This window comes from Mesorhizobium monacense (genome assembly GCF_056781675.1).
In genome coordinates, this window is sequence record NZ_CM165567.1 from 6,025,878 (window position 1) to 6,135,128 (window position 109,251).

The 109,251-nt window shown below is 64.4% G+C and carries 114 protein-coding genes, 1 tRNA gene and 2 pseudogenes (2 of these 117 running past the window's edge); 75 read left to right on the plus strand and 42 right to left on the minus strand.

From position 1 onward, the window contains the following. The 3 genes from leuC to AC1RUK_RS28915 form a co-directional block, all read left to right on the plus strand. Positions 1-1,379, plus strand: the 3' portion of a protein-coding gene (gene leuC / locus AC1RUK_RS28905; protein WP_481837901.1) for a 3-isopropylmalate dehydratase large subunit. Its footprint begins 31 nt before the window's first position; the window shows 1,379 of its 1,410 coding nt (coding positions 32-1,410); its start codon lies beyond the left edge, outside the window; the stop codon is at positions 1,377-1,379. 198 nt (positions 1,380-1,577) lie between these two features. Continuing rightward, positions 1,578-2,774 (plus strand): GGDEF domain-containing protein, encoded by a 1,197-nt coding sequence (locus tag AC1RUK_RS28910; RefSeq protein WP_481837900.1) that lies wholly within the window; start codon positions 1,578-1,580, stop codon positions 2,772-2,774. An 81-nt stretch (positions 2,775-2,855) separates the two neighbouring features. Then, positions 2,856-4,064, plus strand: a complete 1,209-nt coding sequence (locus tag AC1RUK_RS28915) for a GGDEF domain-containing protein (RefSeq protein ID WP_481837899.1) — start codon at positions 2,856-2,858, stop codon at positions 4,062-4,064. On the opposite strand, the gene AC1RUK_RS28920 is transcribed toward AC1RUK_RS28915, so the two are convergent. Further along, entirely contained in the window at positions 4,048-4,404 is a 357-nt protein-coding gene (locus AC1RUK_RS28920) for a hypothetical protein (protein ID WP_481837898.1), read from the minus strand. The two genes, AC1RUK_RS28915 and AC1RUK_RS28920, sit on opposite strands and share 17 nt — an antisense overlap. Positions 4,405-4,659: 255 nt before the next feature. Between AC1RUK_RS28920 and AC1RUK_RS28925 the strand changes: the two genes are divergently transcribed. From AC1RUK_RS28925 to AC1RUK_RS28960, 8 genes are all read left to right on the plus strand, one after another. Further along, entirely contained in the window at positions 4,660-5,022 is a 363-nt protein-coding gene (locus tag AC1RUK_RS28925; RefSeq protein ID WP_481837897.1) for a hypothetical protein, read from the plus strand. Between the two features lie 238 nt (positions 5,023-5,260). Continuing rightward, entirely contained in the window at positions 5,261-5,680 is a 420-nt protein-coding gene (gene sdhC / locus AC1RUK_RS28930; protein ID WP_481837896.1) for a succinate dehydrogenase, cytochrome b556 subunit, read from the plus strand. A 2-nt stretch (positions 5,681-5,682) separates the two neighbouring features. Then, positions 5,683-6,078 (plus strand): succinate dehydrogenase, hydrophobic membrane anchor protein, encoded by a 396-nt coding sequence (gene sdhD / locus AC1RUK_RS28935; protein WP_481837895.1) that lies wholly within the window; start codon positions 5,683-5,685, stop codon positions 6,076-6,078. A 1-nt stretch (position 6,079) separates the two neighbouring features. Beyond that, on the plus strand, positions 6,080-7,918 hold the full coding sequence (sdhA, locus tag AC1RUK_RS28940) for a succinate dehydrogenase flavoprotein subunit (RefSeq protein ID WP_481837894.1): 1,839 nt from the start codon (positions 6,080-6,082) through the stop codon (positions 7,916-7,918). Beyond that, positions 7,918-8,373 (plus strand): hypothetical protein, encoded by a 456-nt coding sequence (locus AC1RUK_RS28945; protein WP_481837893.1) that lies wholly within the window; start codon positions 7,918-7,920, stop codon positions 8,371-8,373. The genes sdhA and AC1RUK_RS28945 overlap by 1 nt, the downstream gene beginning before the upstream one ends. Then, positions 8,366-8,797, plus strand: coding sequence for a DUF3052 domain-containing protein (locus tag AC1RUK_RS28950; RefSeq protein ID WP_481837892.1), 432 nt, complete (start codon positions 8,366-8,368; stop codon positions 8,795-8,797). The genes AC1RUK_RS28945 and AC1RUK_RS28950 overlap by 8 nt, the downstream gene beginning before the upstream one ends. Then, positions 8,797-9,576 (plus strand): succinate dehydrogenase iron-sulfur subunit, encoded by a 780-nt coding sequence (locus AC1RUK_RS28955; protein ID WP_436169829.1) that lies wholly within the window; start codon positions 8,797-8,799, stop codon positions 9,574-9,576. Before AC1RUK_RS28950 ends, AC1RUK_RS28955 begins: the two co-directional genes overlap by 1 nt. A gap of 94 nt (positions 9,577-9,670) precedes the next feature. After that, positions 9,671-10,312 carry a YceH family protein gene (locus tag AC1RUK_RS28960; protein ID WP_481837891.1) on the plus strand — a complete coding sequence of 214 codons (642 nt, stop codon included), beginning with the start codon at positions 9,671-9,673 and terminating at the stop codon, positions 10,310-10,312. A 50-nt stretch (positions 10,313-10,362) separates the two neighbouring features. Here AC1RUK_RS28960 and AC1RUK_RS28965 read toward each other — a convergent pair whose 3' ends face one another. Then, positions 10,363-10,788: an OsmC family protein gene (locus AC1RUK_RS28965; RefSeq protein ID WP_481837890.1), complete on the minus strand. Its 426-nt coding sequence runs from the start codon at positions 10,786-10,788 to the stop codon at positions 10,363-10,365. A gap of 214 nt (positions 10,789-11,002) precedes the next feature. On the opposite strand from AC1RUK_RS28965, the gene AC1RUK_RS28970 reads away from it, so the two are divergent. From AC1RUK_RS28970 to AC1RUK_RS28980, 3 genes are all read left to right on the plus strand, one after another. Further along, complete coding sequence (locus AC1RUK_RS28970; RefSeq protein ID WP_481837889.1) at positions 11,003-11,230, plus strand: hypothetical protein; 228 nt, start codon at positions 11,003-11,005, stop codon at positions 11,228-11,230. Beyond that, on the plus strand, positions 11,227-11,583 hold the full coding sequence (locus AC1RUK_RS28975; RefSeq protein ID WP_481837888.1) for a YciI family protein: 357 nt from the start codon (positions 11,227-11,229) through the stop codon (positions 11,581-11,583). The genes AC1RUK_RS28970 and AC1RUK_RS28975 overlap by 4 nt, the downstream gene beginning before the upstream one ends. A gap of 173 nt (positions 11,584-11,756) precedes the next feature. Next, a complete protein-coding gene (locus tag AC1RUK_RS28980) occupies positions 11,757-12,284 on the plus strand; it encodes a hypothetical protein (RefSeq protein WP_481837887.1) in 528 nt (175 codons plus the stop codon). Between the two features lie 10 nt (positions 12,285-12,294). Here AC1RUK_RS28980 and AC1RUK_RS28985 read toward each other — a convergent pair whose 3' ends face one another. Continuing rightward, on the minus strand, positions 12,295-13,557 hold the full coding sequence (locus AC1RUK_RS28985) for a ubiquinone biosynthesis hydroxylase (protein WP_481837886.1): 1,263 nt from the start codon (positions 13,555-13,557) through the stop codon (positions 12,295-12,297). Between the two features lie 116 nt (positions 13,558-13,673). Between AC1RUK_RS28985 and tesB the strand changes: the two genes are divergently transcribed. The 7 genes from tesB to AC1RUK_RS29020 all read left to right on the plus strand — a co-directional run bounded on the left by tesB (position 13,674) and on the right by AC1RUK_RS29020 (position 22,158). Next, positions 13,674-14,537, plus strand: a complete 864-nt coding sequence (tesB, locus tag AC1RUK_RS28990) for an acyl-CoA thioesterase II (RefSeq protein ID WP_006206119.1) — start codon at positions 13,674-13,676, stop codon at positions 14,535-14,537. A gap of 265 nt (positions 14,538-14,802) precedes the next feature. Next, complete coding sequence (locus AC1RUK_RS28995; protein ID WP_023800571.1) at positions 14,803-15,141, plus strand: P-II family nitrogen regulator; 339 nt, start codon at positions 14,803-14,805, stop codon at positions 15,139-15,141. A gap of 31 nt (positions 15,142-15,172) precedes the next feature. Further along, positions 15,173-16,603: an ammonium transporter gene (locus AC1RUK_RS29000; RefSeq protein WP_481837885.1), complete on the plus strand. Its 1,431-nt coding sequence runs from the start codon at positions 15,173-15,175 to the stop codon at positions 16,601-16,603. A gap of 335 nt (positions 16,604-16,938) precedes the next feature. Then, positions 16,939-17,214 (plus strand): hypothetical protein, encoded by a 276-nt coding sequence (locus AC1RUK_RS29005; RefSeq protein WP_481837884.1) that lies wholly within the window; start codon positions 16,939-16,941, stop codon positions 17,212-17,214. 431 nt (positions 17,215-17,645) lie between these two features. Then, positions 17,646-20,315, plus strand: coding sequence for an FtsK/SpoIIIE family DNA translocase (locus tag AC1RUK_RS29010; protein ID WP_481837883.1), 2,670 nt, complete (start codon positions 17,646-17,648; stop codon positions 20,313-20,315). A gap of 151 nt (positions 20,316-20,466) precedes the next feature. Further along, positions 20,467-21,147 carry an outer membrane lipoprotein carrier protein LolA gene (locus tag AC1RUK_RS29015; RefSeq protein ID WP_481837882.1) on the plus strand — a complete coding sequence of 227 codons (681 nt, stop codon included), beginning with the start codon at positions 20,467-20,469 and terminating at the stop codon, positions 21,145-21,147. Between the two features lie 204 nt (positions 21,148-21,351). Continuing rightward, entirely contained in the window at positions 21,352-22,158 is an 807-nt protein-coding gene (locus tag AC1RUK_RS29020; RefSeq protein WP_481837881.1) for an exodeoxyribonuclease III, read from the plus strand. A gap of 138 nt (positions 22,159-22,296) precedes the next feature. Here the strand turns inward: AC1RUK_RS29020 and AC1RUK_RS29025 are convergent, their stop codons facing one another. After that, complete coding sequence (locus AC1RUK_RS29025; RefSeq protein ID WP_481837880.1) at positions 22,297-22,752, minus strand: cyclic nucleotide-binding domain-containing protein; 456 nt, start codon at positions 22,750-22,752, stop codon at positions 22,297-22,299. Positions 22,753-23,081: 329 nt separating this feature from the next. Beyond that, the gene (locus AC1RUK_RS29030; protein WP_006201134.1) at positions 23,082-23,765 is read right to left on the minus strand and encodes a response regulator transcription factor; all 684 of its coding nucleotides are present in this window, start codon (positions 23,763-23,765) and stop codon (positions 23,082-23,084) included. 147 nt (positions 23,766-23,912) lie between these two features. On the opposite strand from AC1RUK_RS29030, the gene AC1RUK_RS29035 reads away from it, so the two are divergent. Further along, positions 23,913-24,446 (plus strand): L,D-transpeptidase family protein, encoded by a 534-nt coding sequence (locus AC1RUK_RS29035; protein ID WP_436169816.1) that lies wholly within the window; start codon positions 23,913-23,915, stop codon positions 24,444-24,446. 103 nt (positions 24,447-24,549) lie between these two features. Here the strand turns inward: AC1RUK_RS29035 and AC1RUK_RS29040 are convergent, their stop codons facing one another. Next, positions 24,550-24,813 (minus strand): hypothetical protein, encoded by a 264-nt coding sequence (locus tag AC1RUK_RS29040; protein WP_481837878.1) that lies wholly within the window; start codon positions 24,811-24,813, stop codon positions 24,550-24,552. A gap of 163 nt (positions 24,814-24,976) precedes the next feature. Here AC1RUK_RS29040 and gcvA point away from each other — a divergent pair, with 163 nt between their 5' ends. Beyond that, entirely contained in the window at positions 24,977-25,927 is a 951-nt protein-coding gene (gene gcvA, locus AC1RUK_RS29045; protein ID WP_481837877.1) for a transcriptional regulator GcvA, read from the plus strand. Between the two features lie 89 nt (positions 25,928-26,016). Here the strand turns inward: gcvA and AC1RUK_RS29050 are convergent, their stop codons facing one another. From AC1RUK_RS29050 to tsaD, 6 genes are all read right to left on the minus strand, one after another. Then, positions 26,017-26,439, minus strand: coding sequence for a DUF1761 domain-containing protein (locus tag AC1RUK_RS29050; protein WP_481837876.1), 423 nt, complete (start codon positions 26,437-26,439; stop codon positions 26,017-26,019). A 106-nt stretch (positions 26,440-26,545) separates the two neighbouring features. Continuing rightward, positions 26,546-27,244, minus strand: a complete 699-nt coding sequence (locus tag AC1RUK_RS29055; protein WP_481837875.1) for a class I SAM-dependent methyltransferase — start codon at positions 27,242-27,244, stop codon at positions 26,546-26,548. Then, on the minus strand, positions 27,199-27,624 hold the full coding sequence (locus AC1RUK_RS29060; RefSeq protein WP_436169811.1) for an EVE domain-containing protein: 426 nt from the start codon (positions 27,622-27,624) through the stop codon (positions 27,199-27,201). The genes AC1RUK_RS29055 and AC1RUK_RS29060 overlap by 46 nt, the downstream gene beginning before the upstream one ends. Before the next feature lie 41 nt (positions 27,625-27,665). Next, entirely contained in the window at positions 27,666-27,962 is a 297-nt protein-coding gene (locus tag AC1RUK_RS29065) for a YciI-like protein (RefSeq protein WP_481837874.1), read from the minus strand. 26 nt (positions 27,963-27,988) lie between these two features. Beyond that, positions 27,989-28,999 (minus strand): NAD(P)H-dependent glycerol-3-phosphate dehydrogenase, encoded by a 1,011-nt coding sequence (locus AC1RUK_RS29070; protein ID WP_481837873.1) that lies wholly within the window; start codon positions 28,997-28,999, stop codon positions 27,989-27,991. Beyond that, entirely contained in the window at positions 28,996-30,081 is a 1,086-nt protein-coding gene (gene tsaD, locus AC1RUK_RS29075; RefSeq protein ID WP_481839366.1) for a tRNA (adenosine(37)-N6)-threonylcarbamoyltransferase complex transferase subunit TsaD, read from the minus strand. Before tsaD ends, AC1RUK_RS29070 begins: the two co-directional genes overlap by 4 nt. A gap of 94 nt (positions 30,082-30,175) precedes the next feature. On the opposite strand from tsaD, the gene hemC reads away from it, so the two are divergent. The 6 genes from hemC (at position 30,176) to AC1RUK_RS29105 (ending at position 36,255) form a co-directional block, all read left to right on the plus strand. Next, complete coding sequence (gene hemC / locus AC1RUK_RS29080) at positions 30,176-31,102, plus strand: hydroxymethylbilane synthase (protein WP_481837872.1); 927 nt, start codon at positions 30,176-30,178, stop codon at positions 31,100-31,102. Further along, positions 31,103-31,816: a uroporphyrinogen-III synthase gene (locus tag AC1RUK_RS29085; RefSeq protein ID WP_481837871.1), complete on the plus strand. Its 714-nt coding sequence runs from the start codon at positions 31,103-31,105 to the stop codon at positions 31,814-31,816. Between the two features lie 105 nt (positions 31,817-31,921). Next, on the plus strand, positions 31,922-33,391 hold the full coding sequence (locus AC1RUK_RS29090) for a COG4223 family protein (protein WP_481837870.1): 1,470 nt from the start codon (positions 31,922-31,924) through the stop codon (positions 33,389-33,391). Positions 33,392-33,401: 10 nt separating this feature from the next. Beyond that, positions 33,402-35,015, plus strand: coding sequence for a heme biosynthesis protein HemY (locus AC1RUK_RS29095; RefSeq protein WP_481837869.1), 1,614 nt, complete (start codon positions 33,402-33,404; stop codon positions 35,013-35,015). A gap of 36 nt (positions 35,016-35,051) precedes the next feature. Continuing rightward, positions 35,052-35,531: a tellurite resistance TerB family protein gene (locus tag AC1RUK_RS29100; RefSeq protein WP_481837868.1), complete on the plus strand. Its 480-nt coding sequence runs from the start codon at positions 35,052-35,054 to the stop codon at positions 35,529-35,531. 7 nt (positions 35,532-35,538) lie between these two features. After that, positions 35,539-36,255, plus strand: coding sequence for a glutamine amidotransferase (locus tag AC1RUK_RS29105; RefSeq protein WP_436169803.1), 717 nt, complete (start codon positions 35,539-35,541; stop codon positions 36,253-36,255). 3 nt (positions 36,256-36,258) lie between these two features. On the opposite strand, the gene AC1RUK_RS29110 is transcribed toward AC1RUK_RS29105, so the two are convergent. Together AC1RUK_RS29110 and AC1RUK_RS29115 are read right to left on the minus strand one after the other, a co-directional pair. Continuing rightward, entirely contained in the window at positions 36,259-37,497 is a 1,239-nt protein-coding gene (locus AC1RUK_RS29110) for an MFS transporter (RefSeq protein ID WP_481837867.1), read from the minus strand. A gap of 158 nt (positions 37,498-37,655) precedes the next feature. Beyond that, the gene (locus AC1RUK_RS29115; protein WP_436169801.1) at positions 37,656-38,081 is read right to left on the minus strand and encodes an Lrp/AsnC family transcriptional regulator; all 426 of its coding nucleotides are present in this window, start codon (positions 38,079-38,081) and stop codon (positions 37,656-37,658) included. A gap of 137 nt (positions 38,082-38,218) precedes the next feature. Here AC1RUK_RS29115 and ocd point away from each other — a divergent pair, with 137 nt between their 5' ends. After that, the gene (ocd, locus tag AC1RUK_RS29120; RefSeq protein WP_481837866.1) at positions 38,219-39,271 is read left to right on the plus strand and encodes an ornithine cyclodeaminase; all 1,053 of its coding nucleotides are present in this window, start codon (positions 38,219-38,221) and stop codon (positions 39,269-39,271) included. A 2-nt stretch (positions 39,272-39,273) separates the two neighbouring features. Beyond that, a pseudogene (ctlX, locus tag AC1RUK_RS29125) lies at positions 39,274-40,196 on the plus strand (citrulline utilization hydrolase CtlX). A 17-nt stretch (positions 40,197-40,213) separates the two neighbouring features. On the opposite strand, the pseudogene AC1RUK_RS29130 reads toward ctlX, so the two are convergent. From AC1RUK_RS29130 to AC1RUK_RS29155, 6 genes and pseudogenes are all read right to left on the minus strand, one after another. After that, positions 40,214-41,316, minus strand: a pseudogene (locus AC1RUK_RS29130) (aminotransferase class I/II-fold pyridoxal phosphate-dependent enzyme). Positions 41,317-41,453: 137 nt separating this feature from the next. Continuing rightward, positions 41,454-41,918, minus strand: a complete 465-nt coding sequence (locus AC1RUK_RS29135) for a Ros/MucR family transcriptional regulator (protein ID WP_436169797.1) — start codon at positions 41,916-41,918, stop codon at positions 41,454-41,456. 116 nt (positions 41,919-42,034) lie between these two features. Continuing rightward, on the minus strand, positions 42,035-42,739 hold the full coding sequence (locus AC1RUK_RS29140; protein ID WP_481837865.1) for an ROK family protein: 705 nt from the start codon (positions 42,737-42,739) through the stop codon (positions 42,035-42,037). Positions 42,740-42,757: 18 nt separating this feature from the next. Next, complete coding sequence (gene zwf / locus AC1RUK_RS29145; protein ID WP_481837864.1) at positions 42,758-44,134, minus strand: glucose-6-phosphate dehydrogenase; 1,377 nt, start codon at positions 44,132-44,134, stop codon at positions 42,758-42,760. A gap of 11 nt (positions 44,135-44,145) precedes the next feature. After that, the gene (gene gnd, locus AC1RUK_RS29150; RefSeq protein ID WP_481837863.1) at positions 44,146-45,159 is read right to left on the minus strand and encodes a phosphogluconate dehydrogenase (NAD(+)-dependent, decarboxylating); all 1,014 of its coding nucleotides are present in this window, start codon (positions 45,157-45,159) and stop codon (positions 44,146-44,148) included. 91 nt (positions 45,160-45,250) lie between these two features. Continuing rightward, positions 45,251-47,668 (minus strand): glucan 1,4-alpha-glucosidase, encoded by a 2,418-nt coding sequence (locus AC1RUK_RS29155; RefSeq protein ID WP_481837862.1) that lies wholly within the window; start codon positions 47,666-47,668, stop codon positions 45,251-45,253. 224 nt (positions 47,669-47,892) lie between these two features. Between AC1RUK_RS29155 and AC1RUK_RS29160 the strand changes: the two genes are divergently transcribed. Both AC1RUK_RS29160 and AC1RUK_RS29165 read left to right on the plus strand, forming a co-directional pair. After that, the gene (locus tag AC1RUK_RS29160) at positions 47,893-49,161 is read left to right on the plus strand and encodes a sensor histidine kinase (protein WP_481837861.1); all 1,269 of its coding nucleotides are present in this window, start codon (positions 47,893-47,895) and stop codon (positions 49,159-49,161) included. Further along, the gene (locus tag AC1RUK_RS29165; protein ID WP_481837860.1) at positions 49,161-49,901 is read left to right on the plus strand and encodes a response regulator transcription factor; all 741 of its coding nucleotides are present in this window, start codon (positions 49,161-49,163) and stop codon (positions 49,899-49,901) included. Before AC1RUK_RS29160 ends, AC1RUK_RS29165 begins: the two co-directional genes overlap by 1 nt. Positions 49,902-49,929: 28 nt before the next feature. Here the strand turns inward: AC1RUK_RS29165 and AC1RUK_RS29170 are convergent, their stop codons facing one another. Beyond that, the gene (locus tag AC1RUK_RS29170) at positions 49,930-50,268 is read right to left on the minus strand and encodes a putative quinol monooxygenase (RefSeq protein WP_481837859.1); all 339 of its coding nucleotides are present in this window, start codon (positions 50,266-50,268) and stop codon (positions 49,930-49,932) included. A 159-nt stretch (positions 50,269-50,427) separates the two neighbouring features. Here AC1RUK_RS29170 and AC1RUK_RS29175 point away from each other — a divergent pair, with 159 nt between their 5' ends. The 11 genes from AC1RUK_RS29175 (at position 50,428) to AC1RUK_RS29225 (ending at position 63,213) form a co-directional block, all read left to right on the plus strand. After that, on the plus strand, positions 50,428-50,622 hold the full coding sequence (locus tag AC1RUK_RS29175; RefSeq protein ID WP_120014410.1) for a tautomerase family protein: 195 nt from the start codon (positions 50,428-50,430) through the stop codon (positions 50,620-50,622). Further along, positions 50,622-51,512, plus strand: a complete 891-nt coding sequence (locus AC1RUK_RS29180; RefSeq protein WP_481837858.1) for an SMP-30/gluconolactonase/LRE family protein — start codon at positions 50,622-50,624, stop codon at positions 51,510-51,512. Before AC1RUK_RS29175 ends, AC1RUK_RS29180 begins: the two co-directional genes overlap by 1 nt. Positions 51,513-51,651: 139 nt before the next feature. Then, the gene (locus tag AC1RUK_RS29185; RefSeq protein ID WP_481837857.1) at positions 51,652-52,665 is read left to right on the plus strand and encodes an ABC transporter substrate-binding protein; all 1,014 of its coding nucleotides are present in this window, start codon (positions 51,652-51,654) and stop codon (positions 52,663-52,665) included. A 49-nt stretch (positions 52,666-52,714) separates the two neighbouring features. Then, positions 52,715-54,229, plus strand: a complete 1,515-nt coding sequence (locus AC1RUK_RS29190; protein ID WP_481837856.1) for a sugar ABC transporter ATP-binding protein — start codon at positions 52,715-52,717, stop codon at positions 54,227-54,229. A 1-nt stretch (position 54,230) separates the two neighbouring features. Then, entirely contained in the window at positions 54,231-55,211 is a 981-nt protein-coding gene (locus tag AC1RUK_RS29195; RefSeq protein ID WP_481837855.1) for an ABC transporter permease, read from the plus strand. Between the two features lie 3 nt (positions 55,212-55,214). After that, positions 55,215-56,162: an ABC transporter permease gene (locus AC1RUK_RS29200; RefSeq protein WP_481837854.1), complete on the plus strand. Its 948-nt coding sequence runs from the start codon at positions 55,215-55,217 to the stop codon at positions 56,160-56,162. 121 nt (positions 56,163-56,283) lie between these two features. Then, positions 56,284-58,356 carry a 3-hydroxyacyl-CoA dehydrogenase NAD-binding domain-containing protein gene (locus AC1RUK_RS29205; protein ID WP_481837853.1) on the plus strand — a complete coding sequence of 691 codons (2,073 nt, stop codon included), beginning with the start codon at positions 56,284-56,286 and terminating at the stop codon, positions 58,354-58,356. A 177-nt stretch (positions 58,357-58,533) separates the two neighbouring features. After that, entirely contained in the window at positions 58,534-59,562 is a 1,029-nt protein-coding gene (locus tag AC1RUK_RS29210; protein ID WP_436169784.1) for a BMP family protein, read from the plus strand. 134 nt (positions 59,563-59,696) lie between these two features. Further along, a complete protein-coding gene (locus tag AC1RUK_RS29215) occupies positions 59,697-61,217 on the plus strand; it encodes an ABC transporter ATP-binding protein (protein ID WP_481837852.1) in 1,521 nt (506 codons plus the stop codon). Continuing rightward, positions 61,217-62,272, plus strand: a complete 1,056-nt coding sequence (locus AC1RUK_RS29220) for an ABC transporter permease (protein ID WP_481837851.1) — start codon at positions 61,217-61,219, stop codon at positions 62,270-62,272. Before AC1RUK_RS29215 ends, AC1RUK_RS29220 begins: the two co-directional genes overlap by 1 nt. Continuing rightward, on the plus strand, positions 62,269-63,213 hold the full coding sequence (locus AC1RUK_RS29225) for an ABC transporter permease (RefSeq protein WP_481837850.1): 945 nt from the start codon (positions 62,269-62,271) through the stop codon (positions 63,211-63,213). The genes AC1RUK_RS29220 and AC1RUK_RS29225 overlap by 4 nt, the downstream gene beginning before the upstream one ends. Positions 63,214-63,241: 28 nt before the next feature. On the opposite strand, the gene AC1RUK_RS29230 is transcribed toward AC1RUK_RS29225, so the two are convergent. After that, positions 63,242-64,009 (minus strand): SDR family NAD(P)-dependent oxidoreductase, encoded by a 768-nt coding sequence (locus tag AC1RUK_RS29230; protein ID WP_481837849.1) that lies wholly within the window; start codon positions 64,007-64,009, stop codon positions 63,242-63,244. 292 nt (positions 64,010-64,301) lie between these two features. Here AC1RUK_RS29230 and AC1RUK_RS29235 point away from each other — a divergent pair, with 292 nt between their 5' ends. Both AC1RUK_RS29235 and AC1RUK_RS29240 read left to right on the plus strand, forming a co-directional pair. Next, the gene (locus tag AC1RUK_RS29235; protein ID WP_481837848.1) at positions 64,302-64,454 is read left to right on the plus strand and encodes a hypothetical protein; all 153 of its coding nucleotides are present in this window, start codon (positions 64,302-64,304) and stop codon (positions 64,452-64,454) included. Between the two features lie 137 nt (positions 64,455-64,591). Further along, positions 64,592-65,527, plus strand: coding sequence for an LLM class flavin-dependent oxidoreductase (locus AC1RUK_RS29240; protein WP_481837847.1), 936 nt, complete (start codon positions 64,592-64,594; stop codon positions 65,525-65,527). Positions 65,528-65,536: 9 nt separating this feature from the next. Here AC1RUK_RS29240 and AC1RUK_RS29245 read toward each other — a convergent pair whose 3' ends face one another. After that, positions 65,537-66,220, minus strand: a complete 684-nt coding sequence (locus AC1RUK_RS29245) for a cysteine hydrolase family protein (RefSeq protein WP_481837846.1) — start codon at positions 66,218-66,220, stop codon at positions 65,537-65,539. Positions 66,221-66,453: 233 nt separating this feature from the next. On the opposite strand from AC1RUK_RS29245, the gene AC1RUK_RS29250 reads away from it, so the two are divergent. From AC1RUK_RS29250 to AC1RUK_RS29270, 5 genes are all read left to right on the plus strand, one after another. Then, a complete protein-coding gene (locus AC1RUK_RS29250) occupies positions 66,454-67,245 on the plus strand; it encodes an ATP-binding cassette domain-containing protein (protein ID WP_481837845.1) in 792 nt (263 codons plus the stop codon). Between the two features lie 17 nt (positions 67,246-67,262). Further along, positions 67,263-68,216, plus strand: coding sequence for a tonB-system energizer ExbB (exbB, locus tag AC1RUK_RS29255; protein ID WP_481837844.1), 954 nt, complete (start codon positions 67,263-67,265; stop codon positions 68,214-68,216). A gap of 6 nt (positions 68,217-68,222) precedes the next feature. Further along, complete coding sequence (gene exbD, locus AC1RUK_RS29260) at positions 68,223-68,714, plus strand: TonB system transport protein ExbD (RefSeq protein WP_481837843.1); 492 nt, start codon at positions 68,223-68,225, stop codon at positions 68,712-68,714. Further along, on the plus strand, positions 68,711-69,700 hold the full coding sequence (locus AC1RUK_RS29265; RefSeq protein ID WP_481837842.1) for an energy transducer TonB family protein: 990 nt from the start codon (positions 68,711-68,713) through the stop codon (positions 69,698-69,700). Before exbD ends, AC1RUK_RS29265 begins: the two co-directional genes overlap by 4 nt. A 289-nt stretch (positions 69,701-69,989) precedes the next feature. Beyond that, complete coding sequence (locus AC1RUK_RS29270; RefSeq protein ID WP_481837841.1) at positions 69,990-71,384, plus strand: multicopper oxidase family protein; 1,395 nt, start codon at positions 69,990-69,992, stop codon at positions 71,382-71,384. On the opposite strand, the gene AC1RUK_RS29275 is transcribed toward AC1RUK_RS29270, so the two are convergent. The 3 genes from AC1RUK_RS29275 to AC1RUK_RS29285 form a co-directional block, all read right to left on the minus strand. Continuing rightward, the gene (locus AC1RUK_RS29275; RefSeq protein ID WP_436169772.1) at positions 71,319-71,669 is read right to left on the minus strand and encodes a hypothetical protein; all 351 of its coding nucleotides are present in this window, start codon (positions 71,667-71,669) and stop codon (positions 71,319-71,321) included. The two genes, AC1RUK_RS29270 and AC1RUK_RS29275, sit on opposite strands and share 66 nt — an antisense overlap. A 73-nt stretch (positions 71,670-71,742) precedes the next feature. Further along, the gene (locus AC1RUK_RS29280; protein WP_481837840.1) at positions 71,743-71,937 is read right to left on the minus strand and encodes a hypothetical protein; all 195 of its coding nucleotides are present in this window, start codon (positions 71,935-71,937) and stop codon (positions 71,743-71,745) included. A 63-nt stretch (positions 71,938-72,000) separates the two neighbouring features. Then, positions 72,001-72,076, minus strand: a tRNA-Ala gene (locus AC1RUK_RS29285). Between the two features lie 160 nt (positions 72,077-72,236). On the opposite strand from AC1RUK_RS29285, the gene AC1RUK_RS29290 reads away from it, so the two are divergent. Together AC1RUK_RS29290 and AC1RUK_RS29295 are read left to right on the plus strand one after the other, a co-directional pair. Next, positions 72,237-72,527, plus strand: a complete 291-nt coding sequence (locus tag AC1RUK_RS29290) for a YggT family protein (protein ID WP_006201184.1) — start codon at positions 72,237-72,239, stop codon at positions 72,525-72,527. 12 nt (positions 72,528-72,539) lie between these two features. After that, the gene (locus AC1RUK_RS29295) at positions 72,540-72,863 is read left to right on the plus strand and encodes a DUF167 family protein (protein ID WP_481837839.1); all 324 of its coding nucleotides are present in this window, start codon (positions 72,540-72,542) and stop codon (positions 72,861-72,863) included. 26 nt (positions 72,864-72,889) lie between these two features. Here AC1RUK_RS29295 and AC1RUK_RS29300 read toward each other — a convergent pair whose 3' ends face one another. Genes AC1RUK_RS29300 through AC1RUK_RS29310 form a run of 3 tightly spaced genes read right to left on the minus strand, consistent with a single transcriptional unit; the run spans position 72,890 to position 75,622 of the window. Beyond that, on the minus strand, positions 72,890-73,771 hold the full coding sequence (locus AC1RUK_RS29300) for a MurR/RpiR family transcriptional regulator (RefSeq protein WP_481837838.1): 882 nt from the start codon (positions 73,769-73,771) through the stop codon (positions 72,890-72,892). 10 nt (positions 73,772-73,781) lie between these two features. Then, positions 73,782-74,849 (minus strand): ABC transporter ATP-binding protein, encoded by a 1,068-nt coding sequence (locus AC1RUK_RS29305; RefSeq protein WP_481837837.1) that lies wholly within the window; start codon positions 74,847-74,849, stop codon positions 73,782-73,784. Positions 74,850-74,851: 2 nt separating this feature from the next. Further along, positions 74,852-75,622 carry an SDR family NAD(P)-dependent oxidoreductase gene (locus tag AC1RUK_RS29310; protein ID WP_481837836.1) on the minus strand — a complete coding sequence of 257 codons (771 nt, stop codon included), beginning with the start codon at positions 75,620-75,622 and terminating at the stop codon, positions 74,852-74,854. Positions 75,623-75,800: 178 nt separating this feature from the next. Between AC1RUK_RS29310 and AC1RUK_RS29315 the strand changes: the two genes are divergently transcribed. The 4 genes from AC1RUK_RS29315 to AC1RUK_RS29330 all read left to right on the plus strand — a co-directional run bounded on the left by AC1RUK_RS29315 (position 75,801) and on the right by AC1RUK_RS29330 (position 80,301). After that, a complete protein-coding gene (locus tag AC1RUK_RS29315) occupies positions 75,801-77,036 on the plus strand; it encodes an ABC transporter substrate-binding protein (protein WP_481837835.1) in 1,236 nt (411 codons plus the stop codon). 75 nt (positions 77,037-77,111) lie between these two features. After that, complete coding sequence (locus AC1RUK_RS29320; protein WP_481837834.1) at positions 77,112-77,981, plus strand: carbohydrate ABC transporter permease; 870 nt, start codon at positions 77,112-77,114, stop codon at positions 77,979-77,981. After that, positions 77,978-78,805, plus strand: a complete 828-nt coding sequence (locus AC1RUK_RS29325) for a carbohydrate ABC transporter permease (protein ID WP_481837833.1) — start codon at positions 77,978-77,980, stop codon at positions 78,803-78,805. The genes AC1RUK_RS29320 and AC1RUK_RS29325 overlap by 4 nt, the downstream gene beginning before the upstream one ends. A 17-nt stretch (positions 78,806-78,822) precedes the next feature. Beyond that, positions 78,823-80,301, plus strand: a complete 1,479-nt coding sequence (locus AC1RUK_RS29330) for a M81 family metallopeptidase (RefSeq protein WP_481837832.1) — start codon at positions 78,823-78,825, stop codon at positions 80,299-80,301. Positions 80,302-80,345: 44 nt separating this feature from the next. Here the strand turns inward: AC1RUK_RS29330 and AC1RUK_RS29335 are convergent, their stop codons facing one another. The 3 genes from AC1RUK_RS29335 to AC1RUK_RS29345 form a co-directional block, all read right to left on the minus strand. Then, positions 80,346-82,400 carry a M3 family metallopeptidase gene (locus AC1RUK_RS29335; RefSeq protein WP_481837831.1) on the minus strand — a complete coding sequence of 685 codons (2,055 nt, stop codon included), beginning with the start codon at positions 82,398-82,400 and terminating at the stop codon, positions 80,346-80,348. A 97-nt stretch (positions 82,401-82,497) separates the two neighbouring features. Next, positions 82,498-82,869, minus strand: coding sequence for a nuclear transport factor 2 family protein (locus tag AC1RUK_RS29340; RefSeq protein WP_481837830.1), 372 nt, complete (start codon positions 82,867-82,869; stop codon positions 82,498-82,500). Between the two features lie 101 nt (positions 82,870-82,970). Beyond that, positions 82,971-83,615, minus strand: a complete 645-nt coding sequence (locus AC1RUK_RS29345; protein ID WP_481837829.1) for a carbonic anhydrase — start codon at positions 83,613-83,615, stop codon at positions 82,971-82,973. On the opposite strand from AC1RUK_RS29345, the gene AC1RUK_RS29350 reads away from it, so the two are divergent. Next, complete coding sequence (locus AC1RUK_RS29350) at positions 83,614-83,775, plus strand: hypothetical protein (RefSeq protein WP_481837828.1); 162 nt, start codon at positions 83,614-83,616, stop codon at positions 83,773-83,775. The two genes, AC1RUK_RS29345 and AC1RUK_RS29350, sit on opposite strands and share 2 nt — an antisense overlap. A 125-nt stretch (positions 83,776-83,900) precedes the next feature. Here the strand turns inward: AC1RUK_RS29350 and AC1RUK_RS29355 are convergent, their stop codons facing one another. Genes AC1RUK_RS29355 through AC1RUK_RS29365 form a run of 3 tightly spaced genes read right to left on the minus strand, consistent with a single transcriptional unit; the run spans position 83,901 to position 85,792 of the window. After that, complete coding sequence (locus AC1RUK_RS29355) at positions 83,901-84,656, minus strand: DUF429 domain-containing protein (protein ID WP_481837827.1); 756 nt, start codon at positions 84,654-84,656, stop codon at positions 83,901-83,903. After that, positions 84,653-85,534 carry a pyridoxal kinase PdxY gene (gene pdxY / locus AC1RUK_RS29360; protein ID WP_436169758.1) on the minus strand — a complete coding sequence of 294 codons (882 nt, stop codon included), beginning with the start codon at positions 85,532-85,534 and terminating at the stop codon, positions 84,653-84,655. The genes AC1RUK_RS29355 and pdxY overlap by 4 nt, the downstream gene beginning before the upstream one ends. A gap of 12 nt (positions 85,535-85,546) precedes the next feature. Beyond that, positions 85,547-85,792 carry a hypothetical protein gene (locus tag AC1RUK_RS29365; RefSeq protein ID WP_481837826.1) on the minus strand — a complete coding sequence of 82 codons (246 nt, stop codon included), beginning with the start codon at positions 85,790-85,792 and terminating at the stop codon, positions 85,547-85,549. A 163-nt stretch (positions 85,793-85,955) separates the two neighbouring features. On the opposite strand from AC1RUK_RS29365, the gene AC1RUK_RS29370 reads away from it, so the two are divergent. The 6 genes from AC1RUK_RS29370 to ppa all read left to right on the plus strand — a co-directional run bounded on the left by AC1RUK_RS29370 (position 85,956) and on the right by ppa (position 90,346). Further along, complete coding sequence (locus AC1RUK_RS29370; RefSeq protein ID WP_481837825.1) at positions 85,956-86,594, plus strand: LemA family protein; 639 nt, start codon at positions 85,956-85,958, stop codon at positions 86,592-86,594. A 105-nt stretch (positions 86,595-86,699) separates the two neighbouring features. Next, complete coding sequence (locus AC1RUK_RS29375; RefSeq protein ID WP_481839365.1) at positions 86,700-87,545, plus strand: TPM domain-containing protein; 846 nt, start codon at positions 86,700-86,702, stop codon at positions 87,543-87,545. 4 nt (positions 87,546-87,549) lie between these two features. Continuing rightward, entirely contained in the window at positions 87,550-88,446 is an 897-nt protein-coding gene (locus tag AC1RUK_RS29380) for a TPM domain-containing protein (RefSeq protein WP_481837824.1), read from the plus strand. Positions 88,447-88,452: 6 nt separating this feature from the next. Then, positions 88,453-89,091 (plus strand): TPM domain-containing protein, encoded by a 639-nt coding sequence (locus AC1RUK_RS29385; RefSeq protein ID WP_481837823.1) that lies wholly within the window; start codon positions 88,453-88,455, stop codon positions 89,089-89,091. Between the two features lie 115 nt (positions 89,092-89,206). Then, positions 89,207-89,713: a GNAT family N-acetyltransferase gene (locus AC1RUK_RS29390; RefSeq protein WP_006201203.1), complete on the plus strand. Its 507-nt coding sequence runs from the start codon at positions 89,207-89,209 to the stop codon at positions 89,711-89,713. A gap of 99 nt (positions 89,714-89,812) precedes the next feature. Beyond that, positions 89,813-90,346, plus strand: a complete 534-nt coding sequence (gene ppa / locus AC1RUK_RS29395) for an inorganic diphosphatase (RefSeq protein WP_192181930.1) — start codon at positions 89,813-89,815, stop codon at positions 90,344-90,346. 210 nt (positions 90,347-90,556) lie between these two features. Here ppa and AC1RUK_RS29400 read toward each other — a convergent pair whose 3' ends face one another. Then, the gene (locus AC1RUK_RS29400; RefSeq protein ID WP_481840149.1) at positions 90,557-91,147 is read right to left on the minus strand and encodes a hypothetical protein; all 591 of its coding nucleotides are present in this window, start codon (positions 91,145-91,147) and stop codon (positions 90,557-90,559) included. Positions 91,148-91,190: 43 nt separating this feature from the next. Next, a complete protein-coding gene (locus tag AC1RUK_RS29405; RefSeq protein WP_481837821.1) occupies positions 91,191-91,808 on the minus strand; it encodes a TetR/AcrR family transcriptional regulator in 618 nt (205 codons plus the stop codon). Between the two features lie 78 nt (positions 91,809-91,886). Between AC1RUK_RS29405 and AC1RUK_RS29410 the strand changes: the two genes are divergently transcribed. Both AC1RUK_RS29410 and AC1RUK_RS29415 read left to right on the plus strand, forming a co-directional pair. Beyond that, positions 91,887-93,170, plus strand: a complete 1,284-nt coding sequence (locus tag AC1RUK_RS29410; protein ID WP_481837820.1) for an MFS transporter — start codon at positions 91,887-91,889, stop codon at positions 93,168-93,170. A 220-nt stretch (positions 93,171-93,390) separates the two neighbouring features. Then, positions 93,391-94,959: an alkaline phosphatase D family protein gene (locus AC1RUK_RS29415; protein WP_481837819.1), complete on the plus strand. Its 1,569-nt coding sequence runs from the start codon at positions 93,391-93,393 to the stop codon at positions 94,957-94,959. Positions 94,960-95,028: 69 nt separating this feature from the next. Here the strand turns inward: AC1RUK_RS29415 and AC1RUK_RS29420 are convergent, their stop codons facing one another. Beyond that, positions 95,029-95,307 carry a hypothetical protein gene (locus tag AC1RUK_RS29420; RefSeq protein ID WP_481837818.1) on the minus strand — a complete coding sequence of 93 codons (279 nt, stop codon included), beginning with the start codon at positions 95,305-95,307 and terminating at the stop codon, positions 95,029-95,031. A gap of 196 nt (positions 95,308-95,503) precedes the next feature. Here AC1RUK_RS29420 and typA point away from each other — a divergent pair, with 196 nt between their 5' ends. Beyond that, positions 95,504-97,333, plus strand: coding sequence for a translational GTPase TypA (typA, locus tag AC1RUK_RS29425; protein ID WP_481837817.1), 1,830 nt, complete (start codon positions 95,504-95,506; stop codon positions 97,331-97,333). A gap of 67 nt (positions 97,334-97,400) precedes the next feature. Here the strand turns inward: typA and AC1RUK_RS29430 are convergent, their stop codons facing one another. Next, on the minus strand, positions 97,401-98,327 hold the full coding sequence (locus AC1RUK_RS29430; protein ID WP_481837816.1) for an SMP-30/gluconolactonase/LRE family protein: 927 nt from the start codon (positions 98,325-98,327) through the stop codon (positions 97,401-97,403). Positions 98,328-98,672: 345 nt separating this feature from the next. Here AC1RUK_RS29430 and AC1RUK_RS29435 point away from each other — a divergent pair, with 345 nt between their 5' ends. Next, positions 98,673-99,665, plus strand: coding sequence for a LacI family DNA-binding transcriptional regulator (locus AC1RUK_RS29435; protein WP_481839364.1), 993 nt, complete (start codon positions 98,673-98,675; stop codon positions 99,663-99,665). 179 nt (positions 99,666-99,844) lie between these two features. Here the strand turns inward: AC1RUK_RS29435 and AC1RUK_RS29440 are convergent, their stop codons facing one another. Next, the gene (locus AC1RUK_RS29440) at positions 99,845-101,335 is read right to left on the minus strand and encodes a winged helix-turn-helix domain-containing tetratricopeptide repeat protein (RefSeq protein ID WP_481837815.1); all 1,491 of its coding nucleotides are present in this window, start codon (positions 101,333-101,335) and stop codon (positions 99,845-99,847) included. A 141-nt stretch (positions 101,336-101,476) separates the two neighbouring features. Between AC1RUK_RS29440 and AC1RUK_RS29445 the strand changes: the two genes are divergently transcribed. After that, positions 101,477-101,695: a hypothetical protein gene (locus tag AC1RUK_RS29445; RefSeq protein ID WP_481837814.1), complete on the plus strand. Its 219-nt coding sequence runs from the start codon at positions 101,477-101,479 to the stop codon at positions 101,693-101,695. 44 nt (positions 101,696-101,739) lie between these two features. Here AC1RUK_RS29445 and AC1RUK_RS29450 read toward each other — a convergent pair whose 3' ends face one another. Next, positions 101,740-102,771, minus strand: a complete 1,032-nt coding sequence (locus AC1RUK_RS29450) for an L-idonate 5-dehydrogenase (RefSeq protein ID WP_481837813.1) — start codon at positions 102,769-102,771, stop codon at positions 101,740-101,742. A 15-nt stretch (positions 102,772-102,786) separates the two neighbouring features. Continuing rightward, positions 102,787-103,707: a 2-hydroxyacid dehydrogenase gene (locus tag AC1RUK_RS29455; protein WP_481839363.1), complete on the minus strand. Its 921-nt coding sequence runs from the start codon at positions 103,705-103,707 to the stop codon at positions 102,787-102,789. Between the two features lie 171 nt (positions 103,708-103,878). Here AC1RUK_RS29455 and AC1RUK_RS29460 point away from each other — a divergent pair, with 171 nt between their 5' ends. The 6 genes from AC1RUK_RS29460 to AC1RUK_RS29485 form a co-directional block, all read left to right on the plus strand. Then, positions 103,879-104,616 carry an SDR family oxidoreductase gene (locus tag AC1RUK_RS29460; RefSeq protein ID WP_481839362.1) on the plus strand — a complete coding sequence of 246 codons (738 nt, stop codon included), beginning with the start codon at positions 103,879-103,881 and terminating at the stop codon, positions 104,614-104,616. After that, a complete protein-coding gene (locus AC1RUK_RS29465; protein ID WP_481837812.1) occupies positions 104,585-105,160 on the plus strand; it encodes a gluconokinase in 576 nt (191 codons plus the stop codon). Before AC1RUK_RS29460 ends, AC1RUK_RS29465 begins: the two co-directional genes overlap by 32 nt. Position 105,161: 1 nt before the next feature. Continuing rightward, the gene (locus AC1RUK_RS29470) at positions 105,162-106,049 is read left to right on the plus strand and encodes an NAD(P)-dependent oxidoreductase (protein ID WP_481837811.1); all 888 of its coding nucleotides are present in this window, start codon (positions 105,162-105,164) and stop codon (positions 106,047-106,049) included. Positions 106,050-106,129: 80 nt separating this feature from the next. Further along, complete coding sequence (locus tag AC1RUK_RS29475) at positions 106,130-107,626, plus strand: sugar ABC transporter ATP-binding protein (protein ID WP_481837810.1); 1,497 nt, start codon at positions 106,130-106,132, stop codon at positions 107,624-107,626. Positions 107,627-107,644: 18 nt separating this feature from the next. Next, positions 107,645-108,694, plus strand: a complete 1,050-nt coding sequence (locus tag AC1RUK_RS29480) for an ABC transporter permease (protein WP_481837809.1) — start codon at positions 107,645-107,647, stop codon at positions 108,692-108,694. Between the two features lie 47 nt (positions 108,695-108,741). Then, positions 108,742-109,251, plus strand: partial view of an ABC transporter substrate-binding protein gene (locus AC1RUK_RS29485; RefSeq protein WP_481837808.1) — the beginning only. 606 nt of this gene lie beyond the right edge of the window; the window shows 510 of its 1,116 coding nt (coding positions 1-510); the start codon lies at positions 108,742-108,744; the stop codon falls past the right edge of the window.

Genomic DNA, 109,251 nt, shown 5'->3' on the forward strand with positions numbered 1-109,251 from the left:
TCTTCGACGACCATGTCGTCGATCGCCAGGACGACGGAACCTGTCTGCTCTACATCGACCGTCACCTCGTCCATGAAGTGACCAGCCCGCAGGCCTTCGAAGGCCTGCGCATGACCGGCCGCAAAGTCCGGCATCCGGAAAAGACGCTGGCCGTCGTCGACCACAATGTGTCGACCTCGCCGGAGCGCAAGTTCGGCATCAAGAACGAGGAAAGCCGCATCCAGGTCGAGGCGCTGGCCAGGAACGCCAAGGATTTCGGCATCGAATATTATTCCGAGAACGATATCCGCCAGGGCATCGTCCACATCATCGGACCGGAGCAGGGTTTTACGCTGCCCGGCATGACAATCGTCTGCGGTGACAGCCACACCTCCACGCATGGCGCCTTCGGCGCGCTGGCGCATGGCATCGGCACCTCCGAGGTCGAGCATGTGCTGGCGACGCAAACGCTGATCCAGCGCAAGGCCAAGAACATGCTGGTGCGCGTCGACGGCGTGCTGCCGGAAGGCGTCACCGCCAAGGACATCATCCTCGCCATCATCGGCGAGATCGGCACCGCCGGCGGCACCGGCTATGTCATCGAATATGCCGGCGCAGCGATCCGCGCGCTGTCGATGGAAGGCCGCATGACGATCTGCAACATGTCGATCGAGGGCGGCGCTCGCGCCGGCCTGATCGCGCCCGACGAGACGACCTTCGCCTACGTCAAGGACAAGCCGCGCGCGCCCAAGGGCGCCGCCTGGGATGCGGCCCTTGCCTATTGGCAGACGCTGCAGTCCGACGAGGGCGCGCATTTCGACAAGGTGATCGTGCTCGACGCGGCGAAACTGCCGCCGATCGTCTCCTGGGGCTCCTCGCCCGAGGACGTCGTCTCGGTGCAGGGCATTGTGCCGAACCCGGAAGACATCATCGATGAGAACAAGCGCACCTCGAAGCTGCGCGCGCTCGATTACATGGGGCTGACGCCGGGCACCAAGATCACCGACATCGCGCTCGACCGTGTCTTCATCGGCTCCTGCACCAACGGCCGCATCGAGGATCTGCGCGCCGCCGCCAAGGTCGTCGAAGGCAAGACCGTCAATCCGCGCGTCAATGCCATGATCGTGCCGGGCTCCGGCCTGGTCAAGGAACAGGCGGAGGCCGAGGGTCTGGACAAGATCTTCCTCGCCGCCGGTTTCGATTGGCGCGAGCCGGGCTGCTCGATGTGCCTGGCCATGAACGACGACCGACTGAAGCCGCATGAGCGCTGCGCCTCGACCTCGAACCGCAATTTCGAGGGACGGCAGGGCTTCAAGGGCCGCACCCATCTGGTGTCGCCGGCGATGGCGGCGGCGGCGGCGATCGCCGGCCATTTCGTCGACATCCGCGACTGGAAATAGGTCCGAGCCTCAGCAATCCGTTGCGAACCCATGCCAGACCCCGAGACCGCGATGCGGCTCGGGGTTTTGCTTTGAAGGATTGCGCCGGCACCCGCCGATAGGAGACGATCCCTGCATATTTCCGGCGTCGTTTAACTGCTTGTTTGGGCTTAGGGTCTAACGTCTTCCCCGGCGTAAGCGAGGGGAAGTCACGGTCCTTTGGACACAGGCCTATTCATAGCGCTGCTCAATCCGACGATAGCGCTGGCGCTCGGCGCTGCGTTCCTCGTGCTGTGGTTCCATCAGCGCCACCGTCCCTATCTGGCCGTGCTGGCTCTCAGCTATGCCTTCTGTCCGGCGGGTTTCCTGCTGCAGTATTTCACCCTGCCGATCGGCATGGCACCGACCAAGCTCCTGTCCAACATATGCTTCACCATTGCCGCCTGCTGCCTGGCCGGGGCGATCGTGGCGCGTTACGGGCGGCGCGTGCCCTATGTCGGGATCGGCATTCTGGCGGGCGGCGGCCTGTCGGCGTTGTGCTGGTTCCTGTTCGTCCAGCCCGACCTGACATGGCGGATCCTGGCGATGAATTTCGGTTTCGGCGGCCTCAGCCTGCTGGTCGCGGCGGAACTGCGCACCGTGCGCAGAAATGGCCCGACCGAGATGATCCTGTTCGTGCTGGCGCTGCTTTCCGGGCTCAATTTCATCGGCCGTACCCTCGCCATCGTCGTCGTGCAGGGGCCCTTCACGACCTATGACGGATTCTATTCCTCGTCCTACTGGACGACGGCGCTGCTGTCGCAGGCGCTGCTGTCGCTGTTGATCGCGCTCTCGCTGTTTACCGCAGCCGCGCTCGACGTGATGAAGGCGCTGAAGGCCGAGACCTACACCGATCCGCTGTCCGGCCTGCTCAACCGACGCGGCTTCGAGGAACGGGCAACTCTGCTTCTGCGGCAGTGCGCCTCGGCCAGGCTCCCGGTTGCGCTGGTGCTGGCCGACCTCGATCACTTCAAGGCGCTCAACGACCAGCACGGGCATGCGGCGGGCGACAGGGTCATCGCCGATTTCGCCGCCAAGCTGAGCTTCGCCACCGGCACGCGGGGTGCTGCCGGCCGCGTTGGCGGCGAGGAGTTCGCCGTGCTCCTGCCGCTGTGCGACCTGGCTTCGGCGCGCCTGTACGCCGAGGCGATCCGCTCGCTCTATTCGTCCGGCGGCGTCACCACCCTGCCGCCGGGTGTCAGGGTGACGGCAAGCTTCGGCGTCGCCGCCCGTACCGGCGATGAAGGGCTGGCGCCACTGATGCAGCGCGCCGACGAGGCGCTCTACAAGGCCAAGAAGAACGGCCGCGACAGCGTGCGCCTGTCCTATGAGCGGGCGGAAACCGTCTTCGTTCCGGAGAACGCCAGCGTCGGGTAAGTTGCGGCACCTGCCAAAGCGATCCTGTTAACGTCTTTTTCGCCCGTCGATGGTTTGCTGTCCTGCGGGGTATGAAGAACCATGGGCAGCGCCGAATTCATTCTGATTATCAATCTGTTCGTCGCCGGGCTGCTGGCGGCGGCCTTCATGATGATCGCCATCCACGACGTGGGCCGCGTGTCGGCGCGCTGGCTGGCGTTCGGCTACATGCTGGGCATGGCCTATTTCGCCATCGAATTCAGCATCCCGGCCTTCGACAATGCCAGGCCGGTGGTTGTGACGGCCTTTGCCGTGTTCCTCGGCGCCACCATCGCCTTCAACGGCGGGCTGGCCCATAAATACGGTGTGACGCCGCCCTGGCCGCCGATGCTGGCCTTCCTGGCCGTCGCTTCGGTCGCGGTGTGGTTCGTGCAGGATCTGCCGCGCCATTCGCTCACCCGCATGATGGCCTACCAGCTTCCCTACGCCGCCATGCAGTTCGCGGCCCTCGGCATCGTCTGGTCGTCCAGGCAAAGGCGCGGGCGGCTCGATGTCCTGCTGATGGCCGTTCTGGCCGCCAGTGCCGTGCAATTCGCCTCGAAGCCGTTCATTGCGCATGCGCTGGGTGGCTGGGGCGCCAATCCGCAGGCCTATGGGCAGACCGTCTACGCGTTGGTGTCGCAATCGCTCGGCACGGTGTTCGGCTTCGCGCTGGCGCTGCTGGCGCTGGCCATCCTGGTGCGCGACGTGCTGGCCGAAGCGACGTCGAAGTCGGAGACGGACACGCTGTCGCGGCTGCTCAACCGCGGCGGCTTCGAGCGCCATGCCGAGATCGCGCTGAAGGACGCGGTGCGCCAGGGCGTTCCGGTGGCGCTGGTGATCGCCGATCTCGATCATTTCAAGAGCATCAACGACAGTTTCGGCCATGCCGCCGGCGACCGTGTCATCGAGACGTTTGCCGGCTTCCTGCGCGAGGCCGCGGCCGAGCATCACGTCGCCGGCCGCATCGGCGGCGAGGAGTTCGCCATCATCCTGCCGGGCACCAACCTCGCGGCCGCGCGCCTGTTCGCCGAAGGGGCGCGCAGCGCTTTCGGCGCGCTGCCCATCGACAGCCTGCCGGTCGAGCATCGCTGCACCGCCAGCTTCGGCGTCGCCGAGCTTCAGGCGGGCGAGGATTTTTCCGATCTGCTGCGGCGCGCCGACGAGGCGCTGTATCAGGCAAAGGGCAGCGGCCGCGACTGCGTGCGCGTCTCGGCCGGGCCGGTCGCGCGGCAAGACCGCGCAATGCCCAGGGTCAGCGGCAGGGGCTGAGGTTCGGCATCTCGCCGTCGGAAAGGCCGTACATATAGGAGCGGCCTTTCACGAAGACCGGCGGCTGGTAGCAGCCGTGGCCCGAGACATCGTCCGATTCGTTTTCATAGATCACGTCGGGCTGGGCGTCGCCGGTGTAGTCGGACAATTCCTTGGCCAGCTTTCCCTCGCCGACGATGATGCGCTTGTAGCCGGCGGCGCTGTCGATGACGAGATTGCCGAAGGAATCGGCATAGACGCGATCATGGTGTCTCAGCCCGGCACTGGCCGGAGCCGTAAAGCCGGCCAGCGCCGCCAGCGTGAGCGCCGCGAGGCGCAGTCTGCCCGAATTCGAACGCATCGCGTCCTCCGTGATCTTCGACCTTTTGGTCTGGAGCCTGTTCGAATCAGAAATTAACCTTTTCTTAACCTTTGTTAATAGCCAGGCGGCTTCGGCGGCAGGATCTTGATGAACATGGTTAATATCCCGCCGCCGGCAGCCATCTTTCGGCCATGCTTGCCGCACCATCGCACAGCGCCGCACGGTGGGTTGACGTAGAGCGAGCTTGATCTTGGCAAGACATCGCGGCTAGCTTGCCGCGCGGGAGGACAGCATATGGCGTTTCGCCGGACATTTTGGGTGGCGCCGTTGGTTTTGCTGCTCTTGGCCGTAGCGGCCTGCGTGCCGCAAAACAGCGCGCCGAAGGCTAGAAATGCCGTCGCCCCCGCTGCCACCGACCTGACGGCGCCGCAGCCGCGCACCGCGACCTACAACTGCGCCGACGGCGGCAGGATGACCATTGAAAACCTCGGCACATCGCTGCGCGTGCTCGGTCCCGACGGCACGAGCGAGGATCTGCCGGCTTCGCCCGCCAACCAGAACAGCCGCTTCGGCATCGCACATGACGCAATCGTGATCGACGGTCGCGACGCGCTGGTGATGAAGGGCGGAAAGACGCCGGTGACATGCACACGGTAATACGGTGCTACCGGCAATACCGCACTGCAGCGAACGTTGCGCCGGCTTCGAGCCGGTGCCCTAATCGATTGAAGCAAAAGACTGCCGATTTGTCAGACTAAATGACGTTTCCAAAACGATTTTCTGGCTTTGACGCGGTGCAAAAAGAGCATTAGAAACCGGCTGTCCGAAGTCGCATCCGGAAGCGGCGATGCCGCTTTCCCGCCTGGGGCTTGAGCGACGCCGAACTGGGGGAGCCATGAGCAAATCACCAGCCACCCGCGCAACTGCCAGGCGTGAACGGCCGCTTTCGCCGCACCTGACCGTATACCGGCCGCCGATCACCATGACGATGTCGATCATCCATCGCATCACCGGCGGCGCCCTCTATTTCGGCACGCTGCTGGTGGCGCTCTGGCTGATGGCTGCGGCGAGTACCGAGGCCACCTTCGATTTCGTCAACTGGGCCTTCGGCTCGTGGCTGGGGCGGCTGGTGCTGTTCGGCTACACCTGGGCTTTGATGCACCACATGCTGGGCGGCGTGCGCCACCTGGTCTGGGACACCGGCGCCGGGCTCGAGAAGCACACCGCCTCGAAGATTGCCTGGGCGACGCTGGCCGGCTCGATCGCGCTGACGCTGCTGATCTGGATCGCCGGCTACATGGCGCGGGGAGCCTGACGATGAGCGGCAAGAATACCGATATGCGCACGCCGCTGGCCAAGGTCCGTGGCCTTGGCTCGGCCCGCGAGGGTACAGAGCATTTCTGGCGCCAGCGCCTTACCGCAATCGCCAACATCCCGCTGACGCTGTTCTTCGTCGGCTTCCTGGTCGCGCTCAACGGCGCCGGCTATGCCGAGGTGCGGGCAGCGCTCGCCAATCCGTTCGTGGCGCTGATCCTGGCGCTGGTGCTGATCTCCGGGCTCTACCATATGCGGCTCGGCATGCAGGTCATCATCGAGGATTACGTGCATGGCGAGGGCATGAAGCTGGCGCTGATCGCACTCAACACTTTCTTTTCCATAGCGGTCGGCGTCGCCTCGCTCTTCGCCCTGCTCAAACTGGCATTCGGAGGCTGAGTTGGCCAAGGACGCAAAAGCCGCCAGCACGGCTTCCGCCTACACCTATGTCGACCACAAGTTCGACGTGGTGGTCGTCGGCGCCGGCGGTGCTGGCCTGCGCGCCACGCTCGGCATGGCCGAGCAGGGACTGCGCACCGCCTGCATCACCAAGGTGTTCCCGACCCGCTCGCACACGGTGGCGGCGCAAGGCGGCATCGCCGCATCGCTCGCCAACATGGGCCCCGACAACTGGCAATGGCATCTCTTCGACACGGTCAAGGGTTCGGACTGGCTGGGCGACATCGACGCGCAGGAATACATGGTCCGACAGGCGCCGGCCGCCGTCTACGAGCTTGAACATTACGGCGTGCCGTTCTCGCGTACCGAAGAGGGCAAGATCTATCAGCGGCCGTTCGGCGGCATGATGATGAATTTCGGCGAAGGCCCGCCAGTGCAGCGCACTTGTGCCGCCGCCGACCGCACCGGCCACGCCATGCTGCACACGCTCTACGGCCAGTCGCTGAAGCACAATGCGCAGTTCTTCATCGAATATTTCGCACTCGACCTGATCATGGAGCCGGACGGTACCTGCACCGGCGTCGTTGCCTGGAACCTCGACGACGGCACGATCCACCGCTTCTCGGCGAAGATGGTGGTTCTGGCCACCGGCGGCTATGGCCGCGCCTACTTCTCCGCCACTTCGGCGCATACCTGCACGGGCGATGGCGGTGGCATGGCCGCGCGCGCCGGCCTGCCGCTGCAGGACATGGAATTCGTGCAGTTCCATCCGACCGGCATCTACGGCGCCGGCTGCCTGATCACAGAGGGCGCGCGCGGCGAGGGCGGCTATCTCGTCAATTCCGAGGGCGAGCGCTTTATGGAGCGCTACGCGCCGTCGGCCAAGGATCTTGCCTCGCGCGACGTGGTCTCGCGCTGCATGACGCTGGAGATCCGCGAGGGGCGCGGCGTTGGCCCGAAGAAGGACCACATCTTCCTGCATCTCGACCATCTCGATCCGGCCGTTTTGCACGAAAGGCTCCCGGGTATTTCGGAGTCGGCGAAAATCTTCGCCGGCGTCGACCTGACCAAGGAGCCGATCCCGGTGCTGCCGACGGTCCACTACAATATGGGAGGCGTCCCGACCAATTACTGGGGCGAGGTGCTCAATCCGACGGCCAAGAACCCGGACCAGGTGTCGCCAGGGCTGATGGCCGTGGGCGAGGCCGGCTGCGCCTCCGTGCATGGCGCCAACCGGCTGGGCTCGAATTCGCTGATCGACCTGGTGGTGTTCGGCCGCGCTGCGGCGATCCGCGCCGGCCAGGTGATCGACCGCAAATCGGCGATTCCCTCGCCCAACGAAGCCTCGGTCGAGAAGATCATGGATCGCTTCGACCGGCTGCGCCACGCCAACGGCTCGACGCCGACGGCGGTGGTACGCGAAAAGATGCAGAAGGCGATGCAGGAAGACGCGGCGGTTTTCCGTACCCAGGAATCGCTGGACAATGGCTGCAAGCGCATTTCTGCCATCTGGGGCGAGCTCAAGGACCTCAAAGTCTTTGATCGCTCGATGATCTGGAACTCCGACCTGGTCGAGACGCTGGAGCTCGAGAACCTGATGGCCAACGCCATCACCACCGTCCATGGCGCAGCGGCGCGCAAGGAGAGCCGTGGCGCGCACGCGCGCGAAGATTTCTCGGCCCGCGACGACAAGGTCTGGCGAAAGCATACGCTGGCTCGCGTCAACGAAGCTGGCAAAGTGACGCTGAGCTACAGGCCGGTGCACACCGAGCTGCTGCTCAAGGAAGCGGATGGCGGCATCAACCCGGCCAAGATCGCGCCCAAGGCCAGGGTGTATTGATGGCAGCATCGACGCATCAGCTCGTGTCCATTTTTCAGGCTCTGGGGGTGTCAGACCCGGACGGCTGGGCACATTCTGAAGCGTCGGAGGGAATTGATCAGACAGCCAGAGCAACCGTGTTGAGGGCTCTGGCTGACAGTGTTGTTGAAGCTTGCTCGCCTGAAAGCTGGCGTGCTTCGCGATCCTCAGAGACGGCGCTCGATATGCTTGTCCAACAAGGTGCCGACACCGAGGCTATCAAAGAGCTGTGCATTCAGAGCGCCTATTCGGCGATCTGGAATTTTCTTCGTATTTCAAGTGGCATTGATGAGCCGAAGCTCAATCCGGCAAATGTAGCTTGGGGCATTGTGAAAGTTGACGGCGAGGGAAACGCGATCGGCGAAATACCGGCACTCTACGAAAGCTGGTGGGGCGTCCTTTGCGACGTACTAGGCCGGGATGGTTCTGATGTCTGAGAGTACAGGATATTCCGGCACGCCCCTTCCGGCCAAGCTTGGCCTGAAGGACGGGATGGTCGCCGCTTTCATCGCTCTGCCGCCGGAACTCGACGTGTTGGCCGATGCCGTCAATTTCGCCCAGGTTGACCGGCTGGCCGAATGGTCGGCGATCTCGGGCCGCCAGAAGTATGATGCCGTCCACGCTTTCACCCGGCAGCGCGCCGAGATCGAGGATCGTCTCGGCGCTGTCGAAACGGCGATCAAGCGCGACGGCATGGTCTGGGTCTCGTGGCCGAAGAAGGCATCGAAGGTGCCGACTGATGTCACCGAGGACGTCATTCGCGCCGAGGCGCTGAAGCGCGACCTGGTCGACGTCAAGGTCGCCGCCGTGAATGAAGTCTGGTCCGGGCTGAAGCTCGTCATCCGAAAGGACCGCAGGTAATGGTCGAACTCACGCTCCCCAAGAATTCGCAGATCAAGGCGGGAAAAACCTGGCCGAAGCCGGAGGGTGCCACCAATCTGCGCGAATACCGTATCTACCGCTGGTCGCCCGATGATGACGAGAACCCGCGCATCGACACCTACTTCGTCGACATGGACGATTGCGGGCCGATGGTGCTCGACGCGCTGCTTTGGATCAAAAACAAGATCGACCCGACGCTGACCTTGCGCCGCTCCTGCCGCGAAGGCATCTGCGGCTCCTGCGCGATGAACATCGATGGCTCCAACACGCTGGCCTGCACCAAGGGCTGCGACGACATTTCCGGTGCGGTCAAGGTCTACCCGCTGCCGCACATGCAGGTGGTCAAGGACCTGGTGCCGGACCTCACCAATTTCTACGCCCAGCATGCCTCGATCGAGCCGTGGCTGAAGACGGTGTCGCCGGAGCCGGCCAAGGAATGGCTGCAGAGCCATGAGGACCGCGAGAAGCTCGACGGGCTCTACGAATGCATATTGTGCGCCTGCTGCTCGACCTCGTGCCCGAGCTACTGGTGGAATGGCGAGCGCTATCTCGGTCCGGCGACGCTGCTGCAGGCCTATCGCTGGCTGATCGATTCCCGCGACGAGGCCAAGGGCGAGCGGCTCGACAATCTCGAGGACCCGTTCCGCCTCTATCGCTGCCACACCATCATGAACTGCGCCCAGACCTGCCCCAAGGGGCTGAATCCGGCCAAGGCGATCGCCGAGATCAAGAAGATGATGGTGGAGCGGCGGGTTTAGGTTCTCTGCCTCTCCTGTCGTAGTCTGCCCTGTCGCGGCGCACGGATGTCTGTCAAAATCACCGCGCCAAGAACGAGCAGCAGTAGCCGATCCGATGACCGACACCGACCTTCCCATCCTCTCACCCGCCGAAGCCCGCGTGCTCGGCTGCCTGATCGAGAAGAAGGAGCTGACGCCGGATATCTATCCGCTGACGCTCAATGCCGCGCATGCGGCGGCCAACCAGAAGACGGCGCGCGAGCCGGTGATGGAGCTGGAGCTCGCCGAGATTGCAAGGGCGTTCGGCCAGCTCGAGCAGAAAGGCCTGGTCAGGCGGGCCTTCGCGTCTCGCGTCGAGCGTTATGAGCATACCGTCGCGCAGCGCTTTTCGCTCACCTCTTCGCAGATCGCGGTGCTCGGCCTGATGCTGCTGCGCGGGCCGCAGACAGCCTATGAATTGCTGGCGCGGGCTGAACGCATGGCGCGGTTCTCGTCGATCGAGGCGCTTCGCGCCGATCTCGACCTCCTGATCGGCCGCAGGCCGCCGCTCGTCGTGCTGCTCGAGCGCGGACCCGGCCAGCGCGAGGAGCGCTATGCGCATCTGTTGTCCGGAGCCGTTCAGATGCCGGTGGCTACGGCCGCTCCTCAGCGTTCTTCACCAACCTCCGACCTGGAAGCGCGGGTCGAGGCTCTCGAAGAAGAGCTCGCGCAGTTGCGTGCGCGCATCGACGCCCTGACCGGCGAAGGACGCTCCTGAACGAAAACGCCGGCCCGAGGCCGGCGTTTTCTGGCACAAGGTCGTCTCGTTCAGCCGAGCTTGGCGTCGAGCGACACGTTGATGGCGCCGAGCGCCTTCGACACCGGGCAGCCGGCCTTGGCCTTCTCGGCCAATTCCTGGAATTTCGCCACATCGATGCCAGGCACCTTGCCGACCACCGTAAGCGCACTGCCGGTGATGCCGGTGCCGGGAACCAGTGTCACCACCGCCTTGGCGTCGACCTGGTCGGCGGGCGTGCCGTTCTCGGCCAGGAAATGCGAGAACTGCATGGCGAAGCAGCCGGCATGGGCTGCGGCGATCAGCTCTTCCGGGTTGGTGCCGGATTTGCCGCTTTCGTCCTCGAAGCGCGCCTTGAACGAATAGGGCGTGCCCTTGAGCGCCCCGCTCTGTGCGTCGAGCGTGCCTTTGCCCTCTTTCAGATTGCCTTGCCAGACGGCGTTTGCGGTGCGGTCCATGAAGTCCTCCTTGATTGTCGTGGTTGCGCCGGCCGGGTGGCGGCGTTCCTCCGAACTATAGCGCGGGCGCGCGGGAAGGCCACCGCGAGCGGTCATGCAATGTCGGTGGCGGCGAAAATTATTCTGAAAAAATGTGCGTGCAAGAATGTCGACTTCCATCCGCCTCGCCCGTCCTGCGGGCGGCCATGGGTTCGTGGCCGGATGGAGGTTCAAGATGGACAATCTGTTTTTCGCCCTATGGAAGAGGCCAGGCTGCAAGGCCGGGCGACAGGAAGATTTTTGGCTGCATCCGCCGCCTTCCGGCTTCGGCCGGTTGCTGGCGGCGGTCGCGATCATCGCGGTCGCGGCATGCCTTCTCGATCACGCGGCGGCAGTCAAAGGCGCCGCTGACAGCGTCGTCACCGCATCCTATGGTTCGTCACAGCAAGGGAGCCGGAAATGAAATATGTCTGCCTGGTCTATGGCGAGGAAAAGGACCTCTACGCGCTCACCGCCGAGGGGTCGGCCAAGCTCGACGCCGATTCGCTGGCCTATGACAGGTCATTGGACCGGCAAGGCAAGCTGATCATCGCGCAGGCGCTGCAGTCGGTGAAGACGTCGAAGTCGGTGCGGCGGCGCAAGGGCAAGCGGCTGGTCACCGACGGCCCCTTCGCCGAAACCAAGGAGCAATTGCTCGGTTTCGTCATGATCGAAGCGGAGGACCTCGAAGAGGCTCTGGAGATCGCGGGCAACATTCCGCTGGCCGAACTCGGCACGATCGAAGTCCGCGCGATCTACAACGTGCCGGGGTCATAGCCCCGGCATCCTGCTCCCACTCTTGCGGCCGGTGACCTGAAACCGCGGACTCCGATTGCGGTATCTAAAATGCCTGAATGGAACATTTCGGATTTCTTCGCAGTCGCAACTCTAGAGTGTTGAAGCAAGGCGATACTTCTCTTATCCTCGCCGCGGTTTTGGGGGATTTCGACATGCCTTTCCTGCTTGCTATCCTTGGTGTGTTGGGGGCGGCGGCATTCTGGTGGTACCGGATGAAGGCCATGAACGACGCGGCGCGCGAGGTCGCGGACGTCGTCGGGCGGGTGCAAGGCAGCATCCGGCGCAAGAAGTTGCGCAAGCAGGCGGCGCTGTCGCCGTTGACGGCGATCGACGACCCTGTCGTCGCCGCCGCGACGCTGATTACAGCCATCGTCTCCGAAAATGGTCCCGTGCTGCCGCAGCGCGAAGCCGTCATCCGTTCGGTGATCTCGGAGATTGCCGACAAGAAGAAGACCGACGAGGCCGTGGTCTATGCCAAATGGGCGGCAGCACAGATCGATGACACCACGATCGTCATCGACAAGCTGGCGCCGTTCCTGCGCGAACGTCTCGACGTGGCCGAGCGAAACGATCTGCTGCAGATGGTGAACCGCGCGGCCCAGGGCGGCGAGAAAAAACTGGAGATAGCCGACCAGCGCATTCTGCGGCTGCGGCAGAAGCTTGGTTTCGAAGTCAACTGAGCGGCAAGGATCAGATCGCCTCGCCCTTCAACAGCCTTGGCGTGTCGCCTGAAAGCCCTGATGCCTGGCGGATGAAGAAATCCTTCAGCTTGGGCATGCGCTCGACGAGGCCGAGGCCGATGTCGCGGACAGTGCGCAGCGGGCCGATGTCGTTGGAAAACAGCCGGTTCAGCACATCGGTGGTGATGCCCATCTGCACGGTGTCGAAGCGCCGCCACTGCTGGTAGCGCTCGAGCACGTCGAGCGCGCCGATGTCCTGTCCGAGGCGGTCGGCCTCGACCACCACTTCGGCAAGGGCGGCCACGTCCTTGAAGCCGAGATTGAGGCCCTGGCCGGCGATCGGGTGGATGCCGTGGGCAGCGTCGCCGGCGAGCGCGATGCGCGGCGCGACGAAGGCGCGGGCAAGGGTGAGGCCAAGCGGCCAGGCGCGTGGCTTGTCGGCGACGTGAATCGCGCCGAGCTTGAGGCCAAAACGCTGCTCGAGCTCGTGCTCGAAGACGAGGTCGTCGCCGTCGACCAGCTTTTGCGCATCCTCTGTTCGTTCGACCCAGACGATCGACGAGCGGTTGGTGCCGTTGCTGTCCGGCTTGAGCGGCAATGTGGCGAAGGGGCCGGCGGGCAGGAAATGCTCCTCGGCGCGACCATTGTGCGGGCGCTCATGCGCGACGGTGCAGACGATGCCGGACTGGCCGTACTCCCATTTCACCGTCTTGATGCCGGCCATGTCGCGCAGCTTCGAATTGACGCCGTCGGCGGCGACCAATAGCCGCGCCTTCAGCGTCGCGCCGTCGGCCAGATGCACGGTGATGCCGGCGCCGTCGGTGTCGAAGGCGCTGACGGCAAGGCCCTCGATGATGTCGATGCCGAGCTTTTCGGCACGCCGGCGCAAGGCGCCGTTCAAATCCCTGTTGGCCACCATATGCGCGAAAGGCTCGCCGGGCGCCACCTCGCCGTCGAAGGTGAGAAACACCGGGCGCACCGGATCGGACGCGCGCGAATCGGTGATGACCATGTCGGTGATCGCCTGCGCCTCCGGTGCGATCTCGTTCCAGACCTGAAGCTGCTCCAGCATGCGGCAGGCGGCGGCGGCGATCGCCGAGGCGCGGCCGTCCCTTTGCCAGACGCCGGCGGGCGCGGCGTCGACCACGGCGACGGCGAGGCTGGGACGCGCCTGCTTCAGCGCCACGGCGCTGGCCAAGCCGACATAGCCGGCGCCGGCGACGAGCACGTCGAGCGAGGCCGTGGTTCTTGCGTCCGCCTTGCGGTCAACCATGGCAAAATTCCTTTCGTGGCCCTGACCCTTGCCGGCCATGCCCGGCCATTCGGCCTTGACTGCCCGCCATTCCTGTCGGAAACCGCCATAACACTTCCGCGGATGGAGCGCGAAACATGACGGCGGCCATGGACGAGCTTCTCGGCATTCTCGACCTCGAGCAGCTGGAACACAACCTGTACCGTGGTCGCAGCCCCAAGCTCGACTGGCAACGCGTCTTCGGCGGCCAGACCATCGCCCAGGCGCTGGTCGCCGCCCAGCGCACGGTCGAGCCCGAGCGCCATGTGCATTCGCTGCATGGCTATTTCATGCGGCCGGGCGACACCACGGTGCCGATCGTCTACGAGGTCGACCGCATCCGCGACGGCGGCTCCTTCACCACGCGCCGTGTCGTGGCGATCCAGCACGGCCAGGCGATCTTCTCGCTGGAAGCCTCGTTCCAGCAGGACGAGGTCGGTCTCGAGCACCAGGTGCCGATGCCGCAGGACGTGCCGGCGCCCGACAGCCTGTTGTCGCAGCGCGAATTGCTCGGCAAGTTCGGCGAGGCGGTTCCGGAAGGCATCAAGCGCTACTGGGACCGCGACCGGCCGATCGAGATGAAGCCGGTGATGCTGAAGCACTATACGAGCCGCGAAAAGCTGGAGCCGGAGCAGAACATCTGGATCCGCACCACAGGGCCGGTGCCGGCCGACCGGGCCACGCAGGCGGCGGTACTCGCCTATCTCTCCGACATGACGCTGCTCGACACCTCAACCTTCGCGCATGGCCGCGCCATTTTCGACCGCGACATCCAGGCGGCCAGCCTCGACCACGCGATGTGGTTCCATCGCAGCCATCCGCTCGACGACTGGATCCTCTACACGCAGGACAGCCCGTCGACTCAAGGCTCGCGCGGCTTCACGCGCGGCTCGCTGTTTGCCCGCGACGGCACGCTGATCGCCTCCGTTGCCCAGGAAGGGCTGATCCGGCTCAAGCGTTGAGCAGGACAGGACGCGGGCTGCATTCTGCTTCAGCCTGCCGAATAGGCATTTTCAAAAAATTGCCTATTTTTTAATCAGTGACAACGCTGTGACTGTGCACAGCTTGCCGTTCGGCGGCCTCCAATCTCTTTGTTTACAACAGGTTAACAGGCTGCTTCGGCAATTGGCACGGAGCTTGAATCCTAGCGGGCACTCTCCGGCTCTCATTGGGATCGGCGAAGTCGTGCAAACGCGGGGGACCCGCAACAGCAAAGGGTGAAACCTTATGAAAATCGTGATGGCTATCATCAAGCCGTTCAAGCTCGACGAGGTGCGCGAGGCGCTCACCGCAGTCGGCATCCAGGGCCTGACCGTCACCGAAGTCAAAGGCTACGGGCGTCAGAAGGGACATACGGAGATCTATCGCGGGGCGGAATACGCGGTCAGCTTCCTGCCGAAGATCAAGATCGAGGTCGCGGTCGGTCTCGACATGGTCGACAAGGCCGTCGAAGCCATCACGGCGGCGGCCAAGACCGGCCAGATCGGCGACGGCAAGATCTTCGTTTTCGGCATCGACCAGGCCGTGCGCATCCGCACCGGCGAAACAGACACAGACGCGCTTTGAGCTGCGAGCACGTATTCCAATGGAGAGTTCAATGAACATACCTTCCACCTTGAAGTCGGCGGCGCGCTCCGCGCTGCTGGGCTCGTTCGCGCTCGGAGCATTGGGCACGGTCGCCGCGCTGGCGCAGGAAGCGGCCCCCGCCGTTGCCGCAGCCGCGCCGGCAGCCCCCGCTTTCACCGTCGACAAGGGCGACACCACGTGGATGATGATTTCCACCGTGCTGGTGCTGTTGATGACCATTCCCGGCCTTGCGCTTTTCTATGGCGGCCTGGTTCGTACCAAGAACATGCTGTCGGTGCTGATGCAGGTCTTCACCATCACCTGCGTGGTCATGATCATCTGGGTCTTCTACGGCTACAGCCTCGCCTTCACCGCCGGCAACGCTTTCGTGGGCGGCCTGTCCAAGGCGTTTCTCTCCGGTGTCAGCGTATCGACGCTGTCGGAAACCTTCACCAAGGGCGTCGCCATTCCTGAACTGGTGTTCGTCGTCTTCCAGATGACCTTCGCCTGCATCACGCCGGCGCTGATCGTCGGCGCCTTCGCCGAACGCGTCAAATTCTCGGCGGTGATCCTTTTCGTCATTCTGTGGGTGACGTTCGTCTACTTCCCGATCGCGCATATGGTCTGGTTCTGGGGCGGCCCGAGCGCCTATTCCGACCCGTCCGGGCTGATCTTCAGCTTCGGCGCCATCGACTTCGCCGGCGGCACGGTCGTTCACATCAATGCGGGCATCGCCGGCCTCGTCGGCGCGCTCATGATCGGCAAGCGCATCGGCTACAAGAAGGACATCATGGCGCCGCACTCGATGACGCTCACCATGGTTGGCGCTTCACTGCTGTGGGTCGGCTGGTTCGGCTTCAACGCCGGTTCGAACCTCGAAGCGAACGCCTATGCGGTGCTGGCCATGGTCAATACCTTCGTTGCCACGGCGGCGGCGGCATTGACCTGGACCGTGCTTGAATCGCTGCTGCGCGGCAAAGCCTCCATGCTGGGCGTTGCTTCGGGCGCGGTGACCGGCCTCGTCGCCATCACGCCTGCTGCCGGCTTTGCCGGACCGATGGGCGCCATCGTGCTCGGCATCGTCGCCACCTGCGTCTGCTACTTCTTCGTCTCGGTGGTGAAGAACACGTTCGACTATGACGACAGCCTCGATGTCTTCGGCGTCCACTGCGTCGGCGGCATCATCGGCGCGCTCGGCACCGGCATCCTGGTCAACCCCGCCCTCGGCGGCGCCGGCATCGTCGACTATTCGACGGCCGACTTCGCCGCCGGCTATGCCGGAACGGCCACCCAGTTGCTGGCGCAGGGCAAGGGTGTCCTGGTGACCGTCCTGTGGTCGGGCATCGGCAGCGCCATCCTCTACAAGATCGTCGACATGATCGTCGGTCTGCGCCCGTCGGCCGACGCAGAGCGCGAAGGTCTCGACCTCACCTCGCATGGCGAAGCGGCCTATCACTCGTAAGCCTTGCCAGTGCCGGGCGGCTTGCGCCGCCCCGCATCCTCCCATCCCGTCGTGACGCTCCCGAAAAGGGCTCACGCATTGAGGCCCGGACCTGTTCCGGGCCTCTTTTTTGTCTAACCTTTTGTTTTTGCGCAATTCCGGACGGAAAACCGCTGAACACTTTTCCTGGAATTGCTCTAGAAGCCCGCCTGCCGCCAATCTCGGCGGCTCGGTCACAATCAGTTGATCGGGCGCATGTTCAGGCATCCGGCCTGAAACATCGGCCGGGTCGATTCCGAACTGGGGTGGCGATCGTCGCTTGGGCGCTCGCGAACAGCAGGGAAGGAAACCATCTCATGAATATCAGGAATATCTGCCTTGGAGCGCTTGCTCTTTCCATGGTCAGCGGTGTGTCATTCGCCGGCGCTCTCGACTCGCCGGACAACATGGCGCCGTTCTTCACCGACAGCGGCATGAAGACCATGAAGCCGAAGGCCGAGTTCAAGGCTGCCTGGGACTCGATGGCCAAGGACAAGCAGGACGCGATGATGAAGGAATGCCAGGATGCGGCGATGAGCAAGCCGCATGCTGAATTCTGCGCCAATTTGCAGGCGCTCGGCGGCGCCAACTGAGATGGCAAGGATCAGGCCCACGCGGCCCTGATCTTTCCAAGCAAGCGATGGCGGGCCTGCGATTTTTTGTTGGTATGGATCCGGCCCACCAAGCATCAAGCGAATGTGATTCAGAGTGATTCCACAGGCGCATCGTTTGTCGGCTAGCTTGCGCTTCGATCCCACCCCCGGATCAGCGGAGGGCCAAATCCCACTTTCGCCCTCCTCAAGAAAGGCCTCGCTGGCTCCGGCTCGCGAGGCTTTTTTGCATTGACGCGTCCGGGCCCGGCAAGGCGTGCGCCGGCAAGCTCCGCAACTCACGGTGATGCACTTTGGCCGTCTCAACCTCTTATAGTTAATGCGACCTTAACCTTCCCACCGATAGTCTGGCATCCGAATCTGCCGGAGTGCGTGTTGCGCCCGGCCAGTCCATTACAGACGGGGAACGAGGCATGCGTTCAGGGGCTTCAGCACCGCTCGCGCTGACCGATACGGGGCACGGCATTCAGGCATTCGCGCGGCGCCAGGTCGGGCGGCTGGTCGGCGTCGCCCTGTTCATTCTGGTTGTCTTCGGCATTGCCTGCCTCGCCACCTGGAACGTCGCGGATCCGAGTTTTTCCCACGCCACCGCCAACATCGTCACCAACGCCATGGGCTATGCCGGCGCGGTCTTCTCCGACCTTGCCATGCAGTTCTTCGGTCTTGCCGCAGTCGCTGCCCTGGTGCCGGCGGTGATCTGGGGCTACCTGCTGTTTTCCGCGCGCGGTGTCGACAGGTTGCCGAAGCGAGGGGCCGCCTGGTTCGGCTTCGCGCTGCTTGCGGCGGCGATCGCCGGTTGCGTGACGCCGCCCAAGACATGGCCGCTGCCGACCGGGCTCGGCGGCGTGTTCGGCGACATGGTGCTGAAGATTCCCGGCCTGGTCATCGGCGGCTATCCGACCGGGCTCTTCGCCAGCGTGCTTGCCGTGCTGCTTGCCGCGCCTGCGCTGTGGCTGTTTGCCTATGGCTCGGCGCTGATCGCGCGCAAGAACGGCTTCGCCGTGCTCGAGCCGGCTGCCGCGCCCGATCCCCGAGAGGACGACCTGCTTTTCGACAATGACGAGGATGAGGGCGACGAAGGCATATTGGCGCTCGGCGCCATCACCCATTGGTGGCTGTCGCTGCGTGCCTGGATGCACCGCCGCGCCGTGCGCCGCCAGCAGGAGCGGGACGAGTTCGAGCCGGAGATGGAGCCGCGCGCCAGCGCCTGGCGGCGCGCCGCCGAACGCGTCGAATCGGCCGAGTATGCCGAGGCGCGGATGAGCCCGGGCGGCCGTGCCCGCGTCGAGCCGGAATTCTTTGCCGCCATGGTCAACGACCGCAGCGTTTCCGTCGACCCGGACGATGACGATGTCTTCGACAATGACAATGACGATGACGCCGACATGGACTTTGACGAGGAGCCGGTGCAGCGCCGTGCCGCGCCGACCGCCAAGGTGCAGAACTTCCGCTCCGATGCGGCGACCCGCGTCGAGGCGCCGGCGCCGCGTCCGGCCCCCGGCGCGCGCGTCCAGCGCGAGGCGCAGACCTCGCTGATCGGTTCGGAGACGTTCGAAATGCCGTCGCTGCATTTCCTGTCCGAACCGAAGAACGTCGTGCGCGACGCCAGCCTGTCGAAGGACGCGCTGGAGCAGAATGCCCGCCTGCTCGAGGGCGTGCTGGAGGATTTCGGCGTCAAGGGCGAGATCATCCATGTCCGCCCGGGTCCGGTCGTCACGCTCTATGAGCTAGAACCGGCGCCCGGCATCAAATCCTCGCGCGTCATCGGCCTGTCCGACGACATCGCCCGCTCGATGAGCGCCATTGCCTGCCGCGTCGCCGTCGTGCCCGGCCGCAACGCCATCGGCATCGAATTGCCGAATGCCAAGCGCGAGACGGTCTATCTGCGCGAAATCATGGCCAGCCGCGATTTCGAGACCACCAAGGCAAAGCTCGCGCTGGCGCTCGGCAAGACCATCAATGGCGAGGCTGTCATCGTCGACATCGCCAAGATGCCGCACGTGCTGGTCGCCGGTACCACCGGCTCCGGCAAGTCGGTCGCCATCAACACCATGATCCTGTCGCTGCTCTACCGGCTGACGCCACAGGACTGCCGGCTGATCATGATCGACCCGAAGATGCTGGAACTCTCGGTCTATGACGGCATCCCGCATCTTTTGACGCCCGTCGTCACCGATCCGAAGAAGGCGGTGGTAGCGCTGAAATGGACCGTGCGCGAGATGGAGGACCGCTACCGCAAGATGTCGAAGGTCGGCGTGCGCAACATCGACGGTTTCAACGCACGCGTCCAGCAGGCGGAGAAAAAGGGCGAGAAGATTTCACGCACCGTACAGACCGGCTTCGACCGCCAGACCGGCGAGGCGATCTACGAGACGGAGAACCTCGATCTCGAGCCGATGCCCTACATCGTCGTTATCATCGACGAAATGGCCGACCTGATGATGGTCGCCGGCAAGGACATCGAAGGTGCCGTGCAGCGCCTGGCGCAAATGGCGCGCGCGGCCGGCATCCATGTCATCATGGCCACGCAGCGCCCGTCGGTCGACGTTATCACCGGCACGATCAAGGCCAATTTCCCGACCCGCATCTCCTTCCAGGTGACGTCGAAGATCGACAGCCGCACCATTTTGGGCGAGCAGGGCGCCGAACAGCTGCTCGGCATGGGCGACATGCTCTACATGGCCGGCGGCGGCCGCATCCAGCGCGTGCACGGGCCCTTCGTCTCGGATGACGAGGTCGAGAGGATCGTTGCCCATCTGAAGCTGCAGGGCGTGCCTGAATATCTCGACGCCATCACCGAGGACGATGGCGAGGACGACGACGATGAGCCGTCCGGCAAGGGCGGGTCCGGCGGCGGCGGTGGCGGCAATTTCGAGGATTCCGACGATCCCTACGACCAGGCGGTGGCCGTGGTGCTGCGCGACGGCAAGGCCTCGACCAGCTACATCCAGCGCCGGCTCGGCATCGGCTACAACCGCGCCGCCTCGATCATCGAGAAGATGGAGAAGGAAGGCATTGTCGGTCCGGCCAACCACGCCGGCAAGCGCGAGATCCTGGTGCCGACGGAGGACGACAAGTTCTGATGCGCCGGCAGGGCGCCGCGCAGCGCCTGCCAGCAACCTTTGAACCTTCTGGCGCGTTGAAGCGACTGAGCGCTGTGCGACCCGCCAAACTTAAGCCTAACTGGGGGTCCACGGACTGCTACACCACACGCAACAGACGAAAGTGACCGGCATGAAAAACTTGATTTTCGCCAACAGCGACTTTGCCCCAACCCGCCGTCAGGTGCTTGGCCTCGGCATGGTCCTTGCGGGTGCCGCGGCCATCAACGTTGTGCCCGGTTTCCAGCTGCTGGCGTCGGCGCAAGCCGCGGTTCCGCCGGCGGCGCAGAAGATCGCCGACCATTTTTCGTCCGTCAAATCGATGTCCGGCGAATTCGTGCAGTTCGGGCCGAAGGGCGAGCAGACCGGCGGCAAGTTCTTCCTGGAACGTCCAGGCAAGATCCGCTTCAACTATGACGGATCGTCGAATTTCCGGGTGATTTCCGACGGCAAGTCGGTGGTCATCCTCAACAAGAAGCTGAAGACGTCAGATCTCTATCCGCTGTCGAAGACGCCGCTGAAGCTGTTGCTCGACGACAGGATCGACCTCTCCGGCAACCGGGTCAAAAGCGTCAAGGAAGAGGACGACCTCACCACCATCCAGCTCTCCGACAAATCCGTGTTCGGCAATGCGAGGATCACCATGATGTTCGATTCGAAATCCTACGAACTGCGCCAGTGGACCATCACCGACGCGCAGGGCAAGGACACGACGGTGATGATCTTCAACGTCAAGGAAGGCGTCAGCTTCGCCCCCGACACCTTCGCCATCGACTATACCGCGAACCGCGAACTGAATACCAAGACACGCTAGGGTTCCGCCGCTATTCGGGCGAGGCCGGTCGGAGCTGAATCTCGGCGGACCCCGACCGCAGCCTGAGCCGGGCTTCAGCACGGCCCGGCTTGTCTTTGCCGGCTGCGGCTGGCAGGGTCCGGGACTGACTCTTTCAAAAAGGCGTCATTTCCCGTCAGAGCCGGTCCGGCTGTGGCGGGTCTTGCGCTGTCCCGGATCCTTCGCATGCCCTTTTCCGTCGCCACCTGGAACATCAACTCCGTTCGCCTGCGCATGCCGATCGTCGAGCGCCTGCTTATTGAGCAGGCTCCCGACGTGCTCTGCCTGCAGGAGACGAAAGTCCCCGACGAGCTGTTTCCCGAAAAAGCCTTCCGCAAGCTTGGCTACGGGCACATCGCCTTCCATGGTCAGAAGGGCTACCACGGCGTCGCGACGGTGGCGCGGCGTCCGATCGAAGTGGTCGAGAAACGGCGCTTCTGCGAGATCGATGACAGCCGGCATCTGTCGGTCACGGTGCGGGCCGGCGGCAAGGCGATCCTGCTGCACAATTTCTACGTCCCTGCCGGTGGCGACGAGCCCGACCCGGAGATCAACCGCAAGTTCAAACACAAGCTCGATTTCGTCGCCGAGATGAACGCTATCCGCGCCGAACATGACGAGGTGTCCGGCTCGATCCTGGTCGGCGACCTCAACATCGCGCCGCTCGAGCACGATGTCTGGTCGCACAAGCAGTTGCTCAAGGTCGTCAGCCACACGCCGGTGGAGACGGAAAGCTTCGAGGCGATGCGGCGCTCCGGCGACTGGGTCGACCTGATGCGGCTCAACGTGCCGCAGGAACAGAAGCTCTACACCTGGTGGAGCTATCGCGCCCAGGACTGGGAGGCATCGGACCGCGGCCGCCGGCTCGACCATGTCTGGTCGTCGCCGAATCTGGTCGAGAATTTTGCCGGCTATGAAATCTTGCGGCCAGCGCGTGGCTGGGAAAGACCGTCGGACCACGTGCCGGTCATCGCGCGGTTCGACCTGGACTAGAGCCAGGGGTGGCCGTGAAGCCGCTCCTGTGGCGAACGCCCGAGCTTGTGCCTCTGGCGAGGCACTGGAGGTTCAATAGGCCCGACAAACCACTCTGGTGCCTGTTCAGGCCCAGGACCGTTCGAGAAGGCGATTGGACTACCCCGTAAAGCGCGGCGCCAGCTCCTCGATGCGACGGATCAACGCCTGAAAATCCTCCAGGATGCGCTGGTGCAGTTGGACCGCGATCTCGGGGTATTCTTCGAGGATGCGGCGGAACATCTTGCGGCTGAGCCGCAGCACTTCCGAATCGATCTCGGCGGAAGCGCTGGTCAGCCGGTTGGTGTCGGCTATCAGCGCCAGCTCGCTCAATATGGTGCCCGGACCAACCGTGTTGATCGGGACGCGTTCGCCATTCTGCTCGCGATAGAGCACGATGCGGCCGCTGACCACGATATAGGCCGAATCAGCCACGTCGTCCTCACGGTAGAGCTTATGGTTAGCCTGCAGCAGTGTGGTCTCGGCGCCAAAGGCGAGCAGGCGCAACTGTTCCTGCGTGAAACCCTCGAAGAGCCTCACGGCGGACAGGATGCGGATGTCGTCATCCAGCGCCATCTAGCAGCTATGTCCCCTTACAATCAGTCCAATCCCTCCCTTAGAGCGGTTCTGCTTTTGATAGAATTGCAGATCCGCTCTAAGTATTTGTTTTTACGCAATTCCGAACGGAAAACCGCTACGCACTTTTCCTGGAATTGCTCTAGAGCGCCGCGCGTCCTGCTCGACGCGCAAAGGACGCTCTAACATCCTAAATCTGCGCATCGTGCTTTTCCAAAAATCGATTCCGATTTTTGGGCCGATGCCAGCGGGTCGATCCAGAACCACCTCCAGCACCAGGATCGTACCCGAAAGCGGCCGCCCCGACCGCTCATTGGATCATGAAAAGTTTAAGGAACCAGCTTGTAGCCGCCGCTTTCTGTCACAAGAATTTCGGCATTGGAAGGATCGCGCTCGATCTTCTGGCGCAGACGGTAGACGTGGGTTTCCAGCGTGTGCGTGGTGACGCCGGAATTGTAGCCCCAGACCTCTTCCAGCAGCACGTCGCGCGTCACCACCTTCTGGTCGGCGCGGTAGAGATATTTGATGATCGAGGCCTCCTTTTCGGTCAGCCGCACCTTGGCGCCGCGCTGGTCGATCAGGAGCTTCTGGCTCGGCTTGAAAGTGTAGGGGCCGACCGAGAAGGTGGCGTCCTCGCTCTGCTCGTGCTGGCGCAGCTGGGCGCGGACGCGGGCAAGCAGCACCGCGAAGCGGAACGGCTTGGTCACATAGTCGTTGGCGCCAGCCTCGAGACCGAGAATCGTGTCGGAATCGGTATCGTGCCCGGTCAGCATGATGATGGGCGCCTTGTAGCCGCCCTTGCGCAGGATTTTCACGGCCTCGCGGCCGTCCATGTCGGGCAGGCCGACATCCATGATGAGCAGGTCGACGAGGCCGCCGCGGGCCGCGGCGACGCCTTTTGCGGCCGTTGCTTCCTGCTGGACGTCGAATTCCTCGTAGAGGGCCAGTTGCTCGACGAGTGTGCCGCGCAGGTCGTCATCGTCGTCAACGATCAGAATGGTGCGTGAGGTCATGGATCAATCCGTTGTTTTGAAAAGAAAATTCAGTTGACCGCCCCCCGTTTATGCGGAAGCTGACCGACAGAACAGCCGATCACAGTGATTTGTTCCGTGACACGATCATACAAGAAAAAACGTCCATGCAATGCAGCCGGCGCATTTTTGCCAAAAGGGTTGCGCGTGCTCAGCGTGCGCGCCAGGCCCGGCAACCCCAGTCAGGGGTTTTTGCAGGCCGGCCGTCTGGTGTTTGCCTGCGCCTTGGGGCGCGGCGGCATTTCTGCAAACAAGCGCGAAGGCGACGGCGCCACGCCGCTCGCCGCGATGCGGATCCTGTCCGGTTATTTCCGTGGGGATCAGTTTTCCGGCGGCCGCGGGACCCGGCTGGCGATGACGCCGATCGGCCCGGATCTCGGCTGGTGCGAGGTGCCGGACGACCGCAACTACAATCGCCCGGTGAAGATTCCCTACGGCGCTAGCCATGAGCGGATGCGGCGCTCCGACCGGCTCTATGATGCCTGCCTGGTGCTGGACTGGAACATTTCGCCGCGCCGCCGCGGGCGCGGCAGCGCCATCTTCTTCCACCTGGCGCGGCCGGGCTTCACGCCGACGCAAGGCTGCGTGGCGGTGACGGCGCAAACCATGGCGCGGCTTTTGCCGTTGCTGTCGGATCGGACGGTGGTGAGGGTGGTGAGGTAGGGGAATAGGGCAGTAAGGCAGTAAGGCAGTAAGGCAGTAAGGCAGTAAGGCATACGCGTCGGCGCCGCTTTAGCTTTCCCTACTGCCCTACTGCCCTACTGCCTTATTCCCCTATCCTCCGTCTCGGCTGCTGCCAGCCGGTGTCGAGCAGGCCGAGGCGGCCGAGTTCGCGGTCCATGGCGCGGGCGACATCCTTGCGCTCGCCGCCAATGTCGCGCAGCTGGCGATCGGAGAGATCCTCGACGTTGCGGTGGGCGACATCCTGGTGGGCGAGGCGTATGGCGACCCTGGCGTGGCGGAGCCAATCAAACGCAGCGCTGAGCCAGGTCGGGCGGGCGGTTGGTGATCTCAAAGCGATGTGGGACATGGTGTCATCCGTTCTCCGGATATCAAATCCGGTTTGATGGTGTTTCGATGCTCACATCATGCCGGATTGAAATCTAAGGGGGAAACGAGTAGTTCTTTTCTCATCATCAAGTTTTCTTTGAGGATCGAAGCGCCATGATCCCCCTCGAATCAGTCTCGTCCTGATGGCCCGCCTGCTGCCGGGAACCCGTGCCTTGAGGACGCTGGAGGCGGCGGCCAGGCACCTCAATTTCACCCGCGCCGCCGACGAGCTCGGGCTGACGCCGGCCGCCGTCAGCCATCAAATCAAGGAGATCGAGGACCAGCTCGGTCTGGTGCTGTTCACGCGAACCAGCCGCACCATCCGGCTGACCGAGGCCGGCACGGTGCTGTTCGACGCCGCGACCGACGCGCTCGACCTGCTGGGCCGGGCGGTTTCGCGGGCGCAGAAGACGGCGCGCGGAACGGCGCTGCTGAAGATCACGCTGGACGCGCAGTTCGCGACAAAATGGCTGATGAGGCGCGTCGATGATTTTCGCCGGCAGCGGCCGGGCATCGAGCTCCGCTTCGACATCACCTACGATGTCAGGGACTTCGATCGCGACGACGTCGATATCGGTATCCGCTTCGGCGCCGGCAAATATCCGGGACTATGCGCCGACCGGCTGTTTGAAAACGTCATCATTCCGGTCTGCAGCCCGGACCTGCTGCGGTCCGGGCCGCCGCTCAAGGAGCCGCGCGACCTCTTTCATCACACGCTCGCCCATATCGAATGGTCCCGCCAGGGCGTCACCTGGCCGAACTGGCGCATGTGGATGGCGGCGGCGGGCGTCGACGATTTCGACGACAGCCGCACTCTTGTCTTCGGCTCCGCAAGCGATGCAACGCAAGCGGCGCTCGACGGCAATGCCGTTGCGCTCGCCGATTTCGCCATGGTTGCCAACGACCTGTCCGAGGGCCGGCTGGTGCGGCCGTTCGCACTGGGCATCAAGGTCGCGCCCGAATTCGCGTATTTCCTGGTCTATCCGGTCGGATCGGCGAACGACGCCAGGATCGTCGCCTTCAAGGACTGGATCCTGAACGAAGTCCACAATCCCCAGCCGGACCCGACACGCCAAAGCTGGGACCAGCTCTAGCTCCTTGTTTTGGCGCAATTCCGGACGGAAAATCGTTTCACACTGTTCCTGAAATTGCTCTAGCCGATCAACGGCCACCCAACCAGGGCTCAGCCGGCGACCACCGGCGCGCCGAACCAGCCGATCACCGCGCCGATGAGAAGCAGCACGCCCAGCCAGTGGCCCGTGTCGATCAGCGTCAGGTCCCAGCCGAAGCCTTCGTAACGGTGATTGACCGAAAGCGTCGTGGCGACGAAGCCAAGCCACAGCACGAAGCCGAAGACCAGCCCGGCGACCAGGGTCGGTTCGCCGCCGGTCATAGCGCCGACGACAAGGGCCAAGACCAGCGCCATGATCAGTTCGGCGACGAAGGAGATGATGAAAGGCAGTGGCGAGCGTTTCATCGTCGCCGGGTCGAGCTTGGCGGCCTTCAGCCAGGGCTTGCTCAAGCCCATGTACCAAGCCGCGCCGAACAGCCACGCCACCACGGCGGCAACAATCACCGCCAGCCAGTTCACTGCCGAAAAATCCATGATTCCCCCTCCCGATGCATGTCGCCCCAAAGTGTGCAGCGGTTTGGGACAGCGACATGCATAGTCTTTAATCGATGCGCGATGGAACGCCTGTTCGGTGGCGGCGTCAAGCAAGGCGCCAGACGGTCGTGCGCTTGACCTCGGCGTCCTCCAGCGCGCGTGTCACCGGCACTTCGTAGACGCCGAGCGGCTCCAGTCCCGTCCCGGGCAGATAGGAGCGGCCGGGATCGCCGATCAGTATTTCCGCGCCGCGCGCCTTCAGCGCCGCGAACCATGGCATCAGCCTGTCGGCAAAGGGCTTGTCGTAGAAGACGTCGCCGGCCAGCACCACGTCCCAACCGGCATCGCTGCCGACGCAATCGGCGGCGAGGAATTCCGCCTTGACCTGATTGGCTTCGAGGTTGAGGGCGATCGCCGTTGCGCAGAACGGGTCGATGTCGGCCGCGGTCACCTCGGCCGCGCCGGCCTTGGCGGCGGCGATGGCGACAAGGCCGGAGCCGGAGGCGAAATCGAGCACGCGCTTGCCGCGTACCGTGGCCGGATGGTCGAGCAGATAGCGGGCGAGACCCTGGCCGCCGGCCCAGGCGAAGGCCCAGAAGGGCGGCGGCAGGCCGATCGCCGCCAGTTCGTCTTCCGTCCGCAGCCAGAGGTCATGGGCTTCGTCGGCCAGGTGAAGAAGAATTTCAGGCACGTGCGGCGGCGCCATCAGCGCCGTGTTGTCGAGGATGAATCTTTTCGCGCTGTTCGGGGTGAGGACGGTCACGGAGCCGGTGTCAGCCCGCCCATGCGACAGACTTCCTTCCATTCGGCCGGCGTCACCGGCTGCACGGAAAGCCGTCCGAGCCGGACCAGCGCCATTTCGGCGAGCTTGGGATTGGCCTTGACCTGCTCGAGCGTCGGCGGGTTTGGCACGTCCTTGACGGCGCGGATGTCGACGCATTCCCAGCGCGGATCGTCGGTGGTGCTGTCTGGATGCGCCAGGGCGCAGACCTCGGCGATGCCGACGATGTTGAGCCCCTCATTGGAATGGTAGAAGAAGCCGAGATCGCCGATCTGCATCGCCTTCATGTTGTTGCGAGCCGCATAGTTGCGCACGCCGTCCCACTGCGTGCCGGCCTTGCCCTTGGCCTTCAGCGCCTCGAAGGAAAACACCGAGGGTTCGGATTTGAACAGCCAGTAGTTCATGCTTTTGCTCCTCCGCGCGGCCCGTTCATCGGCGACCAGAATTAACTAGCCGCCGGCTTGTTGAAGGTCCAGTTCCACTGGCGGATTTCGACGCTCTCGAACAGGCCGGCCTTGGCATAGGGATCGGCCGTCGACAGCTTCTCAGCGCCGGCCAGATCCGGGGCTTCGACCACGACGAGGCTGCCGCTCGGCTTGCCGTCCGCATCGAGGAACGGGCCGGCGAAGGCGAGCTTCTTGTCGCCGTTCAGCCCTTCCAGGAAGGCGATATGCTCGGGCCGCGTATCGAGGCGCACCTGCAGGCTGCCGGGCTTGTCCTTGCAAATCAACGCAAACAGCATCTTTTTCAGCTCCGGTTTGTTCGAGACTATATGTCGGTTTCGGTCTTCAGCGGCCGCGTCATCAGCGCCGACACCGTCTGTCGGACTGTAACCGTGCCGTCCAGGATGGCGGCAATGGCGGTGATGATCGGCGCGTCGATCTGGCGCTCGGAGGCGATGCGGGCGGCGATCGCTGCCGTCGGTACGCCTTCGGCGAGCGGCAGGCCGGAAAGCGGCTTGCCCTGGCCGAGCGCCAGTCCGTAGGCAAAATTGCGCGACTGGGCGGACGAGCAAGTCAGCAGAAGATCGCCGAGGCCCGAAAGCCCCATCAGCGTCTCCGGCTTGGCGCCGAAGGCCGCACCGATACGGCGCAGTTCGACGAAGCCGCGCGTGACCATGGCAGCCTGGGCGCTGGCGCCGAGGCTGGCACCGGTGACCGCGCCGGCGGCGATGGCAAAAACATTCTTCAGCGCGCCGCCGATCTCGACGCCGACGAGGTCGTCGCTCGAATAGCAGCGCAAATTCTCGGCCGAAAAGCGGGCGGCAAGGTCGGCGGCCAGATCCGCGTCGCGGGCGGCGACCACCACAGCCGTCGGCAGCCCGCGCGCGACGTCGGTGGCAAAGCTCGGGCCGGACAGGGCGGCAATTGGGTTGGTCGGAAGGATACTCTCGACGATCGCCGAGAGCAGCGCTCCCGTATCGCGTTCGATGCCCTTGGCGCAGAGAACCAGCGGCACGGCCTTCGGCACATGGTCCTTAGCTGAGGCCAGCATGGTGCGCAGCGCCTGCGCCGGGGCCACGGCCAGCACGCAGTCGGCGCCGTCGAGCGCGGCCTTGATGTCGCTGGTCGCCACGATGCCGGGCTCGATCGCAATACCGGGCAGATAGCGCGGATTTTCGCCGCGGTCGATCGCGGCGACGGTCTCCGGGTCGCGCGCATAGAGGCGGACGAAATGGCCGGCGCGCAGCATGGCCAGCGCGAGCGCGGTACCCCAGGCGCCGCCGCCGAGCACGGCAACGCGCCAGCCGCTTGGCGCCCTATCCTCGCCGCCGATCATGCCTTGGCCCCGCGCCGGCCCGAACCGACCATCGGCGCCGAGACGCTGTCCAGCGGCCAGCGCGAGCGCGGTACGAAATCGGCGGCGTTTTCCTCAGCCATGCCGGCGCGCAGCCGCTCGATGCCGGCCCAGGCGATCATTGCCGCATTGTCCGTGCAGAGCTTCAGCGGCGGTGCGACAAAGGTGAAGCCGGCTTCTGCGCACAGTTTCTCCAGCGTCGCCTTGATCGTGACGTTGGCGGCAACGCCGCCGGCAACGACCAGCGCCGGGTCCGCCCTGCCCGGGAATTCCTGACGGAATCGGTTCAGCGCCCGCCCGACACGATCGCCCAGTGCGTCCGCCACCGCCGCCTGGAACGAGGCGCAGATGTCGGCGACATCCTCATCGCTCAACGGGGCAATCGCTGTCGCCGCCTGGCGAACGGCGGTCTTGAGGCCGGAGAACGAAAAATCGGGTTGCGCCGAACCCTTCATCGGGCGCGGGAAGGCGAAGCGTGCGGTGTTGCCTGACGCAGCCGCCTTCTCGACATTCGGGCCGCCGGGATAGGGCAGGCCGAGCATCTTGGCGGTCTTGTCGAAGGCTTCGCCCAGCGCATCGTCGACGGTCGTCGCCCAGCGCTGGTAGTCACCGACGCCGCGCACGGCGACGATCTGCGTGTGGCCGCCTGAAACCAGCAGCAGCAGATAGGGGAAGTCGAGCCCGTCGGTCAGCCTTGCCGTCAGCGCATGGCCTTCGAGATGGTTGATGGCGATCAGTGGCTTGTTCGCTGCCGCCGCAATGGCCTTCGCCGTCATCAGCCCGACGATCAGCCCGCCGACGAGGCCGGGACCGGCGGTGGCGGCAATGGCGTCGATATCGCCGAGCGCCACGCCCGAATCGGCAAGGGCGGCCTCGACGATGCCGTCCAGCGCCTCGACATGGGCGCGCGCGGCGATCTCCGGCACGACGCCGCCGAAAGCAGCATGTTCCTCGATCTGGCTGAGCACGATGTTGGACAGGATTTCGGGCGCGGACGTGCCGTCGAGCGCCACCACGCTGGCGGCGGTCTCGTCGCAACTCGTCTCAATGCCCAGAACGCGGATCAATTGGTCGCTGTCCCTAGAGATTGTATGCCAGACCTTTCCCCGTTAGGAGAAGACCCTGAAACCTGCCGGGGGTTATCACGGACCGCGCGCCATGCAAACAACCTTGAAAATCGGAACACGCGGCAGCCCGCTGGCGCTGGCCCAGGCGCATGAAACGCGGGCGCGGCTGATGGCGGCACACGGCCTACCGGAGGCGGTGTTCGAGGTGGTGGTCATCTCGACCAGCGGCGACCGCATCCAGGACCGTCCGCTGTCGGAAGCCGGCGGCAAGGGCCTGTTCACCAAGGAAATCGAGGAGGCACTGCTCGCGGGCAAGATCGACATCGCCGTGCATTCGTCGAAGGACATGCCGACGCTGTTGCCGGACGGGCTCGAGCTGTCCGCGTTCCTGCCGCGCGAGGACGCGCGCGACGCTTTCGTTGGCAAGACGGCGAAGAGGATCGCCGACCTGCTGCAAGGCGCGAAGGTTGGGTCGTCCTCGCTCCGGCGGCAGGCGTTGATCCGCCGCATGCGGCCGGATCTCGACGTGGTGATGTTTCGCGGCAATGTGCAGACGCGGCTGCGCAAGCTGGACGAGGGCGTCGCCGACGGCACCATTTTGGCCTATGCCGGGCTGAAACGGCTCGGGCTCGAACACGTCATCACCGATTTGATGCCGCTCGACATCTTCCCGCCGGCGCCGGGGCAAGGTGCGATCTGCATCGAAAGCCGCATCGGCGACCGTGACGTGGAAAAGATGCTGTCGGCCATCCATGATGTGCCGACCGGGCAGGCGCTGGCCTGCGAGCGCGCTTTTCTCGTGGCGCTCGACGGCTCCTGCCGCACGCCGATCGCCGGCCATGCGACGATAGCAGGCGAAACGCTCTCCTTCGCCGGGTTGATCATCTCGCCTGACGGCACGGCCTCGCATGAGGTCGAACTGGACGGTCCCGCGAAGGACGCTGCGCGGATCGGCGCGGACGCCGCCAGGACGGTGCGGGCCAAGGCCGGCGAAGCATTCTTCGACGGCTGGGCCTAAATGGTCCGCGTCCTGGTGACGAGGCCGGAACCGGGCGCGACGCGCACGATGCGGCGGCTGCAGGACGTGGGTTTTCAGCCGATCCTGCTGCCGCTGACCGAGACGGTGGCGTTGCCGGTCGACGCCCGCGCTGCCCCAAGCGATGCGGCGGTCGCGGTCACCAGCGCCAATGCGGTGCGCCATGCGCCGGAAGAGCTCATCGCGGCGCTCGCTGCCTTCCCCTGCCATGCCGTCGGCAACAGGACGGCGGAAGCGGCACGCAAGGCGGGTTTCCTGTCGGTCAGCGAAGGTCCGGGCGATGCCGCCGCACTGGCCGACGCGATCGCTGCCGGCTATTCGGCAAGGACGATCGTCTATCTCACCGGGCGCGTGCGCTTGCCGGCCTTCGAGGAGCGGCTCACGGCAGCCGACGTCAGGGTGCGCGCCATCGAGACCTACGACACGCTTGCGCTGGATTATTCCGACACGGACCTGCTTGCACGCCTGTCCAGCCGGCCGGTCGAGGTGGTCCTGCTCTATTCGGCCGAGGCGGCAGCGGTGACGCAAGCCCTGATCCGCCGGCCCGCTTTGCGTGATCTTTTTGAAAAGACCGTGTTTTTCGCTCTGTCGGGACGTATCGCCGCAGTCTTCGAAAGCATCGCCGGGTCAAGGATCCGGATCGCGACGGAACCGCAGGAAGAGGCGTTGCTGGAGTTGCTGCGGGCATGGCGCTGAACCCGCGTCATCACACCGCCCCTTTTCACCGCTTGGTGATGTGCTAGAGCATCCTTAGTTCTAGACCCTTTTGAACCATCCCAAGCGAATTTGCGGAGCCCAAGCATGGTCAAGACGCCGAAGATGCGACATTCGAAAAGCCGCCGCGAGCCGGTAACGATCGAGCTCGAACCCGGCGCCGTGTCGCGCATCGTCGACGAGGATGCAGCGAAGGCTGATGCCGAGGCGAAAGCGGAGGATGCCGTCGATGCGTCGCAGCCGGAGGCTCCGGAAGAGCCCGTCCATGCCGACCAGACCGACCTCGAGCCGTGGGAACACACCGACGCGGCGGCGCAGGCCGGCGCGGAGCAACCTGCGGAAGCTTCCCTAAAAGGTTCCGAGGAACCGGAAGCCGCCTATCCTGGAACCGCGAAGGCGGCGCCGGAACAGCCAAAAACCTCCGACTACAGTTTCGAGGACGCATCCGCCAAGCCGGCCGAAGAGAAGCCGAGGACGAGCCAGGCCCGAAACGAGTATGTGGCGCCACCGCCGAAGCGCAGCGGCATCAACGGCATTGCCGCCGGCATCATCGGCGGCGTCATCGCGCTGGCCGGTGCCGGCGGGCTGCAATTCGCCGGCCTGCTCGGCGCGCCCGGGTCGGGAGCCGGTGGCGTGTCGCTCGACGGCTTCAGTGGCGAGATCGCCGCGCTGAAGAGCGAGATTGCCGGCCTGAAGGAAGCGGGCGGCAACGGCGATGCCTCGGCCAAGGTCGATGGCCTGTCATCGGCACTGGACCAGGTAAAGACCGACGTCGCGGCGCTGAAATCGGCGGTCGAGCAAGGCGGCGCCGGCGACAATGCCGGGCTTGCCGCACTCGGCGACAAGGTCAAGCAGATCGAGACGGCGGTTGCCGACCTCGGCAAGGCGAGCAGCACGGCGCCCGTCGATCTCGGCCCGCTCAACGAAAAGCTCGCCGGGCTCGAGGCGCTGGTGAAATCGGCCGGCGAGGCGGCGACGGCGCAGGACGGCCGGCTCACCGCGCTGGAACAGTCGGTGTCGCAGCTTTCCGGCAAGGTCGAGGCGCAGGCTTCGCAGCCGAAGATCGCTTTGGCCATCGCCGCCTCGGCGCTGAAGGCGGCGCTCGATCGTGGCGCGCCCTTCGCCGCCGAACTCGAGACCTTCGCGGCGATTTCGCCGGATGCGCCGGAGATCGCGACCTTGCGCGCCTATGCCGAGAAAGGCGTTTCGACCCGAACCGAGATCGCAGCCGAGGTCGATACCGCGGCCAATGCCATGGTCGCCGCCGCCACGCCCGTCGACCAGAACGCAAGCTTCCTGCAGAACCTGATGACGAGCGCCGAATCGCTGGTCAAGGTCAGGCCGATCGGCGCCGTCGAAGGCGCCGGCGCGCCCGAGACCGTGGCGCGCATGGAGGTGGCGGTCAACCAGGGCGACTACGCCAAGGCGCTCGCCGAATACGAGACCTTGCCCGAAGCGGTGAAAACGGCCGGTGCCGAGTTTGCCGGCAAACTGAAGGCGCGCCTCGAGGTCGAAAAGCAGATTGATTCGCTGATTGCCGGTGCGATGAAGGCGTGAGGAAAATCCGATGATCCGCATCCTGTTTTTCCTCGCCGTCGTCTTCGCGCTCGGTCTCGGCTTCGCCTGGCTGGCCGATCGGCCCGGCGAGATGCTCGTCACCTTCAACGGCTACCAGTATCAGGTCAGCCTGATGGTGGCGGCGGTGGCGGTCGTTGCCGTCGTCGCCGCGGTGATGATCTTCTGGTGGCTGATCAAGTCGCTGTGGAACAGCCCCTACACCATCTCGCGCTATTTCCGTGTGCGCCGCCGCGACCGCGGCTACCAGGCGCTGTCGACCGGCATGATCGCCGCCGGCGCCGGCGATGGCGCGCTGGCCCGCAAGAAAACCAAGGAAGCGGCAAAGCTGATCCGCTCCGACCAGGAGCCGCTGATCCATCTCCTGGAAGCGCAGGCCTCGCTGCTCGAAGGCGACCATGAAGGCGCGCGCGAAAAATTCGAGAGCATGCTCGACGATCCGGAAATGCGGCTGCTCGGCCTGCGCGGGCTCTATCTGGAGGCCGAGCGCCTCGGCGACCGCAATGCCGCCAGGCATTATGCCGGCCGCGCCGCGGTGATGGCGCCGCAGCTGGCCTGGGCCGCCGAATCGACGCTGGAAGAATTGACCGGGCGCGGCGACTGGGACGGCGCGCTGAAGCTGGTCGAGGCGCAGAAATCGACCCGACAGATCGAGCGCGATGCCGCCAACCGCCGCCGCGCCGTGCTGCTCACCGCCAAGGCGCAAGCGCTGATCGACAGCGATCCCAATGCAGCGAGGACCGCCGCGCTCGAGGCCAACAAGCTCGCTCCCGATTTCGCGCCGGCAGCCGTCGCTGCGGCAAGCCTGCTGTTCAAGCAGAACGATGTGCGCAAGGGTTCAAAAATCCTCGAGACGGCGTGGAGGGCCGAGCCGCATCCGGAGATCGCCGGGATCTACACCCATGCCAGGCCGGGCGATGCGGTGCTCGACCGGCTGAGCCGGGCAAAGAAGCTGCAGGAGATGAAGAAGAACCATGCCGAGTCCTCGCTGACGGTGGCGCGCGCCGCGCTCGACGCGCAGGATTTTGCCACGGCGCGGCGCGAGGCCGAGGCCGCGATCCGCATGGATCGCCGCGAAGGCGCCTATCTGCTGCTGGCCGATATCGAAGAGGCCGAAACCGGCGACCAGGGCAAGGTGCGGCAATTGCTGTCCAAGGCGGTCAGGGCGCCGCGCGATCCGGCCTGGGTCGCCGACGGCGTCATCTCGGAACGCTGGGCGCCGGTGTCGCCGGTCTCCGGCAAGCTCGACGCCTTCGAATGGCGTGCGCCGATGGAGCGGCTGGGCCAGCTCATCGACAGCCACGAGGATTTGCCCCAGACCGCTGTGCCGGCCATTACGGCGCCAGTTGTATCGGTCAAGGAAAAGCCTGCCGATGTGATCGATCACCCGGCCGTCTCCGCCGGCAAGACGACCGCAGCGGCAGGGGCCGTAGCGGAAAGCGGCGAGGACCAGGTCACGCCGGTCACTGCCGCCGCCTTTGCCGCCGTGTCGTCCGATTCCGAAGCGGTCGAGCCGGCGGAGGAACTGGCCAGGCTGCCCGACGATCCTGGCGTCGACCCCGACGAAGAAGCGGAAAAAGCGCCACGCCGGTTCCGTTTGTTTTGAGGCTCGGCCAGGATTTGGCCGTTTGGGAATGATGTGATGTTCGAACGCGTATTGTCGTTTCTCAAGGATTTGCCGGGTGGCACCGGGGTTCGCGCAAACGCGGACGATCCGCGCATTGCCGCGTCGGCGCTGCTCTACCATGTCATGAGTGCCGACGGCGTGCGCCAGGACATCGAGTGGGAGCGGTTCAAGCAGGTGCTGGCGCAGAGCTATTCGATCAGCGGCGAAGAACTCGACGCACTGGCCGCCGCCGGCGAGCACGCCGACAATGAGGCGATCGACCTCTATGCCTTCACCAGCGTGCTGAAGCGCCATCTCGACGCCGAGGCGCGCAAGGCTTTCATCGGCCTGATGTGGGAGATCGTCTATGCCGACGGCGAGCTGCACGAGCTGGAGGACAACACGGTCTGGCGGGTCGCCGAACTGATCGGCGTCGAGCGCCGTGACCGCGTCGAGGCGCGCCGCAAGGCGGCCGCGCAAGCGCCGGGCGCCAGCGGAACCTCAAGCGACGAATAGGGTGCCGATGCCGCCCAAGCAGAGTTCGAAGCCAAGAATCCTGATCGTTCTGCATCAGGAGAATTCGAGCCCCGGCCGCGTCGGCCACATGCTGCTGGAGGAGGGGTTCGATCTCGACATCCGCCGGCCGCCGCTCGGCGACGAATTGCCCGGCACGCTGGACGGCCATGCCGGAGCCGTGGTGTTCGGCGGACCGATGAGCGCCAATGACGAGGACGAGTTCGTCCGCCGCGAGACCAACTGGCTCAACGTCCCGCTGAAGGAGAACCGGCCGTTCCTCGGCATCTGCCTCGGCGCGCAGATGCTGGTCAACCATCTCGGCGGCAAGGTCGAGGGTCATGGCGAGGGGCTGGTCGAGATCGGCTGGTATCCGCTGAAGGCGACCGAAGCCGGCAAGAAGCTGATGCACTGGCCGGAGATGGTTTACCAGTTTCACCGCGAGGGGTTTTCGCTGCCCAGGGATGCGACGCTGCTGGCGACCTCCGAGACATACCCCAACCAGGCCTTCCGCTATGGCGACAATGCCTGGGGCATCCAGTTCCATGGTGAATTGACCCGGGTGATGATGCAGCGTTGGGTGGTGCGCGGCGCGCATCGCTTCGAATTGCCCGGCGCCCAGCCCGGCCGCGACCATCTCGGCGGCCGGCTGATCTGGGACATGCATCTCAAGCGCTGGCTCGGCGAATTTTTGCAGCTGATTTTCGGCAGGCCGGCTGTTCGGTAGATTTCAGTTCCGTCCGTTCAGGTGGCGGACCTTCCTTAGCGCCGGAAACAGATAGGTCCACAACCCGACGACGGCCACCGCGCCGACGCCGCCGATCACCACCGCAGGCACAGTGCCGATCAGCGCTGCCATGGTGCCGGCGCGGAATTCGCCGAGCTCGTTCGAGGCGCCGACAAAGACCTGGTTGACGGCGTTGACGCGGCCACGCACTTGGTCTGGCGTCCACAGCTGGATCAAGGTCTCCCTGATATAGACGCTGAACATGTCGGTCGCGCCAAGGAAGACGAGGGCGAGGATCGACAGCCAGGTGATGGTCGACAGACCGAACAGCACGGTAAAAGCGCCGAACGCCGCTGCGGAACCCAGCATGATCATTCCCGCATGGTTGCGGATCGGATGGCCGACCAGCCAGATCGCCACCACGATTGCGCCGACGCTGGGCGCCGAGCGCAGCAGGCCGAGGCCCCATGGGCCGAGCTCGAGGATGTCGCGCGCATAGACCGGCAGCAATGCCGAGGCGCCCGAAAGAAGCACGGCAAACAGATCGAGCGAGATGGCGCCGAGCACGATCTTCTCGCCCCAGATGTAGCGGAAGCCGGCAAACAGCGTCTGCATCGTTGGCTTGTCGGTGGCGCTCTGCTGGGCCGGCTTCGGAATGGTGAAGATCAGCAGGGCGGCCACCGCCATCAGGATGGCGGCGGTGGCGTAGGCAGCTTCCGCCGAGAGGCCATAGAGCAGGCCGCCGGCGACCGGGCCGACGATGGTCGCCGTCTGCCAGGCGGACGAGTTCCAGGCAATCGCATTGCCGAAATCCTCCGGTGGCACCAGATTGGCGAACAGCGAGGACGAAGCCGGACCGAAGAAGGCGCGCACAACGCCGAACAGCGCGAGCACGGCGAAGATCGGCAGCGGACTGGCGAGACCGTGCAACGTCAAGACCAGGAGAACGAGTGCGCAGCCTGCCTCGATCAATGTCGACAGTCCCATGATCAGGCGGCGGCCGAAGCGATCGGCGACGACGCCGGTGACCAGCACCAGGAGCAACGACGGCAGGAACTGGACGATGCCGACAATGCCAAGATCGAAGGGATCGCGCGTCAGGTCGTAGATCTGCCAGCCGACCGCGACGGAGACGATCATGGTCGCGAATGTGCCGAGGAAGCGCGCCGTCCAGTAGCTCAGGAAGGCTTTGTGCCGGAAGGCGGCATAGCGCTGGTCCGGTGATATCTGTTCTGCTGTCATGGAGAGCGGCCCCGTTGCGAAGACATCGGCCGGCGGGGCACTTCCACGATGGGCGCTGTTCCGGCCAAGGAGACTCTAGCTCAGTTCGTCGCAGCGTGTGCGCTAAAATTGGCGCTGGACCAAGTATTTTCTGCCGACTGCAAGCTTTGGCGAAAGGCTCAAACGCTGCTCAGCATCAGGCTGGTTTCGCTGTTGAGGATGCCATCGATTGCCCTGACTTCGCGCAGCACACGGTCGAAGTCCGAAAGGCTCGCCGCATGGATCTCGGCGATAAGATCCCAGGTCCCGTTGGTCGTATGCAGCGAATACAGTTCCGGTATGCCGCGCAGCCGCTTAATGATCGTGGTGGTGGATTTTCCGGCGACTTCGATCATCATGATGGCGCGGATGGCGCGATCGTCTATGTCTTGGCGCACCCGGACGGTAAAGCCGAGCACTGCGCCCGACGACAGCAACTTGTCCAGCCGCGCCTGCACCGTTCCGCGCGAAACAGCGAGCACATCCGCAAGCTTGGAAATGGGCGCGCGGCCGTCCTCCCTGAGGACCGAGATCAGCCGGCGATCGATTTCGTCGAAGATATGCATGGCAATGTTGCAAGCTCGTAGTGATCAGATCGCCCGATTCTAGCGTCAGTTTTGAACACTTTGCAGATTTCTTGTGAATTCTGCTACCCCTAAGCTCTCGCCTCGTCAGAAAGTCCCACTCGAGGCGGAGCGCATGGATGGTGCAATATGTCGGCACGGCAAATCTGATACGGCTGGTCGATTCGATCGGGGTGGAACCCTTCATCGCCGGTCTGGCGGACTATATCGAGGCCGATTTCCGCCGCTGGGTCAGCTTCGAGAAATCTGCGCGCCTGGCCAGCCACTCCACTGATGGCGTGATCGAACTGATGCCTGTCAGCGATGGCGATCTGTACGGGTTCAAGTATGTCAACGGCCATCCCGGAAACACGCAGAGCGGACTGCAGACGGTGACCGCCTTCGGCATGATGTCGGACGTGGCGACGGGCTATCCGCGGTTCCTGTCCGAAATGACCATAACCACCGCCTTGCGCACCGCCGCCACTTCAGCGCTGGCGGCCAAACACCTGGCGCGCCGCGACGCCGCGACGATGGCCGTCATCGGACTTGGCGCGCAGTCGGAATTCCAGGCGCTGGCGTTCAAGGCGCTGCTGGGCATACGTGCACTGCGCGTCTTCGACATCGATCCAGCCGCGACGGAAAAGTTCCGCGCCAACATTGCCGGCCATGGCTTCGAAGTCGTCGCTGCATCCTCCACCGAAGAAGCGGTGCTTGGCGCCGACATCATCACCACGATCACAGCCGACAAGCTCTACGCGACGATCCTCTCCGACAACATGATTGGCGCCGGCGTCCACATCAACGCCGTCGGAGGTGACTGCCCCGGCAAGACCGAACTGCAGCGCGATATCCTGCTGCGTGCGGATACCTTTGTCGAATTTCCGGAGCAGACCCGCATCGAGGGCGAAATCCAGCAGATGCCGTCCGACTATCCGGTCACCGAACTGTGGCGGGTCATCGCGGGCCACGTGTCCGGCCGATGGAGTGACCGGCAGGTCACGATCTTCGATTCGGTCGGTTTCGCGATCGAGGATTTTTCCGCGCTCCGCTTCCTCATGGACAAGGTGCAGGACACCGATTTCTTCATCGACATCGACCTTCTGGCGCAGCCCGCCGATCCGCGAAACCTGTTCGGCCTGCTATCGGCGCCCGCCTCCAGCGGCCCGGTCTCGGCTTGCGCGGCGGGATGACCATGCGATCCATTTCCGCACAGGCGCCGCGCGGCGTCGTCATGATCCGCCCGCATCACTTCACCCCCAATGAGGCGACCGCCGCCGACAACGCATTCCAGAACCGCGACGGAACCCGGACAACTGCCTCCATCAGCGCCGAGGCCTACCAAGAATCGACACGCATGGTGGCGCGCCTCGAGGCGGTCGGCGTCACCGTCCATCTTTTCGAAGACGAGACCGACGGGCGTCCGGATTCGGTCTTTCCGAACAACTGGTTCTCTACCCACTCCGGTGGCCATATCGCGGTCTATCCGATGTTTTCGCCCAGCCGGCAGGCGGAACGGCGGTGGGACATCATCGAGTTCCTTAAGCGACACTACCGCGTCCAGGACGTCATCGACTATTCCGGGCTGGAGATGGCATCTTCCTCGAAGGCACCGGCGCCATGGTCCTCGACCATATTGAGCGCGTCGCCTATGCAGCTCGGTCGAACCGCACCAATGAGGCGGCGCTGGAACGCTTCTGCACTCATTTCAACTTCGAACCGATGCTTTTCGACGCCTTCGACCGATCCGGCCGGCCCATCTACCACACCAACGTCATGATGTGCGTCGTCACAGAACTGTGCCTCATCGGTCTTGCCAGCATCATGTCGGACCGCCGGCGGGCCGAAGTCTGCGAACGGCTCGAGGCCGGAGGGCGCATGGTCGTCGATCTGACAGCTGAGCAGATCGAGGCGTTCGCGGGCAACGCCCTTGAACTTCCAGGGGCGCGACGGCCGCGTGCTGGCGATCTCATCACGGGCGATGCGGTCGCTGCGACCTGACCAGATCGCCGCCATCGAGAACTGCATCGCCCCGGTCAGCCTCGACATTCCGACCATAGAACTCGCGGGCGGCTCGGCCGCTGCATGCTGGCGGGAATCCATCTGGCGCAGCGGTGAATCAGGGGCCGCGGCGCTCAGGCGCGCAGCGCGGCCGAAATGGCGTCGAGCCCGCCGCGCAATTCGGCTTCCTTCGGCCAGCCGAAGCCGACGCGGAAGAAGCTTTTCGGCATGTCGAACCAATGGCCGGGGCCGACATAGGTGCCGTGGTTCTCCAGCAGGTTCACATAGAAGCGGTCGAGGTCGAAGCCGGCATCGACATTGAGCCTGGGGAAGCCGACAACGCCGCCTTCCGGCCGCACCCAGTCAACCAATGGTTCGCGGTCGATCCAGGCCTGGACGATGTCGCGGCGCCTGGCCATATCGGGCAGCAAAGCCGCCAGGAAGGCGTCGCGTCGTACGAGCATGCCGCGCGCGATGCCCTCGTCGATGACGCTGCCGCAAATGCCGATCTGCTCCTTGGCGGCGAGGAATTTTTCCTGGAGTTCAGCGTCGCGGGTGAGCAGCCAGCCGATGCGAATGCCGGGAATGCCGAAGGCTTTTGACAGCGAGGAGACGCGCTGATCGCCCGCGTGCTCAGCGATGCCGCTGATGGCAGGCGCGTTCCATAGGAGAGGTCGCGATAGGTTTCGTCGACCAGCAGATGGCAGCTGCTGCGCTCGGCGAGCGCCACCAGCGCGTCGAGATCGGATCGCGTCATCATCGTGCCGGTCGGGTTGTGCGGGCAGGTGACGCTGATCAGCCTCGTGTTCGGCCGCATGCTGGCTGCGACACGCGCGACGTCGATGGCGAAGCCTGCGTCGAAATCGAGATCGACATAGGAGATGGCGCAGCCGATCGCCTTGGGCGTCTCGATGTTGGTGGCGTAGTTGGGCCTGATGACGACGAGGTGGTCGCGCTCCGACAGCAGCGAGGTCGAGATGATGAACAGCGCGCCGGCGGCACCCGCGGTGACCAGCACGTCGTCGGGCGAGATCCCCTCATCCTGCGCCGCGATCAGCGCCCGCAAGTCCTTGTCGCCGCGATGCTCGCCATAGAACAGCGTCAGGTCGGGCAGCGACAGGCCGATATCGGAGAGCCTCTGGTCGGCGATCGAGCTCTCGGAAAGATTGTAGCGGATACGGTCGTAGCCGTACTCCTCCGGCGCCTCTTTCTCGATCACCATCCTGGCATAGTTCATGGCTTCACCCCAAACAGCCTGTTTGGTGTATCCAAGCCATAAAAGCATGAAGCCTGCCAAGGCGGATTCGCCGGCAGGCTTCGGTTCCAGTCGCTCAAACCGTTGGCTCAGCGCCGACCGCGCCGGGCATCGGTTGCTCAAGCCGCGGCTTTGGCTTTCCTGCCCTTTGCCTTGGCTGGCGCCGGCGCGGCGGCCTTGCGGCCAAGGCCGATCGACTTCGCCAACTCGGAGCGCGAGGCCGCATAGTTGGGAGCGACCATCGGATAGTCGGACGGCAGGCCCCATTTGGTGCGATAGGCTTCCGGGCTTAGGCCGAAATGAACGCCGAGATGGCGCTTCAGCGATTTGAACTTCTTGCCGTCCTCGAGGCAGATGATGTAGTCCGGCGTCACCGACCTTCTGGGGTTGACCGCGGGTACCAGCGGCGCTGCCTCGGGGATGGCCGGTTGGCCGAGGCCGCTGATCGAGGCGCTGACGCTGGCGATGAGGTCGCTGAGGCCGGAAGCGGGCAGGCGGTTCTTCTCGACGTAGGCGGATACAATGTGGGCGGTGAGCTCGAGCAGGTCGATGTCTTTGCGAGCGTTATTGCTGTCGTCGGCCAATTTATCTCTCCGTCGGTGGGGGGTGGTGGCACTCCTAGTCGGCAAATCTGCCCGACGCAATGACTTCGTGCCGCATCACACGTAATTTTGAACAACTATACTGAATCGTAATACTATCAGACGATCAGCGCCTTGTCGCGCCACAGTCGAAATCCGCCCTCGAAAGCGCGCGTATTGTCGCCACGCCGCGAATCGGCAGGCAATTCGTCAAGCTTGTCGACATTGCCGCCGCCGATGACCACGTAGTCCGGCTGCAAGGCGGCGCGAAGCCGGTCGACAACATCGAAGACGTATCTGCGCCATTTCTTCTTGCCGCATTTTTCAAGACCGCGCTCGCCGACATAGTCCTCGAAGCTGCCGCCCTTCTTGTAGGGAAGGTGCGCCAGTTCCATCGGTTGGGCGACGTTGTCGACGATCATCGCCGCACCGAGGCCCGTTCCCAAGCCGAGAAACAGCATGCGGCCGCCCTCATAGCTGCCAATGGCCTGCATCAGCGCGTCGTTGACGACTTTCACCGGCTTGCCGAAGGCGGCGGCAAAATCATAGCCGGCCCAGCCCTTGCCGAGATTGGCGGGGTCGATCATCGGCCGGTTATGGGTCACCGGTCCGGGATAGCCCATCGCGACGACGTCATAGGGCAGGCCCTCGGCCAGCGTCTTCACCGCCGCCATCATCTGCTGCCGCGTAAGGCCAGGTCCGGAATCGGCGCGGCGCTCCTCGCCGCCGGCGCTGGTCAGGATCTTGACGTGCGAACCGCCGATGTCGATCGAGAGCACGATCTGTTCGCTGTTTGGTGTAGCCGGCTTTGCCGTCTTGGCCATCGCTTTGACTCTCGGAAATTATTTCGACGGATTGATCCAGCCGTTCGGCGGACCGAAACCGTTCATGGCCTCGGCCGGTCCCCAGGTTTTCGGCTCGTAGACATGCGGCGGCGTGGTGTCGCCAAGCACCGGGCCGACAATGCGCCAGGCAAGCTCGCTGGCGTCCTGGCGGGTGAACAGCTGGCGATTGCCGTTCATGGCATCGCCGATAAGCCGCTCGTAGGGCGGCATGTCGTCCTTGCTGTCGTCGAGGGCGGTGAGTTCGACCTGCTCGCCGACCATGTCGTCGCCGGCCTGTTTGCGTTGCGCGCCGATCGAGATCGCCACCAGCGGATTGATGCGGAAGCGCACGTGGTTGGCATCGCCCGGCTTGATCGGATCGAAGACGTCGAGCGGCGGCCGTTTCAGCCGCACGATCACCTCGGTGACGTGCACCGGCATGTTCTTGCCGGCACGGATGAAGAAGGGCACGTCCTGCCAGCGCCAGGTGTCGACGAAGAAGCGCACCGCGGCAAAGGTCTCGACCGGCGAGTTGGGCGCCACGCCGGGCTCGGCGAGATAGCCGGTGAACTGGCCGCGCACGACGTCGTCCTTGGTCAGCGTGCGGATTGCCCGCAGCACCTGCACCTTCTCGTCGATCAGATCGTCGGCGGAGCGGCCGACCGGCGGCTCCATGGCCAGCAGCAACAGGATGTTGAGCAGATGGTTCTCGATGACGTCGCGGATGCAGCCGACGTCGTCATAGAAGCGGCCGCGCCCTTCGACGCCGAAATCCTCGGCCATGGTGATCTGCACGCTCTCGACGAAGTTGCGGTTCCAGATCGGTTCGAGGAAGGAATTGGCGAAGCGGAAATAGAGCAGGTTCTGGATCGCTTCCTTGCCGAGATAGTGGTCGATGCGGAAGATCGACTGCTCGTCGAACACCAGGTGCAGCACGCGGTTCAGCCAGCGCGCCGATTGCAGATCACGGCCGAAGGGCTTTTCCACCATCAGCCGCGCGCCATGCGCGGTGCCGGACTGTTCAAGCCCCTGGACCACGGTCTCGAACATGGTCGGCGGCACCGCCATGTAGTGCAGCGGACGCTGCGCCGAGCCGAGCGCTGCCTTCAGCTTCTCGAAGGTCGCCCCATCGCGATAATCGCCGCTGACATAGCGCAATTGCGAAGCGAGCTTGGCGAAGACCTTCTCGTCGACTTTGCCCAGCGCATCGACGATGCCGTCGTGGGCACGCGCCTGCAATTTGCCGATGTCCCAGGGGTCGAAGGCGACGCCGATCACCGGCTCGGTGAGCGTCCCCTTGGCGACCATCTGGTAGAGGGCGGGAAAAATCTTCTTGTGGGCGAGGTCGCCGGTCGCCCCGAAGAGCACCAGCGTATCGGACCGTTCCTGGCTCATCTTGTTTCCCCTCAGGCGCCGGTCTTCGGCTTCTCGACATGGCCGCCGAAGGCATAGCGCATGGCGGACAGCAGCTTGTCTGCGAATTCGGATTCGCCCTGCGAGGAGAAGCGGTCGAACAGGGCCGAGGACAGGACCGGCGCCGGCACACCGGTGTCGATGGCCGCCTTCAGCGTCCAGCGTCCTTCGCCCGAATCCGAAACGCGGCCGCCGAACTGGGTCAGCGCCGAATCGGTTTTCAAGGCACCGGCCGTCAGGTCGAGCAGCCAGGAGCCGATGACGCTGCCGTGGCGCCAGACTTCGGCGACCTGGGCTAGATCGATATCGAACTGGTAGTATTGCGGGTTCTCCAGCGGACTGGTCTCAGCGTCGGCTGAACGCTGCCTTTTGCCGGCATTGGCCGATTTCAGGATGTTCATGCCTTCGGCATAGGCGGCCATGACGCCGTATTCGATGCCGTTATGGACCATCTTGACGAAATGGCCGGCGCCGCTAGGCCCGCAATGGAGGTAACCGAAGGGGGCGGTGCCGCCGTCCTTGGCCGGGGTGGCGCCGGCATCGGCGCCCGGTGCCAGCGTCGCGAAGATCGGATCGAGATGGCGCACCGCCTCGTCCGGGCCGCCGATCATCAGGCAGTAGCCGCGCTCCAGCCCCCAGACGCCGCCGCTGGTGCCGACATCGACATAGCTGATGCCCTTGGCCGCAAGCTCGGCCGCCTGGTCGACGGCGTCGTGGTAGTAGGAATTGCCGCCGTCGATGATGATGTCGCCGGGTTCCATAAAAGCTGCCACCTGGTCGGCGATCTTGCCGGTTATCGCCGCCGGCAGCATCAGCCAGGCGCTGCGCGGCTTGGCGAGCTTGCCGACGAACTCCTCCATCGACGCGGCGCCAACGGCGCCGTCCTTGACCAAAGCGGCGACGCTGGCCGCGTTGATGTCGTAGACGACGCATTGGTGGCCGTCGCGCATGAGGCGGCGCACCATGTTGGCGCCCATCCTGCCCAGTCCCATCATTCCGATCTGCATGGTCTCGTCCTGAACGTTTGAGGAATCGAAGGTCTAGTGGCCTGCTGGTTGAGCATGATCTTTTCCGAAAACCGGTTCCCACTTTTCGGGATCATGCTCTATCCGGCTCATCAATGCCGACGGAGAAGTCGACATTCTCCCAACGACCTGTGTCGGGCCAGAAAAAAGTGAAGACGATTGTACGACCCGGTGGAACGTCGCTAACCGGCAGGTCCACCAGATGGACGCCGAAGGCATTCTCGGCGGTTTTGCTGTCGTGGACGGTCAGCCATTTGTCTGTCGTCCAGTGGACCACGCCGCGCGCTGAGAGTTCCACGCGCAGCGCCTTACCGGCAGGGATGGTCCGGATCTTGTTGTTGAAGCGCCATATCCTGAGCGGCGAGACGGTCCTGTCCTCGATGTAGCGCCTGACGCCTTGCGGCGGCATGTCGAAGACGGCGCCGTCGCGGAGCGAACGCAGCAGCTTGACGTGCTCGGAATGCGCCCAGACCAGCGGCATGGCGCTGCCTGATGGCGCGCCGCGCCGCAATTCGCGTTCGGGCATGTCGGAGCCGTCCCAGACCTGCTCGGGCAGCAGGCCACCCGCTCCGGCCGAAGCTTCGAAGGTTTCGAGCAGGCGCGCCGCCTCGTCGTTGCGCCCGGCGGCGAGTTCGTAGTGGGCGCGCTCGCCGACCAGCAATGGCCAGGGCCGGCCGCGTCCGGTGCCATCGAAAGGCGCGCCGTCTTCGTGCTCGCCATAACCGTCGCCCGTATAGCGGTACCAGACCGGCCCCTGCGGCAGGTCGCAGCGCAGCGTGGCGTCGATCACCTTCAGCGTGTCGAGGATGCACGGATCGTCCGCCGCCCTCAGGCCGAAGCGCACCAGCGCCAGTGCATCGGGGCTGATGATCGCTTCTGCCGGACGGTTCGTATCGTCGGTCGGCCGGTTCTTGATCGGGACAAAACCGTCTTTCGGCGATGCGGCGCCTGAAGCGTCCGACGGTGCGATGCGGACATAGTAGCCTTTGACGCCGGCATCGGTGCACAGCGCCGTGCCGGTGACATAGGTCCAGCGCTCGATCTGGTCGTTCCAGCAATCGGCGGTCTCGCGCAGATATTTTGCCGGCTCTGTTTTTCCCGAGATATCGAACATGTCCGCCGCGGCGAGCAAAGCGACAGTCTCGACGGCAAGCGTGAACGGACTGTAGCCGGCGTCCTCCTCCCAGCGGTCTTCGCCGGTGACCGGGCCGTTGCGCACGACATAGGACGCGGCCAGCTCGATCATCGGCATGAAGGCGGAGAGTGCGGCGCCCGGGAGGTGGCCGGCGCGACGCAGCGCGTCGGCGAGCAGCAGCGGAAAGGCGCATTCGTCCATCTGTATGCCCGGCCAATAGGCCGAGCCGTCGAGCCAGGCGTTCTGCGGCCAATGGCCATCCGGCTGCTGGATCGAACGGAGATAGGCGAGGATGCGCAGCGTCTCATCGGGGTCGCCGGCGGCCAGGAAGCCGCCCGCCGACTCGACCAGGTCGCGCGGCCAGACCAGGTGGTAGCCGCCGAGATCTTCATCGCCCTTGCTGAAGCCCCAGGGGATCGACAGGCTGGCTACCGCCGCGCCCGGCACGGCGAACGACCGGTGCGCGGCCAGAACCGCGGTGCTGACGCGGTAGCTGTTGAGGCCGGACGCCGTACGGCGATCCATCGGCAGCAGGCCGTCCTGCCATTTGCGCCATCTCTGGACATAAGATTTTGCCACCGGCTCGAAGCCTCGCTTCAGGCTGGCGGAAGCGTTGTCCGCCGCTTCCTCGGGCGTCGCGCCGAAGCCGAGCGCCAGCAGGGCCTTGGTCGCCCCGGCGGAAAAGCCGATCTCGCCGGTCAGCGCCACATTGCCGTCTTCGGCCCTTTGGCAGGCGGGGTCGAGTCCACCACCATGTCGGAGCTGTTGCCAGCCGTCGGAGAAACCGACATAGCCGGCCGAGCAGGCGCCCCAAGGCAGCGAGGAGGCGAGCGCCAGAAAGACGCCGCGCCCGGTTGCGAACAGGACAGGCTTGCCCTTGTGGTCGCCAACCCAGGTGATATTGCCCATGCCGGCATTGACGAGGTGCGGCGCCAGCAGCGCGTAGACGCGGTAGTCGGCAGCCGAGCCTTTCAGCGGCGTGAAGGTGATCTCCTGCAGCAGAGCAGGGCATTTCGGGTCCGTAACGATGCGCTTTTCGATCCGCCAGCTTCCGTCGGCGGCGGTGTTGGTCAGGCTGTAGCCAGGCACGCCATCCTCGAACGGCGCGATCTCATGCCTGGCGTCGCGCTTTTCTTCGGAAAAAGTGCCGCCGGGACCGGTGACGATCAGCCCCAAGTCGCGCGTGCAGGCGCTGTCGAGGCGCGGATAGTAGATTTCGTTCAAAATGCCGTGGCTGATGGTGAACCAGACGCGGCTGGCCGCTGAAAGTGCGGTGCCGACGCCGCTCTTGGCGCTTGACGTCCAGCGCGCCGGGATTCCCGGGGCGCCCTGAGCAACAGTTGGCGTCGCTGCCATGAATTGGTCTCCTGCCGCCGTTCCTAAACCAGGAGCGGAAGCCTTTTCAATCGTCGCACCTGAAGTTGATCGCCTGCCGCAAGGGGAGGCGTCGTTGACAGCGGCATCGGCAAGTGTCCACTATTTCGCTGGCAGGGAGGACTGCAGGCAAACCGGGTATCGGCCGTGCGCTGGCAATGGCGTCGCGGCGCCCGGTCGATTTGCAGTGATGCCAGGGAGGAACCATGTCGGACGCATCTCCCCAGTTGATCGACCGGTTGGTGGCCATTTCGCGGGCGCTGGCCGGCCATATCGATACCGGCTCGGCGTTTCGGGCAACAGCCATCGAAATCGGCACGCTCATTCCGCACGATCACATCGATCTGGCGGTGCTGTTGCAGGACGGACGCCTGCACGCCTGCTACGAAGCCGGCTTTCACACCAGCTGGAGCGAACTGGCGCAGCATCCGGTGGAAGGCAGCCCGATCCGGCGTGTGCTGTGGGGCGAGACGCCCTACCTGTTGTCGGACAACGCGGTTGTCGACCCACGCTTCCACTTCGCAGGGGCGTTCGACGAGCCGATCTTCGCCGCCGAGCTGCGCAGCCGCATCATCGTGCCGCTCAGGGCGCGCGGCAGCATCATCGGTGCCCTCAACATCAGCCGGCACGAGGTCGGCTGCTACACGCTGGCGGACGTCGCGGTCGCCCAGCAATGCGCCGATCTGATCGCGCCCTACATCTTCGCGCTGATCCAGACCGAGGAGGCGCGGCGCGCCATGCTGGCCGAGAGCGAGGCGCGCAACCGTGCCGAACTCTTGCGGGTCGGCGCCTCGCAACTCACCGAGGGCATGGAGCGCGAGCGCCGCCGCATGGCCATGGACCTGCACGACCAGACACTTGGCGATCTTGCCCGCATCGCGCGCCAGGTCTCGGCGTTTCGCAGCCAGGGCGTGGCGCGAACCGCCCAGCTTGCCGATCTCGAGCAGGAGATCGCAAGCTGCCTGACCGAACTGCGCCACATCGTCGACGACATGCGGCCGAGCGTGCTCGAACTGTTCGGCCTGCGCGACGCCGTCGAGGCGCATCTCAACCGCAGCGTTGCCAGGGCCAGGCCGCCGATCGCGGTGCGCATCGCCGACACCAGCGACGGCTGCGCCGACGGCCTGTCGGAGACGATGCGCACGGCGCTCTACCGGATCGTCCAGGAAGCGATCAACAATGCGGTGCGCCATGCCGCACCCGGCCGCATCGAGGTGCTTCTGACATCGACCGAAAGCGTGTTCAGGGTTGTCGTCACCGATGACGGCCATGGCTGCGCCGCGGTCGATCCGGCCGCCCAGGGCGGCATCGGCCACATGCATACGCGGGCAGCCCTTGTCGGGGCGCGGCTAAGCTTCGAAGCGGCGAGCCGCAAAGGTGGCACGCGCGTGGTCATCGAGGTCGACCGCAGGCCCACCTTGGGCAAGGCCCAGGCCGCAATGCCCGGGGAACAGGCCGTGCCGGAGGTGGTGTGATGCTGGTGATGATTGCCGAGAATGACGGGCTGCACCGCACCTTCGCGCGCCGCACCGTCGAGCAGCTATGGCCCGGCGATGTCGAGGTGATCGAAGCCGGCGACGGCGCGGACGCCATCAGCCTGGCGGCCGAGCGCGAGCCGCCGCATGTCGTGCTCGACCTGCAGCTGCCCAAGGCTACGGGAATAGAGGTGGCGCGCGCGATCTGGAGCCGCCGCGCCGGCACCCACATCCTGTTCTGGTCGAATTTCGCCGACGAGGCCTATGTCCGGGGCGTGGCGCGTATCGTGCCGCCCGGTTCGGTCTATGGCTATGTGCTGAAATCGGCGACGGAAGAGGGCATGCGCTCGGCGTTGCGCGGCGTGTTCCGCGATGGCCACTGCATCATCGACCGCGAGATCCGCGGCATCCAGCACCGCGTGCAGGACCGCTTCGAAGGCATCACCGACGGCGAATATGAGAGCCTGATCGACATCGCGCTCGGCCTCACCGACAGGGCCATCGCCGCTCGCCGGGGCCTGTCGATCCGCGGCGCGCAGAGCCGCATCAAGCATGTCTACGACAAACTCGGCATCGTGCCGTCGGAGGAGGGCGCAGGCGAGGCCTCCGTCTTCAACTCGCGCACCCGGGCGATCTATCTTGCCATGGCGCGCGGCCTGATCAACATCGACGCGCTGCGCCGCGAGCAGGACCGGCTCGACGCCTGGCTGGCGCAGACGGCTCCGCTGCCGGATCAGTGATCCTCGATCATGGCCCTTGGACAGTCGCTCAGTTTGAGTGCTGACCGCTCTTTGCTGCAAGAGCAATCGGCTCGGTTTCGATCAGCCGAAGCGACCTTACCATGTCTGCCGTTTGCGTCTTGTACTTGAGAAAGTGCGGGGTGGTCAGATGGGCTTGGTAGGCGAGCGGGTCGGCGTAGCATTCGAACACGCGCACCGCTGAAGGCGTGCCCTTTACCGACACGGCGTAAAGGAACAGCACGCCGGGCTCGCGCTCTACAGACGTTACGATCTCTTCGGCAAGCAAGGCCTTGAACTCATCGATTTGATCAGGGTCGATCTCCAATTCCGCTATGCGGACGATTGGATCGATGTGAGGCTGTGCCATTGTCAGTTTCCTTACTTCCAGGGACGCCGCCCGGGCGTGCCCACGTCTTGATGGCGGCGACTGTGCAAACGCACAGTCGGCGTTGCGCTTTGAGCGGTATCGCGCCGTTGGCGCCGTGACTAGGTTCACCCCACAACAAGAAAATACCGGGAAGCGCTCATGCCGTTCGTCAACATACGAATACTCGAGGGCCATTCGCAAAAGCGCAAGGACGAGATCTCGCGCCGCGTCACCGAAGCAATCAGCGAGGTTGCGGAACTGCCCAGGGAAGCGATCTGGGTGGTGTTCGAGGACGTCGCGGCCAGCGACTGGTTCGTCGGCGGCACGGCCGTCGGAAAGCCGAAGAGCCAATAATGCCGATGTCGGCGGCAGCCCGCCATTCCGGCTTCGGCGATGTCGTCGGCAACGCCGCCATGGAGCGGCTCGCGACCGGCTTCAGCTTCACCGAAGGGCCGGTATGGCATCCCTATGAGAAATGGCTGGTGTTTTCCGACATTCCGGAAAGCCGCATGTACCGGCGCCTTGTCTCGGGCGAGATCGAGCCGTTCCGCGATCCAAGCCACAAGGCCAATGGCAATACGCTCGACCGCCAGGGGCGGCTGGTCACCTGCGAGCATGCGACAAGCCGCGTCACCCGCGCCGAGCGGGATGGCAGCATGAGCGTGCTGGCAACGCATCACGGTGACAGAGAGCTCAACAGCCCGAACGATGTCGTCGTCGCCACGGGCGGGGCGATCTACTTCACCGATCCGAGCTTTGGACGCATGGAATTCTACGGCGTGCCGCGTCGCCAGGAGCTGTCCTTCCAGGGCGTCTATCGCATCGATGGCGACGGCGCCCTTCTGACGTTGCTTGCCGATGATTTCGTGCAGCCGAACGGGCTGTGCTTTTCGCTGGACGAGTCGCGCCTGTTCATCAACGATACCGAGCGCGGCCATATCAGGGTGTTCGGCGTCGAAGCGAATGGCGACCTGAATGGCGGCGCCGTATGGGCCGTGACCGAGGGCAGCGAGCCCGGATCGCCAGACGGGATGAAGATCGACAGCCGCGGCAATCTCTATTGCACCGGCCCGGGCGGCATCCATGTCTTCGATGCGTCGGGCGATCTTCTGGGTGTCATACGCACGCCGGAATGCTGCGCCAACTTCACTTTCGGCGACGAGGATCTGAGGAGCCTCTACATCGCCGCGTCGACTTCGCTTTACCGGCTAAGGGTTCGTGTGCCGGGACTGAGGCTGTTTTGAGCGCGTTGGCGCTCAATTCGGGATGGCCGCCGATCCAAGGTCCGGCGGCAGCGGTGCCGAGGCATCGTGGCATGGAGGTGTGCCGGACGCGATCCGGCAGGAATTGCAGCAGTCAACAACATCTGGGAGGATTTTTGCGATGAAGAAACTACTCGTGCTGAGCGCTCTGGCGGCAATGCTTGCCTCGGGCACGGCGCTGGCCGACACAAGCGGCAAGAAGATAGCCTTCTCCAACAACTATGCCGGCAATTCGTGGCGCCAGGCGATGCTCGACAGCTACGACATCGTCACCAAGAAGGCGGTCGAGGACAAGGTGGTCGCAGCCGCCGACATCTTCACCACGGCCGACAAGGAAGTGCCGACCCAGGCAGCCCAGGTGCAGAACCTGATCCTGCAAGGTTATGACGCCATCGTCATCAATGCCGCCTCGCCGGATGCGCTCAACGGCGCCATCAAGCAGGCCTGCGACGCCGGCATCGTCGTCGTCTCCTTCGACGGCATCGTCACCGAGCCCTGCGCCTACCGCGTCGTCGTCGACTTCAAGGACATGGGCAGGCAGGAAGTCGAGCAGATGGCCAAGTTCCAGCCCAAGGGCGGCAATTTGCTGGAAATCCGTGGCCTGGCCGGCACGTCGATCGACGATGCCATCCATGCCGGCATCCTCGAAGGTGTCGCCGCCCATCCCGAGTTCAAGATCGTCGGTTCGGTCACCGGCGACTGGGACCAGACCACGGCGCAGAAGGCCGTGGCGACGATCCTGCCGTCGCTGCCCGACATCGTCGGCATCGTCGACCAGGGCGGTGACGGCTATGGCGCCGCCCAAGCCTTCGCCGCTGCCGGCAAGCCGCGCCCGACCATCATCATGGGCAACCGCCAGGACGAATTGCAGTGGTGGAAGGAACAGAAGGACAAGGACGGCTACCAGACCTGGTCGGCGTCGATCGCGCCCGGTGTCTCGTCTCTCGCCTTCTGGGTGGCGCAGCAGGTCCTCGACGGCCGCACCGACATCCCGCACGATCTGCTGGTGCCGTATCTCGCCTTCACCCAGGACGATTTCGAGGCGGCGCTGCCGAAGATCGTCAAGGGTGGCGTCGCCAGCCACGAATACACGCAGGAAGACGCCATCGCGGCGATCAAAGCCAACATCAAGTGAGCATGGCACGATCGTTGCCAGCCGCATCGCCAACCGGATATCGTTGAGCATGCCTCAGGCAAACGCGGACATCATCAGACTGGATGGCGCCGAAAAACATTCCGGCGCCGCCAACTCTTTCATCATCAGACTGGACGGCGCCGAAAAACATTTCGGCGCCGTCCGGGCTCTCAGCGGCGTCGACTTCCATGTCGGCGCCGGCGAATGCGTCGGTCTCGTCGGCCACAACGGCGCCGGCAAGTCGACGCTCATGCATATGGTGGCCGGCACGCTGGTGCCCGACAGCGGCAAGATCGTGGTGCGCGGGGCCACCGAGGAAAACTTTTCGGTGCCGCGTGCGCAGCAGCTCGGCATACGCTGCGTGTTCCAGGAACTGTCGCTCTGCCCCAATCTCAGCGTTGCCGAGAACACCCGCATCAACCACCCGTCGCTCACCGGCTTCGGCTGGCGGCGCAAGGCGGCCGACCTGATTGCCGCCAAATTGGATGAGATTTTCCCGGACCATGGCATTTCCGCCTTCGACATTGCCGGTGATCTTTCCATCGGCAGGCGGCAGATGGTGGAGGTGGCGCGCGCCTTCACGCTGACGCAGGATCCGCTCGAACTGGTCATCCTCGACGAGCCGACCTCCTCGCTCGATGCGCATACGGCCGGCCAGTTGCTCGCCTTCGTGCGCCGCTTCGTCGCCGCGGGCGGCAGCTGCATCCTGATCTCGCATGTGCTGGGGGAGGTGCTGCAGAACGCCGACCGCATCGTGGTGATGCGCGACAGCAAGGTTGTCGCCGCCGACACAGCAAAAGCGTTCGACCGCGACAGGCTGGTCACGGCCATGGGCGGCGCCGAGGGACATCAGAAGGCAGCGGCCGAGACCGCGAAGACCGAGGCCGGCCCGTTGCGGGTCCGCGCGCGGCCCGCGCGGCAGCAGGACGGCAAGGAGCTTGTCGCGCATGCCGGCGAGATCATCGGCCTGGCCGGGCTTGCCGGCCATGGCCAGACGGATCTGCTATTGGCGATCTTCACCGCCGCCCAGCGCGCCAAGGCCGGCATCGAGGTGACCGCCCCGGTGGCGCTGGTCGCCGGCGACCGCCAGTCGGACGGCATCTTTCCGCAGTGGTCGATATCGGAAAACATCGGCATCCGCTCGCTGGCGCGGCTGCGCAGCGGGTTTTTTATCTCACCGCAGCGCGAGGCCGAACTCGCCGACTTCTGGCAAAAGAAGATCGGCATCCGCACCCCCGACATGACCAACAACATCTTCTCGCTGTCCGGCGGCAACCAGCAGAAGACGCTGTTCGCCCGCGCGCTCGGCTCAGACGCCGAGATCGTTTTGATGGACGATCCGATGCGTGGCGTCGACATCGGCACCAAGCTTGAAGTCTACGACCTCGTCCGCGAAGAGGCACGCAAAGGCCGCACCTTCCTCTGGTACACCACCGAAACCGAAGAGCTCGACAATTGCGATCATGTCTATGTCTTCAAGAACGGCCGGATCGTCGCCAATCTGAGGCGCGACGAACTGACGGAGGAAAAGATCATCCAGTCCTCGTTCGGCGACGCTGCCTGAGATGACAGCCGCGGCCATCGAAAACCAGCTCAAGGGCGCTTCGACGCGCAACGCGGCGGCGCGGGCGCGCATGCTACGCAGCCTGCTGCCGGCGCTGTCGCTGGCGCTTGTGCTTTTGGCCATCGCCTGGCTCAACCCGCGCGCCATCAGCTATTTCGGCTTCAGCCTGATGCTGAACCTGGCGATCCCGATCGCACTGGCGACGATCGCGCAGATGTTCGTCATCGCCGGCAACGAACTGGATCTGTCGATCGGCACCTTTGTCGGCTTCGTCGGCTGCGTCACCGCGACATGGCTGAAGGACGCGCCGCTCCTCGGCATCGTCGTTCTCGCCGGCTCGATCGGCGTCTACGCGCTGCTCGGCGCGCTGATCCATTTGCGCAATCTGCCGTCGATCGTGGTCACGCTCGGCATGAGCTTCGTCTGGCAGGGTCTTGCCATCCTCATCCTGCCGAAGCCCGGCGGCAAGGCACCGGACTGGCTGCTGTCGCTGATGGCGTTCAAGCCGCCTTTCATCCCCTTCCCGATCATCGCGGCGCTGCTGATCGCGGCGGTCGTGCATTTCGGCCTGATGCGCACTTCCTATGGCGTCATCCTGCGCGGCTCCGGCGGCAACGCCGCGGCGCTGAAGCGCGCCGGCTGGTCGCTGCTCAAGACCAAGGTCGTGCTTTTCGCGCTGACCGGCCTGTTTGGCGTGCTGTCCGGCATGGCGCTGATCGGCATCACCACTTCGGCCGATGCCAATATCGGCAATGGCTATACGCTGCTTGCGATCGCCGGCGTCATCCTCGGCGGTGGCGAATTCGTCGGTGGCCGGGTGTCGCCGATCGGCGCGGTGCTCGGCGCGCTGACGCTGGCGCTGGCCGCTTCGCCGCTGCTCACCTTCATGCACATTCCGCCCGACTGGCAGGTCGCGGCCAACGGCGCCATCCTCATCATCGTGCTGGCGGCCCGCGTGCTGATCAGCCGCCGGGAGAGGTGAGCGATGGCTTCGCTGCGGATATGGCTCGCCAAACCGTGGATCTGGTCCTTCATCGGCGCGGCTCTGGTGTGGCTGGCGACGGTCGCCTTCACCGGCGGCTATGGCGGCGGCGGCATGATCACGGCCGCACTCTCGCTCGCCGTCTTCACCGTCATCGTCGGCGTCGGTCAAATGTTCGTCATCACGCTCGGGCCAGGCAATGTCGACCTGTCGCTGCCGGCCAATATCGGCCTCGCCAGCGCGGTCGCCATGAAGGTGATGGACGGCAATGATTCGATGATCGTCGTCGGGCTGCTGGCGGCGCTCGCTTGTGGCATGGCGATCGGCGCCGCCAACTATCTGCTGATCTGGGCGCTGCGCATTCCGCCGATCATCGCCACCCTGTCGGCCAGCTTCATCATCCAGTCGATCGACATCAGCTATGGACGCGGGCTGCAGATCAAGCCGCCGCCGGGCTTCGCCGATTTCACCAACCGGCAGGTCCTTGGCATTCCAGTGCTGGCGATCCTGACGGTGCTGTTCACCATAGGTGCAGCCATCGCGCTGCAACGCATGATCTATGGCCGCTCGGTGCTGGCGATCGGCCAGAACATCCGTGCCGCCTGGCTGGCGGGCGTCAATGTCGGCCGCATCCGCTTCCTCACCTACACGCTGTCGGGCATGCTCGGCGGCCTCGACGGGGCGCTGCTCGCCGGTTATTTCCGCGGCGCCAATGTCGATATCGGCAATGAGTACCTGTTGGCCTCGATCGCCGTCGTCGTCATCGGCGGCACGTCGGTGGCCGGCGGCAAGGCCAATGTGCCGGGCGTGTGGGGCGCGGCCCTGTTCCTGGTGCTGCTGCTCACCATGCTCAACACGTTCGGTGTCAGCGCGGGTGTCCGCCTGCTGCTGACCGGGCTGATCATCGTCGGCGTCATCACGGTGGCCGGCGGGCAGAAGGCGCTGCGCTGAGGTCAGGCGGCTTTCGCTGATTCAGCGCCGGGAGAATACCGGTCCTGCCGGAAATCCGGTTCCCATCCGGATATCGGCCCTGTAAACCCCGCGGGCGGTTCGCACTTGCAGGAGGTTCGTCTTGTCCGATTTCGTCAGCGTTGCGAAGGACGGTGGCGTCGCGATCGTCACCATCGACAATCCGCCGGTCAACGCCATGAGCTTCCATGTCCGCGAGCCGCTGCACCAGGCGCTGGTCGCGCTGCGCGACGACCCCTCAATCGCGGCCATCGTGATTGCCTGCGCTGGGCGGACTTTTGTTGCCGGCGCCGACATCACCGAATTCGGCAAGCCGGTCCAGCAGCCGGAGCTGCGCGCCATCATTGCTGTCCTGGAAACCATCGCCAAGCCGACGGTCGCCGCCATCCACGGCACCGCGCTCGGCGGTGGGCTGGAGCTGGCGCTTGGTTGCCATTTCCGCGTCGCCGACAGCAATGCGAAACTCGGCCTGCCGGAAGTAAAACTCGGCCTGTTGCCGGGTGGCGGCGGCACGGTGCGGCTGCCGCGCCTCGTCGGCGCGGAGAAGGCGCTCGGCATGATCGTCTCGGGGACGCCGATCGGTGCTGCCGAGGCACTGGGGGCCGGTCTGGTCGATGCGGTGTTCGATGGCGACCTTCTCGCGCATGCGGTTCGTTTCGCCAGCGAAACGGCGGCCAACGGCGGACTATTCCTGCCCGTACGCGACCGCAACGATCGTCTGGGAAAGACCGATCTCGCCGCCTTCGACAGGCAGGCGGCGGAGTTGGGCAAGAAGGCGCGGGGCCTCGAAGCCCCGGTAGCCTGCGTGCAGGCGGTCCGCAACGCGATTTCGCTGTCCTTCGACGAGGCGCTTGCCGCGGAGCGCGCGCTGTTCCTGAAACTCGTCGCCGGCGACCAGTCGCGAGCGCAGCGGCACCTGTTCTTTGCCGAACGTGAGGCGGCAAAGAGTCCTGGCAAGGACGTCGCCAGACGCAAAATGGCGCGGGTCGGGATCATCGGCGCCGGCACGATGGGCGGTGGCATCGCCATGGCCTTCGCCAATGGCGGCTTTCCTGTGACCTTGATGGAAACCAGCCATGAAGCATTGGAGCGCGGGCTGACGACCATCGATAGGAATTATGCCGTTTCGGTCAGCCGCGGCTCGCTGACGGAAGATGCCAAGCGTGAGAGGCTCGGCCTGTTCAAGGGCAGCATCGACTATGCCGACCTTGCCGATTGCGACTTGATCGTCGAGGCGGTGTTCGAGGACATGACCGTCAAGCAGGAGGTGTTCGGCAAGCTCGACTCCGTGGCCAGACCTGATGCAATCCTCGCCACCAACACCTCCTATCTCGACGTCAACGCCATCGCCGCCTCTACGTCGCGGCCGCAGGATGTCGTCGGCCTGCATTTCTTCTCGCCGGCCAATGTGATGAAATTGCTTGAGATCGTGCGTGCCGACAAGACCGCGCCGGACGCGCTGGCGACTGTCGTCGAATTGGCACGGCGCATCGGCAAGGTGCCGGTGGTGGTCGGCGTCTGCCGCGGCTTCGTCGGCAACCGCATGCTGGCGGCGCGTGGTGCGGAATCCGAGGCGCTGCTGCTCGAAGGCGCGACGCCCAGCCAGGTCGACAAGGCGTTCACCGATTTCGGCTGGCCGATGGGGCCGTTCCAGATGGGCGATCTCGCCGGCCTCGACATAGGCTGGCGCAACCGCAAGGCGCGCGGGCTGACGGCTGTGATCGCGGACACGCTGTGCGAGCAGGGGCATTTCGGCCAGAAGACCGGCAGCGGTTTTTATCGCTACGAGAACGGTTCTCGCACACCGGTTCCCGACCCGGAGGTTGAGGCGCTGATCCGCGCCAAGGCGGTCGAGAAAGGCATCGCGCCGCGCGCGATCGACGCAGACGAGATCATCGAACGCACGCTCTATCCGCTGGTCAACGAAGGCGCCAAGATCCTCGAGGAAGAGGTCGCGGCCCGCGCGTCCGACATTGATGTCGTCTGGGTCAATGGCTACGGATTTCCTGTCGGCAAGGGCGGGCCGATGTTCTGGGCCGGGCTTGAGGGGGCGGGCAAGATCGTCGAGCGGCTGGATTCTTGGCACGAGCGCACCGGGAGGCCGATATTTCGGCCGGCACCGCTGCTGAGGCGGATGGCGGAGACTGGGTCGTGGGAAGGCGCTGTCGGCGGATAATACAGCCTCCAGGAACAAGCGCTGGCGCTGTCCCGCCGACGCTTCGCAACCTCAATACCGCCGCAACGTCGCCAAATTTGACCACGTGGACAAAACTCGGGCGCCGTTCCATAGTTCCCTGTCTTCATTCCTGAGAACGGCCGGCTCGACACGGCTGTCAACCAGAGGGGCACTTCAATGAAAAACGACAAGAGCAAAATCCAATCGCAACGCGCGGGTTTATCGCGACGCAACGTGCTGGAACTTGGCGCGCTTGGCCTGGCTGCCGCCATGCTGCCGGGCAATGCCTTTGCCAAGGACAAGCTGAAGGTGGCGGCGATCTTCGCCACGCCGATCGAGGAGCCGTGGGACAACCAGATCCACGTCGCCTTGCAGAAGGCCGAGAAGGAGCTCGGCATCGAATACAAATGGTCGGAAAAGGTGCAGACCGCCGACTTCAGCCGCGTCATGCGCGAATATGCGCAGGGCGGCTACCAGCTGGTGCTGGGCGATGCCTTCGCGGCCGAGCGTGAATCGCGCCGCACCGCCAAACAGTTCCCGAAGACCGCCTGGTTGTTCGGCTCGGGCGCCGGACCGGCGGAGCCAAATTTCGGCGTCTTCGACAACTGGATCCACGAGCCGGCCTATCTCTCCGGCCTGATCGCCGGCAAGATGTCGAAATCGGGCACGATTGGCGCCGTGGCGGCGATGGGCATTCCGGAAGTGAACCGGCTGGTCAACGCCTTCTTTGCCGGCGCCAGGGAGGTCAATCCGAACATCAAGAAGAAGGTCGCCTTCATCGGCTCGTTCTTCGACCCGCCGAAGGCCAAGGAAGCGGCGATCGCCCAGATCGATGCCGGCGTCGACGTGATCTATGCCGAGCGCTTCGGCGTCATCGAAGCGGCGGTGGAGAAGAAGATCCTCGCCATCTCCAACATGTCCGACCAGTCGAGCCTCGGCCCCGACACGGTGATCACCGGGCCGGTCTGGAACATGTATCCGACCGTCGAACAGGCGATCAAGCTGGTCAAGGCCGGCGTCTTCACCGCGCAGGACTATGGTGATTTCTCACGCATGGCCAAAGGCGGTTCTTCTTTGGCGCCGTACCACAAATTCGACAAGACGCTGCCGGCTGAGGTCAAGGATCTGGTCGAAAAGAAGAAAGCCGAAATCCTCGAAGGCAATTTCCGCGTCGATGTGGATGAGAACACGCCGGTTTCGGATTGAGTTCTTTACCTTCCCCCTTGTGGGGAGGGCCGATCCGCGAAGCGGAGCGGGGTGGGGCGGCGCCGTACCCCCACCTCGGCGCACCGCGCCGACCCTCTCCACAAGGGAGAAGGTGAAGCCTCACAGGAGCACCCTTGCCCGCCCCTCTTATCGAAATGCGCGGCATCACCAAGAGCTTTGGCACTGTCAAGGCGAACGAGGCCGTCGATCTCAGCGTTGCGCCCGGCGAAATCCTCGGGCTGCTTGGTGAGAACGGTGCCGGCAAGACGACGCTGATGAATGTGCTGTTCGGCGCCTATGCGCCGGATGCCGGCGAGATCCTGATCCAGGGTCGGCCGGTGCGCATCAACAGCTCGGCCGATGCTTTGGCCGCCGGCATCGGCATGGTGCATCAGCACTTTCACCTCGCGCCACGGCTGTCGGTGCTGGAGAACCTGTTGATCGGCATTCCCGGCAAGTCCGGCCGCATCGACCGCGCCGGCGGGCTGGCGCGGCTGGCCGAAATCGGCCAGCAGCACGGACTGACGCTCGATCCGGACCTTCCGGTGTCAGCTTTGTCGGTCGGCGAGCAGCAGCGGCTTGAAATCGTCAAGGCGCTGTTTCGCGGCGCGCGGCTCTTGATCCTCGACGAGCCGACGGCGGTGCTGGCGCCGACGGAGGTCGACGGGCTGTTTGCGGCGCTGCGTTCGATGGCCGTGCAGGGACTCGGCATCATCTTCATCTCGCACAAGCTCAACGAGGTGCGGGCGCTGACGCATCGCTGCGTGGTGCTGCGGCATGGACGTGTCGCAGGCCGCGTCGATACGCCTGCCACCACCACCTCGTCCGAGATGGCGCAACTGATGTGCGGCCACGAGATCGTGCCGCCGGCCAGAGGTCCATCGACGCCGGGTGCGGCGGTGCTCACCCTCGACGGCATTTCGACGTCGCATCATTCGGGTATGGCGCTATACGACGTGTCGCTTTTGGTCAGAGCCGGCGAGATCCTTGGCATTGCCGGTGTCTCCGGCAACGGCCAGCGGGCGCTGGCCGATGTCATTTCCGGCGTGCTCGCACCCGATGCCGGACAGATGACGATAGCCGGCGAAGCAGTGTCGCGGTTCTCGCCGCGCGAGGTGCAGGCGCTTGGTCTCGGGCGCATCCCGGAAGATCGCATGACGACCGGGCTGGTCACCAATCTGCCGCTCGCCGATTCCATGGTGCTGCCGCGTATCGGTACCGACGCATTCAGCCGCAAGGGGCTGCTCAGGCCGGATGCGATCCGCGCCTTTGCCGAAGAACAGATCAAGGTTTTTGACATACGCTGCCCCGGGCCGATGACGCGTGCCGGCGCACTGTCCGGCGGCAATCTACAGAAGGCACTTTTGGCGCGCGAGCTTGCCTTCGACCCAAAAGTGCTGATCGTCTCACAGCCGACGCGCGGCCTCGACATTGGCGCGGCCCGCTTCATCCACGAAAAGTTCTTAGACATGCGCGCCAAGGGCTGCGGCATCATCGTCATCGGCGAGGATCTCGAGGAATTGCGGATGCTCTGCGACCGCATCGCGGTGATGTATGAGGGCCGCATCGCCGGTACGCTGGACAGCGCGGACGCTACCGTTGCGCGGCTCGGCCTGCTGATGACCGGGGCTGGGCAGGCAGAGGAGGCCGCCTGATGTTTCGCCTCGAAGCCCGCACCTCGACGCCCGCCTGGTTCAATCTGGCCCTGCCGCTGCTGGCGATCGGGGCGACGCTCATCCTGTGCAGCGGCCTCATCGCGCTGGCCGGCGCCGGCGTCGTCGAAGCCTATGGCGTGATGTTTTCGGCCTCGCTCGGCGACAGCTACGCCATCACCGAAACGCTGGTTCGGGCAACACCGATGATCTTCACCGGACTTGCCGTGGCGATAGCCTTCCGGGCCAAATTCTGGAACATTGGCGCCGAAGGGCAGTTGCTGGCGGGTGCGGTGGCAAGCTGCGCCGTCGGTGCCATACCGATGCCGGGGCCGCTCGCCATGCTCCTGATGGCGCTGGCTGGTGCTGCCGCCGGCGCCGCGGTGGCGCTGGTACCGGCGACGCTCAGGGTGAAATTCAAGGTCGACGACGTGGTCAGCTCGCTGCTGCTCAACTCGGTTATCTTCTACGCCCTGATGGCACTGATCGAGGGGCCGTGGAAGGATAGTTTCAGCGGCTATCCGATCTCGCCGCCGATCGAGGATTCGGCCAATTTCCCGGTACTGCTCGAAGGCACGCGGCTGCATCTCGGCGTGGTGGCGGCGCTGATCGCGGCACCCTTGATCTGGTTCCTGATCGCGCGCACGACGCTCGGCTTCCGGATCAGGGTCACCGGCGAAAACGCCGAAGCGGCGCGCTATGGCGGTATCAACGTCCAGCGCGTGCTGATCTCGACGGCGCTGCTCTCCGGCGCGTTGGCCGGGCTTGCCGGGGTCGGCGAGGTCGGCGGCGTGCATTTCCAGGTGATGAGCGACATCTCTCCGGGCTATGGCTATTCCGGCATCGTCGTCGCCATGCTGGCGAGACTCAATCCGCTCGGTGTGGTGCCGGCGGCGATCTTTCTGGCGGCCGTCATGACCGGCGCCGAGGCGATGTCGCGGGCGACCGGCGTGCCGGCTTTCCTCAGCGATGTCATCCAGGGCACGGCGCTGCTTGCCATGCTGGTGGCGCTGCTGTTCACCGCCTATCGCATCCGCCGCGTCGGAGCTGCCCGATGAGCGCGCTGTTCGAACAGATCCTTCAGGTCGGCTTCCTCGCCGCCATCATTCGCATCGCCACGCCGCTAGCCTTTGCGACGCTCGGCGAGATGTTTTCCGAGCGGGCTGGTGTGCTCAATCTCGGCATCGAGGGCATCATGCTGCTGTCGGCGATGACAGGCTTCACCGCCACCAGACTGAGCGGCAGCCTTTGGCTCGGCGTGCTCGTCGCCGTTCTCACCGGCGCGCTGATGGGGGCGCTGCATGCGCTGTTCACGGTGGCGCTCGGCCTCAGCCAGCATGTCTGCGGCATCGGCGTCACGCTGTTCTGTTCAGGGCTTGCCTATTTCCTCTACCGGCTGATCTTCGGCCAGCAGTCGGTGCCGCCGAACATCAAGGGTTTTCAGACACTGCCGATTCCGCTTCTGTCGGAAATTCCGGTACTCGGACCCGCAGTGTTCAACCAGTTCTCGCTGGTCTACATGGCGATCATCGCCATTCCGCTTGCCGCCTTCGTGCTCTACCGCACGCCATGGGGCCTGTCGGTGCGCATGGTGGGCGAGAACCCGCGCGCCGCCGATTCGGCGGGCGTCGGCGTCATTGCCACGCGCTTCCAGGCGGTGATCCTCGGCGGTGCGCTGATGGGGCTGGCCGGCGCCTTTCTGTCGATGGCGCAGTTCAACGCCTTCACCTTCGGCGTCGTCTCGGGGCGCGGCTGGGTGGCGATCGCGCTGGTCGTGTTCGGCCGCTGGGACCCGTGGCGGTCTGCCGGTGCTGCACTGATGTTCGCGTTTGTCGACGCCTTGCAGTTGCGCATGCAGGCGAGCGGGCTCGGCCACATCCCCTATGAAGCGTTCCTGATGCTGCCCTTCATCTTCACCATCGTCGCCATGGCGGTGATGTCGCGCAATGCGGTGGCGCCGTCGGCGCTGCTCAAGCCGTTTCGACGCGAGGAGCGCTGACAGTCGCACACGGTCAGCGTTCCTTGGTTCACATCGCGGTAAAGCCGTTGTCGACGAACAGATGCGCGCCGGTGACGAAGCTCGACTCGTCGCTGGCCAGATACAGCGCGGCTTTCGCCACCTCTTCCGGCTCGCCGATGCGGCCCTGCTGCGCGGCGAGTGCCGCATCGGAGACATCAACGCCGAGTTTTCCCAGATCGGCGACCTCGCGCATCCCATGCGGTGTCCGGATGAAGCCGGGGCAGACCGCGTTGCAGCGGATGTTGCGGTCGCGGAACTCGACGGCGATGGCGCGGGCGAACATGTGGCAAGCGCCCTTGGTGGTGTCGTAGAGCACTTCCATCGGCGTTGCCGCCACCGCCGAGATCGACGAGGTGCAGACGATCGAGCCGCCGCCTGCGGCGATCATGCCGGGCAGCACGGCGCGCGTCATCAGGAACATCGAGCGCACATTGACGGCATGCAGCCAGTCCCATTCCTCAACTGTCGTCTCCAGGAAGGGTTTGATGACGATGGTGCCGGCATGGTTGAACAGGACGGTGACCGGGCCGAGTTTTTCGCTCGCGCTCTTCACCGCGGCCTCGACCTGCGCTTCGTCGGAAACGTCGGCCACGAAATGCTCGGCGACATGGCCGCACGCCCGGATCGCTGCGGCCGTCGCTGCCGCGGCTTCGCCGTTGCGGTCGATGATCGCCACCTTGGCGCCTTCCGCCGCGAACAGCTCCGAGGCCGCGCCACCCATTCCGGTCGCGCCGCCTGAAACGATGGCAACCTTGCCCGCCAGTCTTTCGCCCATGCCTTTTTCTCTCCGTGTCCTGTTTTGATCGCTCACATTGCCGTCTGCGATGATGCTATCCTTCAAGCGCTGGATGGCCAATGCATGAAACAGGCAGAAAGGCGAGGGTATAGGCCGTTCGGTCGGAATCGCATGTCGCCGCTTTGGGCCGATCGATCGCGATGATGCAGCGCTCAGCAAAGTGGAACCAATTTTTCCACCTGTTGGAGAAAATTGTTCCAGCAATTGCTCAAAAATAGCACTCGACAAAGTCTACTGATTTTATAGATTAACCAGCGAGACGGAGGTCGATATGTCCTATATCCAGAACGCTCAGACTGATCGCACCGGCCAGAGGCTGAACGGCCAGGCCTTTCGCCCGGCCTATGCCGGCGCCTTCGCCTATCTCGTCTTCGCGCTCGCGTTCGTGTTCACCGGGGCGGTCGTTCTCGGCCTTATTCCCTGAGTTACGGGTGGCGGCCTACCGCCTTCAGGCAACCGGAGTTTGAAAAACCCTAATCGCGGTGCGCTTTCGCGCGCCCGGCTGATGCGGATTTCGAATTCGCCGCATCAGCGATTCCCAACGTGATGGAGGAGATGGCAATGCCGATCGAGTTCACGCATGTTCCCGGTAAAACGCAGGACGCCAGCTTTTTCTATGATTTCGTCGAGACAGCGAACAAACTCTCGCTGGTCGAGGATGCCGGCTTCAGGAAGATCATTGTCGACGATCAGGCCGGCCTTTTGACCAATATGGACATTGCCGCCCAGACGCTGGACCGCACCTCGTCGCTCGAAGTGGTGCTGACACATTGGGCCGGCATCATCGAGCCGACCGTGGCGGCGCGGCAACTGGCGGCGCTGGATACCAAAAGTGGCGGGCGGCTGTCGCTCAGGATGCTCAGCGAGCCGCTCAGCGACGACGATGCCGAGGCGCGCCCGGTCGGCCACACCGTGGTCTGGCAACGCATCGACGAATATCTGGTCTTGCTGAAGCGGTTGTGGTCGAACGACAGGCCTTTCGACCATGAAGGAGCCTTCTACAGCGTCAAAGGCGGTTACGTGCCGCGCAAGGGGCCGCACGGCGTGACCATCCGCATGGGCGGACAGTCCGGAACCGCGATCAAGGTCGCCGGGCGGCATGCGGATGTCTTCGAATTGGCCGCCGGTTCGCTGGACGAGGTTAGGCAGCTGATGCAGCGCGTGCGCAGTGCTGCTGCCGAACACGGCCGTGCCGGCAAGGTGCGGTTCGCACTGCCGGTTCGGATTTGTTCCGAAGGCAAGGCAGCCGCCACCGACCACAAGGCGATCGAGGTTTCAGGTCCGCCGAGGCAGATCGCGCTGTCGCTGCTGCCCTATGCGGCGCTCGGGGTGCATGAGTTCATGATCGCCGGCATCGACCGGCCGCGCGAAATCGCTACGGTGGGCCGGGAAACGGTGACGCTGCTCGGCAATACGATGGCGCGGCGCGAGGCCGAGGTGGTGCAGCCTGGGGCTTTTGTATCCCGCGCTGTGCCGGACATTCGCGCGGCAGGGTGAGCCCCTCCCTCAGACGCTTTGGCCTGCCTTGCCGTCGAGGCGCGACAAGGCGTCGATAACGGCATTTGCGTCTGCCAGTGCACCAAAGACGCCGTCCTCGACCGTGACCATGTGCAGTGCCGCCTCATGCGCGTATCTGTCGCCGCTGGCGCAGGCATCCGAAATCGTCAGGCACTGGAAGTTCCGATCGCAGGCCTCGCGCAGCGTTGTGTGCACGCAGACATCAGTCGTGCACCCCGAAAACAAGAGATGCGTGATGCCCTGTGCACGCAGGACAAGTTCCAGATCGGTGTAGGTGAAGGCGCCGTTGCAGGTCTTGTCGACGATGATGTCCTCAGGCGCGACGTCGATCTCGGGCACGATCTGGAAGCCGGAACCGGACCGCAGCAGGATGTCGGTGCCGTCGAGACCGGCGCGCTCGCGGCGCCATTTTTCGTAAGCCGTCATGTCGGCCATGTCGGCCCGGTAGCCTTGCCTGGTGTGGATGATCCTGAGGCCGGCCGCGCGTGCTGCGGCGATCAGCCGGCTAACCGTCGGCAGGATGGCACGCAGTGGAGCCGGGTCGTAACCCTGTTTGGCAAAGTAGCCAGTCGTCGACAGGAAATCCTGTTGCAGGTCGATGACGACGAGGGCGGTGTTTTCCGGCACCAGCTGGCCATCATAGGGGAAGTCGAACGGTGTCGCCTTGATCATTCGTAGTCTCCTCGTGCGGCCGCTATCCTAGCCCGGCGAGAAGCGAGCGGAAATCGGTATGGATTCGCAGAAAGGTCCGTTGACCCTGCGCCCAATCGCGCAGTCCCCAAATTTTTCGGCGACTGCACCTGTCATGCCATTTTGTTGACCCAAAATCTCATCTTCAATGTTGACTATCAAAGTCATGTTTCCTACTCAACCGGGCGACGACAGATGGAAACCAGGCCAAGACCGTGGCTGAAATTCACACTCAGACTGCCTTCCGTATCGAAGCGGTGCGTTTCGCCGTCGGCGAGCGGACCCTGCTCGGTCCGGTCACGCTCGAACTCGAGCGTTCGCGCGTCTACGGGCTGATCGGCCACAATGGTTCGGGCAAGTCGACGCTGATCAAGCTTCTGGCGCGCCAGCAGCCGGCAAGTGCTGGCGCCATCAGCTTCGCCGAGCGGCCGCTGGCCAAATGGGGCGCCCGCGAATTGGCGCGCGCGCTGGCCTACCTGCCGCAGACGACACCGGCGGCGACCGGCCTCACCGTGCGTGAACTGGCGACGCTCGGACGCTATCCCTGGCACGGCGCGCTCGGCCGCTTCGGCCATGAGGACAAAAGGCATGTCGAGGAGGCGCTGGCGTTGACCGACATGGCCGGTTTTGCCGACCGGCTGGTGGACGAACTCTCCGGCGGTGAGCGCCAGCGCGCCTGGCTCGCCATGCTGGTGGCGCAGAGTGCCGGCGTCATGCTGCTCGACGAGCCGATCTCGGCGCTCGACATCGCGCATCAGGTCGAAGTGCTGCGCCTGGTCAAGGATCTCAGCCGCAAGCGCGACCTCTGCGTCGTCGTCGTGCTGCACGATCCCAACATGGCGGCGCGCTACTGTGACGAGCTGATCGCGCTGAAGGACGGCAGGCTGCTTACCCGTGGAACGCCCGGCGAGATCATGCAGGGCGACGTGCTCAAAGGCATTTTCGGCGTCGAGATGGGGGTGTTTGCGCATCCCGTCACCGGCCAGCCGATCGGTTACGTGCAATGACAAAGCGAGGACGAAGCGTGTCCAGAAACGGTCTCTTTGCGGCGCTGGCCGCATCGCTCATCCTGTCGGCCGGCGCCGTCGCGGCGCAGGAACAACCGGCAACGCCGGCTCCAGCAGTGCACGCGCCGGTAACGCAAGCACCGGCGGCACAAGCACCCTCCGCGCCCGCTGCAAATGCGCCGGCCGCCGCGCCGGCGGAGCCGCAGCCGGGCGTTCAGCCGGCGCCCCCTGCCGCTGGTGAGCCGTCGACGGCGATCTCGCTGACGCTGCCGCATGATCTGTCGCCATGGGGCATGTTCATGGCCGCCGATATCATCGTCAAAGCGGTGATGATCGGTCTCGCTTTCGCATCTCTTGTCACCTGGACGATCTGGCTGGCCAAGTCGCTGGAGATTTTTGGCGGCAAGCAGCAGGCCCGCCGCGCGGCCAACGCCATCGGCAATGCCGCGACGCTGATGCAGGCCGGGAGCGCGCTCGGCCACAACAACGGCCCCGGCGCCGTTCTGGTGCGCGCAGCCGAGGAAGAGGCGGCGCTTTCGGCCGGCGCGCTGAACCACGTCTCGGGCGAGGGCCTGAAGGAGCGCGTCACGTCGCGGCTTTCGCGCATCGAGGCGGCCGCGGCGCGGCGCATGTCGCGCGGCACCGGCCTGCTGGCGACGATCGGCTCGACCGCGCCGTTCGTCGGCCTGTTCGGCACTGTCTGGGGCATCATGAACGCCTTCATCGGCATCTCGCAGGCGCAGACCACCAATCTCGCCGTCGTGGCGCCCGGCATCGCCGAGGCGCTGCTCGCCACCGCCATGGGCCTGGTCGCGGCAATCCCGGCCGTGGTGATCTACAATGTCTTTGCTCGATCGATAGCCGGTTACCGGCAGATCCTTGCCGATGCCTCGGCGGGCGTCGAGCGGCTGGTCAGCCGCGACCTCGATTTCCGCACCGTGCCGCCGGCAAGCGCCATGGCAGCGGAGTAAGCGGCCATGGCGGTTAGAATTCGCGAAGCGGCAGGCGACGATCTCGAGGAAAGCCACGAGATCAACGTCACGCCGTTCATCGATGTCATCCTGGTGCTGCTGATCATCTTCATGGTCGCAGCACCCCTGGCGACGGTCGATGTCAATGTCGACCTGCCCGGCTCGACGGCGACACCGGCGCCACGGCCCGAGACGCCAATCTTCCTGACGCTGAAAAGCGATCTCACCCTGGCGATCGGCAATGACAGCGTGCCGCGCCCCACCTTCGCCGCCGTGCTCGACGGCAGGACCAAGGGCGACAAGCAGACGCGCATCTTCCTGCGCGCCGACAAGACGGTCGGCTATGGCGACCTGATGCAGGTGATGAACCTGCTGCGCGGCGCCGGTTATCTCAAGATCGCGCTGGTCGGGCTGGAGACATTGCCCGCCGCCGATGCCACCGCGCCGGCCGTGAGCGGAAGCCCGGCACCGGCTCCAAACGGCGGCCCAATCCAATGACTGAAGCCGCCGCCCTGCCCAGGATCGATCCGCCGCGCTTCGGCGCACGCGCGGCCGGCCTGTGGGCAGGTGCGGCAGCCCTGGTCCTGGTCGCGCATGTGGCGGTCGCCTATGCCGTGCAGAGCCTGAGCTTCGCCGAGATGCCGGATGGCGGACCGCCCCCGGCGCTGGCGATCGAGATGTCGCCTATGGTGATAGCGCCCGCCGTTCAGGAAGAGACGCCGGTGTCGGATGTGGTGACGCCCGACCGAGCCGATCCGGTCGATGAGACCATCGTAGAGGTGAAGCCGGTAACCGAGCCAGTGCCGGAACCGGTCGTGGAAGAAGCGGAGCCGGTCGCCGAACAGCCGGTCGAAGCCGAAGAGGCCACGGCGCCCGAGCCGGCGGAGCCGACGGTTGCGGCGCTGAGCGAGCCGCCGCCGCCGCGCGAAGAGGTCGTGCCCGACATCGTCGAGACGGTCGCGCCCGACGTGGTCATCCCACTGCCGCAGCCGAAACCGGTCCAGACGGAAGTCAAGGCGAACAAGCCGGTCGAAGCGAGGAAGACGACGGAAAAGAAGCCTGTCGAAAAGCCGAAACAGCGCAAGAAGAAGGAGAAAGCGGCTCCGCCCAAGACGGTGACGACTGCCAGCATCGACGCCAAGGCGGCGGCCAAGGCCGCCGCGCCGAAATCGTCCGATGCGGTGCCGCGGTCGAGCATCAGCCCATCGCGGTGGAATGCCAGCCTGGCGGCGTGGATCCGGCGGCACACGCGCTACCCGAGCGCGGCAAAATCCAGACGGGCCGAAGGCACCCCGAACGTGACCTTCATCGTCGACGCGTCCGGCAGAGTGGTTTCTGCTCGGCTTGCCCGCTCTTCGGGCGACGCCGATCTCGACCGCGCGGCACTCAGCGCGCTGCAGGGCGCCACGGTGCCCTCGCCGCCGGCGGAGCTCGGCGCGCGCATTACCCGCACTGCGCCTTTCGTTTTCAGCCTGCGCGACTAGCGACCGGGAAATCCCGAGCTCGACGCGAAGGATCGGCGAGGCTCCGTCGCGACTGGCCCTGACGGATGTCGGCGGCGGGCATCTCGTTGCCGCAGGCTGAGCCGGTTGGAATCTGGACGACGAGCCGGTATCCAGGTGCGGCTCTTTCGGTCAGGCGAATGTGACTTGATTGGCTTCATGTGTTTGGGTCAATCGGGGATCACAGCGATCCGCTACGCCGCGATGGCGCCGGTTCGTCGCTTATGCCATGTGGGTGCCCGGCCCTCGAGGCCTTTCAGTTGGAGCGCATATGACGGTCCTCACACGTCGCAAACTCTTGAAAACTGCCGCGATTGCCGGCGCAGGTGGGATCGGGCTCTCTGCCGTGGGCAAATTGGGCAGCTGGGCTGCGGCCACGTCCGAGCCGCTGCTGCTGAAGACGGCCCGGATCCAGACGAAGCTGATGGATGTCGGCCAGACCAAAAATGTGCTGACCTATGGCGACGCCGGCATGCCGCCGGTGATCAGGATGAAAAAAGGCGTGCCTTTCGCCGCCCGGCTGATCAATGCCATCGACGATCCGACGACGATCCACTGGCACGGCATTCGCGTTCCCAACAAGATGGACGGCGTGCCATTCCTGGTGCAGCCCTATGTCTACACCGGCGATCATTTCGACTACGCCTTCACGCCGCCTGATGCCGGCACCTTCTGGTATCACCCGCATTGCAACACGCTGGAGCAGATGGGCCACGGACTGACCGGCGTGATCGTGGTGGAGAACCCGAACGATCCGAAATTCGATGCCGAGGTGGTGATCAATCTGCGCGACTGGCGCCTCGGCGACGACGGCCAGTTCATCGAACAATTCCGGCCGCGCGATGCTGCAAGATCCGGCACTTACGGCACGGTGCGCACCGCCAACTGGCTCGACCAGCCGCAATACGACGCGCCGGCCGGAGGGCTGGTGCGGCTCAGGGCCGCCATCACCGACGTCACGCGCGTCTATGCTTTTCGCGTCGAGGGTGCCGAGGCGACGGTGATCGCACTTGACGGCAATCCGGTGCCACAGCGCTTTGCGCCCGATGCCTTACAGCTCGGACCCGGACAGCGGCTGGAGCTCGCCATTCGCATGCCCGACGACGAGGGGGCAATCGTCAGCCTGGGAGACGTCAGGGGCACCAAGCCCAAAACCCTGGCGGCGCTCCGTGCCGTTGGAAGGTCTCTCAAACGCGACCTTCGCGACCTTGCGCCACTGGAGATCAATCCGGTCCAGCAAGTCGATCTCGCCGCTGCCGAGCACATTTCGTTGTCGCTCAGTGCTACGGCGGAAAACGTTCCGAGCAATGGCATATGCGGCTCGCTTGGATACAGTTTCTGGGCCATCAACAAAGTGCCGTGGCCAGGCGATACACCGGGGTCAACCGCGCCGCTGGCCGAACTGAAGCTCGGCAGAAGCTATATCATCGATATGGAAAACCTGACGCCGCAATTGCATCCGATGCATCTGCACGGCATGAGTTTCAAGGTGCTGTCGTCCTCGACGCGCCCGGTGCAGTCGATGATCTCCGACACCTATCTCATCCAGCCCAACGAAAAGGTTCAGCTCGGTTTCGTCGCCGACAACCAAGGTGACTGGCTACTGCACTGCCACATCATCGAGCACCAGAAATCGGGAATGACGAGCTATATCCGGGTGGCCTGAGGACGCCTGGTCCGATACGCCGGATTTAGCATTGACACGGCCAGGGCCACGATTTTTCGGCTGCGCTAAAGGGCGCGCGATTGCGGGCAGCTTAAGGCGCATTCGCTGGCGCTCAGCGAATGCCAGGGCGGAGGATCCCGGCTCGAATGAGTAGGTGCGTTCCTCGTCGTCCTCGATGACCCGCACAAAGCATTGGCTGTCCGTCTCAACCATCTCAACGCTGGTTCCCAAAAGACCGCCATAGCTGTCCAGATAAGCTCGCACATCGCTTTGTGAATAAGGCATTGGTTTCTCCCACACGGCGAAACATGTGACCGTGCCAATAATACCTGCGCGCAGCAATAAACTATGACATACCTCACACGGCGTTCAGACGTTCTGCAGCGATGGGAACGAGATTGGCGTGCACGAACCATGCACTTGATCGAAGGTGCTCGATCCCGCCAGGCGCCGGCAGCGCTTCGCCCGCCTCGATCGGGAAATTCCGAATTCGACCAGAAGAGTCGGCGAGGCAACAGCGAAACTGGTGCTCAGGGATTTCGGCGGCGTACATCTTGCCGCCATCTGAAATTCGACCCGATCGATGGTCGTGGGTTCATTTCGGTGATTGATCCGATGGTGGAGCTGAGGAGGATCGAACTCCTGACCTCGTCATTGCGAACGACGCGCTCTCCCAGCTGAGCTACAGCCCCGTCCAACGGATGGCGCATTTATCGAAGGCAGCGGTTTCCTGTCAAGGCGGCGTTTTGCGCAAATGACCTCGTTTCAGGCATTGGTCAGGCATGTGGCGGAAGCCGGCCCTTGCCGGTTCGGCGTGCAATGGCTACATGTCGGCAACAATTGGAGACCGGCATGATCGCCCTTATTCAAACCATCGTCATGGCGCTTGACATCTACTGGTGGATCATAATCGCCTCGGCGATCTTTTCCTGGCTTTACGCCTTCAACGTCGTCAACTCGCGCAACCAGTTCGTCGGCACCATCGGCAACACGCTCTACCGGCTGACCGAGCCGGCGCTGCGGCCGATCCGCCGGTTCATCCCGGATCTCGGCGGCATCGACATCTCGCCGATCATCCTGCTGTTGCTCATTTTCTTCCTCCGCCAGTTCCTGCTCACCACCGTGCTGTCGTTGGTGGTCTGAGCCATCGATTCGATGGCTACGCCGTTTCGCCTGCGTGACGACGGCGTCGACTTGTTCGTTCGACTGACGCCGAAGGCGGCGCTGGACAGGCTCGAAGGCGTTGAGACGACGGCCGATGGGCGCAGCCATCTCAAAGCACGCGTGCGCGCCGTGCCGGAGAATGGCGCCGCCAATCAGGCACTTGAGAAGCTGCTCGCCAAGGCGCTTGGGGTTCCGGCATCGACTGTGTCGGTGGTTGCCGGCGGCACGGCGCGGCTGAAGACGCTGCGCATTTTCGGCGAGCCGGCAGCGCTGGCGAAGCGCATCGAGGCGCTTGGCGGCCAATCCAAGATCTAGATTGGCAGCTTCGGCGCCGGCTCTCCTCAATCCCCCAGCGGCAAACGCGGATCGTCGACCTTCAGCGTGTTCACACTCTGCTTGATGCGGCGCAGATTTTCCAGAACCTTTGGCCCACGTGTTTCGGCAACCGAAGTGGCGATCATGTCGACGATCGCCATCAGCGCGTAGCGCGACGATGTCGGCTTGTAGATGTTGCCGTCCTCGAGCGGTTGGAAATGGATCACCGTGTCGGCGGCCTTGGAAAGCGCCGAATCCGGCGCGGTGATGGCGACGGTGGCGGCGCCATATTGCTGCGCCACCTGCACGGCCTCGATCACGGAACGCGCGTAGCCCGACACCGAGAAGGCAACCACAGTCGTCTCAGGCGTGGCGACCGCCGCATACATGCGCTGCAGCTGGCCGTCGACCTGCGCCAGCGCCGACAGGCCGAGCCGGAACAGCCGGTTCTGCATCTCGGTCGCCATCATCGAGGAAATGCCGCCGGAACCGATGCACAGCACGTTGCCCGAACTGGCGATGCGCTCGGCCACACCGACCAGCGTCTTCATGTCGAGGTTCTCGCTGGCGCGTTGCATGGCCGATATCGCCGCCTCGGTGATGGCCGAGGCGATGCGCTGCTCGCGGATGTCGCGGTTCAGCGGCTCCGGCGACAGGTACTGGGCACCGATGGCGATGGCCTGCGCCAGGTAGAATTTGAAGTCGCGCAGGCCTTCGCAGCCGAGGTTGCGGCAGAAGCGGGTCACCGTCGGCTCGCTGACGCCGACGCGCGCGGCGATCTCCGAGATCGCCGCCTTGGAGGCGAAGTCGAGATCGGAAAGCACGAGGCCGGCCAGCCTGCGGTCCGACTTGGTGCCGTCCTGCGACATCAGTTGCAGCCGCGTGATGATGTCGGCCGGCGTCTTCATACCGGTGTCCTCACAGGGGCAGGCCCGTCGCCTTGTCGAACAGATGGATGTGGGCGGGATCGACGCTGACCGGCAAGCGGTCGCCCGGCTTGATCTGCAGCCGGTCGCGGAACACGGCGCGCACCGTGTCGGAGCCTATCGCGCCGTAAACATGGGTTTCGGCGCCGGTCGGTTCGACGACGTCGACATTGATGGCCATCGCATCTTCGGCGCCGCCGACAACGAAATGTTCGGGGCGGATGCCGGCTTCCACCGTGCTGCCGGCTGGCACGGCCTTGCCGAGCAACGCCAGGCGGCCACCGCCTGATGTCTCGAACCAGGCGTTGGTGGCAGATGTCTTGAGGGCGCCGGAAACGAAGCTCATCGAGGGCGAACCGATGAAGCTGGCGACGAATTTGTTGGCCGGTCGGTCATAGAGTTCCAACGGTGCCCCAACCTGCTGGATCCGGCCGAGGTTCATCACCACGATACGGTCGGCCATGGTCATGGCCTCGATCTGGTCGTGGGTGACATAGACGATGGTCGATTTCAGCCGCTGGTGCAGGGCCTTGATCTCGGTGCGCATCTGCACGCGCAATTGCGCGTCGAGGTTGGACAGCGGCTCGTCAAACAGGAACACCGACGGTTCGCGCACGATGGCGCGACCCATGGCGACACGCTGGCGCTGGCCGCCCGACAATTCCCTGGGATAGCGGTCGAGATAGGAAAACAGGTTGAGGACGCCGGACGCTTTCTTGACCTTTTCCTCAATGGCCGCGCGGTTCTCGCCGCGGATTTTTGGGCCGAAGCCGATATTGTCGGAGGCCTTCAGATGCGGAAACAGCGCATAGGACTGGAAGACCATGGCGATGTTGCGCTGCTGCGGCGGCAAGTCGTTGGCGCGCACGCCGCCGATGATGAGATCGCCTGACGTGATTGGTTCCAGCCCGGCCAGCATGCGCAGCAAGGTGGACTTGCCGCAGCCCGAAGGGCCGACCAGCACGACGAACTCGCCGCTGTCGATCTCGAGGTTGATGTCCTCGAGGATCTTGTGATGCCCGAACGATTTCGACAGGTTGCGAAACTGGACATCAGTCATGGTCACGCTCCCAAAATGTCGTCGATGAAGGGCAGGCAGCCGGCGGTCAACCCGGCATCCACCGGCATCACCACGCCTGTTACGCCCGATGCACGTTCGGAGGCAAGGAAGGCTACTGCTTCAGCCACTTCCGTGGCGTTGACGATGCGGCCGAGCGGATAGAGCCGCTGCAGTCTGCCGAGGATATCAGGGTTCTTGGCAAGGCGATGATCCCAGGCGGCGGTACGGATCGAGCCGGGACAGACGACATTGGCGCGCAGGCCGGTGCGGCCGAGTTCGACCGCGATCGATTTTGCATAGGCGTTGATGCCGGCCTTGGCCGCGGCATAGGCCGGATTGCCGAAATGCGCGATGGCGTTGACCGAGGAGATGAAGACGACGCTGCCCGAGCCGCGCCGGGCCATCGCCTTGACCAGCGGGTCGGCGAAAATCATCACCCCGGTCAGGTTGAGGTCGAGTTCGTGCTCGATCTTGTCCGAGGTCAGCGCCGGCAGCGTCTCGGCGCGCGTCCAGCCGGCGTTGTTGATCAGGATGTCGGGAACGCCGTCCCGGTCGAGGATGGCGCCGATCGCCGCTTCCATCGAGACCCGGTCGAGAAGGTTGAAGACGTGGCGCGAGGCGAGGTGCGGGCTGGCCAAGGCGTCGTCCGACTGATCGCAGCCGACGACCCGCGCGCCGCGCTCGGCCAGCAGTGTAACAATCGCCGAGCCGAGGCCGCCGCCGGCGCCCGTCACCACGACTGTCTTGCCTTCGAACTCGGTTCTCGAAACCACCGCGCGCGCTCCTCCCTGATCCCGGTTGGGGTTGTGAGGCTATTCGTCGAAATGTAATTTAGCAACAGATTAATCTGCTTGCGATGCGCAAAATGATGGATAATGTAGGAAAGTCACATAAACCCATGCTGCCTCGCCGGCATGGGAGCGCGCAGGCGCACATCAAAGGAGAGAGCAGATGAGTCTGACAAAATGGACCGTCGGCCTGATGGCCGGAATGAGCATGCTGGCGTTCGCGGCGCAGGCCAATGCCGGCGAGGTGCGCGTCACCGTCGCCGAATACAGCGCCAAGACCGGCCCCTATTTTGAAAGCGTCAAGAAGGACTTCGAGGCGGCCAACCCCGGCATCACCGTCAAGTTCGAGATCGTGCCGTGGGAAGTTCTCTTACAGAAGCTGACCACCGACATCACCGCCGGCACCAATGCGGATCTGTCGATCATCGGCACGCGCTGGCTGATCGATTTCGTCCAGCAGGATATCGCCGAGCCGCTCGACGGCTACATCACGCCCGACTTCAAGGGCCGCTTCATCGACACCTTCCTGTCGCCGTCGATCATGGAGGGCAAGACCTATGGCCTGCCGATCGCGGCTTCGGCGCGCGCCCTGTATTACAACAAGGAATTGTTCGAGAAAGCCGGCATCGCCCAGCCGCCGGCGACCTGGACCGAATTGCAGGAGGACGCCCGCAAGATCAAAGCGCTCGGCTCCGGCACGTTCGGCTTCGGCCTGCAAGGCAAGGAGATCGAGACCGACGTTTATTACTACTACGCGATGTGGTCCCAGGGTACCGAGATCCTCAACAAGGACGGCACCTCCGGGCTGAGCACACCGGGCGCGCTCGAAGCTGCCAAGCTCTACAAGTCGATGATCGACGAGGGCCTGACCGAGCAAGGCGTCACCTCGAACAGTCGCGAGGACGTGCAGAACCTGTTCAAGCAGGGCAAGGTCGGCATGATGATCACGGCACCCTTCCTGTCCAACCAGATCAAGGACGAGGCGCCGAACCTGAAGTATGGCGTGGCGGCGATCCCCGCCGGGCCGACTGGCGCGCGCGGCACTTATGGCGTCACCGATTCCATCATCATGTTCAAGAACTCCAAGAACAAGGATGAGGCCTGGAAGCTGCTCGACTTTCTGTTCACCACGGAGCAGCGCGCCAAGTTCACGCAAGGCGAAGGCTTCCTGCCGGTGAACAAGGAAGAGGCGAAAATGGACTACTACGTCAACAATGCCGACCTGGCGGCGTTCACGGCGCTGCTGCCCGATGCCCGCTTCGCGCCGGTCATCCCGGGCTGGGAGGAGATCGCGCAAATCACCTCGGATGCCATGCAGAAGATCTATCTCGGCAGCGCCGAGCCGGAGGCTGCCTTGAAGGAGGCCGCGGACAAGGCCAATGCGGTGCTGAAGAAATAGGGCGTTCACTCCCGACGCCCGTGGCGCGCCCCACCCGTCGGGGCGCGCCACCCCCCGACGCCCTCAGGTCAGCCGATGCAAAATCGCTTCTTGCCCTATCTCCTGACCTTGCCCAGCCTGTTCCTGGCGGCCGTCGTCATCTTCTGGCCGGTCTGGGACCTGATTCAGATCTCAACGCACGATGTCAGCCGCTTCGGCCAGTTGCGCGACTTCAGCGGCCTAACCAATTTCTGGGCGCTCACCGCCGATCCTGATTTCACCGCAGCACTCTGGCGCACCGGCCTGTGGACGGTGCTGGTCGTTGGCGGCGCGCTGCTGTTGTCCATTCCGGTGGCGATCATCCTCAACACCGACTTCTACGGCCGTGGCATTGCCCGCGTCATCATCATGCTGCCCTGGGCGGTGTCGCTGACCATGACGGCAGTGGTCTGGCGCTGGGCGCTGAATGGCGAAAGCGGCATGCTGAACTCGGCGCTGATCGGGCTCGGCCTGATCGACCAGAACATCCAGTGGCTGGCGAGCGCCGAGACGGCGTTCCCGATGCAGGTGCTGATCGGCATATTGGTGACGGTGCCGTTCACGACCACGATCTTCCTCGGCGGCCTGTCGTCCATCCCCGATGATCTCTACGAAGCGGCAGCACTGGAAGGTGCGACGCCGTTGCAGCAGTTCCGCGAGATCACTTTTCCGCTGCTAAAACCGTTTATCAACATCGCCATCGTGCTCAACACCATCTACGTCTTCAATTCCTTCCCGATCATCTGGGTGATGACGCAAGGCGGTCCGGCCAATTCGACCGACATATTGGTCACCCACCTCTACAAACTCGCCTTCCGCATCGGCAAACTCGGCGAGGCTTCGGCGGTGTCGCTGGTGATGTTCGCCATATTGCTCGTCTTCACCATGATCTATGTGCGGCTGGCGATGCGGGAGCAACGCGCATGAGCAACGGCAAGCTGAAGCGCTCGATCGTTGCCTGGCTGCTGCTTTCGCCGCTGATCGTGGTGACGATCTTTCCCTTCGCGGTGATGTTCTTGACCGCGGTCAAGCCGCGGCAGGAAGTGCTGTCGCCGACCTGGTGGCCGAGCGAATTCCGCTGGTCGAATTTTGCCGACATGTGGGTGGCGACCGGGTTCGGCCAGGCGCTGGCGAATTCGCTATACGTCTCGGTGATCGCCACCGTCGGCGCCATATTGATCTCGGTGCCGGCGGCCTATGCCATGTCGCGCTTTCGCTTTGCCGGCTACGCTGCCTTCCGCCAGTTCCTGCTGGTGTCGCAGATGATCTCGCCGATCGTGCTGGTGCTTGGCCTGTTCCGGCTGATGGCCGCCTGGGGGCTGGTCGAGAGCACGACGGCGCTTGGCTTCATATACATGGCCTTCAATGTCGCCTTCACCGTGTGGATGCTGCAGAGCTATTTCGACACCATCCCGCGCGATCTCGAGGAAGCGGCCTGGATGGAGGGCGCCGGCCGCTGGCTGACCTTGCGCAAAGTGTTTTTGCCGCTCTGCCTGCCGGCGATCGCGGTGACCGCCATCTTCACCTTCATCAACGCCTGGAACGAGTTCGTCGTCGCGCTCACCATGCTGCGCAGCCAGGAAAGCTACACGCTGCCGATCCAGGTGTTTTCGCTGGTCGCCGGCCGCTACACGATCGAATGGCACCACGTCATGGCCGCGACGCTGCTGGCAACCTTGCCAGTGGCGATCCTGTTCATCTGGCTGCAGCGCTACCTCGTCCGGGGCCTCGCGCTTGGTGCCGTCAAATAGCCTACCACGGAGCTTTCATGCGCATCTTCACCGCCTCGCTGGCGACGGAAACCAACACCTTCTCGCCGGTGCCGACCGACCGCGCCTCGTTCGAGATGGCCTTCTATGCCGGGCCGGGCGAGCACCCGGAAACGCCGACTTTGTGTTCTTCGCCGATCGTCGCTTTGCGCCGGCGCGCGGCAAAAGAGGGGCTGACCGTCATCGAAGGCACGGCCACCTGGGCGGAGCCCGGCGGCCTGGTGCAGCGGCAGACCTATGAGGCGCTGCGCGACGAGATCCTCGACCAGTTGCAAGCGGCGCTGCCGGTCGAGGCAGTGATCCTCGGCCTGCATGGCGCGATGGTGGCGCAAGGCTATGACGACTGCGAAGGCGACCTGCTCGAACGCGTGCGTGTCATCGTTGGTCCGAAGGCGGTGATCGCCTCGGAGTTCGATCCGCACAGCCATCTGACGCCGAAGCGCGTCGCGGCGTCGGACATCATGGCCTATTTCCTCGAATTCCCGCACACCGACTTTTACGAGCGTGGCGAACATGTCGTCGAACTCGGGCTGGCCGCGGCGCGCGGCGAGATCAGGCCTGTCATCTCGACCTTCGACTGCCGCATGATCCAGGTGCTGCCGACCAGCCGCGAGCCGATGCGCTCCTTCGTCGACCGCATCAAGGCGCTGCACGGCAAGGACGGCGTGCTGTCGGTTTCCGTCATCCACGGCTTCATGGCCGCCGATGTGCCGGAAATGGGCACGAGCATCCTGGTTGTCACCGACAATGACAAGGCCAAGGGCGATGCACTGGCGGAAAGACTGGGGCGCGAGCTCTATGCGATGCGCGAAAAGACGGCGATGACGATGCTGAACACCAGTGACGGCATTGAGCGGGCGCTGGCCGTGCGTGCGGAAAACCCGAACAAGCCGGTGGTCATCGCCGATATCTGGGACAATCCGGGTGGCGGCGTTGCCGGCGACGGTACCGTCGTGCTGCGCGCCATGCTGGAACGCGGCGTCAACAATGTCGGCGTGGCAACGATCTGGGATCCGATCGCGGTGACGTTCTGTCAGGCCGCTGGCGAGGGCGCCGTCATCGATCTGCGCTTCGGCGGCAAGGCCGGCCCGCTGGCGGGCGAACCGATCGACGCGCGGGTCAAGGTGCTGAAGGCCGTCACGGAAGGGTGGCAGAGTTTTGGGCCGAGCCGGGTGACGCTTGGGCCGACGGCGCTGGTCCGCATCGAAGGCACCGAGGTCGACATCATTCTCAACACCAATCGGACGCAAACCTTCGAGCCGGACATTTTTTTCAATATCGGCGTAGATCCACTCAGCAAGGACCTGTTGTTGGTGAAATCGACCAACCATTTCTATGCCGGCTTCGCGCCGATCGCCGCCGAGATCATCTATGTCTCGGCGCCGAGTTCGTATCCGAGCAATCCGGCGACCACCAACTATACCAAGCTGACGCGACCGGTTTGGCCGCGGGTGGCGGATCCGTGGAAGGTTGCCTGATGGGGACGCTGCCAATCTCCCCTCAAGAGGGGAGATTACCAGCGCTACACCAGCCCGCGCTTGACCATCATCGCCTCCGGCGACGGCATCTTGCCGCGGAAGGCGGTGTAGAGTTCTTCCGGATCCTTTGAGCCGCCGGCGGCGTAGATGTTCTGCCTCAGCCGCTCGGCCAGCGTCGGGTTGAACGGGTCGCCGGTCTCCTCGAAGGCAGCAAAGGCATCGGCATCGAGCACTTCCGACCACATGTAGGAATAGTAGCCGGCCGAATAGCCGTCGCCGGAAAAGACATGGCCGAAATGCGGGGTGCGGTGGCGCATGGCGATGGTGTCGGGCATGTCGAGCTTGTCCAGCGTTTCGGTCTCGAAACGAAGCGGCTGTTCCGGGGCATCCGGGCGCGCGTGGTAGGCCATGTCGATGAGCGCCGAAGCGGTGAACTCGACCGTGGCGAAGCCGGCGCCGAAAGTGCGCGCGGCCAGCATCTTTTCGAGCAGGGCCTTGGGCATCGGCTTGCCGGTCTTGACGTGCAGGGCGTGCTTTTCCAGCACCGCCGGCACCGTCAGCCAATGCTCGTAGAGCTGCGAGGGCAGTTCGACGAAATCGCGGCTGACCGAAGTGCCGGACACCGACGGCCAGGTGACATCGGTCAGCATGCCGTGCAGCGCATGGCCGAATTCGTGGAACAGCGTCTTTGCCTCGTCGACCGACAGCAGCGCCGCCTCGCCGGCCGGCGGCTTGGCGAAGTTCATGATGTTGTAGATCACCGGCTTCGAGCCATCGCCGAGCTTGTAGCCGGATTTCAGCGCGCTCATCCAGGCGCCGGAACGCTTCGAAGGCCGGGCAAAATAATCGGCGAGGAACAGGCCGCGCTCGTTGCCGTCGGCGTTCTTCACCACGAACGCGCGGGCATCGGGATGCCAGGCGGCAATCCCTTTCCTCTCCTCGAAGGTGATGCCGAACAGCCGTGTCGCCACGTCGAAGCAGGCGTCGATGACGCGTCCGAGCTGCAGATAGGGTTTCAGCTCGGCCTCGTCGAAGGCGAACTTCTTGGCGCGCAGTTTCTCCTGGTAGAAGCGCCAGTCCCAGGCGGCGAAGGGTTCGTTGCTGCCGGCCGCGGTCGCCAGCCGCTGCAGTTCGGTCTGGTCGCTGGCGGCCTTCTCCAGTGCCTTTTCCCAGACGGGATCGAGCAGCGCGTGCACCGCCTTCGGCGTCTTCGCCATCGTGTCGTCGAGCTTCAGCGCGGCGAACGAGCCGTAGCCGAGCAGGTTTGCCTTCTCGGCGCGCAGCTTCAGCATATCCCGAACGACATTCGTGTTGTCGGTGGCGCCGCCATTCTGGCCGCGCATGGTGAAGGCGCGGAAGGCTGTCTCGCGCAGGTCGCGGCGTTCGGAGAAGGTGGTGAACGGCTCGTAGATCGAACGCGACAGCGTCACGGCATAGCGGCCCTTCTGGCCGCGCATCTCGGCAGCCTCGGCCATGGCGCTCTTGAGGAAGTCGGGCAGGCCGGCAAGGTCGGCCTCGTCGAGGAAGAGCGCCCAGTCGCGCTCGTCGGCCAATACATTCTGGCCGAAGCTGGTGCCGAGCGAGGACAAATCCTCGTTGATAGTCGCCAGCCGCTTCTTGCCGTCGGCGTCGAGTTTCGCGCCGGAACGGACGAAGCCTTTCCAGGTCCTTTCCAACACGCGCAGCGTCTCGGCATCGAGCTTGAGCATCTCGCGGCGCTGGTAGAGATCGTCGATGCGAGCAAACAGTTTCTCGTTCATCGAGATCGCCGAGAAATGCCGCGACATCTTCGGCGAAATGTCGCGCTCCAGCGCCTGGATCGCCTCGTTGGTGTGGGCACCGGCCCGGCACCAGAAGATCGACGAGACACGGTCGAGCGGCTCGCCGGCAAGTTCGAGCGCGGCCAGCGTGTTTTCGATGGTCGGCACCCCTTCATTGCCTGATATCGCCCCGATCTCGGTCTCATGCGCCTTCAGCGCCGCGTCGAACACCCTGGAAAAATCACCGTCGCCGATGCGGGAGAAGTCGGGCAGGCCGAGCGGCCCTTGCCATGAAGTCAGCGGATGAGCGGCGAGGTCGACGGTCTTCGTGGACGGCATGGATGATCTTTCGGCTGTTGGCACAAAGCAGGGCGGGTCGCCACCGATGTAGAGCGCGGGCCCGTTGCGCGCAACATCGCGGCCAGTCAGGTTTTCGTCAGTAACCGTCGCAGCTTTCCGCGATCGCGGCCTGCGAACTGGCGATGATGCGGTTGTCGGTGACCGCGAAGGTCTCCTGCATCAGCATGTCGTTGTTGGGGAAGTCGTAGCAGGCGATCACCGTGGTGACGCCGCCCTCGCTCTTGGCGATGCGATGCCGGATTGCCGCGCCGGCGACAGCACCTTGCCAGTTATCGATCGAGGCGATGAACTCCTGCTTGGTCTGAACGACGCCGAGATCTTCAAGCTTGATGCGCACGTCGTCTGCGAGCAGGTCCGACAATTCGGTGCGGTCGGCGACAAGCAGCGCCGAATACCAGCGGTCGATGATCGCACCGTCATCGGCGCGAGCGGCGGTGAGCGTAGGCATCAGTGCCGCCACAACAAAAGTGATCGCACGCCAACTCCGCATTGCCACCTCCATGTTTGAAATCCGAAAACCGGCTCCCACTTTTCGCTGACGCGGACCTTCTATGCCATCTCCGGCCGTTCGAAATCGCCGGTTTCCTTGTTCATCACCCAAAGTTCGCCGGTCGAGATGTCGAACCAGGCGCCGTGCAGCGACAGCCGGCCCTTGCCTTCGAGGATGGAGACGCAAGGGAAGGTTCTGAGATTGGCGATCGAATAGCGGATCGAGATGCGCTCCAGCGCGGTCTGGCGCTCCGTCGCCGTCATGAAGGTGCTGGACGAAACGGTTTCGGCGGCCGGCGCGATCAGGCTCATCCATTTGCCGATGAAGTCGCCAGGCGACAATGGCGCGGAATTGGTGTCGAGCGCGGCGCGGATGCCGCCGCAGCGGCCGTGCCCCATCACCACGATGTTTTTCACCTTGAGGCTCTGCACGGCGAATTCGAGCGCGGCCGAGGTCGAGTGGAACTGGCCGTCCGGCGCATAAGGCGGCACCAGATTGCCGACATTGCGCAGCACGAACAGCTCGCCCGGCCCGGCGTCGAAGATCGCCTCGGGCGCCGAGCGCGAGTCGCAACAGGCGACGATCATCGTTTCCGGCGCCTGGCCCTCGCGGGCAAGCGAGCGGTAGCGACCGCTCTCGCCGAGGTAGCGGCCTTTCATGAAATTGCGATAGCCGGCGAGAAGGTGTTCGGGGAGGTGAGGCATGGGCGGCGTCTGGACCCTTTCCGGGTTGGATGCGGCACGGTCCGTTGATATTCAGGTGATGCCGGCCTGCGAATGGCGGCTTCCTGCGCTTCCGGTGCTCACGTACTTAAAGTACGCTCCGCTCCGGTTCTCGGAAGCCACCACTCTCGACTCGGCCTGACCTGAATCTCAACAGACCTAACTCTGGGAAAAGGCTCTAACGGCAAAAGCCCGTCGCGAGCAATGCCGAATTGCGGATGGTTTCGTCGCAAAACGCAATGCGGCACGCCTGGCTCAGGCGCCGCTTCACGCCCAGATGGCGACGGGAATGCCGAAACGGTCGGCGAGCGGCGGGTCGGGAAACGGCCGGGCCTCACCGCCGGCGATGCGACCGGCTATCAGCATCATTGCCGCGGCGTCGAGGAAATCGTCGGCGGCCGCGCGCTTCGGCGGCGCCCCGTCGAGGAAGTCCTTTTCATAGCCATGCCGGCACAACAGCGCCTTGCGCTCGTCCATGCCGGCCGGATTGACGGCACCCTTGATCCTCTTCGGCAGCGACATGGCCTGGCCGCTGTTCAGCCGGCAGAAGGCGACTTCCGGATGCGATTCGAAGACGCGGCTGCGCAGCTCGGGCCGCGCGATAAGCAGGGCATCGATCTCGCGGATCTTGGCGAAGATGCCGAAGGCCTGGATCGACACGCCGCGTGGCGGATCGGAGGTCGTCTTGGCCACCTCGCCCGCCCGACGATGCGCTTCATACCAGGCTTCGACCGTGGTGAAGTTATCCGTGTCTGCGTAAAGGGCGGCGCGTGACGGAATGGCGAAGACGCTCGATTGCCTTGCCCCGAGCAGCGGCCGCACCAGCGCTTCCGGCCCGCGTCCGCCTCTTTGCGATTGATCGGGCAGGCCGATCGGCATGTCGACGGCGACCACCGCATCGGCGGGCAGGGCGTCGACCAGCGTCGCGAAGCTTGGCAAGACGCAGACCGACGGCTGAGCGCTGGGATTGCGGCGGACGGCGATCCAGCCGGCCTTGCAGCCGTCGACGCCGACCAAAGTCACGCCCGTTTGTCCCGCCCCGGATGCAGGAGGTGGCGTAGCTGCACCATCGCCATCGGGTGCGACAGGCTCTGCGCGTCGGTTTCGAGCTGCAGCTCATCGCCGCCGCGCTTGGCGGTGCGCGCCAGGATCTCGTAGACGGCGGCCGTGGTCGTCTGCAGCGCCTTGATCGCCGGTTGGCCAGAGAGGATGCGCGCCAGGTAGACGGCCGCCGTCAGGTCGCCCAGCCCGTTCGGCGGCTTGTCGATGAGGCGGTGCTCGGCAAGCAGCGCCTGGCTGGCGTCGAGCAGAAGGTTGCCGGTGCCGCCGGCCATCATCGACGGCGCCGAGGTGACCAGCATGGTCCGGGGTCCGGCGTGAAGGGCGGCCGCGATCACCGATTTGAGGTCGGGCAGCGGCGCGCCGGCCATCCACTCCAATTCGTAGCGGTTCGGCGTGGCGATGTCGGCGATCGGCATCAGCCGGTCGCGCAAAGCAGCCGCCGTTGTTTCAGGCACATAGAGTCCGCCCGAATCGCCCATCACCGGATCGCAGATATAGACGGCGTTTGGTGTCCTATCCTTGACCGCTGCGACCAGCGAGGCGACGGCCTCGGCCTGGCCGGCCTCGCCGAGATAGCCGGACAGCACCGCGCCGACCTCGCCCAGCCAGGGCGCGCGCTCGAGATCGGCCATCAGCGCCTTGAACTGGTCGAGCGGCGGCACGATGCGGGTGGCGCGGCCATGGCCGGGATGCCAGGGCAGGACGATGGTCGGCACCGCCCAGACCGGAAAGCCCAGCGTCTCCAGCGCGAAAACGGCGGCGCGGTTGCCGACCGAGCCGCGGGCGACATGGCTGGAAATGACGATGACCGCGCGCGGCGCGTCGGCTTTTTCGTTCATTGGTCCTGGTTCCTAACGGGTGGCGAAATACACGAGCCAGGCCAACAGGCCGATTGCAATGATCAGCCCCAGTCCCCGGCCGATGCGGGTGCCCCAAATTTCGATAGGGTCCGCGCGGTCGGCGTCCGCCGCCGTGACATGGTCGCGCGCGCCCTTCGCGGTCCGCGCGACGAACGAGGTGCCGCCCGGCGCGGTCTCCTGTTCCACACGCTCGAGAATGCGGCGCGATTCGGTGTCGCTGTCCTGGCGTTTCGCCATGGCAATATCCTGTTTTGCCGGGACCTTAGCCTGTTCGCGAAGCCATTCACAGGGCCTCGTGCCGGACGCATAGATGCCAGCGGAGGCTTCCGGCCGAGGTCATTTTCTTGCGCGCAGATTGTGGTAATGCTTCGCGTGCAACTTCCGACGAGGGATCCAAATCATGTTTGCCCAGCGCCTCTCTTCACCCTCCATTGTCCGCACTCTGCCGGCCTTCCTGATGATGGCGATCGTGCTGCCGCTGCTTGCCGGCTGCGGCTACAACACCATTCCGACGGCTGAGGAAAATGCCAAGGCGGCCTGGAGCGAGGTGCTGAACCAGTACCAGCGCCGCGCCGACCTGATCCCCAACCTGGTCGAGACGGTCAAGGGCTATGCCGCGCATGAGAAGGAAACGCTCGACGCGGTGGTCGAAGCGCGCGCCAAGGCGACGCAGGTGACGGTGACGCCGGAAACGCTGAAGGATCCGGAAGCCTTCAAGAAGTTCCAGGACAGCCAATCCGGCCTGACCAGCGCGCTGTCCAGGCTGCTCGCGGTGGTGGAGAACTATCCCGACCTCAAGGCCAACCAGAACTTCCTGGCGCTGCAGGCGCAGCTCGAAGGCACCGAGAACCGCATTGCGGTCGCCCGCCGCGACTACATCGTCGCGGTCAAGGACTACAATCTGACGCTGAAGACCTTCCCGTCGGTGCTGTGGGCGACGTTCTGGTTCCGCGGCAACGAGCCGTTCGCGAACTTCACCATCGAGGAAGACAAGCTGCAGACGCCGAAGGTCGATTTCGGCACGAAGCAGGGCGGGTAATTAGCGAAGCCGGCAAAGCTACTCTTGGCGACAAGACGGAACGCAGGCGTGTCAGCACCCCCCTCTGTCCTGCCGAACCCGGCCCTTCGCTGCCGCTCCTGGCCCTTGACGGGGAGAGGGCCGGCTGGCCAGAGGGGCGCGCGAAGGAACGCCAGCCTTGCCTTGCTGTTCGCTACTCTAAGCTTTCTTTTCCTCCCCCTCGCCGCTTTCGCCGCCGAACTCCCCGCCCTCACCGGCCGCGTCGTCGACAATGCCGGCATCATCGATGCCGCGACCAAGGCGGTGCTGACGCAAAAGCTCGCTGACTTCGAGAAAAAGGGCTCCGACCAGATCGTCGTCGCCACGATCCCCAGCCTCGACGGCGAGGAGATCGAGCCGTACGCCAACCGGCTGTTCCGCTTCTGGAAGCTCGGCCAAGCCAAGGAGAACAACGGTGCGCTGCTGCTGGTGGCGCCGAACGATCGCAAGATGCGCATCGAGGTCGGATATGGGCTGGAAGGCACGCTGACCGACCTGCACACCAAGCTGATCATCGAAAACGACATGGTGCCGGCCTTCCGCGCCGGCGACTTTTCCGGCGGCATAGCCAAAGCCGTCGATGACATGATCATGGTGCTGGAGGGCAATCCGGAGGAGCTGGAAGCCCGCGGCGAACGCAACCAGCAGGCGCCGTTCAATTCCGACGATCTGTTCTTCACAATCTTCATGACCATCTGGATCACCATCCTGGTCGGCAGCCTGGCCACCTCCATCCTGCCGCCGATCTTCGGCCAGAAGATCGGACCCGGCCGCTATCGCTGGCTGGGCATGACCTTCGAGCCACATCGGCGCTCATCCAGTGGCGGGTCGTCGGGCAGTTCCGGCGGCGGTTGGTCGTCGGGGTCTAGCGGCGGCGGTTTTTCCGGTGGCGGCGGTTCGTCCGGCGGCGGCGGCTCCTCGGGAAGCTGGTGACGGCATGACGGAACGCGCCCTCGCAACATCCAGCCCAGTCGCCAAGCGGATCGATACGGTCCTGCTGGGCGTGGCGATGCTGCTGTTCCTCGGCTTCTCGGCTCTCACCGCCGCTGAGCTGCCGGCGCTGACCGGGCGGGTCGTCGACAATGCCGGCATCATCGATGCCGCGACCAAGGCAGCGCTGACCCAGAAGCTCGAGGATTTTGAGAAAAAGGGTTCGGACCAGATTGTCGTCGCGACGGTCCCTAGCCTCGACGGCGAGGAGATCGAGCCCTACGCCAACCGGCTGTTCCGCTTCTGGAAGCTCGGCCAGGGTGGCGAGAACAATGGCGTGCTGCTGCTGGTGGCCAAGAACGACCGCAAGATGCGTATCGAGGTCGGTTATGGTCTCGAAGGCACGCTGACCGACCTGCACACCAAGCTGATCATCGAAAACGACATGGTGCCGGCCTTCCGCGCCGGCAATTTCTCTGGCGGCTTTTCCAAAGCCGTCGACGACATGATCATGGTGCTGGAGGGCAATCCGGAGGAGCTCGAGGCGCGCGGCAAGCGCAATCCGGCTGACGACAGCTCGCCCATCGACCCCATCGTCGCGCTGTTCCTCATCCTGTGGGCGACGATGTTCTTCGGCGGCCTGGCGATGGCCTTCCTGCCGCCGATCTTCGGCACGAAGCTGTCGCCGGGCGTGTATAAATGGCTCGGCATGACCTTCCGCTATGGCCGCGGGCCGGGCTCTTCGTCTTCCGGCGGTGGCTGGGTGACGGGATCCTCATCCGGCAGCGGCTGGTCGTCGGGCAGTTCCGGCGGAGGCTGGTCTTCCGGCTCGAGCAGCGGCGGTGGCGGATTTTCAGGTGGCGGCGGCTCGTCCGGCGGCGGCGGGTCTTCAGGGAGCTGGTGAGACGAGATGGCAACACGACCGATCAGCCCGCAGGACCATGAGCGCATCGCCGAGGCGATCCGCGCCGCCGAATCCAAGACCGATGGCGAGATCTATTGCGTGGTGGCGCAGGCCAGCGACGGCTATTTCTTTCCGGCCGCCTTCATGGCGACGCTGGCCATGCTGATCGTCAGCCTCGCCGTCGCCTACGGGCTGGAGGCATGGTGGCTGTCGATCCGCCTGCCGCATTTCGTCTTCGACCAGCTGCTGGCGCTGGCCTCGGTTCTTGTCCTGCTGTGGGCGCTGCCCGTCCTGCGCATCCATCTCGTGCCGCGACGGCTGCGCTACCAGGCGGCGCATGCCAATGCCATCAAGCAGTTCCTCGCCCGCAACGTGCACCGCACCACGGCGCGCACCGGCGTGCTTGTCTTCGTCTCGATCGCCGAGCGCTATGCCGAAGTGGTCGCCGACAGCGGCATCGACGCCAAGGTCGGCCAGCATGTCTGGGATGGCGTGGTGCGTGATCTTACGGCGCACGCCAGCGACGACCGGCTTGCCGACGGATTCGTAAAGGCGATCGAATCAGTCGGCGCGGTGCTGGCCGAGCATTTTCCGGTCACGGCCGGCGACGCCAACGAGCTGGACGATCATCTGGTCGAAATCTAACTCTTCCTGACGGCTCGACCGCGGTTTTTCGCCCGCCGATCACCTGTGCGAAAGCGTTGCAGCCGGCGACCGGACTCTTTGCAATCGGCCGATGCGGGTTTATGGTTAAGCAATTATGAACACGCTGACCATCGACATCAGGAAAGCCGAGCCGCGCGACGCCGGCGCCATCGCCGACGTGCACCAGGAGGCCTGGCGCGGCGCTTATTCCGGCATCATCCCGCACCGCACGCTGACTTCGATGATCAACCGGCGCGGCGCCGACTGGTGGGCGAACGCAATTCGTCGCGCCGCCACGGTGCTGGTGGTCGAGATCGGCGGCAAGATCGCCGGCTACGCCACGATCGGCAAGAACCGCGCCCGCGAGCTCAGGCAGCAGGGCGAGATCTACGAGCTTTACCTGCGCCCGGAATACCAGGGCATCGGGCTCGGTAGCCGACTGTTCAAGGCAGCACGCGCGCGTCTCGCGGACCATGGCCTGAAGGGCATGGTTGTTTGGGCGCTGGAAGACAACCAGAACGCGCTCTCCTTCTATGCCGGCGCCGGCGGCCGCGATGTCGCCGAGGGCGTCGAGATCTTCGAACAGAAGGCGCTGAAGAAGGTCGCTTTCGTCTGGGAATGACGGCCTGAAAGCCTGCCGCAAGGTCCTGAGCACCATTCGCCGCATTGCACCATGCCGCGTCGCCCGCTATCGATCTCGGAAATCGAGAGAGGGAAAACCATGCGTATCGAAGCGATAGCCACCGGAAAGAACCCGCCGGAAGATCTCAACGTCATCATCGAGGTGCCGATCGGCGGCGAGCCGATCAAGTACGAGATGGACAAGGAGGCCGGCACGCTGTTCGTCGACCGCTTCCTGCACACCTCGATGCGCTATCCCGGCAATTACGGCTTCGTGCCGCACACGCTGTCGGGCGACGGCGACCCGATCGACGTGCTGGTCTGCAACACGCGCGCGCTGGTGCCGGGCTGCGTCATCAATGTGCGGCCGATCGGCGTGCTGATCATGGAAGACAATGCCGGCCAGGACGAAAAGATCATCGCCGTGCCATCGCCCAAGCTGACGCTGCGCTACGAGAACGTCACCGAGTACACGCAGCTGCCCGACATCACGCGCCAGCAGGTGCAGCACTTCTTCGAGCATTACAAGGATCTCGAACCCGGCAAATGGGTCAAGATCGAAGGCTGGCACGATTCGAAATATGCCAAGAAGATGATCGTCGACGCGATCGAGCGGGCGAAGGCGAGCAAGTAGGCGACGACGCTAGGGGTGCGAGCAGGGGCTAAGCATGGCGCTGCCCCTCATCCGCCTGCCGGCACCTTCTCCCCGTATAGTGACGGGGAGAAGGGAGTAGCTCGGGCCCCGGCTTCTCATTCTGCAGCGTATGTGATTGGCGAAAGCTGCGATGATGGCTTCTTTCTCCCCGTCACTATACGGGGAGAAATGCCCGGTCGTTTCAACGCCTCAGTTATCAACCCGACCGAAATCGGGCGCGTCGCCGATCACCACGCGCTTGTCCTTGCCGCAGGCAAAGCTCTTCGCCTTGTCGTCGGCCAGCTTGCGGGCCTGGTCGTTGGCTTGCGGGTTGCCGGTGGCCAGCACCAGCCCGACGGTGCAGCCGTCATGGGCCTCCGGCTGCGCGACCTTGGCGACGACGAGCACCTCGGTCGGCTTGTTCTCGTCCTCGGGATTGCCGATCGAACGACGGTGGATGACGGCGAAGGGGATGGCGATGTCGCCCTTGGTCTCGATGCGCCATTCGACCTTGGGACCGGCCGAGTTGAAGCCGGAAAAGCTCTCCCAGACCGAGGTCATGTCGTCGGACGGAAAGCCGTAGTAAAGCAACTCGCGGGCGTCGTCATAGGCGACCAGCACCGGATAGCCACGATAGCCCGAGCAGGCGAGATTGGCCCAGTCGCCATCGCCTTCCTCGGCCTTCGCATAGGTGACGCAATCCTTCTTCCAGTCGAGGTCGGTGTAGGCGCTGGATATGCCGTCGGCGTGGGCCGCCTGGCAGAGACCGGCGAGGGCAAGCGGGATCAGAAGAGAGCGCATGCGGACAACTCCGTTTCGAGCTGCCGCAGCGTATCGTCAAACGCTATTTCTTCAAGCTGGCTTCGATCAGCAGGTCGGCGTTGCGGGCAACCGACGCCGCCGGCCCGCCTAGCCCGAACAGCTGGCCGCTGATGTAGGCGCCCTCGATCAGGAGCAGCAGTCCATCGCCCAGCGTGTCGGAATCGGCAGCGCCCATGGCGGTTGCCATGGCGCGCAGGCGGCGCCGCAGTTCCTGCTTGTTGGCTTCGCTCACCACGCGCGCCGGGTGTCCGTGCTCGGGATATTCGACCGCCGCGTTGGTCATGCCGCAGCCGCGGTAATCGGGTCTTTGCGTGCGCTTGCCGACGCGGGTCAGGAAAGCGTTGATCTGGGCGCGCGGAGTGCCGGGATGGGCATCGACCGCCTCGTCGAAGCGCTCCCAGAACTCAAGGTCGTATTGCCGCAGGTAGGACGCGGCCAATTCATCCTTGGACGGAAAGCTGCGGTAGAGGCTGGGCTTGGTGACGCCGGCGCGCCTGACGATCTCGTCGACGCCGATCGCCCTGATGCCTTGCCGGTAGAAGAGGTCGCGGGCCACGTCGAGGATCTTCTCGCCGGCTCTCGGCAGGGCCGACGCGTGCGGGTCCTTGATGGACGGTTCAATTTTATTGTCCGATGGCATGCAAAAGACTCGCTTGACAATGTTACTGACCGGTACGTATGGATAGTACCACCCAATTGCAACGTACCGGTCAGTAACATGATAGCTCAATCCCGTCCGTTTGGCCAGCGCTACGCTTTCGTCGTGGTCGGTGTCATCTTCCTCTGCCTGTTGATCGCGGCCGGGCTTCGCTCGGCACCCTCGGTCATGATGCTGCCGTTGGAGGAGAGTTTTGGCTGGCGGCGCGATGTCGTCTCGCTGGCCGCCGCCATCGGTATCTTCCTCTACGGCCTGACCGGGCCGTTTGCCGCGGCTTTGATGGAGCGCATCGGCCTGCGCCGCACGCTGCTGGCCTCGCTGCTGATCATGTCGGGTTCGACGGCGCTCAGCCTGCTGATGACCAAGCCATGGCATCTACTGATCACCTGGGGCGTGTTTTCCGGCATCGGTTCGGGTGCGGTCGCCACCGTGCTCGGGGCCACCATCGTCAATCGCTGGTTCAAGACCAATCGCGGCCTGGTGATGGGCCTGATGTCGGCCTCCAGCGCCACCGGCCTGCTGGTGTTCCTGCCGCTGCTCGCCGCGCTGGCGCAGGCGGGCGGCTGGAAGCCGGTCGCCATCGCCATCGCGATCGCCACTGCCGCTCTGGTGCCGCTGGTCTGGCTGCTGGTGCCGGAGCGCCCGGCCTCGATCGGCATGGTGCGCTACGGCGCGGAGGCCGACGACGTGCCGCCGACATCGCCGGCATCCCAGGGCAATTTCCTGGCGCATACGCTGGGCACGCTGCGGCGCGCCGCCGGCACCCGCGTGTTCTGGTACCTGTTCGCCACCTTCTTTGTCTGCGGCTTCACCACCAACGGGCTGGTCGGCACCCATCTGATCGCCTTCTGCGGCGATATGGGCATCGGCGAGGTGCAGGCTGCCGGCCTGCTGTCGATGATGGGCATCTTCGACCTGATCGGCACGACGCTGTCGGGCTGGCTCACCGACCGCTTCGATCCGCGCAAGCTGCTCGGCGTCTACTATGCCATCCGCGGCCTGTCGCTGATCTACCTGCCCTATTCCGGTTTCTCGGCGACCAGCCTGATCATCTTCGCCGTGCTCTACGGCCTCGACTGGATCGCCACCGTGCCGCCGACGCTCAGGCTTGCCAACGAGGCATTCGGCGACCGCAGTGGACCGATCGTCTTCGGCTGGATCGTCGCCGGGCACCAGGTGGGTGCGGCAAGCGCCGCCTTCTTCGGCGGCACCATGCGCGAGCTGCAAGGCAATTACGAACTGGCCTTCATGATCGCCGGCATGACGGCAATAGCCGCCGCCTGTATCTCGCTGCTGATCAACACTAGCCGGCCGCCTTTCGATCCGGAGCCGCAGGCGGCTTAAGGCGATGTTCAGGTGATGCCGGCCTGACCTGAATCTCGACACGCCTTCGCGGACGGCAATAACCCAACTCAAAAAAGGGGCGGCCTGATCATCAGGCCGCCACCTTCGATATGAGACGCCCGCCTGTTGGTTGTTACGAAACCTTCATGGTTTGGAGATGTGGCTGAAACATTGAGGCTGGACCTTGGGGGCACCGTTCGCAGCCATCCAGGAGACAGCCATGAACAGAATTTCCCGCCGCGCTTTCGTCACCTCCGCCAGCGCCCTTGGCCTGGTCGGTGCATCGGGCCTTGCGATGCCCTATTATTCGCGCGCCAATCAGCGGCCGGGCTTCACCCATGGCGTCCAGTCGGGCGATGTCGATGCCACCAGTGGCATGGTGTGGACGCGCACGGACCGTCCGTCGCGCGTCATGTTCGAAGTCTCGACGACGGAGAGTTTCGCCAATGCAACGCGGCTTGCGCCGCTCGATACGTCGCCGGCCAGCGACTACACGGTGAAGCGGCTGCTCACCGAGCTTGCCTCCGACCAGGACATCTTCTACCGCATGACGGCGGCCGACCTCGCCGACATCAATGCCGTCTCCGAGCCGAACGTCGGGCGCTTCCGTACAGCGCCTGCCTCCAAGCGCGATATCAAGTTCGCTTGGTCGGGCGATACCGCCGGCCAGGGCTGGGGCATCGACGAGACCGGCATGAAGACCTACGCCACGATCGGCAAGCACACGCCCGACTTCTTCCTGCATTCCGGCGACACCATCTATGCCGACGGCGCGATGAAGGACGAGGTCGACCTGCCCGGCGGCGGCAAGTGGAAGAACGTCGTGCTCATCGACGGCAAGCGCAAGGTCGCCGAGACGCTGGACGAATACCGGGACCAGTGGAAATACAACATGATGGACAAACACGTGCTCGGCCTCTGCGCCATCTGCCCGACCTTCTACCAGTGGGACGACCATGAGGTGCTGAACAACTGGTCGGACTCGAAGGATTTGAGCGCCGACAACCGCTACACGGAAAAATCCATCCATGTGCTGGCGGCCCGCGCGGCCCGCGCTTTCCACGAAATGACGACGATCCGCTACGAGCCGTCCGAACCCGGCCGCGTCTACCGCAAGATCGCCTATGGGCCGCTGCTCGACGTGTTCTTCCTCGACATGCGCTCCTATCGCGGCCCCAACAGCCCGGGCATGCAGGATACGATGACGCCGCAGTCGCGCATGCTTGGCGAACAGCAGACCAAGTGGCTGAAGCGCGAGCTGGCCAACTCCAACGCGACCTGGAAGATCATCGCCGCCGACATGCCGCTCGGCCTCGTCGTCTGGGACGACGCCGCCAAGAAGGCCGGCGCCGAAGCGGTCAGCAATGGCGACAATGGTGCGCCAAAGGGTCGCGAACTCGAGATCGCCGACCTGCTGCGCTACATCAAGAACGCCGGCATCAGCAACACGGTGTGGCTCACCGCCGACGTGCACTACACGGCGGCGCACTACTACAATCCGGACAAGGCACAGTTCCAGGATTTCAACCCGTTCTGGGAATTCGTCTCCGGCCCGATCCACGCCGGCACGTTCGGCCCCAACGATTTCGACATGACCTTCGGGCCGGAGCTGAAATTCATCAAGGCGCCGACCGCCGAGCAGGGCCAGAACCTGCCGCCGTCGGCCGGGCTGCAGTTCTTCGGCCTCGTCGACATCAACGGCGCCAGCGAACAGATGACGGTGCGGCTGATGGATCGCGACGACAACGAGCTTTACAAGGTCACCCTCGATCCTGTGCGGTCGGCGTAAGGCTGCGGAGTGGCGGGATTCAAAGGTGCTGGAGCGTCCCATTCGCGTGCCCAAGGGGCGCGCGGCGCTCTAGTCAGGATAGCAGGCGACGGGAATCTTCGGCCATACCGCGCTGTCGCAGCCGGCGGCCTTCTGCTGCTGCTTGAAGGCGGCGCTGACCGGGCCGGTCACGATCGGGTCGACGCCATCGGGGGCGTCGGCGTAGAGCTGCTCGGCCGTCTGCGTGTCGGATGGCAAGGCCGGATTTCCCTTGAGCGTCGCGGCGGACTGCGCACCACCTGCCGCAAGTACGACGACGAGCGCCGCCCAAGCGAGAATCGGCCGAAATTTGCTGACGTGATCGGTCATGACGTTCGAACTGCCCGGGCCCTGAAAGGTTCCGCCTTGGTTAACAAAATCATTTCACACGCGGATGTTTAAGATTTGATGAGTATTTGGTGACGAGCCTCCTCTTTCGCAAATGCGAAAAACCCTGTATGAGCCGCGCAACCGAAAGAGGCTGCGCCTTTGGGCCTGCTGCCTGTAACGCTCCCGAGACCGTAAAATGAAAATTCGTAACATCGCGATCATCGCGCACGTCGACCATGGAAAAACCACCCTCGTCGACCAGCTGCTGAAGCAGTCCGGCTCCTTCCGCGACAACCAGCGCGTCGCCGAACGCGCCATGGATTCCAACGATCTCGAAAAGGAACGCGGCATCACCATCCTGGCCAAGGCGACCTCGGTCGACTGGAAGGATACCCGCATCAACATCGTCGACACACCCGGCCACGCCGACTTCGGCGGCGAGGTCGAGCGCATCCTGTCGATGGTGGATTCGGCCATCGTGCTGGTCGACGCCGCCGAAGGGCCGATGCCGCAGACCAAGTTCGTCGTCGGCAAGGCGCTCAAGGTCGGGCTGAAGCCGATCGTCGTCATCAACAAGATCGATCGCCCGGACGCCCGCCATGTCGAGGTGGTCAACGAGGTGTTCGACCTGTTTGCCGCGCTCGACGCTACCGACGAGCAGCTCGACTTCCCGATCCTCTACGGTTCGGGCCGCGACGGCTGGGTCTCGGAAAATCCTGAAGGCCCGAGGGACCAGGGCCTGGCGCCGCTGTTCGATCTCGTCATCAAGCACGTGCCGGAGCCGACGGTTCATCCCGGACCGTTCCGCATGATCGGCACCATCCTTGAAGCCAACCCGTTCCTCGGCCGCATCATCACCGGCCGTATCGAGAGCGGCACGCTGAAGTCCAACCAGGCGGTCAAGGTGCTGCACCATGACGGCACTCAGATCGAAACCGGCCGCGTCTCGAAGATCCTCGCTTTCCGCGGCCTCGAACGCCAGCCGATCGACGAAGCACAGGCGGGTGACATCGTCGCCATTGCCGGCCTGTCGAAGGGCACCGTCGCCGACACCTTCTGCGACCCGGCGGTGACTGAGCCGCTGCATGCGCAGCCGATCGATCCGCCCACCGTGACCATGTCGTTCCTGGTCAACGACAGCCCGCTCGCCGGCACCGAAGGCGACAAGGTGACCAGCCGCGTCATCCGCGACCGGTTGCTGCGCGAAGCCGAAGGCAATGTTGCGCTGAAGATCGAGGAATCGCCGGACAAGGATTCATTCTTCGTCTCCGGGCGCGGCGAATTGCAGCTGGCAGTGCTGATCGAGACGATGCGCCGCGAGGGCTTCGAGATCGCCGTGTCGCGGCCGCGCGTCGTCATGCAGAAGGGCGAGAACGGCGAATTGCTGGAGCCGGTCGAGGAAGTCGTCATCGACGTCGACGAGGAGCATGCCGGCGTCGTCGTGCAGAAGATGTCGGAACGCAAGGCCGAGATGGTCGAATTGCGCCCGTCCGGCGGCAACCGCCAGCGCATCGTTTTCCACGCGCCGACGCGCGGCCTGATCGGCTACCAGTCGGAACTGTTGACCGACACGCGTGGCACCGCCGTCATGAACCGGCTGTTCCACGCCTACGAGCCCTACAAAGGCGAATTGCCCGGCCGCACCAACGGCGTGCTGATCTCCAACGAACAGGGTGAATCGGTCGCCTACGCGATGTGGAATCTGGAAGACCGCGGCCCGATGGTCATCGACCCGGGCGTCAAGGTCTATCAGGGCATGATCATCGGCATCCATAGCCGCGACAACGACCTCGAAGTGAACGTGCTGAAGGGCAAGAAGCTGACCAACATCCGCGCCGCCGGCAAGGATGAGGCAGTCAAGCTGACGCCGCCGATCCGCATGACGCTGGAGCGCGCGCTGGCCTGGATCCAGGACGACGAGCTGGTCGAGGTGACGCCGAAGACCATTCGGCTGCGCAAGCTCTATCTCGACCCGAACGAGCGCAAGCGTTTCGAGAAGTCGGCCAAGGTGGTCGGCGCGGCGTAAGTCTTTTCGTCGAGGCATTTTCAGGGAGGGAACACGCGCGTGCTCCCTCCCCTTGTTTTGTCTGCCGTTACCCCAGCGTTGAACCGTTTGCGGTGACGTAGACCGCGTACAGCGATGTCGTCGCTGTGATGAAGAGCCGGTTCCGGCGGGCACCGCCGAAGGTCAGATTGGAGACGGCCTCGGGGATGTAGACTTTGCCGATCAGTGTGCCGTCCGGGTCGTGGCAATGGACGCCGTCGCCCGCGCTACACCAGAGGCGCCCCTTGATGTCGACGCGGAACCCATCGAACAGCCCGTTCGTGCATTCGGCGAAAACCGCGCCGCCGCTCAGCCTGCCGTCATTGCCGACCTTGAAGCGGCGAATATGCCGCGGCCCGTCCGGCAGATGCGAGGCGCCTGTGTCGGCGACATAGAGAAGCGTTTCGTCGGGTGAAAAAGCGAGGCCGTTCGGCTTGGCGAAATCATCCGCAACACACGCCACTTCACCGCTCGCCGGGTCGGCCCGGTAGACGTGGCAGCCGCCGATCTCCTCCTCGCCATACTCGCCCTCATAGTCGTGCAGGATGCCGTAGGACGGATCGGTGAACCAGATTGCGCCGTCGGAAGACACCACGACGTCGTTGGGCGAATTGAAACGCTTGCCTTCGAAGCGGTCGGCGACAATCGTCACCGACCCGTCGAACTCGGTGCGCGTCACCCGCCGCGTCAGGTGCTCGCAGGTGACGAGCCGCCCTTGCCGGTCGACCGTGTTGCCGTTCGAATTGTTGGCGGGTTGGCGAAACACCGAGGCGGCGCCGGAGGTTTCGTCCCAGCGCATCATGCGGTTGTTGGGAATGTCGGACCAGACCAGATAGCAGCCCGGCGCGAACCATGCCGGTCCTTCGTGCCAGCGTCCGCCCGTCCACAGCCGTTCGACACGGGCATGGCCGACGAAGCAGCTGCCAAAGCGCGGGTCCAGCACCTCGAATCCCGTACCCTCGATTTCTCCGAACATTGCGATTGCCTCTCTGCCGCGTTCCACTTTCCCGGCGCCGCGCGCTTTGCTAATCCGGGATCGAACTTCGCGGCGTGGTTGTTGTCAGATCGATATGATATCGATAACATACCTAACGCAATCCGATTTCCAAGGGGGACGCATGAACGATGCCGGACGCCCGATGCTGCTGCCGTCCACTGGCGCGGCATCCGCGTGGCCCAATTCTTTGTTTTTGCGCAATTCCGGACGGAAAAGCGCTACGCACTGTTCCTGGAATTGCTCCAGGCCGGCGCCGGCGGCGTGCGGGGAGGACTGATGGGCAGGGCGGCATCGCCGAGACCGGGGGAGAACCAGGCGCCGACGATGGCCGACGTGGCCGAGCGGGCCGGTGTGTCGGCGATGACCGTGTCGCGGGCGCTGAAGGAAGGCAGCCGGGTCTCCAAGGCGACGCGGGAAAAGATCATGGCCGCCGTCAACGAGCTCGGCTACGTGCTCGACCAGTCGGCCGGCAGCCTGTCGTCGCGCAAGACCGGATTTGTCGCGGCAATCGTTCCCTCGATCAACAATTCGAACTTCGCCGACACGGCGCGCGGCATTACGGACGAGTTGGAAAGCACCGGGCTGCAGCTGCTGCTCGGCTACACCGACTATACGATCGAGAAGGAAGAGCAGCTGATCGAAGCGATGCTGCGGCGGCGGCCGGAAGGCATCATCCTGACCGGCGGCGCACATACCGACCGCGCCCGCCGGCTGCTGGAGAGCGCCGGCATCCCGGTGGTCGAAACCTGGGAACTGCCGGCCAAGCCCATCGACCAGGTGGTCGGGTTCTCCAACGAGGAGGCGATGGGGCTGCTGGTCAAGACGCTGGCCAGGAAGGGCTACCGCAAGTTCGGCTATATCGGCGGCACGACCTCGCGCGATACGCGCGGCAGCCAGCGGCGCGAGGGTTTTGTAAGGGCCATCGAGGAACTCGGCCTGCCGCCGGGCCGACTGGTTTCCTTCGGCGTGCCGCCCATCTCCATCGAGCAGGGCGGCCAGGCCGTCGTCTCCATGCTCGAGCGCTGGCCCGACACCGAGGCTGTGCTCTGCGTCTCCGATCTTTCGGCTTTCGGCGCGCTGATGGAATGCAAGCGCCGGGGCATGCGGGTGCCGCAGGACATCGCCATTGCCGGCTTCGGCGACTACGAGGTTGCCGCCTTCTGCCATCCCGGCATCACCACGGTGAATGTGGATTGCTATGGGATCGGCCGCGAGGCGGCGCGCCGGCTCATCAAGGTCATCCGTGGCGGCGAGAAGCAGCGCGGACAGGAAATCGTCCTGACCAGCTATCGCATCGTCGAACGCGAGAGCACTTGAGTACCCATAAATCTGTCGGGCGAACGGCTCGCCAGAGTCCGCTATGCCCGATAGCGACCAAATTCCGCCGCGCAGCGAAATGACGCGATGGGCCATGGGCGAAGGTCCGCGTTTATGCTCGGACTTCTCGCCGTCGGGCCGACATCTGCCTGCCGGTCATTCCGGGCCGCAGCCGAAGGTCATTCTTCCCTGTCAATGCGCCCCAGGATCGCGCGGTAGTGATCGAGGATGGCAGGGTCTTCATAGAAGACTTCCTCTTTGAGAATGCGGTCGAGCGCAATACCAGGAAATTGAGGATAGGACGACTTCAGTCTTGCGAGGGCAGCTTCGGCCTGTCTCGTTTCGCCCAACTCGGCATGGCAGATGGTGAGATAGACGAGCGACCACGGTGGTAGCGTTGCCATCTTGGCGTAGCTGGCGAGCGCCTCGCGATAGCGGCCGGCGCCTGTCAGGATAATGCCGAGGAAATCCTCAAACCATCCCACTGCGAAAGGGTCGCGTCGTTTCGCTTCGTTAAATTCAACAAGCGCTGCGTCGAACTTGCCGACATAGCTGAGCAGAATTGCGCGAATGCTGAGGATGAACGGATCATTCGGGTTCAGGGCAACAGCGCGGTCAAGGCTTGTTTCGGCTTCCCGGAACCGGCGCATGTACATGAGAGCAAAGCCACTGGCGAGATGCCCATAGGCTTCCTCAGGATCAAGTTGGAGCGCGGCTTTCGCGATCCGCAACCCGGACTCCAGATGTCTCGGGTCATATGACCAGTAGGTTTTGATCGTCTCGACAAAACTTAGCACGGCGCGCGCGCCGGCAAATTTAGGATCCAGTTCGATGGCCTTTTGCAGATATGGTTCCGCCTCGAGCACCGTGCCATACTCGGCAGCCAACTGTAGGGCCCGAAGATAACTTTCATAGGCCGACATGTTGTCGGTCGGCCGGGCCCTGGCGCGCGATGCAATCGCGGTTCTGGCCTGCCGGGCCAGGCGGGCTGCAATCATCTGGGTGATTTCGTCTTGGATGGCGAAAATGTCATCGAGTTCGCGGTCGTAGTGCTCGCCCCAGATATGGGCCGTTGAGGACGCGTCGATCAGCTGCACGGTGACCCGGACCCGGTTGCCGATCTTCCGCACGCTGCCTTCGACGACATACTGGACGCCAAGCTTCTTCGCCACCTCGGCCACGTCATTCGCCTTGCCGCGGAGCTGGAAGGAGGAGTTTCGCGCAATGACCAGGAACTCCCTGAACTTGCTGAGCTCGGCGATGATGTCTTCGGTAATCCCGTCGCTGAAATAGTCCTGCTCCGGGTCGCCGCTCATGTTGTCGAAGGGAAGAACGGCTATGGAGGGTCTGGGCGGCGCCGGAGCTTCTGTGGCAGCCACGAGGGGCTTGGGGCCGGCATATTTATAGCCGCGACCATGCACGGTTACGATCATCTCGGCGGGCAGCAGTTTTCGCAGCGCCGAAATGTGGACCTGCAGCGTGTTCTCCTCCACCACCAGGCCGGGCCAGACCGCATCGAAGAGTTCGGTCTTGCCGATCACCTCGTCCGGCCTCTCCAGCAACATGGCGAGGATGTCGAAGGATCGCGCCGAAAGCACCATCGGCCCCTTGGGCCCAAGCAGCAGCCGTTCGGCGCGTTTCAGGCGATAGTTCCCGAACTCCAAGTCCATTTGCCAAGAACCCGTCCCTCGGGGCTAGGATAACCCAAGACGGTCCTGAAGGCGAACTTCAGGGCTGTTCAGGACTATTCAGGTCCGAGCCAAGGACCTGAGTGGGAAGCGGTGTCATCCTCACCGTCACAGGAGAACACCATGACCGACATCTCCACCGCAGCCCCGATCACCATCCGCCGCCTTGACCTGCGACGGCCAAGCTTCCCGAGGTTCGAAATCGGCGCATCGCTTGCCGCCATATCCGGCTTGGTGGCCGATGCGCTCAACATGACCTACGTGGCCCCCTACACCAGTCTCCGTCGCCAGCCGCAGGTCGTCCCGGACGATAATCTCGAAGGTCGGGATCCCACCTGGTGAGCTGATCAAGACGCTTGCCGTCGAGCAATGCGCCCATGCCCTAGCTAAAATGCGATCTGCACCTTCATCGATTTGTTGCGGTCGCCGGCGATCTCGAAGGCAGCAACCGCCTCGTCCATCGGATAGATGCCGGTCAGCAGTGGCTTAACGTCTACGCGGCGGCGGTTGATCAGGTCGACGGCAAAGGCGAACTCGCCGTGGAAGCGGAAGCTGCCGCGCATCTCGATCTCCTTGGCGACGATCAGGTTTTGCGGCAGTGACACGTCACCGCCAAGGCCGAGCTGCATGAGCACGCCGCGCGGCTTCAGGACATCGAGCCCCGCCCGCACTGCGCGCTCGTTGCCGGAGGCTTCGAACATCACGTCGAAACTGCCTTTCTCGACATTGTAGGCGGCAAGCTTGTCGCCGTCGGTGGCGACATTGATGGTGCGGTCGGCGCCGATCTCCTTAGCCTTCGCCAGCACGGCGTCCATGACATCGGTGGCGACGATCTCGCGCGCGCCATGGGCGCGCGCGGCAAGGATGCACAGCGCGCCGATCGGCCCGCAGCCGGTGACCAGGACCCGCTTGCCGAGCAGCGAGCCGGCACGGTTCACGGCATGCAGCGTGACCGCGAAGGGCTCGGCAAAAGCGGCCTCGTTGATGGAAACATGGTCGGCGATCGTGTGGCATTGCCATGCCTCGGCGACGAGGCGCTGGCGGAAGGCGCCCTGGATATGCGGCATCGGCATGGCGCTGCCGTAGAAGCGCATGTTGAGGCATTGGTTCTGCACGCCTTGCAGGCAGTAGCGGCAGGCATTGCAGGGCCGGCTGGGCGAGATGGCGACGCGGTCGCCGACGGCGAGGCTTGAGACGCCATCGCCAAGAGCCTTCACCGTGCCTGCGACCTCGTGGCCGAGGATCATCGGCTCGCGAAGGCGGATCGCGCCGAAGCCGCCATGGTTGTAATAGTGCAGGTCCGAGCCGCATATGCCGCCGGCCTCGACCGCGATCTCGACCTGTCCGGCGCCAAGCACACCGGAATCGGTCTCTTCGATCCGCAAATCCTTTGCCGCGTGGATGACGATCGACTTCATGACCGCGATCCTTTCTCAAACCACGGGAGTCAGCAAGGACTGGCCGCTGAAATGGGCGGCTAGGTTGTCGCGCACGAGCTGACCCATGGCCTTGCGGGTCTCTACCGTACCGCTGGCGTGGTGCGGTTGTAGCACGACATTGGCAAGGTTGAGGAAGCGCTCGTCGATGGTCGGTTCGTTCCAGAACACGTCGAGCCCGGCGCCCTTGATGGCGCCGGTTTCCAGGGCGGCGAGCAAAGCAGTCTCGTCGACCGTGCTGCCGCGCGAGATGTTGATCAGGATGCCGTCCGCTCCGAGCGCCGCCAGAACCGCCGCGTCGATGATGTGCCGGGTGCTGTCGCCGCCGGCGAGCGTCACGATCAGGAATTCGCTCTGCCGCGCCAGCTCGACCAGATCGCCGACGAATGCGAAGGGCAGGTCGTCGCGCTCGTGCCGGTCGAAATAGGCTACCTGGCAGTCGAATGCGGCCGCGCGCCTGGCCACCGCGGCGCCGACGCGGCCCATGCCGACAATGCCCAGCCGCTTTCCGCAGACGCGGGTGACCAGCGGCATGTTGCCCTTGCGCCAGCTGCCATTGCGCACATGGGCGTCGGCCTGCGGGATCTTGCGGGCCACAGAGAGCAGCAGTCCGATGCCGATATCGGCCACGTCCTCGGTCAGCACGTCGGGCGTGTTGGTGACGCGGATGCTGTTTTCCCTCGCATAGGCAAGGTCGATGGCGTCGGTGCCGACGCCGTAGCAGGAGACGATCTCGAGCTTCGGCAGCTTTGCCATCAGCACGGCACTCGCGCCGAGCTCGCCGCGTGTCGCGATGGCGCGGATTGCGCCGGCGTGGCGGGCGATCAGCGCGTCCTTGTCCTCGGCCTGCCACAGCTTGTGGACATGATATCTCGCTTCCAGGTCCGCCATGTCCCAATCCGGATAAGGGCCGGTCATCAAGATCTCGGTCACGGCGTCGTCTCCTCCAGCAGCAATTTTTCCATTGACTATGTTATCGATAACATTCATGTCAATAGGCACTGGTGGTGGCGCGGCGGAAATCGTATCCGCTTCAGGCGACATTCCTAGGAGGAGCAGGTGAGCAGTTCTTTGTTCGATTTGACCGGGATGCGTGCTTTGGTCACCGGCTCGGGGCAAGGCATCGGCCTGGCGCTGGCGGAAGGGCTGGCGCAGCATGGCGCCGAGATCGTGCTCAACGGGCGCAGCGCCGAAAAGGTCGCCGCCGCAGTCGAAGCGTTGACGGCCAGGGGGCACAAGGCGCACGGCGCGGTCTTCGACGTGACCGATCATGAAGCGGTCGCCAAAGGTGTCGAGAAAATCGAAACCACCATCGGCGCCATCGATATCCTCGTCAACAATGCCGGCATGCAGTTCCGCACGCCGCTGGAAGATTTTCCCGCCGATAAGTGGGACGAATTGCTGCGCACCAACATCTCCAGCGTGTTCTTCGTCGGCCAGGCAGTGGCGCGGCACATGATCCCGCGCAAGCGCGGCAAGATCATCAACATCGCTTCGGTGCAAAGCGAACTGGCGCGGACGAACATCGCGCCCTACACGGCGACGAAGGGCGCCGTGCGCAATTTGACGCGCGGCATGTGCGCGGACTGGGCCAAGCACGGGCTGCAGGTCAACGCCATCGCGCCGGGTTATTTCAAGACGCCGCTCAACCAGGCGCTGGTCGACAATCCCGAATTTTCGGCCTGGCTGACCAACCGCACGCCGGCCGGACGCTGGGGCGATGTCGGCGAACTGGTCGGCGCGGCGGTGTTCCTGGCCGGCCCGGCCTCATCCTTTGTCAACGGACACACGCTCTATGTCGATGGCGGCATCACAACCTGCCTCTGAGCCCTGGCTCATCGTGGTGATGGGCGTCAGCGGCTGCGGCAAGACCAGCGTCGGCATCGGCATCGCCGCGCGGCTCGGCTTTGCCTTCGTCGAAGGCGACACGCTGCATCCGCGCTGCAATGTCGAGAAAATGTCGGCGGGCATCCCGCTTACCGACGACGATCGCTGGCCCTGGCTCGACCTGGTGGGCGCGGCTTTGCGGCAGGCGCGTGAGGAGGGGCGCGGGCTCGTCGTAAGCTGCTCGGCGCTGAAGAAATCCTACCGCGACCGGCTTCGCCACGCTGCGGGCGGGCCGGTGTTCTTCGTGTTCCTGGACGGATCGCGCAGTGTCCTGCAGGCCAGGATGGCCGACCGGCGAGGGCATTTCTTTCCGCCGGCCTTGCTCGACAGCCAGCTGGCGGCGCTGGAAAATCCCGGCGGTGAATCGCTGGTGGTCACTGTCGACATCGACGCTCCGGTCGACAGGATCGTCGATCAGACGCTGAACCGGCTTGGCGCCCTCGGCGCCGCACCCGCCGCCAGGACCAGGAAAGAGGCTCGTTGAGATGAAAGAAGTACCAGCAAAGGTCGCCATTGTCGGCGCCGGCATCATGGGATCGGCGATCGCCACCCGGCTGATCGAGACCAAGCAGGCGCTGACGGTGTTCGACCTCGACAAGGCCAAGGTCGCAGCACTGACCGCGAAAGGCGCTGCCGCTGCTGGCTCAGTCGCCGAGGCAGTGCGGGCCAGCGACTTCGTCATTCTCAGCCTCAACCATGCCGATATCGTGCGTTCGGTGGTATTCGGTGACGGCGGCGTCGCGGCGGCTGCTTCGCCTGAAAAACTCTTGATCGACATGTCGTCGATCGACCCCGCCGACACTGCGCAAATGGCCAGCAAGCTTGCGGCCGAGACCGGCATGAAATGGGTCGACTGCCCGCTTTCGGGTGGCGTTCCGGGCGCGCTCGGCGGTCGTTTGACGGTCATGGCGGGCGGCGAAACGGCGGACTTCGAACGCGCCCGCGCGGTGATGCAGCACCTTTGCGCCAACTACACGCTGATGGGGCCGAGCGGCGCCGGGCAGACGACCAAGCTGATCAACCAGCTTTTTTGCGCGGTGTTGTTCCAGGCCGTCGCCGAAGCGGTGAAACTCGCCGAAGCCGGCGGCGTCGATCCCAAGGCAATCCCCGCCGCACTCAAGGGCGGGCGTGCCGATTCCAGCATCATGCAGGAGTTCATGGCGAAGTTCGCCGCCCGCGATTTCTCGCCGACCGGCCGCATCGACAACATGCTGAAGGATCTGGATTCATTGCAGTCCTTTGCGCTGAAGACGAAGACGCCGCTGCCGATGACCGGCCAGCTGGTCGAGATCCATCGCCTGCTTTGCGCGGCCGGTCTGGGACCGAAGGATTCGGCCGAAATGATGCGGCTTCTCGACGGCAAGACCGGCTGATCGGGAGCCCCAGATTTTGTTGCTTGACGCTCAGAAATGTTATCGATAACATCATTTGGCGATCTCGGGAGGAACGCGTTTTGGCCGCAGAGAAACTGATCGAGTTCAAGTCGATTACGAAGGAGTTCGGCGGCACCCGCGCGCTCTCCGACGTGACGCTCGATCTCGGCAAGGGCGAGATCCTGGCGCTGCTCGGCGAGAACGGCGCCGGCAAGTCGACGCTGATCAAGACGCTTGCCGGCATCTACCGGCCGGATGGCGGCAGCATCCTGTTTCGCGGTGAACCCTATCACCACCGTCCGCCGCAGCCGAACCAGCGCCAGCCCGTCGCCTTCATTCACCAGGATCTCGGTCTCATCGAATGGATGACGGTCGGCGAGAATGTCGGCCTCGCCCAGGGGTTTTCGCTGCGCTCCGGCCTCATCGACTGGCGCTCCACGGAAGAGCGGGCACGCGAGGCGCTGAAACTGGTCGGCTGCGATTTCGACCCGACGACGCGGGTCCAGGATCTGACCCGCACCGAGAAATCGCTGGTTGCCATCGCCCGCGCCTTGGCCACAGAGGCCGATGTGCTGGTACTCGACGAGCCGACCGCCAGTCTGCCGGCCGATGAGGTCGACCGCCTGTTCGATGCCATCCGCCCGCTCAAGCAGCGCGGCGTCGGCATGATCTATGTCTCGCATCGCCTCGACGAGATTTTCCGCATTGCCGACCGCGTCGCCGTGCTTCGCGACGGCAGGCTGGTCGGCCAGAAGCAGGTCGCCGACACCAGGCCGGACGAATTGGTCGAGATGATCGTCGGCCGTCCGGTCAGCCAGGTTTTCACCAAGGCAGAGACGCAGGCCGGTGAGGCGGTGTGCGCCGTCCGCGACCTGGTCTGCGCCGGGGCCGGCCCGGTGTCGTTCGACGTGCGCAAGGGCGAGCTGCTCGGCCTGGTCGGCCTGCGCGGCGCCGGGCAGGAACTGGTCGGCCGGGCACTGTTCGGCTGCCAGGGCTTTTCCGGCTCGGTGACGATCAACGGCGTCGTGCCCGATTTGTCGAGCCCGATCGCCGCCATGGGCTCCGGCGTCGGCCTGATCGCCCGCGACCGGACCGAGGAATCGATCGCCGCTTCGCTGTCGATCCGCGAGAACAGCTTTCTCAACCCCGGCGCCGGCAAACGCGGCCTGTTCTCGTTTCTGGCGCCCTACAAGGAAGCCGCGCTGGCGCGCGAGATCGGCGGATCGGTCGGGCTGCGGCCCAATGATCCGAGCCTGCCGATCGAGGCGCTGTCGGGCGGCAACCAGCAGAAGGTGGTGGTCGGCCGCTGGCTGCATACCGGCCGCAAGCTGCTGATCGCCGAAGACCCGACCGCCGGCGTCGATGTCGGCGCCAAGGCCGAAATCTACCGGCTGATCGGCCGGGCGCTCGAAGCCGGCCTCGCCGTCGTCGTGGTGTCGACCGACTTCGAGGAGATCGCCCATATCTGCCATCGCGCTTTGGTGTTTTCGCGCGGCCGGATCGTGCGCGAACTCACCGGACCCGAACTGACCACGTCCGCGGTGATCACCGCGGCATCGGCTTCCGAAGCCGCCTGACCGTCCCGGAGGATCTCCATGCCATCGATCGAATCCAGCGCACTCGAGCCGACCCGCGGTGAAATGGCCAGCCTGCCAGCAAGGCAGAAGATCACCCGTCTGCTGCCGGTCTACGGCCTGGTGATCCTCACCGTCCTGCTGATCCTGCTGTTCTCCATCCTGCTGCCGAATACATTTCCGACACTGCTCAATTTGCGCTCGATCATCTCCGACAAGGCGATCATCGCACTGCTATCACTGGCGGCTATGATCCCGATGGCGTCCGGCCGCATCGACCTGACCGTCGGCTACGGCATCGTGCTGTGGCACATCCTGGCCATCAGCCTGCAGACCATGCTCGGCATTCCGTGGCCGTTGGCGGTGCTGATCGTGCTCACCCTCGGCGCCGCAACCGGCTTCCTCAACGGCCTGCTGGTCGAAGTCGCCCGTATCGACTCCTTCATCGCCACGCTGGGCACCGGCACCGTGCTCTATGCGCTGGCGCTCTGGCATACCGGCGGCCGGCAGGTCGTCGGCGTGCTGCCGGAAGGGTTCTATGCGCTCAACGGCACGATGGTGTTCGGGCTGCCGATCACCGGCCTCTATGTGCTGGCAATCGCCGTAGCGCTATGGGTCATCCTCGAATATCTGCCGATCGGCCGCTACATCTATGCCATTGGCGCCAATCCGAAGGCGGCGGCGCTGAACGGCATTCCGGTGCGCCGCTTCGTCATCGGGGCGTTCGTCTCGTCGGGCTTCCTGACGGCGCTGACAGGCGTGCTGTTGGCCTCCAAGCTGCGCATCGGCCAGGCCAGCGTCGGTCTGGAATATCTTCTGCCGGCACTGGTCGGCGCCTTTCTCGGCTCGACCACCATCAAGCCCGGGCGCGTCAACGTCTGGGGCACGATGACCGGCGTCATCATCCTGGCCGTCGGCATTTCCGGCATCCAGCAGTTCGGCGGCTCGTTCTTCGTCGAGCCTTTGTTCAACGGCGTGACGCTGCTGGTTGCCATCGGCATCGCCGGCTACGCCCAGCGCAAGCGCGGCGCGGCCAGAATCGCCCGCAAACCAGATCCGTCCGGAAGCTGAATACCGGACGGCCGGTCTGTTTCAAAAACCCAAGGGAGGAACCCAACATGCAGCGCAGAACATTCCTGAGATCATCCGTCGCCCTGATGGCCGTGGCCATCGCCGCACCGGCCCTGTTCGCCGGCCAGGCACGCGCCGACGCGATGGCCGACGCCATGGCGGTGGTCCAGAAATACGCCCAGAAGGTCACCGCCTGGGACGGTCCGACCACGGGTCCGAAGGCGCAGGAAGGCAAGACCATCGTCGTGCTCGCCGGCGATCTGAAGAATGGCGGCATTCTCGGCGTCACCACCGGCGTCGAGGAAGCGGCCAAGGCAATCGGCTGGGAAGTCAAGGTCATCGACGGTGCCGGCTCGATCGGCGGCCGCACCGCAGCCTTCGGCCAGGCGATGGCGCTGAAGCCGAGTGGCATCGTCATCAACGGCTTCGACGCCGTCGAACAGGCGCCGGCGTTGGAGCAGGCGAAGGCCGCCGGCATTCCGCTGGTTTCCTGGCATGCCGGGCCGGTGATCGGACCCGACGAGAAGAACGGCGTGTTCGCCAACGTCTCGACCGAC

What these genes read in the sequence shown, in the direction of transcription:
- AC1RUK_RS29230 (WP_481837849.1), bottom strand. Translation starts at nt 64,009, where the DNA reads ATGGGCGAAAGACTGGCGGGCAAGGTTGCCATCGTTTCAGGCGGCGCG.
- AC1RUK_RS29085 (WP_481837871.1), top strand. Translation starts at nt 31,103, where the DNA reads ATGGTCCGCGTCCTGGTGACGAGGCCGGAACCGGGCGCGACGCGCACG.
- AC1RUK_RS29400 (WP_481840149.1), bottom strand. Translation starts at nt 91,147, where the DNA reads ATGCGCTCTCTTCTGATCCCGCTTGCCCTCGCCGGTCTCTGCCAGGCG.
- AC1RUK_RS28915 (WP_481837899.1), top strand. Translation starts at nt 2,856, where the DNA reads ATGGGCAGCGCCGAATTCATTCTGATTATCAATCTGTTCGTCGCCGGG.
- hemC (WP_481837872.1), top strand. Translation starts at nt 30,176, where the DNA reads ATGCAAACAACCTTGAAAATCGGAACACGCGGCAGCCCGCTGGCGCTG.
- AC1RUK_RS29320 (WP_481837834.1), top strand. Translation starts at nt 77,112, where the DNA reads ATGCAAAATCGCTTCTTGCCCTATCTCCTGACCTTGCCCAGCCTGTTC.
- pdxY (WP_436169758.1), bottom strand. Translation starts at nt 85,534, where the DNA reads ATGAACGAAAAAGCCGACGCGCCGCGCGCGGTCATCGTCATTTCCAGC.
- AC1RUK_RS28985 (WP_481837886.1), bottom strand. Translation starts at nt 13,557, where the DNA reads ATGGTTGACCGCAAGGCGGACGCAAGAACCACGGCCTCGCTCGACGTG.
- gcvA (WP_481837877.1), top strand. Translation starts at nt 24,977, where the DNA reads ATGGCCCGCCTGCTGCCGGGAACCCGTGCCTTGAGGACGCTGGAGGCG.
- AC1RUK_RS29005 (WP_481837884.1), top strand. Translation starts at nt 16,939, where the DNA reads ATGAATATCAGGAATATCTGCCTTGGAGCGCTTGCTCTTTCCATGGTC.
- AC1RUK_RS29115 (WP_436169801.1), bottom strand. Translation starts at nt 38,081, where the DNA reads ATGCATATCTTCGACGAAATCGATCGCCGGCTGATCTCGGTCCTCAGG.
- AC1RUK_RS29465 (WP_481837812.1), top strand. Translation starts at nt 104,585, where the DNA reads ATGTCGATGGCGGCATCACAACCTGCCTCTGAGCCCTGGCTCATCGTG.
- AC1RUK_RS29070 (WP_481837873.1), bottom strand. Translation starts at nt 28,999, where the DNA reads ATGATCGGCGGCGAGGATAGGGCGCCAAGCGGCTGGCGCGTTGCCGTG.
- AC1RUK_RS29195 (WP_481837855.1), top strand. Translation starts at nt 54,231, where the DNA reads ATGACAGCCGCGGCCATCGAAAACCAGCTCAAGGGCGCTTCGACGCGC.
- AC1RUK_RS29050 (WP_481837876.1), bottom strand. Translation starts at nt 26,439, where the DNA reads ATGGATTTTTCGGCAGTGAACTGGCTGGCGGTGATTGTTGCCGCCGTG.
- AC1RUK_RS29160 (WP_481837861.1), top strand. Translation starts at nt 47,893, where the DNA reads ATGTCGGACGCATCTCCCCAGTTGATCGACCGGTTGGTGGCCATTTCG.
- AC1RUK_RS28925 (WP_481837897.1), top strand. Translation starts at nt 4,660, where the DNA reads ATGGCGTTTCGCCGGACATTTTGGGTGGCGCCGTTGGTTTTGCTGCTC.
- AC1RUK_RS29420 (WP_481837818.1), bottom strand. Translation starts at nt 95,307, where the DNA reads ATGACCGATCACGTCAGCAAATTTCGGCCGATTCTCGCTTGGGCGGCG.
- AC1RUK_RS28965 (WP_481837890.1), bottom strand. Translation starts at nt 10,788, where the DNA reads ATGGACCGCACCGCAAACGCCGTCTGGCAAGGCAATCTGAAAGAGGGC.
- ppa (WP_192181930.1), top strand. Translation starts at nt 89,813, where the DNA reads ATGCGTATCGAAGCGATAGCCACCGGAAAGAACCCGCCGGAAGATCTC.
- AC1RUK_RS29025 (WP_481837880.1), bottom strand. Translation starts at nt 22,752, where the DNA reads ATGGCGCTGGATGACGACATCCGCATCCTGTCCGCCGTGAGGCTCTTC.
- AC1RUK_RS28920 (WP_481837898.1), bottom strand. Translation starts at nt 4,404, where the DNA reads ATGCGTTCGAATTCGGGCAGACTGCGCCTCGCGGCGCTCACGCTGGCG.
- AC1RUK_RS29340 (WP_481837830.1), bottom strand. Translation starts at nt 82,869, where the DNA reads ATGCCTACGCTCACCGCCGCTCGCGCCGATGACGGTGCGATCATCGAC.
- AC1RUK_RS29100 (WP_481837868.1), top strand. Translation starts at nt 35,052, where the DNA reads ATGTTCGAACGCGTATTGTCGTTTCTCAAGGATTTGCCGGGTGGCACC.
- AC1RUK_RS29010 (WP_481837883.1), top strand. Translation starts at nt 17,646, where the DNA reads ATGCGTTCAGGGGCTTCAGCACCGCTCGCGCTGACCGATACGGGGCAC.
- AC1RUK_RS28945 (WP_481837893.1), top strand. Translation starts at nt 7,918, where the DNA reads ATGGCAGCATCGACGCATCAGCTCGTGTCCATTTTTCAGGCTCTGGGG.
- AC1RUK_RS29385 (WP_481837823.1), top strand. Translation starts at nt 88,453, where the DNA reads ATGGCAACACGACCGATCAGCCCGCAGGACCATGAGCGCATCGCCGAG.
- AC1RUK_RS29040 (WP_481837878.1), bottom strand. Translation starts at nt 24,813, where the DNA reads ATGTCCCACATCGCTTTGAGATCACCAACCGCCCGCCCGACCTGGCTC.
- AC1RUK_RS28955 (WP_436169829.1), top strand. Translation starts at nt 8,797, where the DNA reads ATGGTCGAACTCACGCTCCCCAAGAATTCGCAGATCAAGGCGGGAAAA.
- AC1RUK_RS29105 (WP_436169803.1), top strand. Translation starts at nt 35,539, where the DNA reads ATGCCGCCCAAGCAGAGTTCGAAGCCAAGAATCCTGATCGTTCTGCAT.
- AC1RUK_RS29480 (WP_481837809.1), top strand. Translation starts at nt 107,645, where the DNA reads ATGCCATCGATCGAATCCAGCGCACTCGAGCCGACCCGCGGTGAAATG.
- AC1RUK_RS28960 (WP_481837891.1), top strand. Translation starts at nt 9,671, where the DNA reads ATGACCGACACCGACCTTCCCATCCTCTCACCCGCCGAAGCCCGCGTG.
- AC1RUK_RS29180 (WP_481837858.1), top strand. Translation starts at nt 50,622, where the DNA reads ATGCCGATGTCGGCGGCAGCCCGCCATTCCGGCTTCGGCGATGTCGTC.
- AC1RUK_RS29430 (WP_481837816.1), bottom strand. Translation starts at nt 98,327, where the DNA reads ATGTTCGGAGAAATCGAGGGTACGGGATTCGAGGTGCTGGACCCGCGC.
- AC1RUK_RS29165 (WP_481837860.1), top strand. Translation starts at nt 49,161, where the DNA reads ATGCTGGTGATGATTGCCGAGAATGACGGGCTGCACCGCACCTTCGCG.
- AC1RUK_RS28980 (WP_481837887.1), top strand. Translation starts at nt 11,757, where the DNA reads ATGCCTTTCCTGCTTGCTATCCTTGGTGTGTTGGGGGCGGCGGCATTC.
- AC1RUK_RS29015 (WP_481837882.1), top strand. Translation starts at nt 20,467, where the DNA reads ATGAAAAACTTGATTTTCGCCAACAGCGACTTTGCCCCAACCCGCCGT.
- AC1RUK_RS29335 (WP_481837831.1), bottom strand. Translation starts at nt 82,400, where the DNA reads ATGCCGTCCACGAAGACCGTCGACCTCGCCGCTCATCCGCTGACTTCA.
- AC1RUK_RS29095 (WP_481837869.1), top strand. Translation starts at nt 33,402, where the DNA reads ATGATCCGCATCCTGTTTTTCCTCGCCGTCGTCTTCGCGCTCGGTCTC.
- AC1RUK_RS29405 (WP_481837821.1), bottom strand. Translation starts at nt 91,808, where the DNA reads ATGCCATCGGACAATAAAATTGAACCGTCCATCAAGGACCCGCACGCG.
- AC1RUK_RS29300 (WP_481837838.1), bottom strand. Translation starts at nt 73,771, where the DNA reads ATGAAGACGCCGGCCGACATCATCACGCGGCTGCAACTGATGTCGCAG.
- AC1RUK_RS28975 (WP_481837888.1), top strand. Translation starts at nt 11,227, where the DNA reads ATGAAATATGTCTGCCTGGTCTATGGCGAGGAAAAGGACCTCTACGCG.
- AC1RUK_RS29140 (WP_481837865.1), bottom strand. Translation starts at nt 42,739, where the DNA reads ATGGCCAAGACGGCAAAGCCGGCTACACCAAACAGCGAACAGATCGTG.
- AC1RUK_RS29225 (WP_481837850.1), top strand. Translation starts at nt 62,269, where the DNA reads ATGAGCGCGCTGTTCGAACAGATCCTTCAGGTCGGCTTCCTCGCCGCC.
- AC1RUK_RS28970 (WP_481837889.1), top strand. Translation starts at nt 11,003, where the DNA reads ATGGACAATCTGTTTTTCGCCCTATGGAAGAGGCCAGGCTGCAAGGCC.
- AC1RUK_RS29030 (WP_006201134.1), bottom strand. Translation starts at nt 23,765, where the DNA reads ATGACCTCACGCACCATTCTGATCGTTGACGACGATGACGACCTGCGC.
- AC1RUK_RS29090 (WP_481837870.1), top strand. Translation starts at nt 31,922, where the DNA reads ATGGTCAAGACGCCGAAGATGCGACATTCGAAAAGCCGCCGCGAGCCG.
- AC1RUK_RS29265 (WP_481837842.1), top strand. Translation starts at nt 68,711, where the DNA reads ATGACTGAAGCCGCCGCCCTGCCCAGGATCGATCCGCCGCGCTTCGGC.
- AC1RUK_RS29305 (WP_481837837.1), bottom strand. Translation starts at nt 74,849, where the DNA reads ATGACTGATGTCCAGTTTCGCAACCTGTCGAAATCGTTCGGGCATCAC.
- AC1RUK_RS29110 (WP_481837867.1), bottom strand. Translation starts at nt 37,497, where the DNA reads ATGACAGCAGAACAGATATCACCGGACCAGCGCTATGCCGCCTTCCGG.
- AC1RUK_RS29390 (WP_006201203.1), top strand. Translation starts at nt 89,207, where the DNA reads ATGAACACGCTGACCATCGACATCAGGAAAGCCGAGCCGCGCGACGCC.
- AC1RUK_RS29450 (WP_481837813.1), bottom strand. Translation starts at nt 102,771, where the DNA reads ATGAAGTCGATCGTCATCCACGCGGCAAAGGATTTGCGGATCGAAGAG.
- AC1RUK_RS29055 (WP_481837875.1), bottom strand. Translation starts at nt 27,244, where the DNA reads ATGGAAGGAAGTCTGTCGCATGGGCGGGCTGACACCGGCTCCGTGACC.
- gnd (WP_481837863.1), bottom strand. Translation starts at nt 45,159, where the DNA reads ATGCAGATCGGAATGATGGGACTGGGCAGGATGGGCGCCAACATGGTG.
- AC1RUK_RS29200 (WP_481837854.1), top strand. Translation starts at nt 55,215, where the DNA reads ATGGCTTCGCTGCGGATATGGCTCGCCAAACCGTGGATCTGGTCCTTC.
- AC1RUK_RS29275 (WP_436169772.1), bottom strand. Translation starts at nt 71,669, where the DNA reads ATGCCTTATTCACAAAGCGATGTGCGAGCTTATCTGGACAGCTATGGC.
- AC1RUK_RS29350 (WP_481837828.1), top strand. Translation starts at nt 83,614, where the DNA reads ATGGGCGGCGTCTGGACCCTTTCCGGGTTGGATGCGGCACGGTCCGTT.
- AC1RUK_RS29170 (WP_481837859.1), bottom strand. Translation starts at nt 50,268, where the DNA reads ATGGCACAGCCTCACATCGATCCAATCGTCCGCATAGCGGAATTGGAG.
- AC1RUK_RS29020 (WP_481837881.1), top strand. Translation starts at nt 21,352, where the DNA reads ATGCCCTTTTCCGTCGCCACCTGGAACATCAACTCCGTTCGCCTGCGC.
- AC1RUK_RS29315 (WP_481837835.1), top strand. Translation starts at nt 75,801, where the DNA reads ATGAGTCTGACAAAATGGACCGTCGGCCTGATGGCCGGAATGAGCATG.
- AC1RUK_RS29435 (WP_481839364.1), top strand. Translation starts at nt 98,673, where the DNA reads ATGGCCGACGTGGCCGAGCGGGCCGGTGTGTCGGCGATGACCGTGTCG.
- AC1RUK_RS29440 (WP_481837815.1), bottom strand. Translation starts at nt 101,335, where the DNA reads ATGGACTTGGAGTTCGGGAACTATCGCCTGAAACGCGCCGAACGGCTG.
- AC1RUK_RS28950 (WP_481837892.1), top strand. Translation starts at nt 8,366, where the DNA reads ATGTCTGAGAGTACAGGATATTCCGGCACGCCCCTTCCGGCCAAGCTT.
- exbD (WP_481837843.1), top strand. Translation starts at nt 68,223, where the DNA reads ATGGCGGTTAGAATTCGCGAAGCGGCAGGCGACGATCTCGAGGAAAGC.
- AC1RUK_RS29370 (WP_481837825.1), top strand. Translation starts at nt 85,956, where the DNA reads ATGTTTGCCCAGCGCCTCTCTTCACCCTCCATTGTCCGCACTCTGCCG.
- tesB (WP_006206119.1), top strand. Translation starts at nt 13,674, where the DNA reads ATGACGGCGGCCATGGACGAGCTTCTCGGCATTCTCGACCTCGAGCAG.
- AC1RUK_RS29190 (WP_481837856.1), top strand. Translation starts at nt 52,715, where the DNA reads ATGCCTCAGGCAAACGCGGACATCATCAGACTGGATGGCGCCGAAAAA.
- AC1RUK_RS29280 (WP_481837840.1), bottom strand. Translation starts at nt 71,937, where the DNA reads ATGTACGCCGCCGAAATCCCTGAGCACCAGTTTCGCTGTTGCCTCGCC.
- AC1RUK_RS29365 (WP_481837826.1), bottom strand. Translation starts at nt 85,792, where the DNA reads ATGGCGAAACGCCAGGACAGCGACACCGAATCGCGCCGCATTCTCGAG.
- AC1RUK_RS29325 (WP_481837833.1), top strand. Translation starts at nt 77,978, where the DNA reads ATGAGCAACGGCAAGCTGAAGCGCTCGATCGTTGCCTGGCTGCTGCTT.
- AC1RUK_RS29060 (WP_436169811.1), bottom strand. Translation starts at nt 27,624, where the DNA reads ATGAACTACTGGCTGTTCAAATCCGAACCCTCGGTGTTTTCCTTCGAG.
- AC1RUK_RS29245 (WP_481837846.1), bottom strand. Translation starts at nt 66,220, where the DNA reads ATGATCAAGGCGACACCGTTCGACTTCCCCTATGATGGCCAGCTGGTG.
- AC1RUK_RS29155 (WP_481837862.1), bottom strand. Translation starts at nt 47,668, where the DNA reads ATGGCAGCGACGCCAACTGTTGCTCAGGGCGCCCCGGGAATCCCGGCG.
- typA (WP_481837817.1), top strand. Translation starts at nt 95,504, where the DNA reads ATGAAAATTCGTAACATCGCGATCATCGCGCACGTCGACCATGGAAAA.
- zwf (WP_481837864.1), bottom strand. Translation starts at nt 44,134, where the DNA reads ATGAGCCAGGAACGGTCCGATACGCTGGTGCTCTTCGGGGCGACCGGC.
- AC1RUK_RS29415 (WP_481837819.1), top strand. Translation starts at nt 93,391, where the DNA reads ATGAACAGAATTTCCCGCCGCGCTTTCGTCACCTCCGCCAGCGCCCTT.
- AC1RUK_RS29270 (WP_481837841.1), top strand. Translation starts at nt 69,990, where the DNA reads ATGACGGTCCTCACACGTCGCAAACTCTTGAAAACTGCCGCGATTGCC.
- sdhC (WP_481837896.1), top strand. Translation starts at nt 5,261, where the DNA reads ATGAGCAAATCACCAGCCACCCGCGCAACTGCCAGGCGTGAACGGCCG.
- AC1RUK_RS28995 (WP_023800571.1), top strand. Translation starts at nt 14,803, where the DNA reads ATGAAAATCGTGATGGCTATCATCAAGCCGTTCAAGCTCGACGAGGTG.
- AC1RUK_RS29235 (WP_481837848.1), top strand. Translation starts at nt 64,302, where the DNA reads ATGTCCTATATCCAGAACGCTCAGACTGATCGCACCGGCCAGAGGCTG.
- AC1RUK_RS29460 (WP_481839362.1), top strand. Translation starts at nt 103,879, where the DNA reads ATGCGTGCTTTGGTCACCGGCTCGGGGCAAGGCATCGGCCTGGCGCTG.
- AC1RUK_RS29445 (WP_481837814.1), top strand. Translation starts at nt 101,477, where the DNA reads ATGACCGACATCTCCACCGCAGCCCCGATCACCATCCGCCGCCTTGAC.
- AC1RUK_RS29330 (WP_481837832.1), top strand. Translation starts at nt 78,823, where the DNA reads ATGCGCATCTTCACCGCCTCGCTGGCGACGGAAACCAACACCTTCTCG.
- ocd (WP_481837866.1), top strand. Translation starts at nt 38,219, where the DNA reads ATGGTGCAATATGTCGGCACGGCAAATCTGATACGGCTGGTCGATTCG.
- AC1RUK_RS29000 (WP_481837885.1), top strand. Translation starts at nt 15,173, where the DNA reads ATGAACATACCTTCCACCTTGAAGTCGGCGGCGCGCTCCGCGCTGCTG.
- AC1RUK_RS29220 (WP_481837851.1), top strand. Translation starts at nt 61,217, where the DNA reads ATGTTTCGCCTCGAAGCCCGCACCTCGACGCCCGCCTGGTTCAATCTG.
- AC1RUK_RS29380 (WP_481837824.1), top strand. Translation starts at nt 87,550, where the DNA reads ATGACGGAACGCGCCCTCGCAACATCCAGCCCAGTCGCCAAGCGGATC.
- AC1RUK_RS29185 (WP_481837857.1), top strand. Translation starts at nt 51,652, where the DNA reads ATGAAGAAACTACTCGTGCTGAGCGCTCTGGCGGCAATGCTTGCCTCG.
- AC1RUK_RS29455 (WP_481839363.1), bottom strand. Translation starts at nt 103,707, where the DNA reads ATGACCGGCCCTTATCCGGATTGGGACATGGCGGACCTGGAAGCGAGA.
- AC1RUK_RS29290 (WP_006201184.1), top strand. Translation starts at nt 72,237, where the DNA reads ATGATCGCCCTTATTCAAACCATCGTCATGGCGCTTGACATCTACTGG.
- AC1RUK_RS29210 (WP_436169784.1), top strand. Translation starts at nt 58,534, where the DNA reads ATGAAAAACGACAAGAGCAAAATCCAATCGCAACGCGCGGGTTTATCG.
- sdhD (WP_481837895.1), top strand. Translation starts at nt 5,683, where the DNA reads ATGAGCGGCAAGAATACCGATATGCGCACGCCGCTGGCCAAGGTCCGT.
- AC1RUK_RS29410 (WP_481837820.1), top strand. Translation starts at nt 91,887, where the DNA reads ATGATAGCTCAATCCCGTCCGTTTGGCCAGCGCTACGCTTTCGTCGTG.
- AC1RUK_RS29345 (WP_481837829.1), bottom strand. Translation starts at nt 83,615, where the DNA reads ATGCCTCACCTCCCCGAACACCTTCTCGCCGGCTATCGCAATTTCATG.
- AC1RUK_RS29240 (WP_481837847.1), top strand. Translation starts at nt 64,592, where the DNA reads ATGCCGATCGAGTTCACGCATGTTCCCGGTAAAACGCAGGACGCCAGC.
- AC1RUK_RS29295 (WP_481837839.1), top strand. Translation starts at nt 72,540, where the DNA reads ATGGCTACGCCGTTTCGCCTGCGTGACGACGGCGTCGACTTGTTCGTT.
- AC1RUK_RS29175 (WP_120014410.1), top strand. Translation starts at nt 50,428, where the DNA reads ATGCCGTTCGTCAACATACGAATACTCGAGGGCCATTCGCAAAAGCGC.
- AC1RUK_RS29470 (WP_481837811.1), top strand. Translation starts at nt 105,162, where the DNA reads ATGAAAGAAGTACCAGCAAAGGTCGCCATTGTCGGCGCCGGCATCATG.
- AC1RUK_RS29065 (WP_481837874.1), bottom strand. Translation starts at nt 27,962, where the DNA reads ATGCTGTTTGCGTTGATTTGCAAGGACAAGCCCGGCAGCCTGCAGGTG.